General features: G+C 70.8%; 114 protein-coding genes, 3 tRNA genes and 4 pseudogenes (2 of these 121 only partly in view). 47 read left to right on the top strand and 74 right to left on the bottom strand.

Features of this window, described 5'->3' with window-relative positions; genetic code table 11:
• Both ACZ7CH_RS33980 and ACZ7CH_RS33975 read right to left on the bottom strand, forming a co-directional pair.
• Positions 1-208: the 5' portion of an acyl-CoA dehydrogenase family protein gene (locus ACZ7CH_RS33980; protein ID WP_458433799.1), read on the bottom strand. Its footprint begins 872 nt before the window's first position; only the first 208 of its 1,080 coding nucleotides appear in the window; it begins with the start codon at positions 206-208; its stop codon lies beyond the left edge, outside the window.
• A gap of 24 nt (positions 209-232) precedes the next feature.
• The gene (locus tag ACZ7CH_RS33975) at positions 233-670 is read right to left on the bottom strand and encodes a nuclear transport factor 2 family protein (protein ID WP_360397303.1); all 438 of its coding nucleotides are present in this window, start codon (positions 668-670) and stop codon (positions 233-235) included.
• 165 nt (positions 671-835) lie between these two features.
• Here ACZ7CH_RS33975 and ACZ7CH_RS33970 point away from each other — a divergent pair, with 165 nt between their 5' ends.
• Positions 836-1,318: an SRPBCC domain-containing protein gene (locus tag ACZ7CH_RS33970; RefSeq protein WP_470375797.1), complete on the top strand. Its 483-nt coding sequence runs from the start codon at positions 836-838 to the stop codon at positions 1,316-1,318.
• A 64-nt stretch (positions 1,319-1,382) separates the two neighbouring features.
• Here the strand turns inward: ACZ7CH_RS33970 and ilvN are convergent, their stop codons facing one another.
• The 3 genes from ilvN to ACZ7CH_RS33955 are packed head-to-tail and all read right to left on the bottom strand — an operon-like array spanning position 1,383 to position 4,191.
• Positions 1,383-1,649 carry an acetolactate synthase small subunit gene (gene ilvN, locus ACZ7CH_RS33965; protein ID WP_360397299.1) on the bottom strand — a complete coding sequence of 89 codons (267 nt, stop codon included), beginning with the start codon at positions 1,647-1,649 and terminating at the stop codon, positions 1,383-1,385.
• On the bottom strand, positions 1,649-3,355 hold the full coding sequence (locus ACZ7CH_RS33960) for an acetolactate synthase large subunit (RefSeq protein WP_470375796.1): 1,707 nt from the start codon (positions 3,353-3,355) through the stop codon (positions 1,649-1,651). The genes ilvN and ACZ7CH_RS33960 overlap by 1 nt, the downstream gene beginning before the upstream one ends.
• Positions 3,356-3,375: 20 nt before the next feature.
• Positions 3,376-4,191 (bottom strand): AfsR/SARP family transcriptional regulator, encoded by an 816-nt coding sequence (locus tag ACZ7CH_RS33955; protein ID WP_360397297.1) that lies wholly within the window; start codon positions 4,189-4,191, stop codon positions 3,376-3,378.
• A gap of 373 nt (positions 4,192-4,564) precedes the next feature.
• Here ACZ7CH_RS33955 and ACZ7CH_RS33950 point away from each other — a divergent pair, with 373 nt between their 5' ends.
• A complete protein-coding gene (locus ACZ7CH_RS33950; protein ID WP_470375795.1) occupies positions 4,565-5,695 on the top strand; it encodes a sensor histidine kinase in 1,131 nt (376 codons plus the stop codon).
• Positions 5,696-5,947: 252 nt separating this feature from the next.
• Here ACZ7CH_RS33950 and ACZ7CH_RS33945 read toward each other — a convergent pair whose 3' ends face one another.
• The 3 genes from ACZ7CH_RS33945 to ACZ7CH_RS33935 form a co-directional block, all read right to left on the bottom strand.
• Positions 5,948-6,553: a response regulator transcription factor gene (locus ACZ7CH_RS33945; RefSeq protein WP_360397293.1), complete on the bottom strand. Its 606-nt coding sequence runs from the start codon at positions 6,551-6,553 to the stop codon at positions 5,948-5,950.
• Between the two features lie 240 nt (positions 6,554-6,793).
• On the bottom strand, positions 6,794-7,474 hold the full coding sequence (locus tag ACZ7CH_RS33940) for an SDR family NAD(P)-dependent oxidoreductase (RefSeq protein WP_360397291.1): 681 nt from the start codon (positions 7,472-7,474) through the stop codon (positions 6,794-6,796).
• Positions 7,475-7,540: 66 nt separating this feature from the next.
• Positions 7,541-8,131, bottom strand: a complete 591-nt coding sequence (locus ACZ7CH_RS33935; RefSeq protein WP_360397289.1) for a TetR/AcrR family transcriptional regulator — start codon at positions 8,129-8,131, stop codon at positions 7,541-7,543.
• 89 nt (positions 8,132-8,220) lie between these two features.
• Between ACZ7CH_RS33935 and ACZ7CH_RS33930 the strand changes: the two genes are divergently transcribed.
• The 3 genes from ACZ7CH_RS33930 (at position 8,221) to lipA (ending at position 10,654) form a co-directional block, all read left to right on the top strand.
• On the top strand, positions 8,221-8,529 hold the full coding sequence (locus ACZ7CH_RS33930; protein ID WP_360397287.1) for a hypothetical protein: 309 nt from the start codon (positions 8,221-8,223) through the stop codon (positions 8,527-8,529).
• Positions 8,526-9,416 (top strand): oxidoreductase, encoded by an 891-nt coding sequence (locus ACZ7CH_RS33925; protein WP_470371840.1) that lies wholly within the window; start codon positions 8,526-8,528, stop codon positions 9,414-9,416. Before ACZ7CH_RS33930 ends, ACZ7CH_RS33925 begins: the two co-directional genes overlap by 4 nt.
• Before the next feature lie 236 nt (positions 9,417-9,652).
• The gene (lipA, locus tag ACZ7CH_RS33920) at positions 9,653-10,654 is read left to right on the top strand and encodes a lipoyl synthase (RefSeq protein ID WP_360397283.1); all 1,002 of its coding nucleotides are present in this window, start codon (positions 9,653-9,655) and stop codon (positions 10,652-10,654) included.
• A 175-nt stretch (positions 10,655-10,829) separates the two neighbouring features.
• Here the strand turns inward: lipA and ACZ7CH_RS33915 are convergent, their stop codons facing one another.
• The 7 genes from ACZ7CH_RS33915 to ACZ7CH_RS33885 all read right to left on the bottom strand — a co-directional run bounded on the left by ACZ7CH_RS33915 (position 10,830) and on the right by ACZ7CH_RS33885 (position 15,175).
• A complete protein-coding gene (locus tag ACZ7CH_RS33915) occupies positions 10,830-11,855 on the bottom strand; it encodes a saccharopine dehydrogenase family protein (protein ID WP_360397281.1) in 1,026 nt (341 codons plus the stop codon).
• 9 nt (positions 11,856-11,864) lie between these two features.
• Positions 11,865-12,158, bottom strand: coding sequence for a hypothetical protein (locus ACZ7CH_RS33910; RefSeq protein ID WP_470371841.1), 294 nt, complete (start codon positions 12,156-12,158; stop codon positions 11,865-11,867).
• A gap of 107 nt (positions 12,159-12,265) precedes the next feature.
• Positions 12,266-13,522, bottom strand: coding sequence for a cytochrome P450 (locus ACZ7CH_RS33905; protein ID WP_458433803.1), 1,257 nt, complete (start codon positions 13,520-13,522; stop codon positions 12,266-12,268).
• Positions 13,523-13,550: 28 nt separating this feature from the next.
• On the bottom strand, positions 13,551-13,922 hold the full coding sequence (locus ACZ7CH_RS33900) for a hypothetical protein (protein ID WP_360397275.1): 372 nt from the start codon (positions 13,920-13,922) through the stop codon (positions 13,551-13,553).
• A 158-nt stretch (positions 13,923-14,080) separates the two neighbouring features.
• Positions 14,081-14,152: transfer RNA gene (locus tag ACZ7CH_RS33895), tRNA-Val, on the bottom strand.
• A 37-nt stretch (positions 14,153-14,189) separates the two neighbouring features.
• Positions 14,190-14,654, bottom strand: coding sequence for a peroxiredoxin (locus ACZ7CH_RS33890; RefSeq protein WP_458433808.1), 465 nt, complete (start codon positions 14,652-14,654; stop codon positions 14,190-14,192).
• Between the two features lie 89 nt (positions 14,655-14,743).
• Positions 14,744-15,175 (bottom strand): DUF3052 domain-containing protein, encoded by a 432-nt coding sequence (locus tag ACZ7CH_RS33885; protein WP_360397271.1) that lies wholly within the window; start codon positions 15,173-15,175, stop codon positions 14,744-14,746.
• Between the two features lie 324 nt (positions 15,176-15,499).
• Here ACZ7CH_RS33885 and aceE point away from each other — a divergent pair, with 324 nt between their 5' ends.
• Positions 15,500-18,259 (top strand): pyruvate dehydrogenase (acetyl-transferring), homodimeric type, encoded by a 2,760-nt coding sequence (aceE, locus tag ACZ7CH_RS33880; protein ID WP_470375794.1) that lies wholly within the window; start codon positions 15,500-15,502, stop codon positions 18,257-18,259.
• A gap of 135 nt (positions 18,260-18,394) precedes the next feature.
• Here aceE and ACZ7CH_RS33875 read toward each other — a convergent pair whose 3' ends face one another.
• From ACZ7CH_RS33875 to pnuC, 3 genes are all read right to left on the bottom strand, one after another.
• Positions 18,395-19,519, bottom strand: coding sequence for a GNAT family N-acetyltransferase (locus ACZ7CH_RS33875; protein ID WP_470375793.1), 1,125 nt, complete (start codon positions 19,517-19,519; stop codon positions 18,395-18,397).
• 128 nt (positions 19,520-19,647) lie between these two features.
• Positions 19,648-20,826, bottom strand: a complete 1,179-nt coding sequence (locus ACZ7CH_RS33870; RefSeq protein ID WP_470371844.1) for a M14 family zinc carboxypeptidase — start codon at positions 20,824-20,826, stop codon at positions 19,648-19,650.
• Entirely contained in the window at positions 20,823-21,434 is a 612-nt protein-coding gene (pnuC, locus tag ACZ7CH_RS33865) for a nicotinamide riboside transporter PnuC (RefSeq protein WP_360397452.1), read from the bottom strand. Before pnuC ends, ACZ7CH_RS33870 begins: the two co-directional genes overlap by 4 nt.
• Positions 21,435-21,501: 67 nt before the next feature.
• Here pnuC and ACZ7CH_RS33860 point away from each other — a divergent pair, with 67 nt between their 5' ends.
• On the top strand, positions 21,502-22,611 hold the full coding sequence (locus ACZ7CH_RS33860) for a phytase (RefSeq protein ID WP_470371845.1): 1,110 nt from the start codon (positions 21,502-21,504) through the stop codon (positions 22,609-22,611).
• Complete coding sequence (locus tag ACZ7CH_RS33855) at positions 22,599-23,636, top strand: winged helix DNA-binding domain-containing protein (protein ID WP_470371846.1); 1,038 nt, start codon at positions 22,599-22,601, stop codon at positions 23,634-23,636. The genes ACZ7CH_RS33860 and ACZ7CH_RS33855 overlap by 13 nt, the downstream gene beginning before the upstream one ends.
• A 195-nt stretch (positions 23,637-23,831) precedes the next feature.
• On the opposite strand, the gene ACZ7CH_RS33850 is transcribed toward ACZ7CH_RS33855, so the two are convergent.
• The 3 genes from ACZ7CH_RS33850 to ACZ7CH_RS33840 all read right to left on the bottom strand — a co-directional run bounded on the left by ACZ7CH_RS33850 (position 23,832) and on the right by ACZ7CH_RS33840 (position 27,582).
• Positions 23,832-24,890, bottom strand: a complete 1,059-nt coding sequence (locus tag ACZ7CH_RS33850) for a glucose-1-phosphate thymidylyltransferase (RefSeq protein ID WP_360397259.1) — start codon at positions 24,888-24,890, stop codon at positions 23,832-23,834.
• 143 nt (positions 24,891-25,033) lie between these two features.
• Positions 25,034-25,804: a mechanosensitive ion channel family protein gene (locus ACZ7CH_RS33845; protein ID WP_360397257.1), complete on the bottom strand. Its 771-nt coding sequence runs from the start codon at positions 25,802-25,804 to the stop codon at positions 25,034-25,036.
• 215 nt (positions 25,805-26,019) lie between these two features.
• A complete protein-coding gene (locus ACZ7CH_RS33840; RefSeq protein WP_360397255.1) occupies positions 26,020-27,582 on the bottom strand; it encodes an alpha/beta hydrolase in 1,563 nt (520 codons plus the stop codon).
• A 126-nt stretch (positions 27,583-27,708) separates the two neighbouring features.
• Between ACZ7CH_RS33840 and ACZ7CH_RS33835 the strand changes: the two genes are divergently transcribed.
• The 5 genes from ACZ7CH_RS33835 to ACZ7CH_RS33815 all read left to right on the top strand — a co-directional run bounded on the left by ACZ7CH_RS33835 (position 27,709) and on the right by ACZ7CH_RS33815 (position 32,524).
• Positions 27,709-28,923: a PucR family transcriptional regulator gene (locus ACZ7CH_RS33835; protein WP_360397253.1), complete on the top strand. Its 1,215-nt coding sequence runs from the start codon at positions 27,709-27,711 to the stop codon at positions 28,921-28,923.
• A 194-nt stretch (positions 28,924-29,117) separates the two neighbouring features.
• A complete protein-coding gene (locus ACZ7CH_RS33830) occupies positions 29,118-30,047 on the top strand; it encodes an ACP S-malonyltransferase (RefSeq protein ID WP_360397251.1) in 930 nt (309 codons plus the stop codon).
• Complete coding sequence (locus ACZ7CH_RS33825; RefSeq protein WP_360397249.1) at positions 30,044-31,021, top strand: beta-ketoacyl-ACP synthase III; 978 nt, start codon at positions 30,044-30,046, stop codon at positions 31,019-31,021. Before ACZ7CH_RS33830 ends, ACZ7CH_RS33825 begins: the two co-directional genes overlap by 4 nt.
• 34 nt (positions 31,022-31,055) lie before the next feature.
• The gene (locus ACZ7CH_RS33820; protein WP_360397247.1) at positions 31,056-31,292 is read left to right on the top strand and encodes an acyl carrier protein; all 237 of its coding nucleotides are present in this window, start codon (positions 31,056-31,058) and stop codon (positions 31,290-31,292) included.
• Positions 31,289-32,524, top strand: coding sequence for a beta-ketoacyl-[acyl-carrier-protein] synthase family protein (locus ACZ7CH_RS33815; RefSeq protein ID WP_470375792.1), 1,236 nt, complete (start codon positions 31,289-31,291; stop codon positions 32,522-32,524). The genes ACZ7CH_RS33820 and ACZ7CH_RS33815 overlap by 4 nt, the downstream gene beginning before the upstream one ends.
• A gap of 193 nt (positions 32,525-32,717) precedes the next feature.
• Here ACZ7CH_RS33815 and ACZ7CH_RS33810 read toward each other — a convergent pair whose 3' ends face one another.
• Complete coding sequence (locus ACZ7CH_RS33810) at positions 32,718-33,284, bottom strand: hypothetical protein (RefSeq protein ID WP_360397243.1); 567 nt, start codon at positions 33,282-33,284, stop codon at positions 32,718-32,720.
• A gap of 600 nt (positions 33,285-33,884) precedes the next feature.
• Between ACZ7CH_RS33810 and lanKC the strand changes: the two genes are divergently transcribed.
• From lanKC to ACZ7CH_RS33790, 4 genes are all read left to right on the top strand, one after another.
• Positions 33,885-36,452 carry a class III lanthionine synthetase LanKC gene (lanKC, locus tag ACZ7CH_RS33805; protein WP_470375791.1) on the top strand — a complete coding sequence of 856 codons (2,568 nt, stop codon included), beginning with the start codon at positions 33,885-33,887 and terminating at the stop codon, positions 36,450-36,452.
• A 39-nt stretch (positions 36,453-36,491) separates the two neighbouring features.
• Complete coding sequence (locus ACZ7CH_RS33800) at positions 36,492-36,656, top strand: SapB/AmfS family lanthipeptide (RefSeq protein WP_154697009.1); 165 nt, start codon at positions 36,492-36,494, stop codon at positions 36,654-36,656.
• 142 nt (positions 36,657-36,798) lie between these two features.
• A complete protein-coding gene (locus tag ACZ7CH_RS33795) occupies positions 36,799-38,418 on the top strand; it encodes an ABC transporter ATP-binding protein (protein ID WP_458433819.1) in 1,620 nt (539 codons plus the stop codon).
• Positions 38,418-40,136, top strand: coding sequence for an ABC transporter ATP-binding protein (locus ACZ7CH_RS33790; RefSeq protein WP_360397236.1), 1,719 nt, complete (start codon positions 38,418-38,420; stop codon positions 40,134-40,136). The genes ACZ7CH_RS33795 and ACZ7CH_RS33790 overlap by 1 nt, the downstream gene beginning before the upstream one ends.
• A gap of 28 nt (positions 40,137-40,164) precedes the next feature.
• On the opposite strand, the gene ACZ7CH_RS33785 is transcribed toward ACZ7CH_RS33790, so the two are convergent.
• Together ACZ7CH_RS33785 and ACZ7CH_RS33780 are read right to left on the bottom strand one after the other, a co-directional pair.
• Positions 40,165-40,668: a DUF3145 domain-containing protein gene (locus tag ACZ7CH_RS33785; RefSeq protein ID WP_157529558.1), complete on the bottom strand. Its 504-nt coding sequence runs from the start codon at positions 40,666-40,668 to the stop codon at positions 40,165-40,167.
• A 157-nt stretch (positions 40,669-40,825) separates the two neighbouring features.
• The gene (locus ACZ7CH_RS33780) at positions 40,826-40,951 is read right to left on the bottom strand and encodes a hypothetical protein (RefSeq protein ID WP_360397234.1); all 126 of its coding nucleotides are present in this window, start codon (positions 40,949-40,951) and stop codon (positions 40,826-40,828) included.
• A gap of 268 nt (positions 40,952-41,219) precedes the next feature.
• Here ACZ7CH_RS33780 and ACZ7CH_RS33775 point away from each other — a divergent pair, with 268 nt between their 5' ends.
• The 3 genes from ACZ7CH_RS33775 to ACZ7CH_RS33765 are packed head-to-tail and all read left to right on the top strand — an operon-like array spanning position 41,220 to position 44,185.
• Complete coding sequence (locus ACZ7CH_RS33775) at positions 41,220-42,449, top strand: hypothetical protein (RefSeq protein ID WP_470375790.1); 1,230 nt, start codon at positions 41,220-41,222, stop codon at positions 42,447-42,449.
• 12 nt (positions 42,450-42,461) lie between these two features.
• On the top strand, positions 42,462-42,824 hold the full coding sequence (locus ACZ7CH_RS33770) for a VOC family protein (RefSeq protein ID WP_458433822.1): 363 nt from the start codon (positions 42,462-42,464) through the stop codon (positions 42,822-42,824).
• A gap of 20 nt (positions 42,825-42,844) precedes the next feature.
• The gene (locus ACZ7CH_RS33765; protein WP_360397230.1) at positions 42,845-44,185 is read left to right on the top strand and encodes a dihydrolipoyl dehydrogenase family protein; all 1,341 of its coding nucleotides are present in this window, start codon (positions 42,845-42,847) and stop codon (positions 44,183-44,185) included.
• Here ACZ7CH_RS33765 and ACZ7CH_RS33760 read toward each other — a convergent pair.
• The 3 genes from ACZ7CH_RS33760 to ACZ7CH_RS33750 all read right to left on the bottom strand — a co-directional run bounded on the left by ACZ7CH_RS33760 (position 44,173) and on the right by ACZ7CH_RS33750 (position 45,702).
• A complete protein-coding gene (locus ACZ7CH_RS33760) occupies positions 44,173-44,784 on the bottom strand; it encodes a TetR/AcrR family transcriptional regulator (RefSeq protein WP_360397450.1) in 612 nt (203 codons plus the stop codon). The two genes, ACZ7CH_RS33765 and ACZ7CH_RS33760, sit on opposite strands and share 13 nt — an antisense overlap.
• Before the next feature lie 95 nt (positions 44,785-44,879).
• Complete coding sequence (locus tag ACZ7CH_RS33755; RefSeq protein WP_360397229.1) at positions 44,880-45,098, bottom strand: DUF6343 family protein; 219 nt, start codon at positions 45,096-45,098, stop codon at positions 44,880-44,882.
• Between the two features lies 1 nt (position 45,099).
• Positions 45,100-45,702, bottom strand: coding sequence for a hypothetical protein (locus ACZ7CH_RS33750; RefSeq protein ID WP_360397228.1), 603 nt, complete (start codon positions 45,700-45,702; stop codon positions 45,100-45,102).
• Positions 45,703-45,837: 135 nt separating this feature from the next.
• Here ACZ7CH_RS33750 and ACZ7CH_RS33745 point away from each other — a divergent pair, with 135 nt between their 5' ends.
• Both ACZ7CH_RS33745 and ACZ7CH_RS33740 read left to right on the top strand, forming a co-directional pair.
• Positions 45,838-46,266, top strand: coding sequence for a MarR family winged helix-turn-helix transcriptional regulator (locus ACZ7CH_RS33745; protein WP_360397227.1), 429 nt, complete (start codon positions 45,838-45,840; stop codon positions 46,264-46,266).
• Between the two features lie 89 nt (positions 46,267-46,355).
• Positions 46,356-48,614 carry a HelD family protein gene (locus tag ACZ7CH_RS33740; RefSeq protein WP_360397226.1) on the top strand — a complete coding sequence of 753 codons (2,259 nt, stop codon included), beginning with the start codon at positions 46,356-46,358 and terminating at the stop codon, positions 48,612-48,614.
• Between the two features lie 76 nt (positions 48,615-48,690).
• Here ACZ7CH_RS33740 and crcB read toward each other — a convergent pair whose 3' ends face one another.
• From crcB to ACZ7CH_RS33725, 3 genes are read right to left on the bottom strand one after another with little or no spacing between them, the layout of a single operon-like run.
• Positions 48,691-49,029 (bottom strand): fluoride efflux transporter CrcB, encoded by a 339-nt coding sequence (crcB, locus tag ACZ7CH_RS33735; RefSeq protein ID WP_360397225.1) that lies wholly within the window; start codon positions 49,027-49,029, stop codon positions 48,691-48,693.
• Complete coding sequence (locus ACZ7CH_RS33730) at positions 49,026-49,346, bottom strand: CrcB family protein (RefSeq protein ID WP_360397224.1); 321 nt, start codon at positions 49,344-49,346, stop codon at positions 49,026-49,028. Before ACZ7CH_RS33730 ends, crcB begins: the two co-directional genes overlap by 4 nt.
• On the bottom strand, positions 49,330-49,770 hold the full coding sequence (locus tag ACZ7CH_RS33725; protein ID WP_360397223.1) for a MarR family winged helix-turn-helix transcriptional regulator: 441 nt from the start codon (positions 49,768-49,770) through the stop codon (positions 49,330-49,332). Before ACZ7CH_RS33725 ends, ACZ7CH_RS33730 begins: the two co-directional genes overlap by 17 nt.
• A 57-nt stretch (positions 49,771-49,827) precedes the next feature.
• Between ACZ7CH_RS33725 and ACZ7CH_RS33720 the strand changes: the two genes are divergently transcribed.
• The 3 genes from ACZ7CH_RS33720 (at position 49,828) to ACZ7CH_RS33710 (ending at position 53,833) form a co-directional block, all read left to right on the top strand.
• Positions 49,828-50,865 carry an MFS transporter gene (locus tag ACZ7CH_RS33720; RefSeq protein WP_360397222.1) on the top strand — a complete coding sequence of 346 codons (1,038 nt, stop codon included), beginning with the start codon at positions 49,828-49,830 and terminating at the stop codon, positions 50,863-50,865.
• 84 nt (positions 50,866-50,949) lie between these two features.
• Positions 50,950-51,753 carry an SAM-dependent methyltransferase gene (locus tag ACZ7CH_RS33715; protein WP_470371854.1) on the top strand — a complete coding sequence of 268 codons (804 nt, stop codon included), beginning with the start codon at positions 50,950-50,952 and terminating at the stop codon, positions 51,751-51,753.
• A 109-nt stretch (positions 51,754-51,862) separates the two neighbouring features.
• Positions 51,863-53,833: a putative bifunctional diguanylate cyclase/phosphodiesterase gene (locus ACZ7CH_RS33710; RefSeq protein WP_470375789.1), complete on the top strand. Its 1,971-nt coding sequence runs from the start codon at positions 51,863-51,865 to the stop codon at positions 53,831-53,833.
• Here the strand turns inward: ACZ7CH_RS33710 and ACZ7CH_RS33705 are convergent.
• From ACZ7CH_RS33705 to ACZ7CH_RS33680, 6 genes are all read right to left on the bottom strand, one after another.
• Positions 53,799-55,157 carry an NAD(P)(+) transhydrogenase (Re/Si-specific) subunit beta gene (locus tag ACZ7CH_RS33705; RefSeq protein WP_470375788.1) on the bottom strand — a complete coding sequence of 453 codons (1,359 nt, stop codon included), beginning with the start codon at positions 55,155-55,157 and terminating at the stop codon, positions 53,799-53,801. The genes ACZ7CH_RS33710 and ACZ7CH_RS33705 overlap by 35 nt on opposite strands.
• Complete coding sequence (locus tag ACZ7CH_RS33700) at positions 55,154-55,420, bottom strand: NAD(P) transhydrogenase subunit alpha part 2 (RefSeq protein ID WP_053737731.1); 267 nt, start codon at positions 55,418-55,420, stop codon at positions 55,154-55,156. The genes ACZ7CH_RS33705 and ACZ7CH_RS33700 overlap by 4 nt, the downstream gene beginning before the upstream one ends.
• Positions 55,417-56,514: a Re/Si-specific NAD(P)(+) transhydrogenase subunit alpha gene (locus ACZ7CH_RS33695; protein WP_470371857.1), complete on the bottom strand. Its 1,098-nt coding sequence runs from the start codon at positions 56,512-56,514 to the stop codon at positions 55,417-55,419. The genes ACZ7CH_RS33700 and ACZ7CH_RS33695 overlap by 4 nt, the downstream gene beginning before the upstream one ends.
• A 39-nt stretch (positions 56,515-56,553) precedes the next feature.
• Positions 56,554-57,624 (bottom strand): APC family permease, encoded by a 1,071-nt coding sequence (locus ACZ7CH_RS33690; protein ID WP_470375787.1) that lies wholly within the window; start codon positions 57,622-57,624, stop codon positions 56,554-56,556.
• Positions 57,625-57,628: 4 nt separating this feature from the next.
• Positions 57,629-58,804 (bottom strand): nitric oxide synthase oxygenase, encoded by a 1,176-nt coding sequence (locus tag ACZ7CH_RS33685; RefSeq protein WP_470375786.1) that lies wholly within the window; start codon positions 58,802-58,804, stop codon positions 57,629-57,631.
• Between the two features lie 174 nt (positions 58,805-58,978).
• Positions 58,979-60,073, bottom strand: coding sequence for an FAD-dependent monooxygenase (locus ACZ7CH_RS33680; RefSeq protein WP_470375785.1), 1,095 nt, complete (start codon positions 60,071-60,073; stop codon positions 58,979-58,981).
• Between the two features lie 71 nt (positions 60,074-60,144).
• On the opposite strand from ACZ7CH_RS33680, the gene ACZ7CH_RS33675 reads away from it, so the two are divergent.
• From ACZ7CH_RS33675 to ACZ7CH_RS33660, 4 genes are all read left to right on the top strand, one after another.
• A complete protein-coding gene (locus ACZ7CH_RS33675) occupies positions 60,145-60,681 on the top strand; it encodes a TetR/AcrR family transcriptional regulator (protein WP_470371860.1) in 537 nt (178 codons plus the stop codon).
• Between the two features lie 106 nt (positions 60,682-60,787).
• Positions 60,788-62,359, top strand: coding sequence for an ABC-F family ATP-binding cassette domain-containing protein (locus ACZ7CH_RS33670; RefSeq protein WP_470375784.1), 1,572 nt, complete (start codon positions 60,788-60,790; stop codon positions 62,357-62,359).
• Between the two features lie 19 nt (positions 62,360-62,378).
• Positions 62,379-63,581, top strand: coding sequence for a cytochrome P450 (locus ACZ7CH_RS33665; protein WP_360397213.1), 1,203 nt, complete (start codon positions 62,379-62,381; stop codon positions 63,579-63,581).
• A 2-nt stretch (positions 63,582-63,583) separates the two neighbouring features.
• Complete coding sequence (locus ACZ7CH_RS33660; RefSeq protein WP_360397212.1) at positions 63,584-63,775, top strand: ferredoxin; 192 nt, start codon at positions 63,584-63,586, stop codon at positions 63,773-63,775.
• Between the two features lie 93 nt (positions 63,776-63,868).
• Here the strand turns inward: ACZ7CH_RS33660 and ACZ7CH_RS33655 are convergent, their stop codons facing one another.
• From ACZ7CH_RS33655 to ACZ7CH_RS33620, 8 genes are all read right to left on the bottom strand, one after another.
• The gene (locus tag ACZ7CH_RS33655) at positions 63,869-66,790 is read right to left on the bottom strand and encodes an AfsR/SARP family transcriptional regulator (RefSeq protein WP_470375783.1); all 2,922 of its coding nucleotides are present in this window, start codon (positions 66,788-66,790) and stop codon (positions 63,869-63,871) included.
• Positions 66,791-67,022: 232 nt separating this feature from the next.
• The gene (locus ACZ7CH_RS33650) at positions 67,023-67,982 is read right to left on the bottom strand and encodes a transcriptional regulator (RefSeq protein ID WP_470371864.1); all 960 of its coding nucleotides are present in this window, start codon (positions 67,980-67,982) and stop codon (positions 67,023-67,025) included.
• A 277-nt stretch (positions 67,983-68,259) separates the two neighbouring features.
• Positions 68,260-68,460, bottom strand: coding sequence for a ferredoxin (locus ACZ7CH_RS33645; RefSeq protein ID WP_458433832.1), 201 nt, complete (start codon positions 68,458-68,460; stop codon positions 68,260-68,262).
• On the bottom strand, positions 68,457-69,650 hold the full coding sequence (locus ACZ7CH_RS33640; RefSeq protein WP_458433833.1) for a cytochrome P450: 1,194 nt from the start codon (positions 69,648-69,650) through the stop codon (positions 68,457-68,459). Before ACZ7CH_RS33640 ends, ACZ7CH_RS33645 begins: the two co-directional genes overlap by 4 nt.
• 63 nt (positions 69,651-69,713) lie before the next feature.
• Complete coding sequence (locus tag ACZ7CH_RS33635) at positions 69,714-70,295, bottom strand: TetR/AcrR family transcriptional regulator (protein WP_360397208.1); 582 nt, start codon at positions 70,293-70,295, stop codon at positions 69,714-69,716.
• 17 nt (positions 70,296-70,312) lie between these two features.
• Positions 70,313-72,202 carry a bifunctional polysaccharide deacetylase/glycosyltransferase family 2 protein gene (locus ACZ7CH_RS33630; RefSeq protein WP_458433835.1) on the bottom strand — a complete coding sequence of 630 codons (1,890 nt, stop codon included), beginning with the start codon at positions 72,200-72,202 and terminating at the stop codon, positions 70,313-70,315.
• Positions 72,199-72,324 carry a hypothetical protein gene (locus ACZ7CH_RS33625; protein ID WP_470375782.1) on the bottom strand — a complete coding sequence of 42 codons (126 nt, stop codon included), beginning with the start codon at positions 72,322-72,324 and terminating at the stop codon, positions 72,199-72,201. Before ACZ7CH_RS33625 ends, ACZ7CH_RS33630 begins: the two co-directional genes overlap by 4 nt.
• Positions 72,285-72,704: a DUF6542 domain-containing protein gene (locus ACZ7CH_RS33620; protein ID WP_470375781.1), complete on the bottom strand. Its 420-nt coding sequence runs from the start codon at positions 72,702-72,704 to the stop codon at positions 72,285-72,287. The genes ACZ7CH_RS33625 and ACZ7CH_RS33620 overlap by 40 nt, the downstream gene beginning before the upstream one ends.
• Before the next feature lie 35 nt (positions 72,705-72,739).
• Here ACZ7CH_RS33620 and ACZ7CH_RS33615 point away from each other — a divergent pair, with 35 nt between their 5' ends.
• On the top strand, positions 72,740-73,798 hold the full coding sequence (locus tag ACZ7CH_RS33615; RefSeq protein WP_470375780.1) for an LCP family protein: 1,059 nt from the start codon (positions 72,740-72,742) through the stop codon (positions 73,796-73,798).
• A 16-nt stretch (positions 73,799-73,814) separates the two neighbouring features.
• Here ACZ7CH_RS33615 and ACZ7CH_RS33610 read toward each other — a convergent pair whose 3' ends face one another.
• A complete protein-coding gene (locus ACZ7CH_RS33610) occupies positions 73,815-76,019 on the bottom strand; it encodes an ATP-binding protein (protein ID WP_470375779.1) in 2,205 nt (734 codons plus the stop codon).
• Between the two features lie 206 nt (positions 76,020-76,225).
• Here ACZ7CH_RS33610 and ACZ7CH_RS33605 point away from each other — a divergent pair, with 206 nt between their 5' ends.
• From ACZ7CH_RS33605 to ACZ7CH_RS33585, 5 genes are all read left to right on the top strand, one after another.
• Positions 76,226-77,014: an STAS domain-containing protein gene (locus ACZ7CH_RS33605; protein WP_470375778.1), complete on the top strand. Its 789-nt coding sequence runs from the start codon at positions 76,226-76,228 to the stop codon at positions 77,012-77,014.
• Between the two features lie 74 nt (positions 77,015-77,088).
• Positions 77,089-77,451, top strand: a complete 363-nt coding sequence (locus tag ACZ7CH_RS33600) for a hypothetical protein (protein WP_360397201.1) — start codon at positions 77,089-77,091, stop codon at positions 77,449-77,451.
• A gap of 5 nt (positions 77,452-77,456) precedes the next feature.
• Positions 77,457-77,579: a hypothetical protein gene (locus tag ACZ7CH_RS33595; protein WP_360397200.1), complete on the top strand. Its 123-nt coding sequence runs from the start codon at positions 77,457-77,459 to the stop codon at positions 77,577-77,579.
• A gap of 3 nt (positions 77,580-77,582) precedes the next feature.
• Positions 77,583-78,260, top strand: coding sequence for a response regulator (locus ACZ7CH_RS33590; RefSeq protein ID WP_470375777.1), 678 nt, complete (start codon positions 77,583-77,585; stop codon positions 78,258-78,260).
• Positions 78,257-79,567, top strand: a complete 1,311-nt coding sequence (locus tag ACZ7CH_RS33585) for a HAMP domain-containing sensor histidine kinase (RefSeq protein ID WP_470375776.1) — start codon at positions 78,257-78,259, stop codon at positions 79,565-79,567. Before ACZ7CH_RS33590 ends, ACZ7CH_RS33585 begins: the two co-directional genes overlap by 4 nt.
• Here the strand turns inward: ACZ7CH_RS33585 and ACZ7CH_RS33580 are convergent.
• From ACZ7CH_RS33580 to ACZ7CH_RS33570, 3 genes are all read right to left on the bottom strand, one after another.
• A complete protein-coding gene (locus tag ACZ7CH_RS33580; protein ID WP_458433846.1) occupies positions 79,545-80,414 on the bottom strand; it encodes an exodeoxyribonuclease III in 870 nt (289 codons plus the stop codon). The genes ACZ7CH_RS33585 and ACZ7CH_RS33580 overlap by 23 nt on opposite strands.
• Before the next feature lie 100 nt (positions 80,415-80,514).
• A complete protein-coding gene (locus tag ACZ7CH_RS33575) occupies positions 80,515-82,101 on the bottom strand; it encodes a hypothetical protein (RefSeq protein WP_470375775.1) in 1,587 nt (528 codons plus the stop codon).
• 77 nt (positions 82,102-82,178) lie between these two features.
• Positions 82,179-82,253 (bottom strand) — tRNA-Ile (locus tag ACZ7CH_RS33570).
• Between the two features lie 106 nt (positions 82,254-82,359).
• Between ACZ7CH_RS33570 and ACZ7CH_RS33565 the strand changes: the two genes are divergently transcribed.
• Positions 82,360-82,821: a GNAT family N-acetyltransferase gene (locus ACZ7CH_RS33565; RefSeq protein WP_470375774.1), complete on the top strand. Its 462-nt coding sequence runs from the start codon at positions 82,360-82,362 to the stop codon at positions 82,819-82,821.
• Here the strand turns inward: ACZ7CH_RS33565 and ACZ7CH_RS33560 are convergent.
• Together ACZ7CH_RS33560 and ACZ7CH_RS33555 are read right to left on the bottom strand one after the other, a co-directional pair.
• Positions 82,776-83,630 carry an oxygenase MpaB family protein gene (locus ACZ7CH_RS33560; protein WP_470375773.1) on the bottom strand — a complete coding sequence of 285 codons (855 nt, stop codon included), beginning with the start codon at positions 83,628-83,630 and terminating at the stop codon, positions 82,776-82,778. The two genes, ACZ7CH_RS33565 and ACZ7CH_RS33560, sit on opposite strands and share 46 nt — an antisense overlap.
• 67 nt (positions 83,631-83,697) lie before the next feature.
• Positions 83,698-83,770: transfer RNA gene (locus ACZ7CH_RS33555), tRNA-Asn, on the bottom strand.
• A 149-nt stretch (positions 83,771-83,919) separates the two neighbouring features.
• Between ACZ7CH_RS33555 and ACZ7CH_RS33550 the strand changes: the two genes are divergently transcribed.
• Positions 83,920-84,180, top strand: coding sequence for a YtxH domain-containing protein (locus ACZ7CH_RS33550; RefSeq protein ID WP_360397193.1), 261 nt, complete (start codon positions 83,920-83,922; stop codon positions 84,178-84,180).
• 8 nt (positions 84,181-84,188) lie between these two features.
• Here ACZ7CH_RS33550 and ACZ7CH_RS33545 read toward each other — a convergent pair whose 3' ends face one another.
• From ACZ7CH_RS33545 to dnaG, 3 genes are read right to left on the bottom strand one after another with little or no spacing between them, the layout of a single operon-like run.
• A complete protein-coding gene (locus ACZ7CH_RS33545; RefSeq protein WP_470375772.1) occupies positions 84,189-84,929 on the bottom strand; it encodes a trans-aconitate 2-methyltransferase in 741 nt (246 codons plus the stop codon).
• Between the two features lie 53 nt (positions 84,930-84,982).
• Positions 84,983-85,477, bottom strand: a complete 495-nt coding sequence (locus ACZ7CH_RS33540) for a hypothetical protein (RefSeq protein WP_360397191.1) — start codon at positions 85,475-85,477, stop codon at positions 84,983-84,985.
• Complete coding sequence (gene dnaG, locus ACZ7CH_RS33535; protein WP_360397190.1) at positions 85,478-87,364, bottom strand: DNA primase; 1,887 nt, start codon at positions 87,362-87,364, stop codon at positions 85,478-85,480.
• Positions 87,365-87,404: 40 nt separating this feature from the next.
• Between dnaG and ACZ7CH_RS33530 the strand changes: the two genes are divergently transcribed.
• Entirely contained in the window at positions 87,405-88,289 is an 885-nt protein-coding gene (locus ACZ7CH_RS33530; RefSeq protein WP_470375809.1) for a sigma-70 family RNA polymerase sigma factor, read from the top strand.
• Positions 88,290-88,404: 115 nt separating this feature from the next.
• A complete protein-coding gene (locus ACZ7CH_RS33525) occupies positions 88,405-89,040 on the top strand; it encodes a dioxygenase family protein (protein WP_360397188.1) in 636 nt (211 codons plus the stop codon).
• Between the two features lie 20 nt (positions 89,041-89,060).
• On the opposite strand, the gene ACZ7CH_RS33520 is transcribed toward ACZ7CH_RS33525, so the two are convergent.
• Positions 89,061-89,873 carry a class I SAM-dependent methyltransferase gene (locus tag ACZ7CH_RS33520; protein ID WP_360397187.1) on the bottom strand — a complete coding sequence of 271 codons (813 nt, stop codon included), beginning with the start codon at positions 89,871-89,873 and terminating at the stop codon, positions 89,061-89,063.
• A gap of 146 nt (positions 89,874-90,019) precedes the next feature.
• Here ACZ7CH_RS33520 and ACZ7CH_RS33515 point away from each other — a divergent pair, with 146 nt between their 5' ends.
• Entirely contained in the window at positions 90,020-90,199 is a 180-nt protein-coding gene (locus ACZ7CH_RS33515; protein WP_030472123.1) for a hypothetical protein, read from the top strand.
• On the opposite strand, the gene ACZ7CH_RS33510 is transcribed toward ACZ7CH_RS33515, so the two are convergent.
• From ACZ7CH_RS33510 to ACZ7CH_RS33495, 4 genes are all read right to left on the bottom strand, one after another.
• Positions 90,196-90,714, bottom strand: coding sequence for a Scr1 family TA system antitoxin-like transcriptional regulator (locus ACZ7CH_RS33510; protein WP_360397186.1), 519 nt, complete (start codon positions 90,712-90,714; stop codon positions 90,196-90,198). The two genes, ACZ7CH_RS33515 and ACZ7CH_RS33510, sit on opposite strands and share 4 nt — an antisense overlap.
• A gap of 82 nt (positions 90,715-90,796) precedes the next feature.
• The gene (locus ACZ7CH_RS33505; protein WP_470375771.1) at positions 90,797-91,804 is read right to left on the bottom strand and encodes a serpin family protein; all 1,008 of its coding nucleotides are present in this window, start codon (positions 91,802-91,804) and stop codon (positions 90,797-90,799) included.
• 59 nt (positions 91,805-91,863) lie between these two features.
• Complete coding sequence (locus tag ACZ7CH_RS33500; protein WP_360397184.1) at positions 91,864-93,102, bottom strand: deoxyguanosinetriphosphate triphosphohydrolase; 1,239 nt, start codon at positions 93,100-93,102, stop codon at positions 91,864-91,866.
• Entirely contained in the window at positions 93,102-93,776 is a 675-nt protein-coding gene (locus ACZ7CH_RS33495; RefSeq protein ID WP_360397183.1) for a YdcF family protein, read from the bottom strand. Before ACZ7CH_RS33495 ends, ACZ7CH_RS33500 begins: the two co-directional genes overlap by 1 nt.
• A gap of 51 nt (positions 93,777-93,827) precedes the next feature.
• On the opposite strand from ACZ7CH_RS33495, the gene ACZ7CH_RS33490 reads away from it, so the two are divergent.
• Both ACZ7CH_RS33490 and ACZ7CH_RS33485 read left to right on the top strand, forming a co-directional pair.
• On the top strand, positions 93,828-94,559 hold the full coding sequence (locus ACZ7CH_RS33490) for a Type 1 glutamine amidotransferase-like domain-containing protein (protein ID WP_470375770.1): 732 nt from the start codon (positions 93,828-93,830) through the stop codon (positions 94,557-94,559).
• 16 nt (positions 94,560-94,575) lie between these two features.
• Positions 94,576-95,445, top strand: a complete 870-nt coding sequence (locus tag ACZ7CH_RS33485; RefSeq protein ID WP_470375769.1) for a serine hydrolase — start codon at positions 94,576-94,578, stop codon at positions 95,443-95,445.
• 229 nt (positions 95,446-95,674) lie between these two features.
• Here the strand turns inward: ACZ7CH_RS33485 and ACZ7CH_RS33480 are convergent, their stop codons facing one another.
• Entirely contained in the window at positions 95,675-97,060 is a 1,386-nt protein-coding gene (locus ACZ7CH_RS33480) for a glycine--tRNA ligase (protein ID WP_360397180.1), read from the bottom strand.
• A gap of 94 nt (positions 97,061-97,154) precedes the next feature.
• Between ACZ7CH_RS33480 and ACZ7CH_RS33475 the strand changes: the two genes are divergently transcribed.
• Positions 97,155-97,829, top strand: a complete 675-nt coding sequence (locus ACZ7CH_RS33475) for a tetratricopeptide repeat protein (protein ID WP_360397179.1) — start codon at positions 97,155-97,157, stop codon at positions 97,827-97,829.
• Here ACZ7CH_RS33475 and ACZ7CH_RS33470 read toward each other — a convergent pair.
• Positions 97,813-98,190, bottom strand: coding sequence for an antibiotic biosynthesis monooxygenase family protein (locus ACZ7CH_RS33470; protein ID WP_360397178.1), 378 nt, complete (start codon positions 98,188-98,190; stop codon positions 97,813-97,815). The two genes, ACZ7CH_RS33475 and ACZ7CH_RS33470, sit on opposite strands and share 17 nt — an antisense overlap.
• A 17-nt stretch (positions 98,191-98,207) precedes the next feature.
• On the opposite strand from ACZ7CH_RS33470, the gene ACZ7CH_RS33465 reads away from it, so the two are divergent.
• Genes ACZ7CH_RS33465 through ACZ7CH_RS33455 form a run of 3 tightly spaced genes read left to right on the top strand, consistent with a single transcriptional unit; the run spans position 98,208 to position 99,243 of the window.
• Positions 98,208-98,486 (top strand): hypothetical protein, encoded by a 279-nt coding sequence (locus ACZ7CH_RS33465; protein ID WP_360397177.1) that lies wholly within the window; start codon positions 98,208-98,210, stop codon positions 98,484-98,486.
• 11 nt (positions 98,487-98,497) lie between these two features.
• Entirely contained in the window at positions 98,498-98,848 is a 351-nt protein-coding gene (locus ACZ7CH_RS33460; protein ID WP_065913762.1) for an ArsR/SmtB family transcription factor, read from the top strand.
• Positions 98,845-99,243 carry a Fur family transcriptional regulator gene (locus tag ACZ7CH_RS33455; protein WP_360397176.1) on the top strand — a complete coding sequence of 133 codons (399 nt, stop codon included), beginning with the start codon at positions 98,845-98,847 and terminating at the stop codon, positions 99,241-99,243. Before ACZ7CH_RS33460 ends, ACZ7CH_RS33455 begins: the two co-directional genes overlap by 4 nt.
• A 190-nt stretch (positions 99,244-99,433) precedes the next feature.
• On the opposite strand, the gene ACZ7CH_RS33450 is transcribed toward ACZ7CH_RS33455, so the two are convergent.
• The 14 genes and pseudogenes from ACZ7CH_RS33450 to ACZ7CH_RS33385 all read right to left on the bottom strand — a co-directional run.
• Positions 99,434-100,153, bottom strand: coding sequence for a TIGR03943 family putative permease subunit (locus ACZ7CH_RS33450; protein ID WP_470375768.1), 720 nt, complete (start codon positions 100,151-100,153; stop codon positions 99,434-99,436).
• On the bottom strand, positions 100,150-101,160 hold the full coding sequence (locus ACZ7CH_RS33445; RefSeq protein ID WP_458433862.1) for a permease: 1,011 nt from the start codon (positions 101,158-101,160) through the stop codon (positions 100,150-100,152). Before ACZ7CH_RS33445 ends, ACZ7CH_RS33450 begins: the two co-directional genes overlap by 4 nt.
• Positions 101,157-101,600, bottom strand: a pseudogene (locus ACZ7CH_RS33440) (hypothetical protein); the annotation flags it as partial. The pseudogene ACZ7CH_RS33440 and the gene ACZ7CH_RS33445, both read right to left, overlap by 4 nt.
• A gap of 9 nt (positions 101,601-101,609) precedes the next feature.
• A complete protein-coding gene (locus ACZ7CH_RS33435) occupies positions 101,610-102,008 on the bottom strand; it encodes a hypothetical protein (RefSeq protein WP_470375767.1) in 399 nt (132 codons plus the stop codon).
• On the bottom strand, positions 102,005-102,823 hold the full coding sequence (locus ACZ7CH_RS33430) for an isoprenyl transferase (protein ID WP_360397171.1): 819 nt from the start codon (positions 102,821-102,823) through the stop codon (positions 102,005-102,007). The genes ACZ7CH_RS33435 and ACZ7CH_RS33430 overlap by 4 nt, the downstream gene beginning before the upstream one ends.
• 48 nt (positions 102,824-102,871) lie before the next feature.
• A complete protein-coding gene (recO, locus tag ACZ7CH_RS33425; RefSeq protein WP_360397170.1) occupies positions 102,872-103,624 on the bottom strand; it encodes a DNA repair protein RecO in 753 nt (250 codons plus the stop codon).
• Positions 103,624-104,520 carry a GTPase Era gene (gene era, locus ACZ7CH_RS33420; protein ID WP_360397169.1) on the bottom strand — a complete coding sequence of 299 codons (897 nt, stop codon included), beginning with the start codon at positions 104,518-104,520 and terminating at the stop codon, positions 103,624-103,626. Before era ends, recO begins: the two co-directional genes overlap by 1 nt.
• A 76-nt stretch (positions 104,521-104,596) precedes the next feature.
• Positions 104,597-105,493, bottom strand: coding sequence for a PLL family lectin (locus tag ACZ7CH_RS33415; RefSeq protein ID WP_360397168.1), 897 nt, complete (start codon positions 105,491-105,493; stop codon positions 104,597-104,599).
• Positions 105,494-105,537: 44 nt separating this feature from the next.
• Positions 105,538-105,888, bottom strand: a complete 351-nt coding sequence (locus ACZ7CH_RS33410) for a cytidine deaminase (protein WP_458433865.1) — start codon at positions 105,886-105,888, stop codon at positions 105,538-105,540.
• Positions 105,881-107,170: a hemolysin family protein gene (locus ACZ7CH_RS33405; protein WP_360397166.1), complete on the bottom strand. Its 1,290-nt coding sequence runs from the start codon at positions 107,168-107,170 to the stop codon at positions 105,881-105,883. Before ACZ7CH_RS33405 ends, ACZ7CH_RS33410 begins: the two co-directional genes overlap by 8 nt.
• A gap of 21 nt (positions 107,171-107,191) precedes the next feature.
• Positions 107,192-107,752: an rRNA maturation RNase YbeY gene (gene ybeY, locus ACZ7CH_RS33400; RefSeq protein ID WP_360397165.1), complete on the bottom strand. Its 561-nt coding sequence runs from the start codon at positions 107,750-107,752 to the stop codon at positions 107,192-107,194.
• 5 nt (positions 107,753-107,757) lie between these two features.
• A pseudogene (locus tag ACZ7CH_RS33395) lies at positions 107,758-108,114 on the bottom strand (PhoH family protein); the annotation flags it as partial.
• A gap of 240 nt (positions 108,115-108,354) precedes the next feature.
• Positions 108,355-108,585 (bottom strand): annotated as a pseudogene (locus ACZ7CH_RS33390) (LAGLIDADG family homing endonuclease); the annotation flags it as partial.
• A 480-nt stretch (positions 108,586-109,065) separates the two neighbouring features.
• Positions 109,066-109,758 (bottom strand): annotated as a pseudogene (locus ACZ7CH_RS33385) (PhoH family protein); the annotation flags it as partial.
• Between the two features lie 103 nt (positions 109,759-109,861).
• Here ACZ7CH_RS33385 and ACZ7CH_RS33380 point away from each other — a divergent pair.
• Positions 109,862-110,136 carry the 5' end (the start) of a GNAT family N-acetyltransferase gene (locus ACZ7CH_RS33380; protein ID WP_470375766.1) on the top strand. 517 nt of this gene lie beyond the right edge of the window, so only the first 275 of its 792 coding nucleotides appear in the window; it begins with the start codon at positions 109,862-109,864; its stop codon lies off the right edge, out of view.

Below are 110,136 nucleotides of genomic sequence, written 5' to 3'. Positions count from 1 at the left end.
TGATGACGGCCTCGGTCAGCTCCGCGAACGTGCCCTGCGAGCCGCCGCGCCCGGCTGCGACGAAGTGCCGCGCGAACCCGGCGTCGCGCAGTGCCTCCACGACCTCGGGGGCCAGCTCGCGGGTGGTGTCGGCCTGCACCGCGTGCTCCGCGGCGATCAGCTTGACCTTCTCCGCGGCGGCGGCCAGCCCGGTTTGTTGAGCAGTCACCTCGTCACCTCCTGGGTGTGCAGGTCACGCGGCCTGGACGGGCAGGTCGCGGTGGATCGTGCGGGACCTGGTGTAGAGCTGTCCGTCGATGCGCACGAGCACGTCCTCGATGGAGAACGTGGGCTCGAACGACACCTGGCCGTCCAGCGTGGTGCGGGTGACGAGCGAGGCGTAGCTGACGTTCAGCGTGTTCTCGTCGACCTCCTCGACCAGGTAGTGGTCGTTCCAGTGCCGCACGGCGACCCCCTTGTAGCGGGGCAGCGCGGCGCTGGCGCCGGCGATCAGGGCGGCACGGCCCTCGACCTTCTCGCCGCGGTGGGCGTGGTCGGTGACGCCGTCCTCGGTGAACGTCTGGGCGTAGCCCTCCACGTCCAACGCGTCGAGCAGCCGCATCTGCCGGGCGTAGAACGTCTGGACCTCGATGTAGACCGCAACGGAGGCGGCAACACTGGCTGGGGACACGACAACTCCTCGGTCTGCCGGGTTTCGCTACCGCGAATATGGGTGGCGGCACTGGACATCCGGTCGAGCCGTCCTGGTTCGACCTCGGTTCGATCGGCGGTTGAGACAAACCGGTCACGGTGAACAGCGACATCACCCGCAACCCAACCCCGCGAGGAGGGCCACATGGCCTCAACTCCCGATGTCGCCAAGTCGGTGACGGTCGAGGCGACGATCGAGCAGGCGTTCGCGATCTTCGCCGGACGGCCGATCGAGTGGTGGCCGGAGTCGCACGTCTTCGTCAAGGACCGGCAGGCCATCACGATCGAGCCGTTCGTCGGCGGCCGCTACTTCGAGCGCGGCGCTGACGGCGAGGAGATCGCCTGGGGCACCATCACCGAGTGGGACCCGCCGAAGCGCCTCGTCATGACGTGGCGGGTCGGCCCCTACTGGCAGCCGATCTTCGAGGACGACAAGGCGTCGTTCATCAAGGTGGACTTCGAGATCGTCGGCCCGGCCACGACGAAGGTCACGCTGACGCACGCCGACCTGCACCGCCACGGCGAGATCGCCGAGAGCATCCACAAGGCCCTCGACGGTCCGTCCCCCGGCGAGACGCTGGAGAAGTACGCCGGCGTCGTCGACCGCCACGTCCCCAAGGCGGCCTGAGGCACCCCGGCGCAGGAACGGAGAATGGCCGCCCCGCAGGTTCGGGGCGGCCATTCTCCGTTGTTCAGGCGCCCAGTTCGAGCGCCTCGTCGTGGGTGCGGTCGACGACGCTCTTGACGTCGACGATCCGGCCGAGCTGCTTGATGAGCTGGGCCGGCGTGCGGCCGGGTTGCAGGTCGACCACGACGTCGAGGCGCGACAGCTCACCGCGCTCGGCGGGGCCGAGGCTCAGCGACTCGACCTCGACGCCGCGGCTGGAGAACAGCACCACGATCCGGGCGAGCGCACCGGGGTCGTTGCGCAGCAGCAGGGACAGCGAATGTCTGGTCATCACTCTTCCTCGTCGAACAGGGGGCGGATTCCTCGTGCGGCCATGACCTCGTCGTTGCCGGTGCCGGCGGGCACCATCGGCCAGACCTGGGCGTCCTGCCCCACCACGAAGTCGATGACGACCGGCCGGTCCCGCACGGACATGGCCTCCAGGATGACGTCGTCCACTTCGGACTGCGTGGTGCAGCGGAGCCCGACGCAGCCCAGCGCCTCCGCCAGCTTGACGAAGTCGGGGTGCCGGTCGTGCGTGCCGAGCCGGGTGTTGGAGTACCGGCCCTCGTAGAACAGGGTCTGCCACTGCCGGACCATGCCGAGGTTGCCGTTGTTGATGATCGCGACCTTGATCGGGATGCCCTCGGCGGCGCAGGTGGCGAGCTCCTGGTTGGTCATCTGGAAGCAGCCGTCGCCGTCGATCGCCCACACCGTGCGGTCGGGCGCGCCGGTCTGCGCTCCCATGGCGGCGGGCACGGCGAACCCCATCGTGCCCGCGCCACCGGAGTTGATGAACGAGCCGGGGCGTTCGTAGCGCACGTACTGGGCGGCCCACATCTGGTGCTGGCCGACGCCCGAGGTGTAGATCGCCTCGGGGCCGGCGAGCGTGCTGAGCCGTTCGATGACGTACTGCGGTGCGAGCGCGCCGTCCTCGGGGTGGTCGTAGCCGAGCGGGTAGGTGGTGCGCAGGCCGTCGAGGTAGGCCCACCACTCGGTGAGGTCGGGGACGTGGGAGACGACCGCGTTGAGGGCGGCGAGCACGTCGCGGCAGTCACCGACGATGCCGACGTCGGCCTTGCGGTTCTTGGAGATCTCGGCCGGGTCGATGTCGGCGTGCACCACCGCGGCGTGCGGGGCGAAGTGCGGCAGCGACCCGGTGACCCGGTCGTCGAACCGGGTCCCCAGCGCGATCAGCAGGTCGGCCCGCTGGAGGGCGGCGACGGCGGGCACCGTGCCGTGCATGCCCGGCATCCCGAGGTGCTGGCGGTGCGAGTCGGGGAACGCGCCGCGCGCCATCAGCGTGGTGACGACCGGGATGCCGGTGGAGTTCGCGAGCTTGAGCAGCTCCGCCGCGGCACCGGAGCGGACCACTCCCCCGCCCACGTAGAACACCGGGCGCTTCGACGTGCCCATGAGCTGGGCGGCGGTGCGGACCTGCACCGGCGAGAGCACCGGGCGGGACTGCGCGACGGGCTTGGGCGGGGTGTAGGTGGTGGTGGCGGCCAGCACGTCCTTGGGCAGGTCCACCAGCACCGGTCCCGGCCGCCCGGTGGCGGCGAGCCGGAACGCCTCGGCCACCACCCGCGGGATGTCGGCCGGGTCGTGCACCTGGAAGCTGTGCTTGGTGATCGGCAGCGTGATGCTGCGGATGTCCGCCTCCTGGAAGGCGTCCGTGCCGATCACCGACCGGCTGACCTGGCCGGTGATCGCCACGATCGGCACGGAGTCCATGTAGGCGTCCGCGATCGGCGTGACCAGGTTCGTCGCCCCCGGACCCGACGTCGCCATGCACACCCCGACCCGCCCGGTGGCCTGCGCGTACCCCTGCGCGGCGTGCCCGGCGCCCTGCTCGTGCCGCACCAGCACGTGCCGGATCTTCGAGTCGAACAGCGGGTCGTACGCGGGCAGGATCGCCCCACCGGGCATCCCGAAGATCACCTCGCAGCCCACGTCCTCAAGCGCTTTGATCAACGCACCTGCACCGGTGGTCTCCACGATGTGCTCCCGACGGGGGTTCAGCCCGCGAGCTGACGCTCCAGCTGGCGAGGGGACAGGGGCTTGTCGAGCGACGGTTCGGAGCTCAGGATCGCCCGCTGCAACTGACGCAGCCTTTCGGACGGCTCAAGCCCGAGCTCCTCGATGAGCGTGTCCCGCAGCGCCTGGTAGGCCTCCAGCGACTTCCACTGCCGGCCGGCCCGGTAGAGCGCGAGCATGTACTGCGCGCACAGGTTCTCGTGCATGGGGTGCTGCGCGGTGAGCACGGACAGCTCGCTCAGCAGCGACTGGTGCTTGCCCAGCTGCAGGTCGGCCTCGATGCGCGTCTCCAGCACGCCCAGGCGGCTCTCCTGCAGGCGGGTGACCTCCATGCCCAGCCGCACGCCGATCTGCACGTCCACGAGCACCGGGCCGCGCCACACGTCGGCGGCGTTGCGCAGCAGCCGGGAGGCGGACTCCAGGTCACCGATCTCGAACGCGCGCTGACCCGCGGTGGCGAGCCGCTCGTAGCTGCGGACGTCCACGGCCTCCGGCGGCACGTCCAACATGTAGCCGCCGTACCGGGTGACCAGGACGTTCTTCGCGACACCGGGACCCTCGCCCGGCATGGCCGCCTCGATGCGCCGCCGCACCTGCAGCACGTAGGTCTGCAGCGTGGTGAGCGCGCTGCGCGGCGGTGTCATCCCCCAGAGCTCTTCGATCAACGTCGGGACCGTGACGACGTGCCCGGCCTGCAGGCCCAGCAGCGAGAGCACCTGACGGGGCTTCACCGCGCTCGGCGCGATCGAGACGCCGTTCTCCCGTGCCTCCAGCGGTCCCAGAACCTTGATCTCCATTGGATCCTCCCCTGACAGCGGCGGTCGACTTGGTCGTGCCACCAAGTTCACCTGAGCGGGGCTATCGCACGCCACGTATCCCGCCACGACTCTCGGATGGCGAACTACTGCGGCCGGCGTGAAAAATTCATATGCTCAAACGAACCCAAACAGATCCGTCCGGTAAGCACGCGAACACATGCGGTGACTGTTGCCGAAAATACTGGTCCTTTCGCGTGAAATTGAGCTGCGAGTCAATGCGAAACAACGATCTGCACCGATACAGTAAGTCAGACCTGACTGCTCTGGTCTGTCTAGTATTCGGGCCTGAGCGCACGTCGTGATCACGAGAGTGCTGCGTCTGCTCTTGGGCGGTTTGCTCTTGGGGGGCACGTTGATTGCATCGCCTGCGATACCGAGATACCGCGCGGTCATCGTCGCCCTGTTCGCCGGTGTCTGCCTGACGGACCTGACCCGCGCTCTGCTGCTCGCCGGCGACACCCCCGAATTGGTGGTCTCGGCCATTGATTTCTCACTGCTCGTCGTACTGCAACTGACCTATTTCGGGCAGCTGTCGATACTCCACAGGCACCTGGTGCTGGCCGCGCAGGCCCTGCTGCTGGTGCTGCCGTACGTCGCGTTCGGGCATTCCTGGGCGGGCGTGGCAGGCCTGGTGGCGGGCAACGCCCTGGTCGTGCTGCGCCCGTTCTTCGGCTGGTCGCTGTTCGTCCTGACCGTGATCGCCACCGGTCTCGCCCAGGCAGCGCACGGCGAGGCCATGATGGCCACCGCCGCGACCGCGTTGCTGCTGGCAGGCCTGGCCACGGGTTTCGCGACGCACCGCCCGGTCCCCGCCACCCCCGTCGCGGCACCCCCGGACCCGCTGCCCCTGGACGCGGTTGACACCACCGTCGCCGCCGTGGCCGCCGAACGCCTCCGCGTGGCCCGCGACCTGCACGACCTGCTCGGCTACAGCCTCAGCGCGATCAAGCTGAAGAGCGAGCTCGCGCACCGCATCGTCGCCGACAGTCCCGACCACGCCAAGCAGCACATCAGCGAGATCCTCACCATCACCCACCACGCGCTGGCCGACGTCCGCTCCCTGGCCCGCGCCTACCGCCCGCTCTCTCTCGCGGACATCTCGAACTCCGCCAAGGCGATGCTCGCGGCCTCCGACATCGACGTCCGCGTCGAGCTCGACCACGACCCGCTTCCCGAGGCCATCGAGACCGTGCTGTCCGCGGTGCTCTGCGAGGCCGTGACGAACGTCCTGCGCCACAGCGACGCCAGCACCTGCACCATCGGCGTCCACCAGCGCGGCGGCACGGTCCTGCTCGACGTCGTCAACGACGGCGCCGCCGTCCGCTCCACCTCGCTCGACTGCAACGGCGTCCGCAACCAGGCCGAACGCGTCCAGGCCGCCGGCGGCACCTTCACCGCCCGCCACACCGGCGACGGCTCGTTCCACGTGCACGCCGCGATCCCGTGCGTCCCGGCCCGCGCCAACGCACACCCTCAGGTGTAGCTACACCGATATATCAGTTGCGCCCAGCTCTCCAGCCGCGCTCCTCACACCCCTCCGACCTGCCCCTTTGCAACGACTCGTTTGCGGACGTCGTCCAAAGACTCGTTGCAAAGTTGCTCAACCGCCAGGTAGCTCACCGCCGGCAGCCCGCCTCAGATAGCTCGCGTCAGACAGCTACCCCTTTGCAACTGGTCTTTTGCGGACGTCGTCCAAAGAGTCATTGCAAAGGGTGTGCTGTCAGAGCGGGCCCGGTCAGAACCAGCCGGACTTGCGGGCGATGCGGACGGCGTCGACCCGGTTGCGGGCGTCGAGCTTGGCCGTCGCGGCCGTCAGGTAGTTGCGCACGGTGCCGACGGACAGGAACAGCGTCGTGGCTATCTCCATGGCGTCGGCGCCGTCGGAGGCGAGCCGCAGCACCTCGAGCTCTCGCGGCGTGAGCGGGCACTCGTCGGTGTCCCACGCCGAGAGCGCGAGCTGCGAGTCGATCACCCTGCGGCCTACGGAGACGCCGCGGATGGCGTCCGCGAGCTCGCTGACGGGAGCGTCCTTGAGGATGAAACCGTTGACGCGGGCGTTCAACGCGCGGCGCAGCGTTCCCGGCCGGCCGAGGCTCGTGAGAATCAGCGTCCGGGTGTCGGGGGCGGTGTCGTGGATGACGGTGGCGGCGGAAAGGCCGTCCATGCCGGGGAGGTCGATGTCGAGCACCGCGACGTCCGGTTTGTTCTTCTCCACCGCCGCGATGATTTCGTCACCGGTCGCGACGGACGCGACGACCTCAATATCCGGTTCGAGATTCAACAAAGCGACCAAAGCGCCCCGGACCATTTGCACGTCCTCGGCGAGCAGCACTCTGATCATCCGACCCCCTAGTTGCCCCCAGGTCACCATTTCGAGTTTTACACTCGGTGACCATGCAGGACAAGCATCGGGACCCATTGCGGCCAGCGTTACTCCGAATGCGCTATGAGCAATTAATATTGCCGATCGCCAGATGACCGCGGGTCACCGGGCGCTCACTCCTCGCTCGGTTTCCGAAACGCGAACCGGTCCGCTCGAGTCGCACCCGAGCGGACCGGTGGAGCATGCGCCTCGCGAAGATCAGCGCGTTTCGCCCCACCGCTCCAGCAGTTCGAGTCCGCCGTCAACGGTGATGACTTGACCCTGAATCCAGGAGGCCTCGTCGGTGCACAGCAATGCGACCGCGTTCGCGATGTCCTCCGGCAGGGTCACCCGCCCGGACGGGCTCTTGATGGCGAGCCGGTCGACCAGGTCGGGGTCGATGTTCATGGGGCCGTTGTCGACGACGGTGGTGACGACGGCGTTGACGGCCACCCGGTACCAGGCCATCTCCAGGGCGAGTGTGCGGATCACGCCGTGCACCGGTGTCACGGTGTAGCCGGCGACGACCACCCGCCCGCCGTCGACGAAGGCCTTGGCCAGCGGCTCCACGACGTTGAGCAACGGCGTGAGGTCGGGCGAGACGGCGTGGTGCACGAACACGTCGAGCTGACCTCGCTCCTCCTTGACCCGGTCGAGGAGCAGGCGCACCGAGTGCTCGTCGGTGATGTCCAGCTGGGTGACCGTCACCGAGCCGGGCTTGCCCGCGAGCACGAGCTTCGCGCGCTCCAGGTCGACGTCGTCGGCAGAGGTCGTGAGGATGACGTGGGCGCCGTTGTCGCAGAGCTTGCTCGCGATGGCGAGACCGAGCCCGTGGGTCCCCGCCGTCACCAGCGCTAGCTTGCCGTCGAGTCCCAGGCGCGTGTTGACCGGTTCGATCATGATGCTGACCACCTCGTTGTCCGCGTGGTGATCGACGTTGCGCCGGGCCGCTAGGGCGGAACTCGACTACTTCTTGCGCAGTCCCTCCAGTACCCGCAGGATCGCGCTTTCGACCTCGCGGCCCGTGCGCTTCGGGTCGGACGAGCTGGCGATGGTGCTCGCGCCCGCGGACAGCGCCCCGAACAGCAGCCGCGCCATGATCTCCACCGGCGCCTCCTCGATCTCACCGGCGTCCACGAGCAGCTGCACGGCGGTGCGCAGCAGGCCGAAGCTGAAGTGCTCCTCCGCCTCGCGCCAGCGTTCCCAGCCCATCACCACCGGCGCTTCGTGCACGATGATCCGCTGGTATTCGGGGTCGAGGCACTTGCGGACGTAGGCGCGCAACCCGGCGACCGCGATGTCCCACGGTTCGCCCTCGCCGGTCACCAGAGCCGCCAGCGGCTCGATCGACTTCGTCTCGACCTGCGCGAACGCCGCCTCGAACAACGCCTGCTTGCCGCTGAAGTGGTGGTAAAGCGCGCCTTTCGTCACACGTGCGCGTTTGACGACCTCGTCGAGTGACGTGCCGGCGTAGCCGCGTTTGGTGAACAGGTCGACCGCGCTGTCGACCAGCGCCTGCCTGGTCGACTCCGAGTACTCGGCCCGTCGGTTTCGCACGGACGAAACGTAGCTCACATACCGGCGGTACGTACCGGTGGTATGGTCATGTCATACCGAAGGTATGCGAGAAACCGGGGGTACGAACCATGGCCTGGGCCGATCACTACCGACGCCGCGACGCGCTCGACGCCGTGCTGCACGACGCCCGTCGCGACCCGTCCGCGCCGCTCATCGTGGATCCGGACGTGTTCTCCTCGCTCGACGAACTGCTGCTGGCGCTCGACCACCGCTGGCACAACAAGCTGACCGCGCGCATGGAGGCCGCCGCGCTCGACGGCCCCGTCGACGAGGACCGGGTGACCGCGGAGCTCGCGGCCGACGAGCCGGTGTTGCGAGCGGTACTCGACGCCCACCTTCCGCTCGGCAGTTACCGGGCGGTAGGAATGACCCCATGAGTCGTTGGACCGACGCGGACATCCCCGACCAGACCGGCCGCACCGTGCTGGTGACCGGTGCGAACTCAGGTCTCGGCCTGCGCACCGCCCAGGTGCTGGCGGACAAAGGCGCCCACGTGTTGATGGGCTGCCGCTCCACCGAACGCGGTGAGGCGGCCCGGCGCCAGGTCAGGGGGTCCGCCGAGGTCCTCCCGCTCGACCTCGCCGACCTGGCCTCCGTCCGCGCCGCGGCCGACCGGGTCGGCACGCTCGACGTCCTGGTCAACAACGCCGGCATCATGGCCGTCCCGCTCGGCCGGACGGCCGACGGCTTCGAGCGCCAGTTCGGCACCAACCACCTCGGCCACGCGGCCCTGACGTTCCTGCTGCTCCCCGTGCTGCGGCAACGGCCAGGCGCGCGGGTGGTGACCGTGGCGTCGATCATGCACAAGTACGGCCGCATGAACTTCGACGACCCGAACTGGGAACACCGCTCGTACCACGCCGCCGCCGCGTACTCCCAGTCGAAGCTCGCCAACATCCTGTTCGCACGCGAACTGGACCGCCGCTGCCCGGACGTGGCGTCGATCGGCGCGCACCCCGGCATGACGGCCACCGAGCTGACCAACAACATGGCCAGCGCGCACCGGTCGTCGGTGATGCGCCTCGGCGGCCGCCTCAGCCACCTGTTCTCGCAGTCGGTGGAGATGGGCGCGCTGCCGCAGCTCTACGCGGCGACCTCACCGGACGCGCACGGCGGCCTCTACTACGGGCCAGGCGGTTTCAACGGCCTGCGCGGCCACCCCGCGATCGCCGGGATGACCCCGGCGGCTCGCGACGACCTCGCCGCGAGCCGCCTCTGGGACCTCACCGTCAAGCTGACCGGAATCACCCCCGACCTGCCGTAGGCGGGAAGGGCCGGGCCGGTGCCCCCGCTTGGGGGGGAGTCGGAGGACACCGGCTACCCGGTCGTCACCTCCGGGCGAGGAACAGTCTCGGCGCGGCGCGTTGTTCATGGTCGACACGACTCGCATGAACAACAGATCGTGAACAACGAGGCTGCTCCACCCGGCGTCCGGCACGGCGTCCCACCGTCGGACGTGCGTGACGCCGGACACGCGGGGGCGCAGCGTAGGGTGAGGTGGTGACTGTGGTACCAGAGGGTCGGAAGCTGCTGCGGCTCGAGGTCCGCAACAGCCAGACGCCGATCGAGAAGAAGCCGTCTTGGATCAAGACGCGCGCGAAGATGGGCCCCGAATACCGGGAGCTCAAGGGTCTGGTCAAACGCGAAGGCCTCCACACGGTCTGCGAAGAGGCCGGCTGTCCCAACATCTACGAGTGCTGGGAAGACCGCGAGGCCACGTTCCTGATCGGCGGCGAGCAGTGCACGCGGCGCTGCGACTTCTGCCAGATCGACACCGGCAAGCCCGCCGACCTCGACCGCGACGAGCCCCGCCGCGTCGCCGAGTCGGTCCAGGCGATGGGCCTGCGCTACTCCACGGTCACCGGCGTCGCGCGCGACGACCTGGCCGACGGCGGCGCGTGGCTGTACGCCGAGACCGTCCGCCAGATCCACGAGATGAACCCCGGCACGGGCGTCGAGCTGCTGATCCCGGACTTCAACGCGGTCCCGGAGCAGCTGACCGAGGTCTTCGAGTCCCGTCCCGAGGTGCTCGCGCACAACCTGGAGACGGTGCCGCGGATCTTCAAGCGCATCCGTCCCGCGTTCCGCTACGAGCGCTCCCTCGAGGTGATCACGAAGGCCCGCGAGTTCGGCCTGGTCACGAAGTCGAACCTGATCCTCGGCATGGGCGAGACGCCGGAGGAGGTCACCGAGGCGCTCGCCGACCTGCACGACGCGGGCTGCGACATCATCACCATCACCCAGTACCTGCGCCCGTCGCCGCGGCACCACCCGGTGGAGCGCTGGGTGAAGCCCGAGGAGTTCGTCCAGCACAAGGAGACGGCCGAGGAGATCGGCTTCCTCGGTGTGATGGCCGGGCCGCTGGTCCGCTCCTCCTACCGCGCCGGCCGCCTGTACGCGCAGGCCAAGCAGAAGCGCGGCGAAGAGCTGCCGGAGAACCTCCAGCACCTGCTCACCGTGTCGGCCTCGCAGGAGATCACGAGCCTGCTCGCGCCCCGCTGACCCTCAGCTCCACGACGACAGCGCCCAACTGATATATCGGCAGCTCACGCCGATGTACCGGTTGGGCGCTGTCGTTCGCTAACCCCTTTGCAATGAGTCTTTTGCGGACGTCCGCAAACGTATTTTGCGTGCAGCTGATATATCGGTGAGCTTCGAGCTGGCCAGACCGGGGGAGCTAGCTGAAGCGGACCTCACCGACGACGACGCCGTCGAGCTCGCGGATGAAGTCGGCGCCGAACGCGCTCGACGGGGTGTGGGCGCCGGGGGCGACGCCGGCGACCTTGCCGATGGCGCGCAGCACGGAGTCGGCGGTGAGGCTGTAGGCGTTCGGGGTGGTGAGGGCGCAGTCGACCTTGGTGGAGGCGTCCCAGGCCTCGCCGAACACCTCGGCGCGGGTGGTGGCGCGCTTGCGTTCGTCGGGTCCCTTGACCTTGGCGGCGACGGTCTTGGCGGCGTTCTGCACGAACGGCGCCTGCAGGACCGGGGCGAACACCTTCTGCAGCTGTCCCAGCGCGCCGGGCACGAGGGTGAACGTCGTGATGTTCGGGATGCCGGTCGAGCGGTGGGCGGTGCTCACGTCGCCCCACGGGATGCTGCCGACCTCGCGCGGGCCGGAACGGAAGTAGGCGGTGCGCCTGCGGTGTCCGATGCGGACGCTCTTCAACGCACCGTCCTCGCGGATGCGGCCACCGACCGCGGCGGCCTCGACGGAGGTCTTCGTGGTGCCCGCGCTCGCTCCCCCGCCGACGACGAACGCGAGGTCGAGGTGGGTCGCGGTCGGCAGGGCGTTCTTCAGGATCGCGGCCACGCAGTCGGTGGGGACGACGTCGAAACCGGCGCCGGGGAGCAGCACGATGCCGGCCTTGCGCGCGTCGGCGTCGCGTAGGGCGATGGACTCGAAGACGTCGATCTCACCGGTGATGTCGAGGTAGTGCGTGCCGGTCTTGAGGCACGCGTCGACCATGGCGGTCGCGGTGTGGGCGAACGGGCCGGCGCAGTGCACGACGGCGTCGACGTCCTCCAGGTGCGCGCGGGCCTGCGAGAGGTCGAACGCGCGGTGCTCCAGGCCGAGGGCGGCGGCGATCGGCTCGACCTTCTCGGCGGAGCGGCCCGCGAGGACCGGTCGTTCGCCGCGCTTGACGGCGAGCTCGGCGATGAGCCGGCCGGTGTACCCGTTGGCTCCGTAGACCATCCACGTCATGCCGCGACCTTACCGGCGAGTAGCGTCGCGGGAAGCGACCAAAGAGCCGATCAGCAGCAGGGCGCCCACGCCGATGACGGGCAGCGCCCAGTACAGCCGACGCAGGCGCAGGTCACCGCAGATGTCCACATAGGCCGATCCCATCGCGGCGGCGGCCGACTCGTCGAAGCCGATGCCCAGGCCGTTGCCGCACTGCACGAGCGCACCGCTCGGCGACTCGACGGCCAGCGCCACGAACAAGATCGCGCTCCCACCCAGGAGGAACGCAAGACCGACCACGACGGCGAACGTGCGCAGTGACATGAGGGGAAGCTACGTCCCGGTTGGACTCGGGGATAGCCCTGGTCAGCCGCATTGGGGGTTGGTCCCCTAATCCCCCGCTGAACGCTGTCGCGGCTCTCGCACGCCCGTTACGACAGAGAACCCGTTGCGCTGCTCCACTCGGCCGGACCGGTGTCCGTCCCGTGTGGACCGCCGAACACGACGGGAAGCTCACGGACGCTGACCATGATGTCGTTGTGCGTCACGGCCGGCGGCCCGTCGCCGGCGAACCGGGCGCGCGGGAACCGTGCGGTGAGCTGCCGCAGCACGGTCTCGGTCTCCAGCCGCGCCAGCCCCGACCCCAGGCAGAAGTGCGGGCCGTGACCGAACGACGCGTGCCCCGTCGCCGCCCGGTCGACCCGGTACCGCGCGGCGTCCTCGTGCGCGACCGGGCAGCGTCCGGCTGCGCCGAGGTTGATGAGCAGCAGCGTGCCCTCCGGCACCACCACACCGCCGATCTCGACCGGCTCGGTGGTGATCCGGTGCGTGGCGCTGCGGACCGGCGAGTTCTGCCGCAGCGTCTCCTCGACGAGCACCGGCACCAACTCGGGTTCGGCCGCGACCCGCTCCCACAGGCCGTGGTCGACCGCGTCGTGGATGACGTTGGTGATGAGACCCGCCGTCGTCTCGTGGCCCGCTACTACGAGGAGGAACGCCATCGCCATGAGCTCGTCGTGGGTCAACCGGTCGCCGTCGTCGTCGGCTGCCACCAACGCACCGAACAGCGAGCTTTCGTCCAGGCCGCCGCCGCTCAGCAGAGCGTGGAAGTAACCGCCCAGCGCGTCGCTGGCCGGCTGCGACACCTCCGGCTCCATCGACATCATCGTCTCGATCAACGTCCGCACGCGCGCACGGTCACCCTCGGGCACACCGAGCACCTCGCCGATGATGTGCAACGGCACCGGCACGGCGACCGCAGCGACGACGTCGACCTCCTCCCCCACCGGCAGCGCGCCGACGAGCTCCGCGGTGACCTGCTCCACGCGCGGGGCGAGCCGCTGCACCGCCGGCCAGGTGAACGCCTTGGCCGCGAGCCCGCGCAACCGGGCGTGCTTCGGGTTGTCGCTGTTGAGCATGCTCGGCCCGAACAGCCCCGCGAACTCGGTCTGGGTGCTGCCGAGCGCGGCGAGCTGGCGTTTCATCTCCCGCTGCAAGGCGTCGCTGTCCTTCGACAGCCGCCGGTCGGTCAGCAGCCTGCGGGTGAGCTCCAGCCCGACGGTGACGACCTGCAGGCGCACGCCGTTCGGCAGCGTCACCGGGTGCACGGGCCCGGACGCGCGCGCTTCGTCCTCGATGCGGTGGTGCTCACGAGCCCGCAGCTCGCCGCCGGTCAACAGGTTCGTCATGGCCTCTCCGTCTTCCCCGGACCCGCGGTCACCGCAGTGCGTCGAACACGCCGATCGTCTCCACCGCGGGCAGCCGCGGCGGCGAGGCGGCGATCGCCCTGCGCCCCAGCACCCAGTCGGGCAGGTGGTGCCGCAACGCCACCCGCCCCTCCGGCGTGATGTCGACCGGCGCGGCCATGCCGTGGTCGATCGCGCGGTCGGGCTTCACCCAGCTGATCCAGCCGCGCAGCCGCAGGACCTCCAGCGCCTCGGCGTCCCACTGCTTCGCGGGCCGGTGCTCCAGGTACCAGCTGGTAGCGCCGCGGTGCACCCCGCCCTGCTCGACCAGCGCGAGCAGCTTCACCTGCTCCTGCGTGACGGTGCCGAGGTCGGGCCGCGGCGTCTTGCCCCTGCGCTTCACGAGTCGTCGTCCTTCGGAGGTGGTGGGCCCAAACGTCCCCGACAGGCCGTAAAAGTACGGCACCGACCTGGCCGGTTCCAGATGCCATCACGATCGAAGTTGCGCCACCGGCAGAAGAACGGGGCGAGGTGCGCCAACGCACCTCGCCCCGTGTGAAATGGGCGCGACAGGGTTCGAACCTGCGACCGCTCGGGTGTAAACCGAGTGCTCTTCCGCTGAGCTACACGCCCGTGCCGCCCGCCGCCACCACGGCGCCGGACAGGTACATCATGCCTTCAAGGAGGCTACGGCCTTCTTCCAGCCTTCCTGATCGCGGGCCTCACCGGGGCCGTTGACCTCGGCGAAGCGCACCACACCCCCGGTGTCGACCAGGAACGTGCCCCGCACCGCCATGCCGACCGCGTCGTTGAACACGCCGTAGGCCTGCGCGACGGCGCCGTGCGGCCAGAAGTCCGACAGCAGCGGGAAGGAGTAGCCCTCCTGCGTCGCCCAGGCCTTCAGGGCGAACACGCTGTCGACCGACACGCCGAGCACCTGGACGTTCTCGTCCTCGTAGGCCGCGATCTCGTCGCGCACCTGGCACAGCTCGCCGTGGCAGGTGCCGCTGAAGGCGAACGGGTAGAAGACCAGGAGCACGTTCTTCGAGCCGCGGAACGACGACAGCGTCACCGGCTGCTTGTTGTAGTCGTTGAGCGTGAAGTCCGGGGCTTGTGAACCGACCTCGACCGCCATGAAGGAAGACCTCTCCGGTTGACACACGACTGAACCACGGACGGGTGACAACCGCCCGTGGGTCACAGCCTATGCGGGCCGTGCTCGAGTCAGCGCTTGGCCTTGGCGGACTTCGGCCACACCAGCCTCGTGCCGGCCCAGTCGTCGGCCACGCTGATGTTCGAGGTCTGCGAGAGGCCCGCAGTCCCGGAGGCGTCGGCGATGTCACTCGGCTCGACGTGGCCGGTACGGCCCGTCTTCGGGGTCAGCACCCAGATGATGCCGTCCTCTGCCAGGAGGTTGGTGGCTTCGAGCAAGGAGTCCACCAGGTCGCCATCGTCCTCCCGGAACCAGAGCAAGACGACGTTCACCGTCTCGTCGGCCTCCTCGTCGAGGATGTCGGCCCCGATCTGCTCTTCGACCGCTGCGCGGAGGGCGTCGTCGACGTCCTCGTCCCAGCCGATCTCCTGGACGACCATGCCCGATTCGATCCCGAGCTTCTCGGCGACGCCGATCTTGCCGGCGTCTTCCGCGGCGACCACGGTTTTCACTCCTCCAACTACGCAAGGGCGACAGCCCGTGAAGACTGTCGCCGGATGGTCCACTACACGGGACAGCGAACACTGTCGGCTACCCCCGGCGCAACTGTTGACCACGTGACACGCCGTGTGGGGGACCCCTGTGAAGGTGCTTAGACTGGCACCAGGCATGCTCTACATACCTCTTATCGCGCGCGCGTGAGCGACACGATCCAGAACTACCGATCAGTAGCGGTGACGAAGTCGTCGCGCAAGGACAACGATAGGAGCGCGTGGCACGGTTTTCCGGGCCAGCGCGTGTACCGCCAACGAAGCCGAGGAGACACCTTGAGCCCGCAGAACACAGGCCCCGAGCGGGTACGTGTCATTCGCGACGGCCTGGCAGCGCACCTGCCGGACATCGACCCCGAAGAGACGGCCGAGTGGCTCGAGTCGTTCGACGAGGTCCTCAAGGGTGGCGGACAGCAACGCGCTCGGTACCTGATGCTGCGGCTGCTGGAGCGCGCGGGCGAGAACCAGGTCGGCATGCCCTCGCTGATCAGCACCGACTACGTCAACACCATCCCCACCGAGCGGGAGCCGTGGTTCCCCGGTGACGAGGAGGTGGAGCGCCGTTACCGCGCGTGGATCCGCTGGAACGCCGCGATGACCGTGCACCGCGCGCAGCGACCCGGCGTGGGTGTCGGTGGCCACATCTCGACGTACGCGTCCAGCGCGTCGCTCTACGAGGTCGGCTTCAACCACTTCTTCCGCGGCAAGAACCACCCCGGTGGCGGCGACCAGATCTTCATCCAGGGTCACGCCTCCCCCGGCGTCTACGCCCGCGCGTACCTGGAGGGGCGCCTGTCCGAGCACCAGCTCGACGGCTTCCGCCAGGAGTACTCGCACGCCGGTCCCGGTGGCGGCCTGCCGTCGTACCCGCACCCGCGGCTGATGCCGGACTTCTGGGAGTTCCCCACGGTCTCGATGGGCATCGGCCCGATGAACGCGATCTACCAGGCGCGGTTCAACCGCTACCTGCACGACCGCGGCTTCAAGGACACCTCCGACCAGCACGTGTGGGCGTTCCTCGGCGACGGCGAGATGGACGAGCCGGAGTCGCGCGGCCTGCTGCAGCTGGCGGCGAACGAGCAGCTCGACAACCTGACGTTCGTGGTCAACTGCAACCTGCAGCGCCTCGACGGCCCGGTGCGCGGCAACGGCAAGATCATCCAGGAGCTGGAGTCGTTCTTCCGCGGTGCCGGTTGGAACGTCATCAAGGTCGTGTGGGGCCGCGAGTGGGACGCGCTGCTGCACGCGGACCGCGACGGCGCGCTCGTGAACCTGATGAACAACACGCCCGACGGCGACTACCAGACCTACAAGGCGAACGACGGCGCGTACGTCAAGGAGCACTTCTTCGGCCGCGACCCGCGCACGAAGGCCCTCGTCGACGCCATGAGCGACGACGAGGTGTGGAACCTCAAGCGCGGCGGTCACGACTACCGCAAGGTCTACGCGGCGTACAAGGCGGCGACCGAGACCGTCGGCCAGCCGACCGTGATCCTCGCCAAGACCATCAAGGGCTACTCGCTCGGCCCGCACTTCGCGGCCCGCAACGCGACGCACCAGATGAAGAAGATGACCCTGCAGGACCTGAAGGGCTTCCGCGACAGCCTGCGCATCCCGATCACGGACGAGCAGCTCGAGGCCGACCCGTACCTGCCGCCGTACTACCACCCCGGGCAGGACTCGCCGGAGATCCAGTACATGCAGGAACGCCGCCGTCAGCTGGGCGGGTTCGTGCCGGAGCGCCGCACGAAGTCCAAGGCGCTGGTGCTGCCGGGCGACAAGGTCTACGAGGGCGTGCGCCGCGGTTCCGGCAAGCAGGAGGTCGCCACGACGATGGCGTTCGTCCGGCTCGTCCGCGACCTCGCGAAGGACCCGGAGATCGGCCCGCGCATCGTGCCGATCATCCCGGACGAGGCACGAACGTTCGGCATGGACTCCATGTTCCCGACGCAGAAGATCTACAACCCGAACGGCCAGGCGTACACCTCGGTGGACGCCAACCTGATGCTCGCCTACAAGGAGTCCGAGCAGGGCCAGATCCTGCACGAGGGCATCAACGAGGCGGGTTCCACGGCGTCGTTCACGGCGGTCGGCACGTCCTACGCCACGCAGGGCGAGCCGATGATCCCGATCTACATCTTCTACTCGATGTTCGGCTTCCAGCGCACCGGTGACGGCCTGTGGGCGGCGGCGGACCAGATGGCGCGCGGCTTCGTGCTCGGTGCCACCGCGGGCCGCACGACGCTGACCGGTGAGGGCCTGCAGCACGCCGACGGCCACTCGCTGCTGCTGGCGCACACGAACCCGGCCGTGATCGCGTACGACCCGGCGTGGTCGTTCGAGGTGGCGCACATCGTCAAGGACGGTCTGCGCAGGATGTACGGCGAGAACGCCGAGAACATCTTCTACTACATGACGGTCTACAACGAGCCGTACGTGCAGCCGGCCGAGCCGGAGGGCCTGGACGTGGAGGGCCTGCTGCGGGGCCTCTACAAGTACCAGGACGGCCCGGCGACGCCCGGTCCGCGCGCGCAGATCCTCGGCTCCGGTGTGGGCCTGCCGTGGGCGCTCAAGGCCCAGCAGATGCTGTCCGACGACTGGGGCGTCTCCGCGGACGTGTGGTCCGCCACGTCGTACTCGGAGCTGCGCCGCGAGGCCGTGGAGACCGACCGCCACAACCTGCTGCACGTGGACGCCGAGCCGCGCGTGCCGTACGTGACGCAGGTGCTGAAGGACGTGCAGGGCCCCGTGGTCGCCGTGTCCGACTGGGCGTCGGCGATCCCGGACCTGATCCGCCCGTACGTGCCGACCGACATGACGACGCTGGGCACGGACGGCTTCGGCTTCTCCGACACCCGCCCGGCCGCCCGCCGCCACTTCCTGGTGGACGCGGAGTCGGTCGTCGTCGCGACGCTGGCGGCGCTGGCCAAGCGCGGTGAGGTGGAGCGGTCGAAGGTCGTCGAGGCGGCGCGCAAGTACAAGATCGACGATGTGCAGGCGGCGGGGCCGTCCACGTCGGACGCGGGTCTCGCGTAGGTCTTCGTCCTCCGGAGGGCCGTTCCACTTCGCGTGGAACGGCCCTCCGGCCGTTTCAGCGCGACCGTGGCGACCGGAGCCGTCCCCGCCCACACGATCACCGCGAACGGGTGCGGCTGGAGATCCACGGGCCGCTCAGCGGCCGGCGTCCCCGCCTCCGTCGACGGCGTACTCGGTGAACCGGCCCGCGACCGTGAACCCGAGTCGGCGGTAGACCGGCTCGCCTTCCTCCGACGCCTGCAAGACGGCGATGCGGTACCCCTCGGCGCGTGCGGTGTGCAAGGCGGCCAGCGTGATCGCGCCGCCATAGCCGCGGCGGCGGTCCGTGGCGAGGGTGGCGATGTTGTAGATGCCGGCGACGCCCGCGTGCAGGAACACCTCCGCGGTGCAGACCGCCCGGCCGCCGACGTAGCCGACCAGGTAGCGGGCCTGGCTGCGCAACGCGTGCGCGGCGGTGGCGGCGTAGAACTCGCGGACCGTGGCGGCGGGCGGGGTCCAGTTGGCGGCCAGGACGGTGGCGTAGTCGGCGAGCTCGGCCTCGGTGGTGACGCGGCGGAGGTCGAGGCCGTCGGCGTGGGGTTCGGGGAGGTCGTCCGGCAGTTCCGCCCACATCGCCGCCTCGGTCTCGGCCGCGGTCAGACCGGCCTGGGTGAGCAGGGTGGCGAGATCGGGTGGCGTGGTGGCGGGGCCGACCCACCAGGAGAACGGGCGGCCGGTCGCCTTCAGCGCCGCCACCGTCTCCGCGACGCGGGTGGCGGCGGTGACCGGGGTGAAGCGGGCGGTGGCGACGATGTTGAACGTGTCGTCGGCCAGGCCGCTGTCGGCGACGAGGAGGTCGCCGGTTCGCGTCACGGTCGCGCCCGGCAGGTGGCGGTGGAGGTGGCAGGCGTGCTCGGCGAGGTTTTGCTCCGCGCTCGCCGTCAGGTCGGTGGTGAGCTCGCGCAACGGCCCGCCGTCGCCGTCGTGCCGCACCAAGACGAAGCTCGCTGATATATCGGATACCGCGGTGAGCTCGACGAGCTCGTCACGGACCGGGAGCAGGCGGTCGACGAGGCGTTGGACCTGCTCGTCGAGGCGTTCGGGGCCTCGGTGGACGAGCTTCCACACGTGGCGCCGCGGGAGGTCGTGCTCGGGTTGTTCGCTGTCGCGGACGAACACCTCATCCGGTTCCAGGCCCAGCCGCCGGGTGATCTCGGCGGCGGGCACGGTGTCGCTCGTGAGGGCGAAGTAGCTGTACTGCTCGACTCGCACGACGGGCATCCGACCACGACGCAGCAGTAGCTCGCGACCGATATATCAGTTCACCGGCACGTCCCCTGTTGCAAAAGACGTTTGCGGACGTCCGCAAACGTCTTTTGCAACAGGGTGAGTAACCGCTGGTCAGCGAGCTACTGGCACTGGGCGACGGGCTGGGCGGCGAACAGGGGCTGGTCGGCGCGGGCGTCGAGGAGCAACGGGATGAGCGCGCGGGCCTCCTGCTTCAGCGGCACGATGCGGTCGCCGCCGCGCAGGTACTGCGACTTGATGCCGTGCAGCTCGAGCTCGTCGCGGTACTCCGAGTACTGGGCGCCGGTCACGACGTAGCCGCACGGCGGGGTGGCCAGCACGTCCGAGGGGTCCGGGGCCTGGTTGTCGGCGCCGCCGAAGTACACCGGCCCGGACCGCACGGCACGCGAGGCGGCGTTGGCGGACTCGATGGCCGAGCGGTTCTCGCGGACGAACGACCGGGTGCCGTCGAGGGCCTTCAGGTGCGAGTCGACGCGGAACGCCGGGGTGCCGTCGGCGTTCGTCTCGACGAGCAGGCCCATGCCGTGCTTGAGGCCGCCGGTGTTGCGCAGGATGCGTTCCTGGCCGTCGCCCGCGACCTGGCGGATCGGCTCACCGGTCACCGGGTCGACGTAGATGCCGTAGACACCGGAGGTGCGGCCGGCTGCCTCGACCGACGGGCGGACGTACGAGCGGGACAGCGTCTCGGACAGGTCGTGCACGCCGGGGGCGACGTTGAGGTTGCGCGGCCACAGCCAGAGGACGTCCTTCACGTAGTACGGCGCGGTCGGGCCGAACTCGTGCAGGTCGTGGATGACGTCGGGCTGGAAGTCGCGGATCACGGCGGCCATCGCGCGGGCCTCGGCGGTGCGCAGCAGCAGGTGGTCGCGGTTGACGTCGATGCCGGAGGAGTTGCCCCGCGTGTCGAGGGCGCGGCCGTCGGGGTTGGCGTTCGGGACGAACAGGTAGGTCACCGGGCCGGTGCGCGGCAGGGAGCGCATGCGGATGAGGCACGCCTCGCGGCCCGCCGGCTCGTCGCCGTGCTGGGAGCAGATGAACAGCACCACGGTGCGGGCCGAGGCGGGGCCGACCCGCACGAGCTGCACGGGACGGCCCTGCAGGGTGGTGCCGATCCGGGTGAGCGGCAGGCCCAGCGAGCGCAGGTAGGCCTGTTCCTCTGACTCGGTGGTCCACCTGCCGGTGAGCTCGAACCCGGTGCGCGGCTCAGGAGCCGCCGCGGCGGTGACCGGGACGGTGACCAGCAACGACAGTGCGGCGAGTAACGCGATCAGTCCCCTCATAGGGGAGACTTTGCCGCCTGTGTCAACCGGCGGGCGGTGCGGTTCCAGTCGATGAAACCGTGGACCACCAGGCCCGCGAAGATCACGTAGACGAACGCGCTGAAGTACAGGCCCGACTGGATCTGCAGCGGCACGCCGACCGCGTCGACCACCAGCCACACCAGCCAGAACTCCACCAGCCCCAGCCCCTGCAGCGCGAACGCGAGCACGGTGCCGACGAAGATCGCGGCGTCCGGCCACGGCGCCCACGAGGCGTCCAGCGCGTCCAGGAGCAGCGCGAATGCGACCGTGCCCACGACGAAGACGCCGGCGACGACACCGCGTTCGAGCCAGGAGCCCTTGCGCACCACGACGCCGAACACCGGGTCACGCCGGCGCACCCACGCGTACCAGCCGTAGAGCGCGATCAGCCCGACGACGACCTGCCGCGTGGCCAGCCCGCCCAGGTGCGAGGACAGGTAGACCGTGAACAGCAGCGCCACCGAGACGAGCTGAACCGGCCAGGTCAGGAGTGAACGGCGCTGCGCCAGGAAGACGACGGCGAGTGCCAGCACCTGCCCGACCAGCTCGGTGTACGCGATCTTCTGCCCGAAGATCGTCAGTCCCATCTCGTACCACACGGCTTGTTCCCCCGTGGTTCAGTCGCCGTATACCGGTGTTTCCTACCTTGCCACCATGTCATCCTCCTTAGCACTGGCGCTCGTGCCTTTGTTCCTCACTCCGGCCGCGACGCCCGTCATCACACCGACGGTGGTCACCCGGACGTTCGAGGAGCCCGCCGACGCGGACGACCCGGCCATCTGGGTGAACCCGCGCGACCCGGAACGCAGTGTGGTGCTGGGCACGCTCAAGGAAGGCGGCCTGGCGGCGTTCGACCTGAACGGCCGCACGATCGGCGTGAGCCCGGCACCGCTGCCGCCGGCGCCGGGGGCCAAGCCCGGCCGGTACAACAACGTCGACGTGCTCGGGAACCTCGCGTTCGTGAGCGACCGGGGCCGCGACCGCATCCGGGTGTTCCAAGTGGACGAACGCGGTGCGAGGGACGTCACGGACCCGGCGACCAGGCCGGTGTTCGCGAAGACCGAGGCCGAGGTCGAGGAGCAGCACACCGCCTACGGCCTCGCGGCGGGCCGGGTGCACGGCACGGACGTCGTCGTCACCAGCCGCCGCAACGAGACGAGCATCGCGCTGCTGCACGTCGTCAAGGGCGCGCGGTACGACACCCGCAAGGTGTCCACCCTGGAGCTGCCGGACACCTTCACCCTGCCCGACGGCACGCGCTGGACGGTCTGCGGCGAGCCCGGTGAGGGCCCGCAGGTCGAGGGCATGGTCGTCGACGAGGCCACCGGCACCCTCTACGCAGCCCAGGAGGACGTCGGGATCTGGCGCATCCCGTTGCGCGCCAACGGTTTCGGCACGCCGCAGCTCGTCGACAGGGTCCGCGCGTTCGGCGCGCCGCAGAAGTACGACCCGGTGACCGAGGAGTGCGTGGCCGACGGCCCGGACCCCGGCTTCGGCGGCAGGTGGCTCGAAGCCGACGCCGAGGGGCTCGCGATCGCCGGTGACGTGCTGCTCGCCTCCAGCCAGGGCGACTCCCGGTTCGTCGTGTACCGCAAAGCCGACATGAAGCCGCTCAAGGACTTCCGGGTCGAGGACGTCGAGCACTCCGACGGCGCCGACGTCGTGCTCGGCAAGCTGAACCTGCTCGTCGTCCACGACGGGGAACGCGAGAACGGCACCGGATTCGCCTTCGTCCGGCATAACCTGTCCCGATGGGGACTTTGAGCCAGGACGCGCTCAACAGGGCACTGATCGAACGCCAGCTGCTGCGCGAGCGCGCCGAGACGAGCGCGCTCGCCACGATCGAGCACCTCTTCGGCGTCCAGGCGCAGGAACCGAAGTCGCCCTACGTCGGCCTGTGGAGCAGGGTCGAGGATTTCCGGCCCGCCGAGCTCGAAGACCTGCTCACCGGTCGCCAGGCCGTCCGCATGCTGCTCATGCGCGGCACGATCCACCTGGTCAGCGCACGGGACGCGCTCGGACTGCGCCCGCTCACCCAGCTCAAGCTCGACCGCGAGCTGCAGAGCGGCCCGTTCGCGAAACGGCTGCGGGGCCTCGACTTCGACGAGATCGCCGAGGCCGGCCGTAAGATCCTCGACGACACCGCCATGGGCACCGCCGACGCCGGCAAGCTGCTGCAGGCGCGCTGGCCCGACCGCGAGCACACCGTCCTGGGCAACGTCCTGCGCAACAAGCTCGCCCTCGTCCAGGTCCCGCCCCGCGGCCTCTGGCACACCAGCGGGAGGGCGGTCTGCACGACCGTCGAGAACTGGCTCGGGCAGCCGCAGCGGGCCGTGCCGCGCACCGAGCTGGTCCTGCGCTACCTGCGGGCGTTCGGTCCGGCGACCGTCATGGACGCCCAGCAGTGGTCGGGAACCACCCGGCTCGGCGAGGTCTTCGACCAGCTGCGGCCACAGCTCGTGACGTTCCGCACCGAAGCGGGCAAGGAGCTCTTCGACCTGCCCGACGCCCCACGCCCCGGCGCGGACACCGAGCTGCCGGTGCGGTTCCTGCCCGAGTTCGACAACATCCTGCTCGCCCACGCCGACCGCCGCAGGGTCATCGCCGACGACCGGCTCGGCGTCGTCATCGGCGGCAAGCCCACCGTCCTCGTCGACGGCTACGTCGTCGCCACCTGGTCGATCGGCAAGGACCGCGGCGTCACCGTCGACTACCTCGACCGGATGCCGAAGAGCCGGCAGAAGGCGGTCGGCCAGGAGGCCGACCGCCTTCGCGACTGGCTGTGCTGACCCCCTTGACGAGAGCATCTGCAAGTACCACCAACACATGATCAAATCGCCGCCGACTACCACCAACCTGTTCGTCGTCTAACGAACCAGCCCTGTGTCCACGGGTGGCCGGCGGCGCTGTTGGCAGTAGAAAAGTGCTGGTTGATGTTGAGTTGGTGGTACTTGCAGATGCCGGGAGAGGCAGGGGTGGGCTGGTCAGGCGGCGGCCACGTCCACGTGTGCGCCGTCACCGACGACCAGCCGGTGGCGGCCCGCCGAACCGACCCGTGCGCGGCGCCCGATCAGCGACGTCTCGATGCCGGACACGTTGTGCACCGACGCCTCGCTGAGCACGATCGAGTCAGCCACGCCGGACTCGGTGATCCGGCAGTCCGCGCCGATCGACACGTACGGGCCGATGATCGACTCCTCGACCAGCGTGCCGGGACCGATGATCGCGGGCCCGACGATGCACGACCGCACCACGCGCGCGCCCTCCTCCACCACGACGTCACCGATCAGCCGCGACTCGTCGTCGACGATGCCCTGGACGTCGCCGCGCAGCCCCATCAGCAGCTCGCGGTTGCACTCCAGCACGTCCTCGACCTTGCCGGTGTCCTTCCAGAACCCGGAGTAGATCCGCGCCCGCACGTCGCGCTCGTGCGTGACGAGCCACTGCAGGGCGTCGGTGATCTCGAACTGGCCGCGCCACGACGGCTCGATCGAGTCGATCGCGACGTGGATCGCGGGCGTGAAGAAGTAGACGCCGATCATCGCGAGGTCGCTGCGCGGCTCCCGCGGGTGCTCGATCAGCCGCGTCACGCGCGAGTTCTCGTCGACCTCCGCCACGCCGTACAGGCGCGGGTCCTCCACCTTGTCCACGAGCACCTGGGCGGACGGCCGCAGCCGCGCGAACTCGTCGGCGATCTGCCCGATGCCGTCGGTGAGGACGTAGTCCCCCAGGTACAGCACGAAGTCGTCGTCGCCGAGGAACGGCCGGGCGATCTTCACGCAGTGCGCGACGCCCAGCGCGAAGTCCTGGTCGAGGTAGGTGAGCGAGACCCCCAGCACGGCGCCGTCGCCGAACATCTCGATGATCTCGCTGCCGTTCTCGCCGACGACGACACCGATCTCGGTGATGCCGATGTCGCGCAGGTTCTCCAGCACGTACTCCAGCACCGGTTTGTTCGCGATGGGCACCAGTTGCCTCGGCAGCGGGTACCCGGCCGGGCGCATCCGCGTCCCCGCACCTCCGGACAGCACAAGAGCTTTCATGGGTCCTCCACCGCGGCAGCGGGTAGTTCGGGTGGGGACGAGCGTCGGGCCGCGCGCTGGACGACAGCTGGAGAACGGTCAGAACACGAGGAAGGGGCCCCGCGCGTGATGTTTGCGCGAGGCCCCTTTCCAGCAGGTGGGAACTACCGGTCGGACATCGGCGTGCCCGACGGCGGGGTGGGGGCGTCACCCATCCGGCCGCTGACGTTCGCCGGCACCTCCTGCGACGCGCGCGGCATCGGCGACCGGGTCTGCGCCTCCTCCTGCACGCGGTTCAGCCAGCCCTCCCAGCGCGCCTGCATCGGGCGGACCAGACCGCCGCCGACACCGATGATGACCACACCGGCCACGGTGGCGAGCACGGCGACGAGCACCGGCATGGTCACCGAGACGGCGATGCCGAGCTGGTTGAGCGCGGCGATGACGCCCAGCGCGATCACGAAGCCGTAGGTGATGTTGCCCAGCAGCCGGGTGTACGAGCGCTGGCCCAGCGCACCGGTGACGAGGCCGCGCAGGGCGGTGCCGATCGCCGACGCGACGATCACCAGCACCAGCGCGACGACGATGCGCGGCAGGTACGCGATGACCTCGTTCAGCAGCGTGCTGACCGGGTTCGAGGCGCCGAAGACGCCGAACGCCAGCTGCAGCGCGATCAGCAGCACGAAGTAGTACACGATCTTGGCGATCAGGCCGGTCGCGTCCATGGACGACTGCTTCAGCGCACCGGTCAGGCCGGAGCGCTGCACGAGCTTGTCGAAGCCGACGCGCTTCAGCAGGAAGCTCACGCCCTTCGAGAGCGCCTTGGCGATGAACCAGCCGATGACCAGGACGAGCAGGAAGCCGAGCAGCTTCGGCACGAACGTGGCCACCATCGCCCACGCCTGGCCCAGGCCCTCGGTGATTTGCGAGCCCACGGGCCCTCCTAGAACGAAGTTGCGGTGAGTGAAGCTCCGACCAGGTGATCGTTTCGCGGATCAGACCACTCAGCAACAGCGACACTGTGACACGAAAGGGTGGCTGACGTGGATTTTTGTCGTAATACAGTCCAGAGTGGAACTACCGGTGGGGACCGGGGAGAGGGAAGCGCCCGACACGCTCCGTGTCGGGCGCTTCCACATTTCCGGGTCTCCTACGGGAGGGCGCTCAGGCCCCGGCCGTCCAGGTACTGCTGGATGTGCTCGGCCGACAGCACGGGTGCCTCCGCCGTGGTTCCCGAGCCGTCCTTCGGCACGTTCGGGCGCGGGTCACCCAGGCACTCGGAGCTGCTGCCGGGCAGGGCGCCGTCGATCAGGTACCGGTTGACCTTCCGGTCGACACAGGTGTTGCCGCCGTTGTAGAGGCCGTGCTTGCCCTCGTCGAGGACGGTGATCAGGTTGTGCCCGAGCCGCCTCGCCATCGCCGGGCCGCCGGCGTACTGCGTCTGCGTGTCGCCCTCCGCCTGCACGACGATGCCGACCGGGTAACCCGCACGCGCGAGCCGCACCGGCGGCTCCGGCGGGGTGAACGAGCGGAACGTGCAGGTCATCGGTGCCGCGCGGATGATGCCGTAGCCGTACGGGTAGCGCTCGCGGAACGTGCGCATGTCCTCGTAGTAGGTGTCCAGGTCCGTCGGCCAGTCGGACTCGCAGGTCACCGTGTCGAACACACCGGAGCGCAGCTCCTGCAGCCCGGTCCTGGCCAGCAGCTGGGCGGCCTGGGCGCCCTGGGCGTTCGCGGGCTGGTCGCCCGACCTCAGCTTCGCCACGATGTCGGCCAGGTCGGTCCACAGAGGACGGTAGCGGGACCCGACGCCCATGGCGCCGTCGAACGACGACCGCGTGTGGCCCTCGACCGGCGTGGCGTGCAGCTTGGCGGCGACCGACTCCACCGCGGCCAGCACCTCGGCCGGGGACTTGCCGAGCGCGAACTTCTCGTTGCGCTCCGCCACCCACGCCGCCCACGCCTCGGCGTCGCGCCGGTAGGCCACGGCCTGCTGGCGGAACTGCTCGTGCCAGATCCACTCCGGATGCACGGCGCTGTCGAGGACGCTGCGGTCGAGCCGGTCCGGGAACAGCGTCCCGTACACCGCGCCCAGGTACGTGCCGTAGGAGTAGCCCAGGTAGTTGATCTTCGGCTCGCCGAGCACCGCGCGCACGAGGTCCATGTCCCGCGCGGTGTTCGGGGTGCTGACGAACTGCCTGATCCCGCCGGCGGAGCGCTGGCAGGCCTCCTCGGCCTCGCGCGCCTCGGCCGCCCACTTGCCGAACTCGGAGTCCGCGGGCCGGGACTCGGGCTCGGCGATCGCGGGCGCGGTGCGGCAGTTCAGCGCGGTCGAGCCGCCGACGCCGCGCGGGTCGATGCCGATCAGGTCGTAGACCTGCACGAGGTCGGACTTGGCCAGGAACTGCGGCAGGCCGAGCCCGGACCCGCCAGGTCCACCCGGATTGGTGAACAGGACACCGCGGCGGCGCTCCGGTGCCGTGGCCCTCTTGCGGCTGACCGTCAGGTTGATCCGGTCGCCGCCCGGCTTGGTGTAGTCGAGCGGCGCGACGAGCGTCGCGCACTCCAGCTCGGTCAGCTTTCCCGTGCACGGCGCCCACTTCACCGGTTGGGCGACGAGCTCGGCCAGTGGGTCGGGCGGGTCGGCGGACGCGGCCGTGCCCACGGCCATGACCGCGACGACCCCGAGGGCGAGTGCCGGGTACCTGTGCAAGACGAAACCTCCGCGCCGGACGAACTGAAGACCATCTGGTGCCCGAAGGTATGGCCGCTCAGGCGCCGCCACGGGTTTGTGTCACCTGTTCCGGTGATGTCCGCCGCCACGGCATAGGCTGCGGACATGACCAGCAGCCCGACTTCCGAGAACACGAAGGAGGAGGTGCACCCTCCGGTCCTGTCGCCGCGCACGATGCGCAAGATCGAGCGCGCGTCCGGCAACCTCGCCACCGCGAGCGTCGCCGAGATGGAGCGGCGCCTGCCGTGGTTCGCGCGGATGCCGGCGGACCAGCGGGCGAGCGTGCTGCTGCTGATCCAGAACGGCGTGGCCGGGTTCGTCGAGTGGCTGCACGACCGGCAGCAGGCGATCCGGCTGACCGCGGACGCGTTCCGCAGCGCCCCCAAGGACATCTCCCGCTGGGTGAGCCTGCGCCAGACCGTCGAGCTGGTCCGGATAGCGCTGGAGCTGTTCGAGGAGCAGATGCCGGCGATGGCCGCCGACGAGACCGAGCGCGCGCTGCTGATGGAGGGCGTGCTGCGGTACGGCCGGGAGATCGCGTTCTCCGCCGCCACCTCGTACGCGACGGCGGCCGAGGCGCGCGGTGCGTGGGACGCCCGGCTGGAGGCACTGGTCGTGGACGGCATCGTGCGCGGTGATCCGGAGGAGTCGCTGCTGTCGCGGGCCGCCGCGCTGGGCTGGGACCCGGCGGCAGAGGCGACCGTGCTGGTCGGCAACCCCGGCGGGGAGGACCCGCCGACGATCGTCTACTCGGTGCGCAGCAAGGCGGCGCGGGCGAGCCGCCCGGTGCTGCTCAGCGTGCAGGGCTCGCGGCTGGTGGTCGTGCTCGGCGGGCCGACCGACACCGGTGAGGACGTGCTGGGCCGCATCGCCGAGGGCTTCGGCGAGGGCCCGGTGGTGGCGGGACCGACCGTGTCGTCGCTGTCCGAGGCGCACCGCAGCGCCAGCGACGCGCTGAGCGGGTTGCGCGCGGTAGTCGGCTGGCCCGCGGCGCCCCGGCCGGTGCGGTCGCTCGACCTGCTGCCCGAACGCGCGCTGGCTGGCGATCCCGAGGCGGAGTGGCAGCTGGTCGACCGGGTGGCGCGGCCGCTGGAGGACGCCGGCGGTGCGCTGCTGGAGACCGTGGACGCGTTCCTGGAGGTCGGCGGCGTGCTGGAGACGTGCGCGAAACGGTTGTTCGTGCACCCGAACACGGTCAGATATCGCCTTCGGCGCGTTCAGGAAATGACGGGAAGAAATGCACATGACGCTCGAGACGCACTTGTGCTTCGCGTCGCTTTGTCTGTAGGGCGACTTGCCCGCTCCCGGGGGCTGTGGTAGCCCGCCTCCTGTGACGGAGTTCGCACACATCCGGTGGAGTGAGGGCCAAACGACCTGGTACCCCGCTGAGCTGCGGTGACGTCACGCCCGGCGCATCGCGAGGACACTTTTGTAGGGTCTCTACAAATACGATCGCCGTACTTCGTCCTTTCCGGCATGGGGCGCCGGCGGGGCGACCGGCTTTAGTAATCGACGTGATCGCACTCCTCGCGCCCGGCCAAGGGTCCCAGACGCCCGGCATGCTCACCCCCTGGCTCGAACTGGAGGGGGCGGAGAAGCAGGTGCGGACGTGGTCGGACCTCACCGGTCTCGACCTGGTGCGGCTCGGCACCACCGCGGAGGCCGAGGAGATCGTCGACACCGCCATCACCCAGCCGCTGGTCGTGGCGCTCGCGCTGCTCGCGTTCGGTGAGCTGCGCCGCCGCCTCGAACTGCCCGCCGACGTCGTCGTCGCGGGCCACTCGGTCGGCGAGCTGGCCGCCGCGTCGATGGCCGGCGTGATCAGCGCCGACGACGCCGTCGCCTTGGCCGCCGTGCGCGGTCGTGCGATGGCCGAGGCGTGCGCGCTGGAGCCGACCGGCATGGCCGCGGTGCTCGGCGGCGACGAGCCGGAGGTCCTCGCCCGCCTGGAGGAGCTCGGTCTCGTGCCCGCCAACCGCAACGGCGCGGGCCAGATCGTCGCCGCCGGTCCGCGGACCGCGCTGGACGAGCTCGCGGAGAACCCGCCGAGCACGTCGAAGGTCCGCAAGCTGGCCGTCGCGGGCGCGTTCCACACCCGGTACATGGCGCCCGCCGAAGAGGCCGTGCGCGCCCGTGCCGCCGAAGTCGTCACGCAGGACCCGTCGCTGCCGCTGCTGTCCAACAAGGACGGCGCCGTCGTCACCGAGGGCGCCGAGGTGCTGCGCCGCCTGGTGTCCCAGGTCACCAGCCCGGTGCGCTGGGACGTCTGCCAGGCCACCCTCGTCGAGAAGGGCGTCACCGGTTCCGTCGAGCTGCCGCCGGCCGGCGCGCTCACGGGTCTGGCCAAGCGTGCGATGAAGGGCACCGCCACCCTCGCCCTGAAGACGCCCGACCAGCTGGAGAAGGTCGCTGAGCTCTTCGTCACCGCGGGAGAGACTCAGTGACGACCTTCGAGGCCCCGCGGGCTGCCGCGGGCAGCCGCATCCTCGGTCTCGGCAGCTACCAGCCGGAGACCGTGGTGAGCAACCACGACCTCGCCCAGCGCATGGACACCTCCGACGAGTGGATCCGCGAGCGCGTCGGCATCGCCAACCGCCGGGTCGCGGCGAAGGACGAGGGCGTCGTCGACATGTCCGTCATCGCGGGCACCAAGGCGATCGAGGACGCGGGCCTGACGCCGGAGGACATCGGCGGCGTGATCGTGGCGACGTGCACCATGCCGTCGACCATCCCGAACGCCGCCGCCCAGGTCGCCACGAGGATCGGCATCCAGGCAGCGGCCGCGTTCGACCTCAACGCCGCGTGCGCGGGCTTCTGCTACGCCGTCGCGACCGCGGCGGACATCGTCCGCGCCGGCACCGTGCGCAACATCCTCGTCATCGGCGCGGAGAAGCTCACCGACTGGACCCACCAGGACGACCGCTCGACCGCGATCATCTTCGCGGACGGCGCGGGTGCCGTCGTGGTCGGCGCCGGTGACGCGAACGAGATCGGCCCCGTCGCCTGGGGCTCGGACGGTTCCATGTCCGAGGTCATCAGGATCGACGACCGCGACTCGTTCATCCACCAGGAGGGCCAGGCGGTCTTCCGGTGGGCGACGACGCAGGTCGCCCCGGTGGCGATCCGCGCAGCCGAACTGGCGGGTGTCGAACTGTCCGACGTGGACGTGTTCGTCCCGCACCAGGCGAACCTCAGGATCATCGAAGCGATCGCCAAGCGCCTGCGCAAGAATGGTGCGCGCGAGGACCTGAAGGTCGCTCGAGACATCGTCGAATCCGGTAACACCTCCTCGGCCTCGATCCCCATGGCACTGGACCACATGCGGTCGGCGGGCGAGATCTCCAGCGGAGACGTGGTGCTGATGGTCGGGTTCGGCGCAGGACTGTCCTACGCGGGACAGGTGGTCCGGTGCCCGTGATTTTCCAGAGTGTGTCAATCGAAAGGGAACTTCAGTGAGCGACAACGTCCTGACCGGTCTTGCCGAGATCGTCGAAGAGGTCGCCGGTGTGGCCGCCGACGACGTCACCGCTGACAAGTCCTTCGTGGACGACCTCGACATCGACTCGCTGTCGATGGTCGAGATCGCCGTCCAGGCCGAGGACAAGTTCGGTGTGAAGATCCCGGACGACGAGCTGGCGAACCTCAAGACCGTTGGTGATGCGGTGGATTACATCACCAAGAACGCATGAGTTCGAACATCGACGTCGTCATCACCGGGCTGGGTGCCACCACCCCGCTCGGTGGTGACGTGACGTCCACCTGGGACGCGTTGCTGGCAGGCAGGTCCGGGGTCAGCCCCATGACCCACGACTGGGTCGAGAAGTACGACCTGCCGGTGAAGATCGCGTCGCAGCTCGTCGTCGACCCCACCGAGGTCCTGCCCCGCGTCGAGGCGCGGCGCCTGGACCGTTCGGAGCAGGTGGCCATCGTCGCCTCGCGCCAGGCGTGGGCCGACGCGGGCCACGACGACGACACCGTCGACCGCGAGCGCCTCGCCGTCATCATCGGCACGGGCATCGGCGGCGCGATCACCCTCCTGACCCAGGACGACCTCCTGGAGCAGCACGGCCTGCGCAAGGTGTCGCCGCTGACCGTCCCGATGCTGATGCCGAACGGCCCGGCCGCGCACGTGGGCCTGGAGCTCAAGGCGCAGGCGGGCGTGCACGCACCGGTCTCGGCCTGCGCGTCCGGGGCGGAAGCCATCGCCTGGGCCTACCGCATGATCAAGGCCGGCGAAGCCGACGTGGTCGTGGCGGGCGGCGCGGAAGCCTGCATCACCGCCATCCCGGTGGCCGGCTTCTCCCAGGCCCGCACCATGAGCACCCGCAACGACGAGCCGGAGAAGGCCTCGCGCCCGTTCGACACGGCCCGCGACGGCTTCGTCCTCGGCGAGGGCGCGGGCGTCATGGTCCTGGAACGGCGCGAGTTCGCCGAGGCCCGCGGCGCCAAGATCTACGGCCGCCTGGCGGGCATCGGCACCTCCGCCGACGGCTACCACATCACCGCCCCCGACCCCGAGGGCGTCGGCCAGTCGCGTGCCATCGCCGCATCCCTGCGGTCCGGCGGCATCGACCCGTCCGACGTCGGTCACGTGAACTGCCACGCCACCTCCACCCCGGTGGGCGACGTGGCGGAGACCGTGGCCGTCCGCAAGGCCATCGGCGACCACCCGGTCCTCACCGCCCCGAAGGGCGCCCTCGGGCACCTGCTGGGCGCGGCGGGCGCGGTGGAGGCGATCATCACCGTCCTGTCGATCCGCGACGGCATCGTTCCCCAGACGCTGAACCTGGAGAACCTGGACCCCGCGGTCGCGCTGGACGTGGTGGCCGGTGAGCCCCGCAAGATCAAGCTCGACGCCGCCGTGAACGACTCGTTCGGCTTCGGCGGTCACAACGTGGCACTGGCCTTCACCTCGGTCTAGTTCCCGCTGTGCGCAGCGCCCCGGTCCGCTTCGGCGACCGGGGCGCTGCCGTTTCTCGGCTTAGGCCAGTGGCGGCCGGTGGGTGGGCAAGCGCGAGCCGGTGGCACTCGCGGACGTGTTGCCGGGCCGGCGGGAGCCGTCGGGCGGCCGAGTCAGCGGGAACCCTCGAACGGTGGAGGTCGGCGACGAGCCGCTAGCACCGCTCCATCTGCGGCGTCCGGTTCTCCGGGGCCTCGTCCACCCGCCATTCCCCGCCCTCCCGCACCACCACGTACACGACCCGCCACCGGATGCACCCCTCCGGCAACGCGACGGGGGCCTTGGCGACGTCCTGCGTGGACACGAACGAGATGAGCGCCCGCACCCGCCGCCCGACCACGTCGGACTCGATGCGCTGCACGACCACCCCGCCGTCGCGGGTGGTCTCGTAGGCGGCCCGCCACGTCTCCTCGACCGCCTGGGACGCGCGGCGGGAGGACACCGCGGCCGACCAGGCCCGGAAGTCGCGGGCGTTGATGGCGTCGAAGTACCGCTGCAGCACCGACTGCACCTGCTGGCGGTCGGGGTGGGTGAACGAGTCCGCGCTGAGCCGCACCTCCGGCGATCCGGGCAGCTGCCCTGCGGAGGAGGCGACGGCGGGTTCTCCCGAGGCCTCCGCGGGGCGCAGGTACACGGCCCTGCCCACCATTCCGGCCGCGACGGCCGCACCGGTGATCACCACGACGGCCGGCACCAGCCAGCGACTCGCTGCGCTCCCCACCAGGGAAGCCTAGACCCCGCGCACCGGGGGTGGTCCCGTGCCGCACGCACCCGGTGCTCCGTTACACCGGAAAGAAAGATTCACTCGAAAGTTGAGATTGTGTCGTGATCAGCGGTTGCATGTGGCAAGACAATGATTGGCACATAAAAAGCTGATGACCAATCCCATACTCCGAATGAGTTCCTTCGGGGGTAATCCTACCGCCATTCGGCCGCATCAAACGCGCATATGTCGCGATTTTCGGCTTCACCCGGACAGCCCAAGGGACACGGGCCGTGTCCGACCGTTGCCCACCCCTAACTATACGTCGCGAACCGTGTGGAATACCGCAGGTCAGCGCTTCGCAATTAAAAGAACGCGCTGGTGCCGTTTAGCGAGGTGCCCGGCAAGCGAAGCTGACTCATCGATCAGAAACCTCTCAACCGGGTGATCTGGCTCCAAACCTCTTTACTCTGAGCAACATACGCGCCGGTAACCCCGGGTCTTTCGGACACGAACGGGTTACCCATATGCCCCCAATGGCGGATTGGCCATAGCTTCGAAAATGTGCGGGAATATGCGGCGTCAACGGAATTGCGAAACAGTGAGGGAGGTAATTCGGTGGATCTCAGATACGAGGCGTTCTGCTTCGCGGATCGACGGTTCTACGATCTGCAGAGCAGCACCGAAAGCGGCCTCCCGGGCGATGACTTCGCGCACCAGCTGCCCGCTCTTCCGGATGGCTGGGTGCAGGCCGAGCGCAACGTCTGGCGGCACCTGCACCCGCACGGGGTGCAGCTGCCGAAGCAGGGGTGGAAGATCCACGTCTCGGCCGGCCTGGACAACGCGACCGCGGTGCTCAAGGCGACCTTCGACTACTGCGTCGAGCGGCGGATCCCGTTCAAGTACCTGCAGACCGTCTCGATCGTGCTGGCGCGCAACTCGAAGTACGCGCCCCGTGAGGGCAGCGGCAAGCTCATCACGATCTACCCGACGAGCACGGAGCAGCTGGAGCAGGTCCTGACCGAGCTCGCCGCGGTGCTCGACGGGCAGCACGGCGCGTACATCCTCAGCGACCTGCGCTACGGCAAGGGGCCGCTGTACGTGCGCTACGGCGGGTTCTCCGAGCAGTGGCTCGAGGTCGACGGGCAGCAGGTGCTCGCGATCGAGGGGCCGGGCGGCGAGCTCGTGGCCGACCAGCGCAAGCCGGTGTTCAGCCTGCCGGAGTGGGTGGAGCTGCCGGAGTTCCTGGCGCCGCACCTCGCGGAGCGCAACGCCGGTGACCCGGAGAAGTTCCCCTACCGGATCAAGAGCTCGCTGCACTTCTCCAACGGTGGCGGCGTGTACCTCGCGACCCGCAAGAGCGACGGCAGGGAGGTCGTCCTCAAGGAGGCGCGGCCGCACGCCGGGCTCGACCGCGAGGGGCGCGACGCGGTGGCACGGCTGGAGCGCGAGTACGAGGTGCTCACCCGGCTCGCCGGCGTGCGGGGCGTTCCCGCGGTGTACGACCGCTTCACCGAGTGGGAGCACCTGTTCGTCGCCATGGAGTTCATGCCAGGCCGGTCGCTCGGCCAGTGGCTCGGGATGAACTACCCGTTGACGCACAAGGAAGCCGGCGACGAGAAGGTCACCGCCTACCGGGACCGCGCGCTCTCCCTCGTGCGCAAGGTCGAGGACCTGGTGGCGCGGGTGCACGAACGCGGCGTCGTCTTCGGCGACCTGCACACCATGAACGTCCTGGTCGACGAGGACGACGAGGTCTCGCTGATCGACTTCGAGCTGTCGTCGACGATCGAGGACCTGCACCGGCCGACGCTCGGGGCCCCCGGCTTCCAGGCACCGGCCGACCGCGACGGCTTCGACATCGACGCCTACCCGCTGGCCGCGCTCAAGCTGTGGATCTTCCTGCCGCTCAACGCGGTCCTGGAGCTCTCACCCGCGAAGCTCGACCAGCACGTGCGGGTGGTGCGGGACCGCTTCGGGCTCGACGACGAGTACTGCCGGGGCATCGTCGACGTCCTCCGGCCGCGGGTCGACCCGCCGGCGGATCCGGCGTTCACCGCGTTCGACGACGAGGAACCGGACTGGACGCTGGTGCGCAAGGAGATCGCGACCGCGATCCTGCACAGCGCCACCCCGCAGCGGAAGGACCGGCTGTTCCCCGGCGACATCGAGCAGTTCGAGGTCGGCGGAGCCGGGTTCGCCTACGGCGCGGCGGGTGTGCTGCACGCGCTCGACGTGAGCGGCGAGGGCCGGTACCCCGAGCACGAGGACTGGCTGATCGCGTCGGTCCGCAGGGAACCGCCCAAGCAGCCCGGGTTCTACGTCGGCGCGCACGGCATCGCCCACGTGCTGGAGAACTTCGGCCACCACGACCTCGCGGCCGAGCTGGTCGAGAGCTACGCGCCGCTCGTCGCGACCACGCAGGACCACGGGCTGAGCGCCGGCCTGTCCGGCATCGGGCTCAACCTGCTGCACTTCGCCGACTCCCGGCACGACCACGGTTTCGCGGAGCAGGCCGAGGTGCTGGCCGAACGGCTCGCGCGGCAGCTCGCCGACGCACCGGGTCCCGGTGGCAAGGCGCGGGCGGGACTGCTGCACGGCTGGTCCGGTCCGGCGCTGTTCTTCCTGCGGATGTTCGACCGCACCGGCGAACACCGCTGGCTCGACCTCGCCGAGCAGGCGCTCGAACGCGACCTGGCGGAGACGATGGTCGCGCTCGACGGTTCGCTGCAGGTGCGGGACGGCAACTTCCGGTCGCTGCCCTACGTCGGCATCGGCGGTGCGGGCATCGCGCTCGTGCTCACCGAGCTCGCCGCCATCGCACCGGAACGCCCGTGCGTCGAGCAGCTCCCCGGCCTGCTCGACGCCTGTACCAGCGAGTTCGTCATCCAACCGGCGTTGACGCTGGGCAGGGCCGGTCAGCTGGCCACCCTCGCCCACGCGACGCGCCACCGCCCGGACGAGCGGTACGAGCGCTCGATCCGGCAGCACCTGCGGGCACTGGGCTGGCACGCCGTGCGCTTCGGCGGCGGGCTCGCGTTCCCCGGTGTGCAGCTGCGCCGGATGTCGATGGACCTCACCACCGGCGGTGCGGGCGTCCTGCTCGCCATCGCGTCCGCTGTGGACGGCCGCGCTCCCCTCCCCTTCCTGGGGAGGACCCAGACCCCGGTCCTCGCGGACCGGTAGCAGTGATCCAGCAAGATCCCTCTTAGCAAGGAGACCGTCATGGGCTTCATCCTCGACATGCAGGACCTCGAGACCCCCGAGGCGCCGGCCAACGTGCTGGCGGGCGGCGGCTCCGGCGGCGGTGGCGGCGGTTCGACCACCGCGTCCAACGCCTCGCTGCTGCTCCCCTGCTCGCACAGCACCGTCAGCCTGCTGGCCTGCTGAGCTGTTCCACAACTGAGCTACCCCGGCCGATGAGCGGCATAGGCGAAGTATGCCGCTCATCCGCCACCTGCAGGGCCCGGCAGCCGGCCAGCTGTCGGGCCCTCGCTCATGATGCGCCCTGACGCCCTCGGGAGGAACAGCGATGACCAAACCCGGTGACGCTCTGCTGTTCTCCACCGTCAAGCGCGACTACCGGCCGTGGCTGCTGCTCCTCAACGCCGCGGTCACCACCGCCGCCGGTCTGCTGCTGCCGGCCGCGCTGGCCGGTGCCGTCGACATGGCGCTGGGCGGGCGGTTCGTGCTCGCGACGATCCTGTTCCTGCTGGTGCTGGCCGCGGTCGAGATCGTCGGCGACGCGATCGGGATCGTGCTCGCGGCGAGCATCACCGCCCGCGGCACCGCGTGGTTGCGCCACCGGCTGTCCCGGCAGCTGCTCACGATCGGTCACCCCGCGCCGTTCGCCCACGGCGACGCCGTCAGCCGCGTCACGGGTGACTGCGGCAACGCGGGCGGTGTCGCCGTCACGGTCATCGGCCTGCTCGTCAGCGTCGTGTCGTCGGTGGGCTCGGTCGTCGCGCTGGCGCTGCTGGACTGGCGGCTCGCCGCGGTGTTCCTGGTCAGCGCCCCGCTGGCGGGCCTGCTGATCCGCACCCACCTGCGCCTCACCGCCGACGACGTGCTGACCTACCAGGAGGTCTCCGGCGAGGTCTCGGCCCGGCTGCTCGACTCCGTGTCCGGCCTGCGCACGATCTCCGCCGCCGGTCTCGCCGACCGCGAGACGCGCCGCGTGCTGCAGCCGCTCCCCCGGCTCGCCGCGGCGGGCGCCGGGATGTGGCGCACCCAGGCCAGGATGATGTGGCGGGCCGGGCTCCTGCTGCCCGCCGTGGAGGTCGCGGTGCTCGCGGCCGCCGGGTTCGGGGTGCTGCAGGGCAGGCTGAGCGCCGGTGACGTGCTCGCCGCCCTCGGCTACGCCGCGCTGGGCATGGGGATCGTCGGCCAGATCACCCAGCTCACCGTGCTGGAACGCACCCGCGCCTCCGCCGGCCGGATCGCCGAGGTGCTCGACACCCCGCCACCGCACCGCCCCTTCGCCCGCGCCCCCCGCGACGGGGCACTCGAACTGCGCGGTGTCAGCGTCGACGGCGCGCTCCACGACGTCGACCTCGTCGTCCCGGCCGGCGCGTTCTGCGCGGTCGTGGGCAGCTCCGGCGCGGGCAAGTCCGCGCTGGCCGCCGTGCTCGGCGGACTGTCCCCTGTGGACTCCGGTGAGGTCGCGCGGTCCGGCGACGTCGGGTACGCCTTCGAGCGCCCCGCTTTGCTGGGCACCACGATCGGTCGTTCGATCGCCTACGGAACGGACGCGGACGAGGCGCGGGTCCGCGCCGCCGCCGTCGCCGCCCAGGTGCACGACGTGCTGGTGCGGCTGCCTCACGGGTATGAGACGCCGGTCGCCGACACCCCGCTGTCCGGCGGTGAGGCGCAGCGGATAGGCCTGGCGCGTGCGATCGTGCGCGACCCCGAGGTGCTCGTGCTGGACGACGCCACCGCCAGCCTGGACACCGTCACCGAGGCCAGGGTGGACGACGCGCTCACCACCGCGCTGCCCGGCCGCACCCGCGTCGTCGTCACGCACCGGCCGGCGACGGCGGCCCGCGCGGACCTGGTGGTGTGGCTGGAGAACGGCCGGGTGCGCGCGACCGGCACCCACCAGGGGCTGTGGGACGACCAGGAGTACCGCGCCGTGTTCACCGGGGGCGAGTGATGCGCTTCTACCTCTCCACGCTGGCCGGGCACCGCCGCGGCGTGCTCGTCCTGCTCGCCTGGTCCGCGCTGGAGGGCATCCCGGCGTTCTTCGGCGGCAAGCTCGTCGGCACCGCCGTGGACAGCGGGTTCGCCGCGGGCCGCCCGGTGGCCGGGCTGCTGTGGCTGCTCGCGTTCGCCGCGCTCGCCGTCGCCGGCGCGCTCGGTCAGCGCCAGGTGTTCGCCCGGCTCGGCGATGTCGTCGAGCCCATGCGCGACGCCCTGGTCACGCAGGTCGTCAAGGGCGTGCTGAACAACCGGACGCACCGCCGCACCCCGGACGCCAGCGCCGTCGCGATGATCACCCGTCACGTCGAGGTGGTCCGCGACGCCACCGCCGGCGTGCTCGTGCAGGCCCGCGCGCTGCTGGTCACCACGGTCGCCGCGCTCGTCGGGCTCGCCACGACCGCGGCCGCGCTGGTCTGGCTCGTCGTCCTGCCGATCGTCGCGGCGCTGGTGCTGTTCGGGTTCCTGCTGCCGTCACTGGCGAAACGGCAGCGCAACGCGGTCATGGCCGAGGAACGCACCGCGGAGGCGACCGGCGGGGTGCTCACCGGGCTGCGCGACGTCGCCGCGTGCCGGGCCGAGCAGGAGGCGTTCGCGGACGTCCGGGCGCAGGTCGACGAGCAGGCGGCGGCGACGGTCGCGGTGGCCTGGGCGAACGCCCTGCGGGCCACCGTGATCGCTCTCGGCGGCTTCGCACCGGTCGTGCTGCTCGTCGCGTTCGCACCGCCGCTGGTGGCGTCCGGTCAGCTCACCACCGGCGCGGTGCTGGCGGCGGTCGTCTACCTGACCAACAGCGTCAACCCGGCGCTGCACGGCCTGGCCCGCACCACGAGCACCGTCGTGATGCGGCTGATGGTCGCACTCAAACGACTTCAGGAGGCGGCGCCGCGGCAGACCGGCGACGACGGCGTGGAGGTGCCCGTCAGCTGCGAGTTCACCCTCAGGGACGTCACGTTCGGCTGGAGCCCGGACGCCGTGCCGGTGGTGAAGGACCTGAACCTGTGCATCGGACCGGGCGACCACCTGGCCGTCGTCGGGCCGTCGGGCATCGGCAAGTCCACTGTGGCCGGTCTGCTCACCGGTCTGATGCCACCGGACCGGGGCGAGGTGCTGTTCGGCGGGCGGCCGGTGGACCGGGTGGTGCCGTCGGTCCGGCACCAGGCGATCGCGCTGATCCCGCAGGAGACCTACCTGTTCACCGGGACCGTGCGCGAGAACCTCGCCCTGCTGGCGCCGCAGGCCACCGACGCCGAACTCCTCGCGGCGGTGAAAAGCGTTGGGGCCAAACCACTTCTTGACCGGCTGGGCGGTCTGGACGCACGGCTGGGCCACGCGGGCGAAGGGTTGTCCGCCGGAGAGGCGCAGCTGCTCGCGCTGGCACGGGTCCACGCGACGCCGGCGGCGGTGGTGATCCTCGACGAGGCGACCTCGCACCTGGACCCGGCGGCGGAGGCGCGGGTGGAGCGCGCGTTCGCGGCCAGGAAGGGCGTCCTCGTGGTGATCGCACACCGGCTGAGCTCGGCGTTGCGGGCGGACCGGGTGCTGGTCATGGACGGTGGCGCGCCTCTTCTGGGCACGCACGAGCAGCTGCTGGAGACCTCGCCGACCTACGGCAGGCTGATGCTCGCCTGGGACCCCACCCACCACGAGCGAACCCCGCTGCCCAACCGGTAGCGGGGTCCACTCAGGACTGGCCGGGAGCTCACCCGACGCGGTGCAGCCACGTGACCGGCGCGCCGTCGCCGGCACGGCGGAACGGTTCCAGCGCGTCGTCCCACGCCGCGCCGAGGAGCTCGTCGACACCGTGCGCGAAGGACTCACCGCCGCGGGAGCGTGCGGCCAGCGCACGCAGCTGGTCCTCGTTCACGACGATGTCGCCGTTCGCCGAAGTGCGCGCGTGCCACAACCCCAGCACGGGCGCGAAGCAGAAGCGCTCTCCGTCCTGACCTGGGGACGGTTCCTCGGTCACCTCGAAACGGAGCATCGGCCACGCGCGCAGCGCAGCAACGAGTTTCGCGCCGGTACCGGCGTCACCGGCCCACGCACATTCAGCGCGCAACTGTCCTGGTGCCGCGGGTTGCGCTGCCCACCTGAGGTCCACTCGTTCGCCAAGGGTGCCCGAGATCGCCCACTCGACGTGCGGACAGACCGCAGACGGCGACGAGTGGACGTAGACCACGCCACTGGTGCTGCCACGGGTGCTCACTGCTGACCTCCGCTACTCGACGAGGGACGTCTTCCCCTACGCCTTTGCCGAGTGAGGTGATCACCGTGGAACCCGTTCGCTGCATTCTGCCTCGACTTGAGGCATGTCCGCCATAAGAACCAGCTCGATCATCACCCGACCGGGTCAGATACAGGTCTTAAGTCCCGATCTCCCCTGCCGAGCGATGCGTGATCGTGATCTCCAGCGCGTTTACCGCGGCGACGATCGTGGTGGACGTGCCCAGGTCGAGCAGGGCGGGACCGTGCTGCGGCTTGACCGTCACCGGGCCAGGGTCGAACGCCCCGCCACCGGACGGCCCAGGAGTTGTCGACGACCTGTCGTGGCCGCCGCGACAGGGGAGGCGGCGGCCACGGGCACCACGGCGAGCAGTGCAGCACGTCTGCAACTGGACCCTCCGTGAACATAGGCAGACAATCCATCCAACGAGTGATCCACTTTCCGGTGACGGGTGTCACGCAACGTCTCGACTGGCCGCAGGTGAACGACCCCGGAGCGCTACGGTGTGCCCCCGTGCGGAAAGGTGGGGACTCGTGCGGTTGATCCGTCTGGGCGCTGAACCCTCGGCCATCGGGGCGGACGTCCGCGCTGCCCTCACCGCGTGCGGCGCGGGCACGGAGGTGCTCGGCGGGGTCGCGTTGACCGGCGTGCAGCCCCCCGACTGCCCGGTGCCGCTGGACGCGGTCGTGGTGCTGCCCAAGGGCGTGCTGGTGATCGTGGGCGTGGACCTGCCCGACCCCGCCGTGAAGCTGGAGGCCCCGCTCGGCGGGACGTGGACGATCGACGGCTGGCCGCTGGTCAGCCAGGACGGCATGCCGAACCCGGCGACCGAGGCCGTGGCGGCGGCGACGGCGGTGGCCCAGCGGTTGCAGGCCATGCGCGCCGAACCGCTGCCGGTGAGCACGGTCGTCGCGGTCGGCCCGTTCGTGAGCCAGGTCGTGCAACCCTCCGCGGACCTCAACCGCGGTGTGCGGGTGCTGCACCCCAAACCGTCCACATTGCTCACCGCGGCACGCGAGCTGGCCACGTCGGCGGTGCCGTGCTCGGCCGAGCACGCGGCCAAGCTGCTCGCCGTCCTGCAGACCACCGGCACGCCGCCGGACACCGCGTCGCTGCTGGGCGAGGGCTTCTCCGACGCCGTCTCCCCCGACCTGGCCTCCGCCAGCACCATGCTGATCCCGAAGATCGGCGTGCGACCGCCGGCGGGCAGGCGCGGGCCGGTCAAGCTGCGCTGGCCCTACCTCGCGGGCGCCGGTCTGCTCGTGCTGGTCCTGCTCGTGTGGCTGGTCGTGGCGCTGCCCGGCGGTGACCCGCAGGTCGGTGCCACGGAGACGCCGCCGCCCGGCCCGACGACGGTGGTCGTGGACGGCACGACGTTCGTCCCCCGAGACGCCCAGCAGGACGAGGACTGCGCTGCGCAGGCGTTCGGCGACGTCAAGGCCTGGCTGGTGGCGAACGAGTGCGGCCGGGTCCAGCGCGCCACCTACGAGACGACCGTCAACGGCCGCAAGGCGTCCGTGCTGGTCGCGGACCTCGACGTGATGGACGCCCCCAGCGCCAAGGCGTTCCACGCGATCGTGGCGGCCCCCGGCTCCGGTGGCGTGAACGCGCCGGACGGCAACCCGCTGGCGAACGCGACGTTCGCGAGCGGCGTGAAGGGCAGCCACGTCCAGCTGGCGTTCGTGGTGTGGTCCGGCGGGGCCGGCGACGCCGCGCTCGACCCGATCGCCAAGCAGGCGTTGCGGCTGCCCACCTCCCGGTAGAGGGTGGAGGGCATGATCGGACAACTTCGTTCCGTGGTGGTCGACTGCCCCGACCCCTCCGAGCTGGCGTCGTTCTACGAGAAGCTCCTCGGCGGCGAACGCCTCGCCGGCAGCGAGGACCCCGACTGGGTGGTGGTCGTCGCGAGCGGCACGCGGATCGCGTTCCAGCGCGCGCCCGAGTACGTGCCGCCGGTGTTCCCCGACCCGCACGGCTCGCAGCAGTTCCACCTCGACGTGCTGGTCGAGGACGTGGAGCTCGCCGAGTCCCAGGTGCTCGCGCTCGGGGCCAAGCTGCTCGCGCGCGACAACCCCGACGACTACCGCGTCTACACCGACCCGGTCGGGCACACGTTCTGCCTCCTGTGGCTCACCTAGAACCGTTCTAGTGTGGCGCCATGGATTTCGACGTCATCGTCATCGGTGGTGGCCCCGTGGGTGAGAACGTGGCCTGGCGGACGGCCGCCGGTGGCCTGTCCACCGCCATGGTCGAGAAGGAGCTGGTCGGCGGCGAGTGCTCGTACTGGGCGTGCATGCCGTCCAAGGCGTTGCTGCGCTCCGGTCACGCGCTCGCGGCCGCCCAGCGGGTCAAGGGCGTGGTCGGCGGCAGCCTCGACCCGCTGGCGGTGCTGGAGCGGCGCACCTCGTTCACGTCCGACTGGGACGACGCGGGTCAGGTGCAGTGGGCCGAGTCGGTCGGCATCACCGTCCTGCGCGGTGACGGCGAGGTGACCGGCGAACGCGAGGTCACCGTCGGCGGCGAGGTGCACCGGGCGCGGCTGGCCGTGGTGGTGTGCACCGGCAGCGTGCCGAAGATGCCGCCGCTGGACGGCATCGACGACACTCCGGTGTGGACGTCCCGCGAGGCCACGTCGGCGCGCGCGGTGCCGGAGTCGCTCGTGGTGCTCGGCGGCGGCGTGGTCGGTGTCGAGATGGCGCAGGCGTGGGCGCGGCTCGGGTCGAAGGTGACGCTCGTGGTGTCGGGCGACCGCCCGTTGCCGCGCATGGAGGACTTCGTCGGGCCGCTGGTCGCCGAGGGCCTGCGGGCCGACGGGGTCGAGGTGCTGCTGAACGCGCGGGCCGCGGCCGTCGAGCCGGGCGCGCTGACGTTGCGGGACGGCCGGGTCGTGCGGGGCGCGGAGATCCTCGTCGCGACCGGGCGGGTGCCGGCGACGAAGGACGGCAAGCCGATGAGCATCGACGACACCGGTCTCGTGTCCGGCGTGGACGGGCGGTGGCTGTACGCGGCCGGTGACGTCACCGGGCGTGCGCTGCTCACCCACCAGGGCAAGTACCAGGGCCGGGCGGTCGGGTCGGCGATCCTGGAGCGGTCGCGCGGCTCCGAGCCGGAGCCGTGGTCGGCGGGCCAGGCCAGCGCCGACCACGTGGCGGTGCCGCAGGTCGTGTTCACCGACCCCGAGGTGGCCTTCGTCGGGCACACCGCGGAGGAGGCACGTGCGGCCGGACGCGATGTCAAGGTCGTGGACCTCGACATCGCGGTCGCCGGGTCGTCGCTGCACGCCGACGGTTACAGCGGCAAGGCGCGGATGGTCGTCGACGAGCGCACCCGCACCCTGGTCGGTGTCACGTTCGTCGGCCAGGACGTGGCCGAGCTGCTGCACGCCGCCACCATCGCGATCGTCGGCGAGGTGACCGTCGACCGGCTGTGGCACGCGGTGCCCGCCTACCCGACGATCAGCGAGGTGTGGCTGCGGATGCTGGAGGCTTACGGCCTCTGAGGTTCCAGCACGCCGCCGAGCATGCCCGTGAGCAGCTCGTTCGCCGTGCCGACCACGTACGCGCGGTCGTCGGGGTCGACCCGTTCGGCCAGCTTGAACAACGCGTCCGCGGTCTGCACGGCGATGCGGAAGGTCAGCATGACCGGTGCGTCGCCGTGCGCTCCGAAGCGGTTGACGAACATCTCGGCGAGCCGTTCGGCCATCAGCTCGTACTGGTCGACGCTGGAGTCGAGCCGGTGGCTGTCCAGCATGTCGCTGAACCGCACCCGGCCGAAGCCCGGCAGCTCCGCCAGCATCCGCATGTAGACGGCGACGACCTGGGTCATGGCCTCGCGCCAGGTGTCCGCGATGAGGTCGCTGGAGAACAGTTCCTCGACCTCGCTCAGATATGCCTCCATACCGCGCAAGGCGAGCGCGTGCACCACGGACCGCTTGTCCGGGAAGTATTGGTAGAAAGAACCGATGGGCACTCCGGCCACGTCGACGATGCGCGCCGTGGTGATGTCGTCGTAGTCGTATTCGTTCAGCAGGCTCGCACAAGCGTCCAGGATCGCGGAGACGGTGGCCGCACCGCGTTGTTGCACCGGCTGCCGACGCATCACCCTGGCCAACCTGCCCCTGGCCGGATCTTCATGCACAACGACATCTTCATCCATCGGACGGCCGAAGCCCAAGCACGGGTTCCCGGCAGTTCTCAGCCGGGATCTCCGCGCCGTTTGCGGCGGGCCACCCAGGCGAGGTCGACGAGGCACACGACGGCGAGCAGCCACAGCACGACGGCGAGCCAGACGAGGTCGGCGCGCAGGGCCAGCCACCCGGCGACCGAGTTGAAGACCAGCCCGAAGCCGGCGAGCCACAGCCGCAGCGTCAGCGCGCTGCGCGGCGGGGCGGGCGGAGGGAGGTAGTCGCTCACCTCACCCGGTTTCCCGCAGCAGCGGCGCCTCAACCGACCTCAGCGGCCGCGGCGGTTTCGTCACGTAGGGCTGAACGAGGCGGGTCAGCGCCACACCGGGCGCGATGAGCGGCACCACGGCGGTCAGCACGGCGGCGGTGGTCGCGGCCCTCAGCACGTCCCTGGGCATGACGGCGACCCGGTCGACGACGAACGCGCGCCGCCCGGTGAGCGACACGACGGCGAGGACGGCCAGGAACACGAGCATGCTGAGCATCGCCCGTTGCACGGCGTGCTCGTACCCGGCCGCCTCACCGGCGACGAGCACCGCGAACCAGCCGGCCAGGGCGGGCAGCTGCCCCTGTTCGGTGGTCGCCGCCCAGCTCAGACCGCCCAGGGTGGCGAGCCAGGCGAGGACGTCGGCGCGGTCCTGCGCCCAGGCGGTCGCGACGTGCAGGGGCAGGCCGGTCCAGGAGAGCAGGCCGAGCGGTGTCGGCGGGTGGGCGGCGAGCTGGCCCAGGACCCAGGCGAGCAGCCACGCCGACAGCAGCACCGCGAGTGCGAGCTGCCACCGGGGCCGGCGCACCACGCAGCGGGCGAGCCGGACGATCTCCGCGCGCGTCATACCCCCACCTTGCCGTCCCGCGGTGCTCCGTGGAGAAACGTCACCCCGATGCTCACCCGTGCGGCCCTCGTCCGGGGGTGTCGACCACGCTGCGCAATCCACGATCGTGTGACGGATCTTTCCTATGCTGAAGTGATGAGCATCGATCAGCTCCTGCGTCTGCCCAGCTACCTGATGCTGCAGCTGGTGCGCGAGGCGCGGCGGCTGGGCCGGGGCGAGCTGCGCGGGCCCCAGGTGACGGTGCTGGCCTGTCTGGCCGAGCAGGAGGCGGTCGCGCAGAAGCGGATCAGCGAGCAGGTGCGGATGGACCCGAGTGACCTGGTGTCGGTGCTCGACGACCTGGAGGGCCGCGGGTTCGCCCAGCGCAGGCGTGACGTGCGGGACCGGCGGCGGTTCACCGTGTCGATCACCGCGGCCGGGCGCGAGGCGTTGCGGCAACGGCTGGAGGCGGCGCGGGCGCACGAGGAGGAGCTGCTGGCGTCGTTGACCGAGCCCGAGCGGGTCGCACTGACCACACTGCTGCGGAAGGCCTACCTGCACCACGCGGACATGCGTGTAGATTAGCCAGTCTGCGCTCAGACGACGGAGTGCGGGCAGGAGAATGCGATTCAGGATAAAACCTGACGTCGCAGGGTATCGAGAAATGAGGCACGTTGTCAAGCCCCTCCGATGACCTCCGGTCGGCCGAAATGGAGCCGGAGCAGGAATACGTGGCCATGTTGTACGGCCGGCTCGACGACCTCCGCGAACAGACGTCGAAACGACTCGCACAATCGTTGCGACAAACCGGCGGCACGCACCAGATGCGGTCCGAGCGCGACACCTCCGTCGCGATGTACACAGATCAGCTGGCGCAGTACAGCGCGGTCGAGAACGGCCTCGCGTTCGGCCGGCTCGATTTCCACAACGGTGACCGGTTCTACATCGGCCGAATCGGTCTCTTCGACGAGGACAAGGAATACGAGCCGCTGCTGATGGACTGGCGCGCCCCCGCGGCCCGCCCGTTCTACCTCGCGACCGCCGCCTCCCCCGACGGCGTGCGCCGCCGCCGGCACCTGCGCACGCGCTCCCGCAAGGTCATCGGCCTCGACGACGAGGTCCTCGACATCAACTCGGTCGAGCCGTCCCGCAACGAGGGCCTGACCGGCGAGGCGACCCTGCTGGCCGCGTTGAACGCCTCCCGCACCGGCCAGATGAGCGACATCGTCGCGACCATCCAGGCCGAGCAGGACGTCATCATCCGGTCCGAGCTGAACGGCGTCGTCGTCGTGCAGGGCGGTCCCGGCACCGGCAAGACCGCGGTGGCGCTGCACCGCGCCGCCTACCTGCTCTACACGCACCGCCGCCAGCTGGCCAAGCGCGGCGTGCTCGTGGTCGGCCCGAACACCACGTTCCTGCGCTACATCAGCCAGGTCCTGCCCTCGCTGGGCGAGACCGGCGTGCTGCTCTCGACCGTCGGCGAGCTGTTCCCCGGCCTCACGGCGGTGGGCAGGGAGTCGCCGGAGGTCGCGACGCTGAAGGGCCGCGTCCAGATGGCCGACGTGATCGCCGCCGCGATCCGCGACCGCCAGGAGGCCCCGCCGTTCTTCGACATCCGCTTCGACAACGACGTGCTGCGCCTGGACCGCCGCGCCATCTCCGACGCCCGCGGCCGCGCCCGCCGCACCCGCCGCCCGCACAACGAGGCCCGCCGCACGTTCGCACGCGAGATCATCTCGACGCTCGGCGGCATGGTGGCGGCCAAGCTCGGCGGGCACCTGCTGGACAAGGCGGACGTGGACGACATCCGCCGCGAGCTGCGCGAGTCCGAGGAGGTCCAGGCCGCGATCTCGGCGCTGTGGCCGGTGCTGACGCCGTTCTCGCTGCTGTCCGAGCTGTACGCGAACCCGAAGCGCCGCAACCGCGCGATGTCGAAGTTCACCCGCGAGGAACGCGACCTGCTCCAGCGGACCTCGGACGACTGGACCCCGGCCGACGTCCCGTTGCTCGACGAGGCCGCCGAACTGCTCGGCGAGGACGACACGGAGGCCAAGGCCCGCGCCGAACGCCAGCGCCGCCAGGCCATCGAGTACGCCCAGGGCGTCCTCGACATCCTCGACCTGGAGGACGACGCCGACCCGGACATCCTGATGGCCACGGACCTGATGGACGCTTACCGGCTGGCCGAACGCCACGGCGTGGACCGCTACGAGACCGCGGCCGAACGCGCCGCGGCCGACCGCACCTGGACCTTCGGCCACATCATCGTGGACGAGGCCCAGGAGCTGTCCGCGATGGCGTGGCGCACGCTGATGCGCCGCTGCCCCAGCAAGTCCATGACGGTGGTCGGCGACATCGCCCAGACCGGCGACGTCGGCGGCGCGCTGTCGTGGGACTCCGTGCTGTCCCCGTACGTGCAGAACCGCTGGCGCCTCACCGAGCTCACCGTGAACTACCGCACCCCGGCCGAGATCATGGAGGTGGCCGCGGACGTGCTCGCGTCGGTGGACCCTTCTCTCGTGCCGCCCGCTTCGGTGCGCGACACCGGTGTGCCGCCGTGGGTCGCGTCGGTGTCGTCGTACGCCTCCGAGGTCCCCGCGCTGATCTCGTCCGAGGTCGCGGCCGTGGGCGACGGCAAGGTGGCGGTGATCGTTCCCGCGGCACTGCTGCCCTCGGTCGGTGCGGCCGTGGTGTCGGAGGTCGCGAACTCGTCGACGGGCGAGCTGGAGGACGCGCAGGTCGTGGTGCTGGGGGTGACCGACGCCAAGGGGCTGGAGTTCGACTCGGTGGTCGTGGTCGACCCCTCGGGCATCCTGGAGGAGTCGCCGCGCGGGGCCTCCGACCTGTACGTGGCGTTGACGCGTGCGACGCAGCGGTTGGGCGTCGTGCACTCCGGGTCGTTGCCGGACGTGTTGTCCCGCTTGAAGGACTGAGCTCCGCCCGGCCTCCTGCGCGAAACGGTCGCGGTGCCGCCGACGGCATCGTGGGCGCGGAGGAGGCCGGGAACGTTCAGCGTGCCAGCGCCAGCCCCAGAGTCGCGGCCCCCACCCCCAGCACGACGCTGACCGCGACGTTCACCAGCGCCGCCCGGTACTTCTCCTGCTCCAGCAACGACACCGTCTCGTAGCTGAACGTCGAGTACGTCGTCAGCCCACCGCAGAACCCCACCCCGAGGAGCGGCATCCACGCCGTCCCCGCGAAGAACCCGATCAGGAAGCACCCCAGCACGTTCACGACCAACGTGCCGTACGGGAACGCCGACCCGGCCCGCTCCTTCACCGCCCAGTCGACCAGGTACCGGGCCGGCGCACCCAAAGCCGCCCCCACGAACACGGCGAGCACCGTCACCGCGTCACCCGCACCCCGACGAAAGCCGCAGCCACAGCACAAATCGGCGTCAGCAGAAGGAACAAAGGCCGTCCCGCCAGCGCGTACGACGAGAACGTCGTGAACCCGCCCAGGAACCCGACGCCGAAGAACGCGCGGACCAACGGCCGCGGCGCGGTGCCCATCAGCACGCCGATCAGGAACGACCCCAGCACGTTGATCACGAACAGCCCCAGTGCGCCGGGCACGAACGCCGACATCCCGTAGCGCGCCACGCCGCCGAGTCCGCCGCCGAGCGACACCAGGGCCACGAACCGGGGGTCAGGACGGTTCGGCAAGGTGCTCCACCAGGTGGTCCAGGGCCTTCAGCGCGCGCACGACGTCCTCCCGTTCCGAGGACTCCAGCTTGCCCAGTGCGGCGCCGATGCGCTTCTCGTGCTCACGCTGCCAGACGAGCAGCTGTTCGTGTCCACGGGGTGAGACGGATAGCCGTGCTACCCGCCTGTCCCTGGGGTCGGCGCCGCGGACGACCAGGCCCGAGTCGATCAGCTGGGACACCAGGCCGGAGACCGTGTTGGGGGCCAGCCGCAGCGACGCGGCGAGGTCGCCGACCTTCATCGGGGGGCGTTCCGCGAGGGTTTGCAGCAGCTCTACCTGCGCCATCGGCAGGGACTCCCACGGCCAGTCCGCACGGATGCTCGTCCGCAGCGCCCGGCGCAGGCGGGTGACGACGTCGGTGAGCGTGCGGGCTTCGTCTGACATGCGGAAATCTTACTGAACGCGGGGATATAGCTCTGTGTCAGATATAATCTGACCACGATGAACTGGTTCGTCACGGAGTCCCCCAGGCCGGCGTGGATCGCACAGTGGCCGAAAGCGCGTTGGCTGGTCATCGCGACCGTGTGCTTCGGGGCGTTCATGGGGCAGTTGGACGCCTCGATCGTCACGCTCGCGTTCCCCGCGATGGCAGAGCACTTCGGGCACGACCCGGAGATCGTCTCGATCAGCTACCTGGTCACGCTGGTGGCGTTGCTCGTCCCAATGGGCAGGATCGCCGACCGGGCCGGGCGCAAGATCGTCTACATCTACGGGTTCGCGCTCTTCACGGCCGCGTCGGTGGCGTGCGCGTACGCGCCGAACTTCGAGCTGCTCGTCGGTGCCAGGATCGCGCAGGCGGCGGGCGCGGCGATGTTGCAGGCCAACAGCGTCGCGCTGGTCACGACGAACGTGCCGCCGGAGCTGCGGCGCAAGGCGCTCGGCATCCAGGCCGCGGCGCAGGCGGCCGGGCTCGCGGCGGGGCCGTTGCTGGGCGGGTACCTCGTCGAGCACCACGGGTGGCAGGCGGTGTTCGCGATCAACGTGCCCATCGGCGTCGTCGCCATGATCGCGGGCCACTACCTGTTGCCCCGCACCAGGAGCACGCGGGAAGAGCGCGGCAGGCCCGGTCTCGCGGTGCTGCCGGGGCTGCTCGGCGTCGGGCTGACCTACGCGGCGTTGTTCGCGCCGATGACGTTGCTGCCGTTCACGATGAAACAACCGTTGGCGCACATAGGGCTCACGATCGCCGCGCTGCCGCTGGGGTTCGCGGTCGCCGCGACGCTCATCCACCGGCCGGGTGCCAGGACCGGGGCGTTGATCGCCGCCGTGGCGGTGCTCATGCCGGTGCCGCCGGTGGTGCAGCTGCTCGCGGCGGGCATCGGGCTGGGCATCATCGCGCCGTCGTGCACGCGACGGGTGATGGGCGCGTTGCCGGACCACCAGGCCGGTGTGGGCAGCGGGATGGTCAACGTCGCGCGCGGACTCGGCACCGCGCTGGGTGTCGCCGTCGCGTCGCTGCTCATCAACGCGTTCCAGTAGTGGCACCGGTTTCCGCTAGGCCGAAAGGGCGCCTCGGGGCGCTACCCCTCCCGCTCGCCGGTGGTGCCTCAGTAGCCTGGGCGCATGTCTGAACGGGTGAGCTGGGTCCCGCAGAACGTCGACACCGGGAAGCCGAGTGCCGCGCGCCTGTACGACTACCTGCTCGGCGGGGGGCACAACTTCGCCGCCGACCGGGCGCTCGCGGAGAAGTTCCTGAAGGCGCAGCCGAACGCGCGCACGATCGCGCGGCTGAACAGGGCGTTCCTGCGCAGGGCCGTGTTGTTCATGATGGACAACGGCATCCGGCAGTTCCTCGACCTGGGCAGCGGCATCCCGACGGTCGGCAACGTGCACGAGATCGCGCAGAAGGCCGACCAGGACTCGCGCGTCCTGTACGTGGACTTCGAGGAGGTCGCGGTCGCGCACAGCCAGCTCATCCTGGAGGGCGACCCGCGCGCCGCGATCGTGCAGGAGGACCTGACCAGCCCCGTCGCGGTGCTCAAGGCCGCGCGGGAGAGCGGCGTGATCGACTTCACGCGGCCCGTCGGCGTGCTGGCCGTCGGCGTCTTCCACTTCGTGCCACCGGAAGCGGACCCGAGGGCGGTCGTGGCCACCTACCGCGACGCCGTGCCCGAGGGCAGCTACCTGGCGTTCTCCCAGTTCACGCAAGACCTCCAGCCCGCGGAGATGGCCGGGATCGTCGAGGTCATGAAGAAGAGCCAGAACCCGATGCACCCGCGCACCCGCAGTGAGGTCGAGGCGTTCTTCGACGGCTTCGAGCTGGTCGAGCCGGGCATCGTGCCGTTGCCGCTGTGGCGCCCGGAGGGCACGAACACCGAGGACCCGGACAAGGCGGGCATCTACGCGGCGGTCGGGCGCAAGGTCTGAACCAGCGGTTCCGGACCGGCGGGCCTGGCCGGGAGGGGCCGGCCGGGCCGGCTCCCCTGCTCGTCGATGTTGGCCCGGCGGCGGCGAATCCGTACGCTCTGTGCACAGGATGGAACTTCCGCAGCTCGCCCGCCGCTGGATGCACGCGCTGACGTCGACCGCGTACATCCCGCTGTCCCACGCCGAGATCGAGCAGACCCTGCTCGACGCGCTGCACACGCTGGCCGACTCCCCCGAAGCGGTTGCGAAACGGCTGGTGTCACTGCACGCAACCGGCCCGGAGTCGTTGCGCGTCACGATCGAGCTGCTCTCCCCCACCTTCGGCCTGCCAGTGCTCGCCCAGCTCAGCTCGGCGTACGCGCAGGCCATGCGGATGGACGCGTTCGACCAGCAGGAGCAGATCAAGGTCGCGATCGTGCGGGCCAAACAGCGGGTCGAGCGCACGCTCAAGGTCAGCCAGGCGCGGTTCCAGGAGGTGTTCGACTCCGCCGCGCTGGGCATCGTGATCACGGACTTCAACGGCCGCTGCGTCGAGGCGAACGACGCGCTGGCCGAGATCATCGGACTGGAGTCGGGCGCGGACCTGCACGGGCGCGCCCTGACCGACTTCTACCACCCGGACGACCTGGCCGCGTTGAGCGCGTCGTACCGGCAGGTGCGCGACGGGCACGTCGACCGCTTCCGCGACCAGCGCAAGCTGATCCGCGTGGACAGCGAACCGGTGTGGGTGCACCTCGCGGTGTCGGTGCTGCGCGACGCGGACGGCGAGCCGACGCACCACGTCACGATGGTCGAGGACATCAGCGAGCTGCACCTGTTGCAGCGCAGCCTCGACCACCAGCTGCTGCACGACTCGCTCACCGGCCTGTCGAACCGACAGCACTTCGTGACGCAGGTCGAACGCCGCCTCGACACCGACCAGGTCACGCTCTACCACCTCGGCCTGGACGCGTTCTCGGTCGTCAACAACGGTCTCGGCCACGACACCGGCGACAAGCTGCTCAAGATCGTCGCGAACCGGCTCGGCAAGCTCGCCGGTGAGAAGCACGCCGTGCTGGCCCGGATCGGCGGCGACGAGTTCGCGTTGCTGACGGTCTCCGACACCGTCACCACGACCGTCGAGGAGATCCAGGACGCACTCGCGGAACCGACCTTCGTGGACGACCACGGCATCGCGCTGTCGGCCAGCATCGGCGTGGTGGACCGGCCGCCCGCGTTCGCGACCGCGGGTGAGCTGATGCGGTGCGCGAACGCCGCGCTGCGCCAGGCGAAAGCGCGCGGCAAACGGCAGTGGGCGTTGCACGACCCGCACGACGACGCGCGCAGGCGGGGCCGGTACGCGCTGGCGGCGTCGATGCCCGGCGCCTGGGAGCACGGTGAGCTGAAGATCGTCTACGCGCCGGTGCACGACCTGGAGACCCGGGAGCTGCTCGGCGCCGTCGCCCGTCTGCACTGGGACGACCTGAGCCACAACGACACCATGGCGCTCGCCGACTCGACCGGCCTGTCCCTGCCGCTGGGCCGGTGGCTGCTGCGCGAGGCGTGCGGGCAGGCCGCGGCCTGGGTGGCGAAGCTCGGTGAGCGCGCTCCCACGCTGCACGTCGCACTGGGTGCCCTGCAGTCCCGTGACGAGGACCTGGTCGCCGACGTCAAACGCGCCCTCGACGAGACCGGCCTGCCCCCGGAACGGCTGCGGATCGCGCTCGACATCTCCTCCGTGCTGGCCGGCGACGACAACGCGCTGGTGCTGCACGACAGCGGCATCGTCGTCGCGCTCGACGGCTTCCGCGGCGGCCACGACGAACTGGCCGTGCTCGCCGAGGTGCCGGTCCGCTCGGTGATCACCCGCGCACCGGCACCGGGCCCCGGCTCGCCGCTGCTCCAGCCGATGCGCGACCTCGTGACCACCGTGCACGGCCTCGGCGTGCGGTTCGGCGTCGACGAGGTGCACACGGCGGAGGAGGCCGACCTCTGGCGTTCACTGGGCGCCGACGGGGTGATCGGCCTGCTGCCCGCACTGACCGCCGACGAGGTGACCGAGCTGCTCACAACTGCTTCACCGCCGCCAGCAACTTCGTGAGCGAGTCCTTCGCGTCACCGAACAGCAGCGTCGTCTTCGGGTTGTACAGCAGCTCGTTGTCCACACCCGCGAACCCCGGCCGCATCGACCGCTTCATGAACACCACGGACTTCGCGCGGTCCACGTCGAAGATCGGCATGCCGTAGATCGGGCTGGACGGCTCGTCGCGCGCTCCCGGGTTCACCACGTCGTTCGCGCCGACCACCACGGCCACGTCCACCGACGTGATGCCGGGGTTGACGTCGTCGAGCTCCTTGAGCTGCTCGTACGGCACGTCGGCCTCGGCCAGCAGCACGTTCATGTGCCCCGGCATGCGCCCGGCGACGGGGTGGATGCCGTACGCCACCGACACCCCGCGCTGTTCGAGCTGTGCCACGAGCTCACGCACGGCGTGCTGCGCCTGGGCGACCGCGAGCCCGTAACCGGGCACCACCACGACGTTGTTCGCGTACCCCAACAGGATCGCGACGTCCTCGACCGTGCCCGACTTGACCGGCCGCTGCTCTTCTCCCTGCGCCGCAACGGTTGCCGTCTTGAACGCCCCGAACAGGATGTTCGTGAGCGACCGCCCCATCGCCTGCGCCATCAGCCGGGTGAGGATCGTGCCGGACGCGCCGACGAGCGTGCCCGCGACGATCAGCAGCGTGTTCGCCAGCACGTAGCCCGACGCCGCGACCGCGAGGCCGGTGAACGCGTTGAGCAGCGAGATCGCGATCGGCACGTCCGCGCCACCGACCGGCAGCACGAACAACGCTCCCAGCGCGAGCCCCACGACCGCCAGCAGCCACAGCAGCAGCCCCGACTCGGAGCTGACCACCAAGGCGCACAGGGCGATCGACGACACCGCGGCCGCGATCGCGAGCTGCTGACCGGCCGGCAGCAGCACCGGGCGGGTCGTCATCAGCTCCTGCAGCTTCAGGAACGTCACCACCGAGCCGGAGAAGCTGACCGAGCCGATCAGCACCGTGAGCACGGTCGCGAGGCTGAACAGGAACCCCGGGTCGGGCACCGCGAAGAACTCGGCCAGCGCCACGAGTGCCGCGGCGGCGCCACCGACACCGTTGAACAGCGCCACCATCTGCGGGATGGCGGTCATCTTCACCGACCGCGCGGCCGGGATGCCCACCACCACACCGAGTGCGACGGCGAGCAGAATCCACAGTCCGTTGTGGACGACGCCGTGGACGTAGGCGGTGACGACGGCGACCAGCATGCCGAACGCGCCGATGAAGTTGCCGTAGCGCGCGTACCTCGGCGAGCTCAGGCCCTTCAGCGCCAGGATGAAGCAGAGCGCGGCGACGAGGTACATCAGCTGGACGGTCATCGTTTGAACATCTCCAGCATCCGGTCGGTCACCACGAACCCGCCCACCACGTTCACCGTCGCCAGGAACACCGCCAGCAGCCCCAGGACGAGCTCCAGCGTGCTCTCCGCGGACCCGGTGATGAGGATCGCGCCCACCAGGATCACGCCGTGGATGGCGTTGGCGCCGGACATCAGCGGCGTGTGCAGGATCGTGGAGACCTTCGAGACCACCTCGAAGCCCACGAACACGGCCAGCACGAAGATCGTCAGCAGGTCGATCACGGCAACTCCTTGCGGATCCGGCCGTCGTGGGTCACGCAGCAGCCGGCGAGCACCTCGTCGTCGAGGTCCGGCAGGACGACGCCGTCCACGACCATCAGCTTGAGCAGGTTGAGGACGTTGCGCGAGTACAGGCGGCTCGCGTGCACGGGCATGGAGGACGGCAGGTTCCGCACGCCGTGCACCAGCACCTCGCCGACCCAGTTCTCCTCCCCGGCAACGGTGTCGGTGCAGTTGCCACCGGACTCCGCTGCCAGGTCGACGAGCACGGAACCGGGCGGCATCGCCTTGAGCATGTCGGTGGTCACGAGCACCGGCGCCTTGCGGCCGGGGATCGCGGCCGTGGTGATGACGACGTCCGAGGCGGCGACGTGCGCGCCGATCAGTTCCCGTTGGCGTTCCAGGAACTCCTCGGACTGCACGGAGGCGTAGACGCCGGACTGGGTCTCCAGGTCGAGCTCCAGGAACTTCGCGCCGAGGCTGCGGACCTCCTCGCCCGCGGCCTTGCGCACGTCGTAGGCCTCGACGACGGCGCCGAGGCGGCGTGCGGTCGCGATGGCCTGCAGGCCCGCCACCCCGGCGCCCAGCACGAGGACCTTGGCCGGGGGGACGGTGCCCGCCGCGGTGGTGAACATCGGCAGGAAGCGCGGTAGTCGTTCGGCGGCGACCAGGACCGCGCGGTAGCCGGAGACCAGGGCCTGCGAGGACAACGCGTCCGCGCTCTGGGCTCGGGTGACGCGGGGCAGGAGGTCGAAGCTGAAGGACGTGACCCGTCGCTCGGCGTACACGCGGATCAGGTCCTGGTCGGTGGCGGGTTGCAGGAAGCTGATGGTGACGGCGCCCGGTTTCAGCCGGGACGCCTGCTCCGGGGTCAGCGGTTGGACGGACACGACGACGTCGGACTCGGCGGTCGGGTCCTCGGACGTCACGGTCGCCCCGGCCGCCCGGTAGGCGGCGTCGGGAGCGTGCGCGTGGCGCCCCGCACCTTCTTGGACGTGCACGGTCAGACCGGCATCGACCAGCGACGACACCGTTTCCGGTACGCAGGCGACGCGACGCTCGGCGGGCCGCGACTCTGCGGGTGTTCCCACTTTCACCGTACGCACGTTACGCGATCAAAGGTGACCTGGGCCACATCACAGTTGCCAGAGCACCGCACCGGCGAGGGTGAGGCACCCGACGAGCCCAACGGCGGGCACGAACCGCTTACCGAGCGTCCACGCGCTGGCGTTGGCGATCGCGTAGTAGAGCAGCACGCAGAACGAGCTGAACACGATCGCCCGAGTGACGTCGACGGTGAGCACCAACACGATCGCGACCAGGCCGGTGGCGACCTCGGCGGCGCGCAGGTCCGCGAGCAGACGCGGCAGCCTGCGGTCGCGCGCCATCGCCAGAGCGGTCCGGCTGACGCCCAGCTGCAACGACAGCAGCGAGCCGAGCGCGGCCAGGCAGGCGGCGACCCGGATCACCGGTGCCAGCGCGGGTGACACGTCGGCGAGCGTCCTCGTGGCGAGGTCGCTGCCCAGCGCACTCAATGCGGTGACCGCGACGGCCGCGTACACGACGAGCGTGATCGCCAACGAGATGACCACGGCACGGGGAATGGTTCGCTCCGGTTCCTTGACCTCCTCTCCGAGGGTCGCGATGCGCGCGTAGCCGGCGAACGCGAAGAACAGCAGCGCGGCGGCGGGAAGGATTCCCGCGGACAGGAACTCCGCCGGCTGCACGGCTTCACGCGCGGTCACGGTCGTCGCGACGAGCACCAGCAGCACCGCGACCACGATGGCCCTGGTGACCAGCGCGGACTTCTGCACACCGGTCAGGTTGAGCGCCGTCAGCGCCACGATCGCCGCTACGGCAACGGTTTTCGGTGCGCCGGCGTAGGTGCCGACGGTCAGCGCCATGGCCGCGCACGACGCCGTCTTGCCGAGCACGAACGCCCACCCGGCCAGGTCGCCCCACACCCGCCCGAGGCGTTCCCGGCCGTAGACGTACGTGCCGCCGGAGCGCGGGTACCGCGCCGCGAGCCAGGCGCTCGACAACGCGTTGCAGCAGGCGATCACGCCCGCGATCACCAGGCTGACGAGCAGTGCGGACCCGGCGGCCGCCGCGGCCGGGGCGAACACCGCGAAGACACCGGCGCCGATCATCGAGCCGAGCCCGACGAAGACGGCGTCGGTGAGGGTCAGGCTTCTGGCGAGCTGCACGTGGTCAGTGTGCGACAGGGCAATTCCCGGGGGCGGCCGAGGGGAAGAAGTTCGGCAGCAGTTCACCGGTGTCGTAGTAGCGGTGGTAGACCGGCGTCAGCCCGCCCGACACGGGGGGCACGATCCAGGACCAGTCCGCGGGGCAGGAACGTCCGGCGGCCTCCTCCTTCTCCAGGTGCGTCAGGAACCTCTTCGACTCGGTGTGGTGGTCGGTGATCGTGACACCGGCCTGGGCGAACGAGTGCAGGACGGCGCGGTTGAGCTCCACGAGGGCCCGGTCGCGCCACAACGTCGCCTCCGACGACATGTCCAGGCCCATCCGCTTGGCGAGGTACGGCAGCAGGTCGTACCGGTCGTGGTCGGCCAGGTTGCGGGCGCCGATCTCGGTGCCCATGTACCAGCCGTTGAAGGGGGCGCACGGGTAGTCGATGCCACCGATGCGCAGGCGCATGTTGCTGATCGCCGGGACCGCGTGCCACTTCACGCCGAGCTTGGCGAGCCACGGCAGGTCGGGGTGCGTCAGCGGCACCTCGAGCACCGCGTCGGCGGGGATCTCGACCAGCGCGGGCTCGTGGCCCTCGCAGGAGACCAGCAGCGGCAGCACGTCGAACGGCCCGCGCGTGGCGGGCGGCTGCCACCCGTGCTCGACGGCGAGCTCGGTGAGCGCGAGGTTGCGGGCGTCGCCGAGCACCCCGCCGTCGGGCCCGCGGTAGGCGGCGTAGCGGATGATCTGCTCGTTGAGGACCTGCGGGGCGGGCATGCCGGGCTCGGCCGGGGAGAAGATCGAGATGACCGGCCGGATCTTCCCCTCGTTCGTGGCGACGCGGAGGTGTTCGACGCACTCCGCGGCCACGTCGGCGGGGGCGGACAGCTCCCGCAGGTCGCGCACCTTCAAGCTCCGCCAGTAGAGGCGGCCGATGCAGCGGGAGCTGTTGCGCCAGGCCACCCGTGCGCCGAAGGTCAGTTCGGCGGCGGTGTGGCGGTAGGTGCCGGTCGCCGCGATCTCGGCGTGCACCTCAGCGAGCCGGGCTTCGACCGGGCCCAGGTCGGGGTGTTCGGCGTGGTGCAGGCGGACGAAGTCCTCCACCTCGGCGATGTCGAGCTCGCCGGCGGTCTCGCCCGGCGCCGGGGGGAACGCCGTGAGGGAACGGGGCATCACATCAGTCGGGACGGGGGTCATGGCGAGGCACCGTATCGCCGCTTTCGTGTGGCGAAAACCGCCTCTCGCGCTACACCGGTTGGATCATGGGACCGCATCCGACACGCTCAGCGAGTACTTGATACCGCAACCGGGTGACGATGCCTGCGACAAAGAATGGTCTTCGACCGTTATCTCGCCGCAATCGAACGTTTATCAGTGATCCACGTCACCGCCCGGTTCGACCCGGTCGAGTGAACCCACGGGCGTGGGCATCGCGGGCACCTCCCATGACGAAAAGCGGGCCATGCCGCGCACCGCCACCGCTGCCGGAACCGCGCGGAACACGAGATCGCGCAACGCCACCGCGACCGGTGACCGCAGCTCGATCCCGAACCGCCCGGCCGTCCGCGACCCCCGCCACACCGCCTGCGTGCGCGGCCGTCGCACGGCGTCGTACCGGGCCAGGTCACCGCCGCAGGCCGCCAGCGTCACGGCGTCCTCCAGCGCCATGCACGCGCCCTGCCCCAGGTACGGGACCATCGCGTGGGCCGCGTCCCCGAGCAGCGCCACCCGGCCCGACACGAACGTCCGCAGCGGCGGCAGGTGGTGGACGTCGTGCCGGACCACGGCCGGGGTCGACGCCACCAGGTCCGGGATCGGGTCGTGCCAGCCGCCGAACAGCTCCACCGGGTCGAGGTCGGCCGCGGCCGGCGCCACCCGTGCGAGGTACCAGCAGACCCGGCCGTCGCCCAGCGGCAGCACGCCCGCCTCGCCGCCGGGACCGAGCGTCTGCGTGATCGGCAGCTCGAAGGGACCCGGTGCCACTCCCCGCCACGCCGTGGCGCCCGCGTACACCGGTCCCGGCACGTCGGGGAACAGCTGCGCGCGCAGGCGGCTGTTGATGCCGTCCGCCGCCACCACGAGGTCCGCGTCGAGGTCACCGACGCCGGTGACCTCGGAGTCGGTGAAGAGGACCTCCGGCGGCAACGCGCGCAGCAGCACGCCGTGCAGGTCGGCGCGGTGCATCGCGATGATCTTCTCCTGGCCGACGTCGGGCAGGTGCACCAGCCAACGACCGTCCGACGCGCGCACGCCGCCCGACACCCGCGGCGTCCCCAGCCGCCGGACCTCGTCCTCCAACCCCATCCACGACAGCGCCCGCAGCGCGTTCGGCATCACCCCCACCCCGGCGCCGATCTCGCCGAACGCGGCGGCGCGCTCGCGGACCTCGACCTCCCAGCCCACGCGCCGCAACGACACCGCTGCCGCCAGTCCCCCGATACCGCCACCGACCACGATCGCCTTCACGGCCACTCTCCTCTACAGGTGTAGAGGACACTACACCTGTAGACTACAGCTGTAGAGATGACGGGGAGCACATGCGCAGGGACCTGATCACCGACGCCGCGATCGACCTGGTGGCGACCTCCGGCATGCGGGGCCTCACGCACCGCGCGGTCGACCGGCAGGCCGGGCTGCCGGAGGGGTCGACGAGCGCCTACTTCCGCACCCGCAAGGCGTTGGTGGAGGGGTTCGTCGAACGGCTCGCACTGAAGGAGCAGGAGGAGGTCGTCCTCGACCGGGACGACCTGGCCGGCGGTCTCGCCAGGACGGTCGACACCTGGCTGGTGGAGCGGAACCGGACGCTCGCGCGGTACGCGGCGATGCTGGAGGCCACGCACCACCCGGAGCTGCGCTCGATCCTCGCGCACTCCCCGCGGGAACGGGCGACGGAGCTCGCGCGGGCACTGGGCCACGAGGACCCGGAGGCGTCCGGCGGGCACATCATGGCGTTCCTCGAAGGCCTGCTCTTCTACCGGCTCGTCGGCGGCGGCAGCACCTCGGGACCGGAGCCGGGCACCGAGGAGAGCCGCCAGGACCTGCGCCGGGCCGTCGAAAAGGCGTTGCGACCGTAGGTACCGTGGGTCTCATGGGATTCGGGTACGGGGTCTTCTACCTCTGAGCCAGGACGTGTCGCCCAGCCACACGTCCTGATTTCACGTACCCAGAAGAGGATCCGGCATGCGTTCGCATGTTCATCTGACGACCCAAGACCTCACCAAGGGCTATGAGAGCGGTCCCGTCGTCGACGGTGTCTCGCTGAAGGTCTCCGCCGGGCAGCGCCTTGGCATCATCGGCGAGAACGGCCGTGGCAAGACCACGTTGCTCCGCCTGCTCGCCGGCGACCTCGCACCCGACCAGGGAACCGTCACCCGGCACGGTTCGTTGAGCCTGGTGCGACAGGAGATGCCGTTCCAGGAACGGGAGACGGTGGGGGACCTGCTGGACGAGGCGCTGCGCGTGAGCCGGCTCGCACTGTCCGAACTGGACAGTGCGGCGGAGCCGTTCGACGAGCCGCGCTACGAGCGGGCGCTGGCGCACGCGGAGGACGTCGAGGCGTGGGACGCCGAGCGCCGGGCCGGCATCGCGCTCAAGGCGCTCGACGCGGACCACGACAGGGCCACGCCGCTCGCGACCCTGTCGGTGGGGCAGCGCTACCGGGTGCGGCTCGCGTGCCTGCTGGCCGAGCGCGCCGACGTCCTGCTGCTCGACGAGCCGACGAACCACCTGGACGCGGCGGCACTGGGGTTCCTCACCGAGCGCCTGCGGCAGCACCCCGGCGTGACCGTGCTGGTCAGCCACGACCGCGCGCTGCTCGACGACGTCTGCACCCAGCTGCTCGACCTGGACCCGACGCCGGACGGCGAGGTGCGCCTGCACGGCGGCGGCTACCGGGCGTTCAAGGAGGCCAAGCGCGCCGAACGGCAGCGCTGGGAGCAGCGGTTCGCCCAGGAGGCCGCCGAGCACGACGAGCTGGCCGACAGGGTCGAACGCGCGCAGAGCCGGTTGCAGGACGCCTGGCGGCCGCCGAAGGGCGCGTTCAAGCACAAGCGCGGCACCCGTGCGGCGAACAAGATGCGCACCGTCGCCCGCAGGCTGGAGGAGCTCGACGACCAGCGCGTGGCCGCTCCCCCGCCCCCGCTGCGCTTCACGCCACCGGAGCTGACGGCGAGCGGCGACCTGCTGCACGCGACGCCGCTCGAGGTGCCGGGACGGCTGGTGCTGGACGAGCCGATCTCGCTCAGCGCGGGCGAGAAGCTGCTCGTCGCCGGCCCGAACGGGGCCGGCAAGACCACGTTGCTCAGCGTCCTCGCCGGTCGGCTCGCGCCTGCTCGCGGGACGGTGCACCACGCCGGCAGGGTCGCGCTGCTCGCGCAGGAGTCGTCGTTCGAGGACGAGGACGCCACCGCGGCGCAGGTCTGCCCGCGGGTGGCGGAGCTCGGGCTGCTGACGGCGGGGGACGTCGCGCGGCCGGTCCGGCTCCTGTCCACCGGTCAGCGCAGGAGGCTGGCGCTGGCGGTGGCGCTGAGCGCCGGTCCGCACGTGCTGCTGCTGGACGAGCCGACGAACCACCTGTCGATCGCACTGGTCGACGAGCTGACCGAGGCGCTGCTGCGGACGAGGGCCGCCGTGGCCGTCGCGACCCACGACCGGCAGATGCGGACAGATTTCGACCGGTGGCGCACCGTGATCCTCAATTCACCTTCACGGAGTCGTGAAAGTTCTGTAGCTTCGGAACAGGTCCTCTACTGAGCACTGGGAGGTGTGCGAGATGACCGAACTGATCTCCGAACAACTGCCGACCACCCGCCAGAACCCGTTCGACCCGCCCGCCGAGATCACCGCCATCCGCGAGAAGGCCCGCATCAGCAGGCTGAAGTTCGCCGACGGCCACCTCGGCTGGCTGGTCACCGGCCACCACCAGGTGCGGGAGGTGCTGGGCAGCCCCAAGTTCACCAACCGCCCCGAAGAGCACCACCTGCTGGACCTGCGGTTCCAGGGGGAGGCTCCACCGGAGAACCGCAAGGTCCAGCCGGGCTTGTTCCTCAGCCAGGACCCGCCCGACCACACCCGGCTGCGCAAGATGCTCCAGGGCCAGTTCACCGTGCGGCGGATGAACCAGCTGTCCGAGTGGATCGGCCAGATCGTCGACGACCAGATCGCGCACATGCGCTCGCTGGGCGGGAAGGCCGACCTGGTCAAGGAGTTCGCGCTGCCGGTGCCCTCGCTGGTGATCTGCGCGCTGCTGGGCGTCGCCTACGACGAACGGCACCGCTTCCAGGAGGACACCGCGAAGATGCTGTCGCTGGAGACCCCCGTCAAGGAGTCCATGGCGGCGTTCGCGCGCATCCAGGAGTTCATGCGCGAGCTGATCGAGCGCAAGAAGGCGAACCCCGGCGACGACATGATCAGCGACCTGATCGCCACGGGTGAGCCGACCGACGAGGAGGCGTCGAACATGGCGCTGCTCCTGCTGCTCGCCGGCCACGAGACCACGGCGAACATGCTGGGCATCGGCACGTTCACGCTCCTGCAGCACCCGGACCAGCTCAAGATCCTGCGCGACGAGCCGGACGTGGTCGACAACGCCGTCGAGGAGCTGATGCGGTACCTGTCGATCATCCACTTCGGACCATCGCGCACGGCGCTGGAGGACGTGGAGATCGACGGCCACCTCATCAAGGCCGGTGACACCGTGGTGATGCACGTGCCGGCCGCGAACCGGGACCCGGAGAAGTTCGGCGGCAACCCCGACGAGCTCGACCTGCGCCGCCCGGCCTCCGGCCACGTCGCGTTCGGCCACGGCATCCACCAGTGCCTGGGCCAGCAGCTCGCCCGCATCGAGATGCGGATCGGCTTCAGCCGGCTGTTCGCGGCGTTCCCGGACCTGCGGCTCGACGTCGCGCCCGAGGAGGTGCCGCTGCGGACCGACATGGGCATCTACGGGGTCCACTCGTTGCCAGTAGCGTGGTGAGCATGAAGATTTCCGTCGACCAGTCGAAGTGCTGCGGTTCGGGGATGTGCGTCCTGACCGACCCGGACCTCTTCGACCAGAACGAAGAGGACGGCACGGTGGTGCTCCTGCAGGAGCACCCCGACGCCGCGCACGAGGCCACCGCGCAGGAAGCGGCCGGCCTCTGCCCGGCGGGCGCGATCACGGTCAGCTGATCCGCGCGCGGTAGCCGTTGGGAGCTGCCAGGCGACATCCGTGCCCCGTCGCCTGGCACCACCGCGCCGCACCACGACGACGTCGAGCCAGGATCAGGACGTCGTGAGCCGCAGTTCGTCCACCTCTGCCTGGAACCCGGCCGCGGTCAGCGTCTCCTCCGCCTGCCGCCAGTGCTCGCGGGCCTCGTCGCCGCGCCCGCACCGCTCCAGCGCGTCGCCCATCACCCGCAGGGACCGCCCCAGCTCCGGCGGCGAGTCCATCTCGCGCGCCGCCTCCAGCGCCAGCCCGGCCAGTCGCAGCGCCTCGTCGGCGGAGGCCGCGAGGCCGGACCGCAGGCGCCACACCCAGATGCGCCCCTGCCGGTCGTCGTGCTCCTCGAAGAACTCCCACGCCGCCGTCAGCTGCTCCTGCGCGGGTGCGACGGCACCGGAGCGCACCAGGGTGTCGGCCAGGAACAACCGGATGTTCGCCGCCATGTCCGGGTCGCCGAGCTTCTGCGCCGCGGCCAGCGACGACCGCAGGAACGCCGCCGACAGGTCGAGCTCGCCGGTGAACTGGTGCAGCCGCCCCAGTTCCAGCGTCGCCATCAGCTCGCTCTGCTCGTCCCCCAGCTGCCCTGCCACGCGCCGCGCCCGTTCCAGGTAGTCCTGCGCCGCGGTCAGACCACCGGCCCGGCGTTCGATGGCGCCCAGCGAGCACAGCACCTCGACCTCGCCGTGCGGGTTGCCGGCGGCCACGAACCGGGTCATCGCCTCCCGGTGCGCGGCGCGGGCCTCCCGCGAGCGGCCGCTCCACTCGTGCATCCACCCCATGCCGTACCAGCCGTACGCCTCGCCCCACACGTCCCCGGCCGCCGCGAAGCCCTCCTGCGCCGACCGGAACTCCGCCGACGCGCCGGCGTAGTCGTGCAGCCGGGCGCGCAGGATTCCGCGCTGCTGGTGCAGCACCGGCTTCAGCGCGGCCGAACCGCACGCGAGGCCGATGTCGTTGATCTGCTCCCAGTCGTCGAAGCGGGCCCGCAGGTCGCAGAACGCCGACGAGCGGATCGCGAGCTGTGCCGCCAGGTCGCCGAGGCCCAGCGCGGCGGCCTGGGTCAGGACCGCCCCGATGTTCAGCCACTCCGCGTCGAACCACTCGGCGGCGTCGCCCAGGTCGAACGGCTCCAGCGCCCGCGGGGCCAGGCGGACGCCCTGGTGCGGCAGGTCGGCGTCGGCGCGCGTGACGAGGTCGAGCCAGCGTTCGACCAACGGCTTCAGCGCGGTGGCCGGGTCCTCGTCGGCGGCTTCCCGGCCGAACGCGCGCAGCAGGTCGTGCAGGCGGTAGCGGACCTGGCCGAGGGCGTCACGGCCCGCGTAGTCGACGAGGCGGGCGTCGACGAGGGCCTCGACGTGGTCCTCCGCGTCGTCGAGGTCCAGGCCCAGCAACGGCGCCGCCACCCAGGCCGGGAAGTCCGGTGTGTCGACCAGCGACAGCAGCCGGAACGCGCGGCGGTGCGTCTCGTCGAGGCCGTCGTAGGACAGGGCCAGCGACGCGCGCACGTCGAGGTCGCCCAGCGAGAGCTCGTCGAAGCGGCGGCGTTCGTCGGACAGGCGGCCCGCGAGCTTCGCGAGCTGCCAGTGCGGGCGGGCGACCAGCCGGGCCGCGGCGACCCGCAACGCCAGCGGCAGCCGCCCGCAGTAGGTCACGATCGCTTGCGCGGCACCGGGTTCCGCGGCGACCCTGACGTCCCCCAGCGCGGACCGCAGCAGGCCCAGCGCGTCCGCGGGCGGCAGCACGTCCAGCGGGACGACGTGCGCGGCCTCCAAGCCCGCGAGCGCGGCCCGTGACGTCACCAGCGCCGCACCGGACGTCGTGCCCGGCAACAACGGCCGCACCTGGGCCTCGTTGACCGCGTTGTCCAGCACGACCAGGACCCGCCGGTCCGACAGCAGGTCGCGGTACAGGTCGACCCGGTCGTCCACAGTGGACGGGATCGCGCCGCCGGACACGCCGAGGCCGCGCAGCAACCGGTCCAGCGCCGCCGCGGGCTCCACCGGCTTCTGCTCACCGCCGCGCAGGTTCAGGTACAGCTGGCCGTCCGGGAACGCGTCGCGCACCAGGTGTGCGCAGTGCACCGCCAGCGAGGTCTTGCCGACGCCGCCGGACCCGGTGACCGTCCACGTGCCACCGCCGCGCAACCCGGTCGTCAGCCGCGCCACCTCGTCCGCGCGGCCGGAGAAGTCGCCGACCGCGGGCGGCAGCCACGACGGTCCCGCCTGGACGGCCACCGGTGCGGAAGACCCCGCCAGCACCTCCATGTGCAGCGCGCGCAGCTCGGCGTTCGGGTCGATGCCCAGCTCCTCCGCCAGCACCTCGCCGGCCCTGCGGTACACGTCGAGCGCCTGCGCCTGCTGGCCGGTGCGGTGCAGGGCGAGCATGAGCTGGTACCAGAAGCGTTCCCGCAGCGGGTGGTGCGCGACCAGCGACCGCAGCTCGTCGACGAGCTGGTCGTGCCGTCCCAGCTGGAGCTCGGCGTCGTTGCGCCGCTCCAGCACCTCCCAGCGCTGCTCGTTGAGCCGCTGCACGTCGGTCTGCTCCACGCGCAGCGACGACAGCTGGTCGAGCGCCGGTCCCCGCCACAGCGCCGCCGCCTCACCGAGCAGCCGCGCCTCGGTCTCCAGGTCCGGTGCCCGGCGTGCCTCAGCGCGCAACCGCTGGAACGTCAGCAGGTCGAGCTGGTCGTCCCCGACGTGGATCGAGTAGCCGGTCGGCCACGTGCGCACGAGCTTGCGGTCCGTGAAGTCGTCCAACGACTGCCTCAAGCGCATGACGTACGTCTGCAACGTCGCGCGCGCCGAACCGGAAGGCTCCTCGCCCCACAGGTGTTCCATCAGCTCGTAGAACGACACGGGCGCGTTGGGCTTCATCAGCAACGCGGCGAGCAGAACGCGCTGTTTGGCCGAGCGCAGTTCCACCGGTCGGCCCGAGTCGAGGACCTGCAACGATCCGAGAACCTTGAACTCCCACCGCGGCATGGCGCAGATCCTAACCAGCCGGTAACCCGGGGTGTCAGCGAAATGTCAGCGGGTGACGTGATGCTTCTCGCCCAGGAAGCGGTCAACCTCCGGTGCCTCCGGCGCGTTGTCGTCGGCCGCTGATCCCGTGACCGGGAGCGGTTCCTGTGGCCCCCAGCCGGGTGCCGCTCCTGCCTTGCCGTCGCCGGGCCCGAAGCCCGAACCTCTCCTCGGGCCCGGCGACGCCTTCCGCTCAGGCGGCGCCGCGCGACGCCGACATGAACGTCCCCAGCCGCGCGGACAGCTCGTCGGCGGCCTCGTTGCCCCGCAGCCGTTCGACCTCCTGCCGCAACGGCCGCATCCGGTCCCGCGTGCGCACCGACCGGATCGGCCAGGACACCTCGATCGCCCGGACGCCGGCGGCGCGCGCCGGCTCGGGTTCGTTCTGCAGCAGGTAGTTCATCGACAGCGCGGCCAGGCGGAACGACTGGCTGCGCGCCGCGTCCTCACCGCCGGAGGCGATCGCGCGCGTCAGCAACGGGATCGCGGTCCGCCCGTACTTCACGTCGCACGTGCGCGCCAGTTCCGTGTGCACCATCCCGCCGATGGACACCAGGTCGGCCTGGTCGAAGAAACGAGCCCACGGCGGTGCGTCTTCGTTGGACGCACGGTCGAACTCTTCTTCTGCGCGCGCGAACTGGCGCAAGGCGTGCTTTTCGGCGCCCATCTTCGCGAACGCCCACGCCTCGTTGGCGTGCAGAATGGACACGGCCAAGGTGGAACCGCTGGCCTGTGCGATGGGCAGTCCGCGCTGGAACGACGCCAAGGCGTCCTCGGCGAGGTCGTAGTGCAGGTGCACGCGTCCCATGCGGTAGAGGATGTTGGCCTCCAACGCGCTGTTGCCGGACGCGCGCGCGAGGTCCATCGCACGGCCGAAGTGCACGTGCGCGGACTCCAGCAGGCCCATGTCGAACGACGCCCAGCCGGCCAGGTTGTGCAGGTCGGCGATGGCCACCTGCAACCGGTGCAGCACCCGGCTGGACGGCCCGGTGTCGAGCAGCGGGTTCGCCCAGTTCAGCAACGCCACGCAGGCGTCGCGGCAGGCACCGCCGCCGTGCTCGTGGTCGAGTGCCCGCAGCGCACCGGTCAGTGCCTCCACGTGCCGTGCGTCGGTCTTGTCCACGCGCACGGGAACTGCGTCGCCGTTGAACATCGCTGGCCCTCCTGACGTGCGCCGGCCACCTGTCGCCAGGTACCCGTCGCACACCGCCGGTACTCACCGCGCCGCCGCCACCATCTCGCTGTCCGGCCTGGTCGGGAAGGGTCTTTCGGCTCCCTGGACCGGCGTGAGCGCGACCGCCACGACGTTGTGGCGGCCGCGCTCACGATTCTGGACGGACGGCATGACCGGGAAGGGGCCAACGAGGTGTCAGCGGTCGGCGGCTGAATCCATTCCCGGTGACGACGGCTCACCGGAACGGCCGATCAGGTCACTCTTGCAGGGTCACCACCTGGGCGGGGCACCTCTCCACCGCGTCACGCACCCCCGGCAGCAGACCGGCCGCCGGCTCGGGCACCAGCACGACGCCGATGCCGTCGTCGTCGCGCTGGTCGAACACGTCCGGTGCGGCGAGCACGCACTGGCCCGCCCCGATGCACCTGGTCTGGTCGATCCGGACGACCGCGCTCACCACACCACCGGGATCTCTGCCGCGCCGTAGGTGATCATGTCGTTGCGGTAGGTCAGCTCCGTGACCGGCACGGCCGGGCGCAGGTTCGGGAACCGCTCGAACAACGACCGCAGGCCGATCTGCAGCTCCGCGCGGGCGAGGTTCGCGCCCAGGCACTGGTGCGGGCCGAAGCCGAACCCGAGGTGCGACACGGCGTCGCGTTCGAGGTCGAGCTCGTCGGCGCGCGGGCAGAGCTCCTCGTCGAGGTTCGCCATCAGCGACACGCTCACCCACTCACCGGCCTTGATCAGCACGCCGTCGACCTCGACGTCCTCGGTCGCCCGCCGGGTGAGGCCGGGACCGCCGAGGGAGCCGACGGTGTAGCGCATGAGCTCCTCGACGACCACGTCGGCGCGGCTCGGGTCGCGCTGCAGGACCGCCAGCTGGTCGGGGCGCTCGAACAGGTGCAGCGTGAACAGGCCGAGGAAGTTCGACGTGGTCTCGTGCCCGGCCGCGAGCAGCCCGATGCAGAGGAAGATCAGCTCTTCCATGCTGAAGTCGGTGTCGTTGGCCATCAGGCCGATCAGGTCGTCGTTCGTGCCCGCAGCCTTCTTCGCGGCGACGATCGGCGCGAGCACCTGGGAGAGCTTGGTCGCGTGCGCGATGTACTCGTCCTTGGAGCCGTTCTTGCCGAACAGGTCGCCGGCGGTGGCCTGGAACAGCTCCTGGTGCTCCGGCGGCACGCCCAGCAGCTCGGCGATCACCAGCGACGGCAGCGGCAGGCACAGCGAGGTGACCAGGTCGGCCGGTGCGCCCTTGGCCTCCATCGCGTCCAGGTGCTCGTCGACGATCTCCTGGATGCGCGGACGCAGCTGGTTCATCCGCTTGACCATGAACCCGCGTGAGAGGGGACGGCGCAGGCGCAGGTGCGCGTCGCCGTCGATGCCGTTGATGTTGCCCGGCTGGTCGGCGTCGAGGACGGGTTCGCCCTCGTCGGTGCGCATCTCCGGCTGACCGCCCTTGCGGGTGCTGAAGCGCGGGTCGGAGAGCACCTTGCGGACACCGGAGTAGCTGGAGACGACCCACGCCTCGACGCCGTTGGGCCACAGCATCCTGACCGGGCCGCCGGAGACGGCGTCGGCGAAGCCGGTCGGCGACTGGAGGGGGTGGTCGCGTTCGTGGTGGACGGGGCAGACGGCAGCTTCGGTCACGGGTGTTCCCTTCAACAGAACAAATCTGTTCTTTTGGATCCACGACCGAACGTAGCGCAGCGGCTACTCCTTGACGAGTGGTTCGGTGGCGAAGGACCTGCCGATCAGCGGTCGCAGCAGGCCGTCGACGATCCCGCCGACCACGTCGGCCTCCTCCGACCGCAGCACGAACGTCGAGACCAGCGCCGTCATGAGCACGTCGGCGTCGAGGTCGCGCGGCAGCTCACCGCGGTCCTTCGCCCGCACGACGGCCACCTGCAGCTGCTCGGTGTAGACGCGGTCGACGTGCTCTTCGCGCAGGCGCACCAGGTCGGCGTCCTGCCGGCTGCCCTCCAGCAGCCCGAGGAAGATCCCCGTCAGGTCGAACGGCCTCGGCTCGCCCCACGACCGCATGATCGCCCGCACGTCCTCCACGAACGAGCCCTCGTCCGGCTGGGCGAGCACCGGCATGTTCGCCCTCAGCGCGTCGACGATCAGCCGCGCCTTCGACGGCCAGCGCTGGTACAGGCTCGCCTTGCTCGCCCTGGCGCGGCTCGCGACGAGGTCCATGTTGAACCGGGCGTAGCCGACGTCGGCGAACACGTGGAGCACGGCGGCGAACACCTCCTGCTGCCGTGCGGGCGTGTCGAGAGGCGTGCGGCCCACCCTGGTCCCCTCCGGTCTCAAGTGCGGGCCACGCTACCGCCGGGTGCGTCCGCGAGCCGACCCGTGCGCCGGACCGACATCCACCTGAGCTGAGTTCCGTGCAGGGCCGTGACCAACGACTGGATCACCACCGCGTACATCAACTGCCGGTACACCACCTGCTGCAACGGGTACGCCCACAACGGTTTCACCGACTCACCGTCCAGCCGCAGCGCGTATCCCGCACTCGCGGTCTGCAGCAGGAGGAACACGGTCCACACGATGAACGCCAGCGGCGCGTCCGCGACGATGAACCCGTACAGCACGTAGAGGTCCATCACCGGTGCGAGCAGCGGCAGCAGCAGGTGGAACGCCAGCAGGTAGAGCAACCCGAACCGGCCCATCGGCCCGTTCTCCAGCAACGCGCCGCGGTGCTTCCACATCGCCTGGAACGTGCCGTAGGACCACCGGTACCGCTGCCGGAACAGCCCGTGCACGGTCACCGGCGCCTCGGTCCACGCCTTGGCCTGCGGCCGGTACGCCACCCGCCAGCCCGCCCGCGTGACCGCCATCGTCAGGTCGGTGTCCTCGGCCAGCGTGTGCTCCGGCACGCCGCCGACGTCGGTGAGCGCCGACCGCCGGAACGCCCCCACCGCACCGGGCACGGTCGGGATGCACCGCAGCGCGTGCAGGATCTGCCGGTCCAGGTTGGACCCCGCGCAGTACTCCAGGTGCTGCCAGCGACCGAGCAGGCCCTGCCGGTTGCCGACCTTCGCGTTGCCCGCCACCGCGCCGACCCCGCTGTCGGCGAACGGCTGCACGAGCTGGCCGATCGTGTCCGGTTCGAAGACCGTGTCGCCGTCGAGCAGCACCAGCACGTCGTGGCGGGCGGCCCGGACACCCGCGTTCAGCGCGGCCGGCTTGCCCTGGTTGTCCTGGCGCAGGACGGTGACGCCGGGCAGGCCCAGCTCCTCGGCGCGGTCGGCGGTGCCGTCGGTCGAGCCGTCGTCGACGACGACCACCTCCACGTCGGCGAGGTGGTCGTTCGCGGCGATCGACCGGACGGTGGCCGCGATGTTCACGGCCTCGTTGTACGCCGGGATGATCACCGACACCGGTGGCGCGGTCCACGGCGGCGGCGCGTGCTCGCTCTCCCGGCGCAGGCGGCGGTCGGTGTGCGCGAGGCCGAGCTGCATCAGCGTGCGCAGGATGCCGAGCAGCGCCGCCACGGCGATCGCCGTGCCCATCACCGCGACGACCGCACCCCCGTTGCGCTGCGCCCACCCGGTGACGGCGCCGGTGAAGCGTTCGGCCGGGCCCGCCGCGGTCACGCCGTCCCCGAGCTGCGCGAACCGCAGGCCGGGGGTGCGCGCCAGCTGCCGGGCGATGTCCGCGCCGATGCTGCCGTCGTCGTGCAGCCGGACCACGCCGCGGCCCTGCGCCAGCGACATCCGCACCAGCGTGCCGATGTCCTGGTGCTCGCGGTCACCGCTGTCGACCTCGACCGGCGCGCCGACCAGTCGCGTGTGGACACCCAGCACGTCGGCGAGCGCGGCCTGCGCGAACGCGAGGTCGAGCGGGTTCACCCAGTCGCCCTCGGTGCGGAAGCCGTCGATGCCGATCCGGTGCCCCTCTGCCGCGATCCTGGCCGTCACCTCCGGATTGCGGGTGACCTGCGTGCCCAGCACGAAGAAGGTCGCTTTCACGTCGGCCTCCCGCAACGCGTCGAGCAGGTGCGGTGTCCACTTCGGATCAGGGCCGCCGTGGAACGCCAGCGCGACCGTGCGATCGGGCAGCTCGTGCACCGCGTGCGGTGCGGGCACCGGCTCGGGCCTCAGCGCGGCGTGGGCGTGGAACGACACCACGCACAGCAGCACCAGGAGCCCGAGCAGGATCGACAGCCAGTGCAACCGGGGCGTGCGCCTCACCACACCGCCAGCAGCGTGCCGCCGACCACCGCGGCGAACACCACCAGCCCGCCCGCGAGCGTCACGCTGGCCAGCTTCGCCACTACCCGTCTGCCGCCGTTGCCGTCGACGAAGACCTGCATGTCCGATTCCCCCCAGAAACCGTGCGGACGACCGCGACCACCACGGCCGCGCCGACCGATGCCGCGAGCCACGGGAACCCGTTGACGAACCACGGGACCGCTGCCGCGGCGACCTCCTCGCTGCTTCCCCAGAACGACTGCCCCGTCGCCAGCCGCTGCCACACCGCGTTGCCCGCGGCGAGGACGACGAAGACGACCGGTGGCGCCGGTGCCACCGTCCACAACCCCACCCGGCGCACGAGCACCGAGGCGACCACGGCGCCCCCCACCAGCCAGACGCCGAAGGGCCACCCGAGGTTGTCCCCGTCCACCCAGAGACCCACCTGGGCGAACACCGTGAGCATCGCGAGCGCCGCCAAACCCGGCAGCTGCACCCCCATGAGCACGTAGAATAGTCGAGGGGATGGGGGATCTCATGAGTTCTGCCGGCCGCTTCCGGCGTGCCTGCCACGTGATCCTGCGCACGGCGTGGGTGCTGGTGTGCGCCGCGGTGCTCGTCGTGGCGGGCGTCGCGTGGTCGACGGTGGCCACGATCTCGACCGGGGTGGAGCGCTCCCACGCCATCGCCGCCGACGCGCCGCGGTCGGTGTCCGGGCGCAATGTCTTGATCATGGGCCTGACCACCCGGCTCGACCTGCACGGCGAACCGCTGCCCGACGACGTGCTGCGGCGGCTGCAGGCCGGCGAGAGCGACCGGGGCGGGTACAACGCGAACACGCTGATCCTGCTGCACCTGCCGGCGTCCGGTCCGGCCGTGGCGATGTCCGTGCCGCGCGACAACCTCGTCCCGCTGGCCTCCGGCGGTGAGGGCAAGGTCAAGGAGGCCTACGGACGCGCGAAGATCGCCGAGGAGGACCGGCTGCGCGCCGCGGGCATGGCGGACAAGCGCCGGCTGGAACGCGCGGGCCGCGAAGCCGGTCGGCGGGCCCAGGTGCAGACCGTGTCGGCGTTCCTCGACCAACCGATCGACCACCTCGTGGAGATCTCGCTGATCGGTTTCTTCCACATCGCGGAGGGCCTCGGCGGCGTGGACGTGTGCCTGCGGAACGCGACGGCGGACCCGTTGTCGGGTGCGGACTTCCCGGCGGGCCCGCAGCACCTCGACGCGGGCCAGGCGCTGTCGTTCGTGCGGCAGCGCCACGGGCTGCCCGGCGGCGACCTCGCCCGCACCCGGCGCCAGCAGGCGTTCCTGTCGGCCGTGGCACGGCGGCTGAAGGACCCGGCGGCGGTCCCGGCGATGATCGACACGGCCAAGCAGGACGTGGTGCTCGACGCGGGCCTCGACCTGGCCGAGCTGGCCGGGAACCTGCCGTCCGAGGTCCGGTTCGACACGCTGCCGGTCGAGGGCGGCGCGCACGTCGGCGGGCAGGACGTGAACCGCGTCGACCAGGAGAAGGTGCGGGCGAAGGTCACCGAGCTGGCGACCGCTCCCCCACCACCCCCACCGAACGACGGCGTCCCCTGCGTCGACTAACGCGCCCCCGTGCTGCTCAGGTGCGGCGTTCGGTTACCCACGTCGCGATCTGCGCCCGTGACGTGAACCCGAGCTTCTGCAGGATGCGTTCGACGTGGCCCTCCGCGGTCCGCCGCGCGATCACCAGCCGGGCCGCGATCTCCTTGTTCGACATGCCGCCGGCGATCAGGTCGGCCACCTGCTGCTCGCGGCGGGTCAACGGGGTGGGCGGCTCGACCGGCTCCGGTTCCGCCGGCTCCTCACCGATGGCGAACGCGAGCGCGTCCTCCAGCTCCAGGTCCATGCCGTGCCGGAACGCCACCCGGAACTCCGCCTCGCCCAGCGCCGTGACGACCGCCGACTCGCACTCCCCGTGCGGCGTGCCGAAGTAGCGGGAGCCGAACATCGGGTAGCCGACCGACCGCCAGATCTCGCTGGTCGCACCGAGCAGCGTCGCCGCGCGCCGGGCGTTGCCCTGCGAGGCGGCGATCCAGGCCAGCACCTCCATGCCGAGCACGATGCCGAGCAGGTCGTGGAACGTGCGCTTGATCCGCAGGCAGTCGCGGCCCAGCGCGTCCGCCCGCGCGAGGTCGCCGCTGGCCCACGCGCACAACGCGAGCACGTAGATGGCGTACGCCTGCGCCCACAGCTCGCCGTGCTCCTCGCCCACGGCCTTCGCCTCGACGCAGAGCCGTTCCGCGGTGGCGAAGTCGCGGCGGAAGGTAGCGGAGATCGCGAGCTCGATGCCCGCGAGCATGGTGTGGCTGTTGACCGCGCCGAGGCTGCGGTAGCGCCTCCTGGCCTCCTCGAACAGCTCGTCGGCCAGGTCCAGGTCATCGCCGACGAGGTGGGTGCAGGCCAGCCGGTGGGTGGCGTAGGCGAGCGCCGACTCGTCACCGGCCGTGCGCGCGTAGTCGCGGCACTCGTCGAGCATGCGCACCGAGGTGGCGATGTCGCCCTGCAACGTGGCCACGTAGCCGTTGACCCACAGGGCCTTGGCCCGCACCGGGCCGGTCGCGGACGTCTGGAGGGCGCGGTCGAGCCAGTGCCGGCCCTCGCCGAGCATCCCGCAGCCCGCCCAGTAGAACCACAGCGTGCCGGCGAGGTGGACGCAGTGGTCGCCGGCGGCGGAGAAGCAGAAGTCCAGCGCGGACCGGAGGTTCGCGTTCTCCAGGTGGGTCAGCGCGAAGATCCGCGGCTGGGCCGGGCCGAACCACTCCTCCTCGCGCCGCCGGGCCCACTCGATGTAGTGGTCGCGGTGCCGTTCGCGCAGCACCTGCTCGCACCCGGCGGAGCGCAGCTTGTCCAAGCCGTACTGGCGCAACGGCTCCAGCAGCCGGAACCGGGTGCCGGACGGGTGCTGCTCGGCCACCACCACGGACTTGTCGACCAGACCGGCCAGCGACCGCATGACCTCGTGGGTGTTCACGCTCTCACCGGAGCACACCCGTTCCGCGGCCTCCAGGTCGAACGTGCCGGAGAACACCGACGCGCGCGCCCACAGCACCTGTTCGGCGCGGGTGCACAGGTGGAAGCTCCAGTCCACCGCCGCCTGCAGCGTCTGGTGCCGCGGGTCGCCCCCGCGCCGTCCGTCGCCGAGCACCCGGAACGTGTCGTCCAACCTGGACAGCAGGTGGTCGAGCGTCAGCACCCGCAACCGCACCGCGGCCAGTTCGATGGCCAGTGGGATTCCACCCAGCAGCGCGCAGATCTGGCTCACCGCGGCGTGGTTGGCCGCCGTGATCGCGAACCCCGGCTCGACGGCGGCCGCGCGTTCGGCGAACAGGTCCAGCGCCGGGTCCCGCGGCAGCGGCGCGACCTGCCACAGGTGCTCACCGTCCACGCCGAGGCGTTCCCGGCTGGTCGCGAGCACGCGCAGGCCGGGCACACCGCGCAGCAGCCCGTCCACCAGGTCGGCGATCGCGCCGACGACGTGCTCGCAGTTGTCCAGCACCACCAGCACCTGCCGGTCGCGCAGGTGTTCCACCAGGACGGTCCGGTGCCGGCGGACCGTGTCGTCGTGCACCCCCAACGACTCCAGCACGGTGTGCACGACCAGGTCCGGGTCGTTCAGCCCGCCCAGCTCCACGAACCACACGCCGTCGGGGAACGCCCGGCGCAGCTCGGCCGCTGCCCGCAGCGCGAGCCGGGTCTTGCCCACCCCGCCGACCCCCGTCAGGGTGACCAGGCGCGACTCCGCCAGGAGTCTCCTGACCTCGGCGACATCCTGTTTCCTGCCCACAAAAGCAGTGGTGTCGGCAGGCAGGTTGCCTTTGCGACTCGGGGAAAGTGCGCTGCCCACACCGCACCCTAGGTCGGTGCGATCGGCCGCTGCAACGCGGTCCCCCGGAGGTACCAACGCCGGAACACGGGTAGTTACCCCCTAGGGCGACCGGGTCGTGACAGCCAGTGTGGGAGGGGAGCCCGCGTTCCGGGGAGGGAAGGACCATGACCGCTGACACCGCCGCGCACGGTCTCGACGTCGGCCTCCGGGAGCAGAGCGGCGTGCTGGTGGTGCGTTTCACCGGCCGCCTGGACTGGTCCACGTACCTGCGCGTGCAGGACGTGCTGCTCGACTGCGCCACCAGGGAGCTGGTCGGCGTCGTCGTCGAGCTCGACGGCCTCGTGGCCGAGTCGCCCGCGCTGCTCGTGGTGTTCGACGTGGTGTGGCTGTCGGCGGCGCGCTGGCCGGGCATCTCGCTGAGCCTCGTCGTGGGCGACCACCGGTTGCGGTCGACGCTGGGGGCGCGCGGTCTGCCGCGGCACATCCCGCTGCACGCCACCACGGAGGCCGCACTCGCGAACGTGACCCGTTTGCAGCACGAGGACCGAGTGGACGCCGTGCTGCCCACGTGCCGGTGTGCGCCGCATGTGGCAGAGCGCATCACCGAGCGCGCGTGCGAACGGTGGGGCGTGCAGGCGTTGCTGGACGTGGCGCCGCAGCTGGCCGTGGAGCTCGTGTCGCACGTCGAGGACGAGCAGCCGGTCTCGTTGTTGCTGCGCATGCGTGGTGACAAGTTGTCCGTGGCGGTGCGCACGACCGCACGGCTTGACCTCAGGCAGTGGAACACCATGCGGCGCAACGTCGCGTCCATCGCCGTCTGCAACTTCACCATGGGTGAGACGCCGGCCGGGGGCGGACGGCACGTCATCTGGGCGTTGCTCGACGTGCCGCAGGACAGCCGGCGCCGTCCCGCCGCGTTCGGCGAGACCGTCGCCTTCACCCACCCGGCCTAACCCCTCCTGGTCTTTGCAGAACCCGAACATCCGCCGGACCTGCCTCTGACGGCGGGCCGCCATCGTTCTGCGTCATGGACATTTCACGAATCGGCGTGGTCGTCGCCGGACTGCTGCTGCTCGGCGCGGGCACCGCGTCGGCCCAGGAACCGGTCACGATCAGCCCGGAGAAGGTGCGCAAGATCTGCGAGCAGCGCGTGCCGCGGGTCGAGGCCAAGGTCAAGGCGCTGACCGACAGGATCAACGGCACGCCCGAGACGCTCGGCTCGACCAAGTGGCTGGAGCAGAAGGCGGCCGACGCGCGCAAGGCCGGCAACACGGCGCGTGCGGACGTGCTGGACGCGCGGGTGAAGCTGCGCGCGGCCCAGCTCGTGCGGCTCGGCCAGGCCGGTGAGCGGGTGGCGAGGTTCAAGTCCGAGCACTGCGGTGCCAAGTGAGGTGGGTGGCCGCGCTCGCGTTGCTGGTCTCGCTGACGGCGTGCCGGGGTGAGGAGCCGGCCCCCGACCTCGATGCTGTGGAATCGACGCTGAACAGCATCGAGTCCGAGATCGACCAACCGGGGTGAGCAGTGGAACGTGGCCTGGTTCTCGTCGTGGAGGACGAACCGGCGATCGCCGAGCTCGTGGCCCTCTACCTGCGGCGCGACGGGTTCGGCGTGCACCTGGAGGCAGCGGGGAACGCGGCACTGGCCGCGGTCCGCTCGCTCGCGCCGGTCGCGGTCGTGCTGGACGTGGGCCTGCCGGGGATGAGCGGCATCGAGGTCTGCCGCGCGCTGCGGGCGGCGGGCGACTGGACGCCGGTGCTGTTCGTGACCGCGCGCGACGACGAGGTCGACCGGCTGCTCGGGCTGGAGCTCGGCGCGGACGACTACGTCACCAAGCCGTTCAGCCCGCGCGAGCTCGCGCTGCGGGTCCGCACGGTGCTGCGCAGGGCCACGCCCGCCGCGACCGCCACCGAGGCGCTGCGGGTGGGTGACGTGCGGCTGGACGTCGGGGAACGCCGCGCGTGGGCCGGCTCCGCCGAGGTCTCCCTGACCTCGACGGAGTTCGGCCTGCTCGCCCACCTGATGCGGCACCCGCGCCGGGTGTTCTCCCGCGAGCAGCTGCTGAGCGCGGTGTGGGGGTACTCGTCCGCGGCCGGGACGCGCACGGTCGACGTGCACATCGCCCAGCTGCGCGCGAAGTTCGGCGCCTCCAGTCCTATCCGGACAGTGCGCGGCGTCGGCTACTCGGCGGACGCGTCGTGAACCTCGCCACCCGGATCGCGTTGCTGTGCCTGGGGGTCGCGTTCGTCGCGGTCCTCGTCGCCGGGTTCGTGTCCACGCGCCTGGTGCTGAGCACCTCCCGCGAGGTGAGCCGCGAGATCCTGGCGAACCAGGCCGACGTCGTCGCGGGCCAGGTGTCGAACAGGCGGGTCGAGCAGGTGCTGGAGGGGCAGGGCATCGCGATCGTCACGGTGTCCGCGGCCGGTGAGGTGTCCGGCCAGGACAAGGCTGCCGTGCGGGCCGCACGCGCCGTGCACGCCGAGGAGGTCCTCACCGGGAAACCGGTGTCGAAGACGAGCGGGCGGCTGCTGGTCGAGGCGCGGCCGTCCGGTGGCGGCGGGTTCGCGCTGGTGCAGGAGACCGAGACGGGCGGCAACGCGCGTGCGCTGGTCCGCAACGTCCTGTTCGCGCTCGCCATCGGGTTGGTCGTGGCCTGCGTGGCCGGGTTGGCGCTGGGCACGGTGCTGGCGCGGCCGTTGCGCCGGGTCGCCGGGGTCGCGCACGCGATGAGCGGTGGCCGGCGGGACCTGCGCGTGCCGGTGTCCGGCCCGTACGAGCTGGCCGAGGTGTCGAGGTCGGTGAACGACCTCGCGGACGCGTTGCAGCGCAGCGAGTCCCGGCAGCGCGACTTCCTGCTGTCGGTGTCGCACGAGCTGCGCACGCCGCTGACCGCCGTCACCGGGTTCGCCGAGTCGCTGGCCGACGGCGTGGTCACCGGCGAGCAGGTGGCCCCGGTCGGCGCGGTGGTCCTGTCCGAGGCCCGCCGGCTGGACCGGCTCGTGTCCGACCTGCTCGACCTGGCCCGCCTGGGCGCCGACGACTTCCGCCTCGACCTCGCCGCCGTCGAGCTGGTCCCCGTGGTCCGCTCGGCCGCCGAGGTGTGGCACGCCCGCTGCCACGCGGCCGGCGTGCGGTTCTCGGTCGACGTCACGGCCTCCCCGGTGGTGCGCGCGGACCCCCGGCGGCTGCGCCAGGTGATCGACGGCCTGCTGGAGAACGCCCTGCGCGTGACGCCCGCGGGCCGCCCGGTCGTGCTCGCGGTGTCGTCGGTGCTGGAGGTGCGCGACGGCGGCCCCGGCCTGGCACCGGAGGACTACCCCGTGGCGTTCGACCGCGGCGTGCTGCACGCCCGCTACCAGCAGACCCGCCCGGTCGGCACCGGTGTGGGCCTGGCGCTGGTGCACGGCCTGGTCACCCGGATGGGCGGCACGATCACGGCGGGCCCCGCACCGGAGGGCGGGGCCGCGTTCACCGTGGCCCTGCCGCTCACTTCGCCTGGGGCAGCTTGACCTTCTTCTTCGCGCCCGGAGCCGACGGCGGCGGCACGACGGGCCCGATGTCGCCGTCCGGCGCCTCGTCGAGGTCGACGACGACCGGCGCGTGGTCGCTCGGTCCGGTGCCCTTGCGCGCGTGCCGGTCGATCCACGCGGCCTTCGCCCGCGGCGCCACCCCGTCGCTCGCCAGGACCAGGTCGATCCGCATGCCCAGGTCGCGGTGGAACATGCCGGCCCGGTAGTCCCAGTAGCTGAAGATCCGCTCGTCCGGCCACCGCTCGCGCACGACGTCGTGGAACCCGAGCGCCTCGATCGCCCGCAGCGCCGCCCGTTCCGGCTCCGTCACGTGCGTGTGCCCGGCGAAGGCGTCGGGGTCGAACACGTCGGCGTCCGCGGGGGCGATGTTGATGTCACCGCAGACCAGCGCGTCCGCCGGCCCGGCTGCGAGCACGTCCCTGAGTGCGGCGAGCCACTCCAGCTTGTACTTGTAGTGGTCCGACTCCGGCTCACGCCCGTTCGGCACGTACAGCGAATGCACCCGCACACCACCACACGTGGCGGCCACGGCCCGTGCCTCCTGGTGCGGGAACCCCGGCGCACCGGCGACACCGACCTCCACGTCCTCCAGCCCGACGCGCGACAGGATCGCAACCCCGTTCCACTGCGTCTCGCCGAACACCGCGACCTGGTACCCGCGCTGCTCCAGCTCCGCGCCGAGCAGGGCGGTGAAGGCGTCGTCGGCCAGCTTGGTCTCCTGCAGGCACACCACGTCCGGCTGCCGCTGGTCCAGCCACGGCAAGAGCCTCGGCACGCGTTGCTTGACGGAGTTCACGTTCCAGGTCGCCACTCGCACCCCGACCACGGTAGTCACAAGCCCTGGAGCCCGCATGGAGCCGGGTGACGGGCCTGGTCAGGCGGACGGTCCGTCCTCAGTGGACTCCCATCGCGCTGCGGCCGGGAGGTCAGCTCGCCACGGCCAGCCACTCGGTCGGCACCACTCCTGCGGAGCGCAGCCGGCGGGCCTGCTCCGCACCCGGTGCACCGGCGTGTTCCAGCGCGGCCCACGCCAGCAGCCGCACCTCGGCGGACGGCCCGTCCACGCAGAACGCCGCGAGCTCGGCCGCCGCCTCCCCGGCGTCCCTGGCCGCGACCCAGGCAGCCAGGACCGGTTCGGCGACCTCCGGTGCGCAGGGCTCCACCGCCTCGCACACCTCCTCCAGCGGGAACTGCGCGAACTCCTCCACGGACGGCGCGTCGAACCCCTCCGCGCGCAACGCCCGCTGCACAGCCCACCGGCCGAGGGGTGTCAGCCGGGCGAGGGTGAGGTCGGGATCATCGTTGCCGGACAGCTCGATGATCTCGGCGTGCTCCTCCGCGTCCGCGGACACCGCCAGCTCGACCACCCCCAGCACCGCCAGGGCCCCGAGCACAGCGGCGAAATCCCGCCGCCACATCACCTCCCGGGCACCGGCCGGCAACCCGCCGACCTCGAACCACGCGGACACCGCGTGGTGAGCGCTCTCCGCCAGCAGCTCCACCGGTACCGGTGCCCCGCCTGCCGGGTAGAGGCCCAGCCACAGGTCCAGCAGCACCTCCCGCAGCGCCAGCCCGAGCGGAGAGGGTGCCTCGGGCCCCAGCCCGCCGTACGCCTCGAACGCCCGCCACCACAGCTCCACCGGCCGGTCCAGGAGGCCGGCCGCACTCTTGACCGCCACGAGCCTGCCCTTGACCACCCGGACCAGGCGAACGGCCCTGGCCCAGGCCACCAGCAGCGACACCTCCGGCAGGTCCTCGCTGCCGCGCGCCCGTTCCGCACCCGGCTCGTCCAGTCCCAGCAGCACTGCCAGCTCACGGGCGTCCGCAACGAGCAGGTGCTTCGTGGTCGTCACCGCACGACCGGCACCCACCCACGTCACCAGCGTCCGCAACCGGGTCACCACCCCGGTGGCCTCCGCCAGTGCCGCGAGCTCGCCATCGGGCGGAACGGGCACCGGCGGCAACGGCCCCGGCGCACCCCCGCCGAACTCGGGGAGGAGGAGCAGGTCGGCTCCACCGCCGTCCGCGTGCCTGCGCATGATCTCGGCCAGCACGTCCTCGTCGTACTCGACCGCACCGGCCTGAACCGCCAGCAGGAAGTCGCGGACGTCGTCCTCGTCCTCGGGGTCGACGCCGTTCTCGATCATCCGGGTCGCCCAGAACTTCGCCGGCCCGTAGTTGCGCTCGTCCGCCATCCTGGCCAGGAACTCCGGAGCGCTCCGGTCGATCGCCGCGTGCAGCTCGCCCCCGTTCCACTCCTCGTCACCGCGGGTCGCGGTCAGGAAGTCGGCCCAGTGGTGCAGCGTGGTCAGCACACCCGGCCAGTGCGGCCGCTCCAGCGTGGCCTTCCGCGGGAACCATTCGAGCAGGAGCACCTCGACGTGCGGAACCCGTGCGTCCAGCGCCGCCTCTACGACGAAGAGGTCGACCTCGAGCCCCCGCCCTGCAGCCCAGTCACCGAACTCGGCCACCAGCTCGTCGACCTGCTCTTCCCGCGGTTCCAGGACATCCACGGAGTCATCCACCTTCCACGCCATCCGGCGCTGACCAGCACCCGACCGCGCCAGAAGATCCGCGCCAGACGAACCGGTGGGGCAGGTCGGATTCGAACCGACAACCTGACAGATTATGAGTCTGCTGCTCTGACCGGTTGAGCTACTGCCCCCTGCGCAGCGGCCGTCCGCACGGCTGCGCACTGCGTGAAGGAGGATACCGATCACGCCGATCAGGCCTTGCGCGCCCCCGTGGCGAGCGCCACATAGGCTGCACGCGTGCGTTTGACCCTCCGCGACTTCACGCCGGCGGACGAGGCCGAGGTGCTGCGGCTGTTCGCCGCCTGCGACGACTGGTTCCAGGCCGCCACGGGGCACCCGTCCGGGCCCGGCGACGTGCAGGGGTTGTTCTACGCGTTGCCGGAGGGGGCCGCGTTCGAGCAGAAGCACCTGCTGGTCGCCGAGGCCGAGGGCATGATCGGGTTCGTGGACCTGGTGGTCGACCATCCGGAGCCGGGGCACGCGAGCATCGGGTTCTTCCTGGTGCCGGGCGACCTGCGGCGGTGGGGCATCGGCAGCGAGATGGTCAGGGCGCTGCGCGAGCGGTTCCCGGCGGTCACGCGGGTGCAGGCCGGGCTCAGCGACTTCGAGCCCGGCGTCGAGTTCCTGAGGGCGATGGGGTTCGTGCTGAACGGTCAGCGGGCGGTGCTGGAGCTCGCGCCGAGGTCCGAGAGCCGGTAGCCCTTCGGGTAGCCGGGGTAGGTGCGGTTGCGGGCGTTCGTGAGCTTCAACGTGCGGCGCACGGGCATGTGGCGCACCACGGCGGCACGGGTGCGCAAGGCGAAACGGCCGAGGGCGCTGAGCCACGCCGGGGCCGCGGTGAAGCCGAACGCGCGGATCATCGGCTGGTCGAGCAGCGCGACCACGGCCCGTGCGACCGCCGGGCGGACCGCTGCCGGGTACCACGAGCAGAACAGGTCCAGGGTGTACTGGCCGATGCGGCGGTTCGAGGGCGCGTAGACGAAGTGCCGGTCCTCGTAGGCCTTCTTGAACGCGCGGTACTCGGCGAAGTCCGCGGGGATGTCGCGGATGCCCATGCGCGCGCCGACCGCGCGGTAGAAGTGGAACGCGGCCAGTTGCTCGTTGCGTGAGAGAGGACGCCAGCCGTATTGGGTGAGCCAGTCGATCGGGTCGTAGATGAACGTGGCGAGCACGTACCGCATGTCGTCGTTGGAGATGTCGTAACGGCCGTGCTGCCGGTTGACGACCCGCAGGGCCTCGCGGCCGCGCGGGGAGTCGTAGCCGTGTTCGATGAGCTCGGCCATCAGCACGGCGGTGTCGTCGTAGCGCTTCTGCGGGCGGCGTTCGAACTCGCCGGTGCGTTCCAGCAGACCGGAGATCGTGGGGACGCAGTAGGTGCGGAACAGCGCGAACTCCAGCGCCTTCTGGTAGTCCCACGGGAACTCCAGGCCGGCGGAGATGCGCAGGACCTCCTGGTGGTCGGCCACCGGGTCCAGCGAGGTGATGCGGCGGAGGTTCGCGAAGCGCATGGCCCCAAGGTCACGCATGGGCCTCGAAACCAAAAGACCCCAGTCGGATGACCAGGGCCTTGAGAAGCTCCCCCAACTGGACTCGAACCAGTAACCCTGCGATTAACAGTCGCATGCTCTGCCAATTGAGCTATGGGGGAATGTTCTGTTGTCTCCGTCAGGCTTGGTTCCTCCTGACAGTGGGTAACTCTACATGAGGCTGGAAACGGGTTCTGCAGGCACCCCCCGTTTAGCCCAGGAACACCACTTGACCAGGCCTGTTACGGGAGGGAACCGGATGATGAAGGCCATGCTGATCGGAGCGGCCGTCGGCTACGTGCTCGGAGCGAAGGCCGGGCGGGAGCGCTACGACCAGATCGTGCGCGCCTGGCACCGGCTCACCGAAAGCCCGACCGTGCGCAAAGCCGCTGGTACGGCCAAGGACAAGGCGTTCGAGGCAGCTCACATCGCCAAGGAGAAGTCGGTCGAGGCCGCGCACGTCGCCAAGGAGAAGGCGCCCTGGACCAAGGAGAAGACCACCACCTGGTCCAACGGGCAGCCGGTGACCTGAGACGGTCGTCACACCTGAGCGACCACGAAGATCCGCCTGAACGGGAACCACGTCGTGCCGTCGGCTCGCCGCGGGTAGGCCTCGCGCAGCCGCGGTGCCAGCTCCGCGACGTACGCGTCGTAGTCCGAAGAGGACAGCGCGGCCCGCACCGGCCGCAACGCCGTGCCGGAGACCCACTCCAGCACGGGGTCCGCGCCGGAGAGCCGCTGCACGTACGTGGTTTCCCAGGCGTCCACGGAGGAGCAGCCGGCCAGCAGCTCGGCGTACTCGACCGGCTGCAGCACCGGCTGCTCGGCCCGGAAGACGTGCGCCAGCCGCTCACCCGCGACCTCCCGGATCAACCGGTGCGAGGCGTCGGCGTAGTTGCCGGGCACCTGGAACGCGAGCCACGCCCCCTCGGGCAGCACGGCCGCCCACCTCTGCGCGATCACGGGGTGTGACGCAATCCACTGGAGCACCGCGTTGGACACCACGACATCGGTGTCGGACGGCGGCTCCCAGGTCGTGACGTCATCCACCCACGCGTCCACACCGGCCCGCCGCGCGGCCTCGACCATCTCCGGCGACGAGTCGAACGCCTCGACCACGGCGCCCGGCCACCGCTCGCGCAGCGACACCGTCAGGTTGCCGGGGCCGCAGCCCACGTCGACCACGCGCCGCGGCGACTCCGCCCGCACGCGCGCCAGGAGCTCGTAGAACGGCCGCGCCCGGTGATCGGCGAAGGCCAGGTACTGCGCCGGATCCCACATGCCGCTTACAGTACACGCGTACTGCTAGCGCGCCAGCTCTTGCGTGAACAGCGCTAACGCGGCTGCTTCTCGACGAACGCCGTCACCGCCGCCCGCACCGCCGCCTCGTCCACCCCGGCGTCACCGCGGGCCTGCCACACCGACCCGTCCCGTCCCGGGATCTTCCGCTGCAGGACCCACACCCCGGGCGGGTCCACGCGTTCCCGGTGCCGGATCGACCCCTCGACCCGCTGCGAGATCGCGCGCATCACCCGGCCGGGTTCCTCCAGCGCGAACCGTTGCGGCGCAAGGTCTTCCAGCAGCACCACGGACTCGACGACGTCGGCTTCGCGGGCCTCCACGACCCGCAGCGAGCTCTCCCACTTCACCTTGCTGACCAGGTGCCAGCCGATCCGCCGCGGTCCCGGCACCCACAGCCCCAGCGACGTCACGACGAGGTGCCCGCCACCGGTGACGGCGGCCCACGCCACCACGGTCTCCTCGGGCTCCAACGTCCCGTCGAACCCGTCCGGCGCTCCGGAGCCGAACAACCGCTTCCACAAGCCCATCTACAGCACCCCGGCGCTCTGCTGCAGCAGTGCCTTGCGGTACTCCTCCAGCGCCACCAGGTCGCCCCACAGCGCCCGGTACTCGTCGGCGTCCTTGATCGGGGACAGGCGTCGCAGCCGCGACTTCACGTCCTCGATCTGCTTGCTCACCTGCACCTCCTGCAGGCGCGCGATGACCATCGACACGTAGCGGAACTCGTCGTCCTGCTTGACCGCCAGCGGTTCCACGGCCAGCTCCGTCAGCACCGACCGCACCGACGCGTGCGAGCAGTTCTGCGAGATCGCGTCCAGGTACGCCGTGCCCGCCAGACCGGACGAGGCGCCGCCGGCCGCGCGGATCGCGCGGTGCAGAGCCACGTAGGCCGGGTCGGTGAACGCCTCGTCGGGCAGCGAGTCGTACAGCGGGCCCGCGTACTCGGGCAGCCGCAGCGCCACCTTCAGCACCTCGCGTTCGGGCACCAGGCGGGGATCGCGCGGGTTCGGGCGTGCGGGGCCGTCGACGTCGACGGACAGCGCCATCTGGTTCGGGTCCGCGCGCGGCGCCACGGCCGGGGCCTTGCCGCCCGCGACCTGGCGCACCCGGCGCACGACCATGGCCTCGTCGTCCCAGCCCACCCACCAGGCCAGGCGCGTGGCGTAGCCGTCGCGCTTGGCGCGGTCCTTGATCTGCGCGACGAACGGCACCATCTTCTTCAGCGCCTCCACGCGGCCGTCGACCGAGTCGAGGTCGTAGGAGCGCAGCTGGGCCTTGATGGCGAACTCGATCAACGGCGTGCGGCGGGCCACCAGGTCGCGCACGGCCACGTCGCCCTTGGCCTGCCGCAGCTCGCACGGGTCCATGCCGTCGGGCGCCACCGCGATGTAGGTCTGCGCGGAGAACTGCTGCTCGCCCTCGAACGCCTTCAGCGCCGCCTTCTGGCCGGCCTCGTCGCCGTCGAAGGTGAAGATGACCTCGCCGTTCACGTCGTCGTCGATCAGCAGCCTGCGCAGCACGTTCATGTGGTCGGTGCCGAACGCCGTGCCGCACGAGGCGACCGCGGTCGGGACGCCGGCCAGGTGCATGGCCATCACGTCGGTGTAGCCCTCGACGATCACAGCCTGCTTGCGCTTGGCGATCTCCCGCTTGGCCTGGTCGAGGCCGAACAGCACCTGCGACTTCTTGTAGATCATCGACTCGCTGGTGTTGAGGTACTTCGCCTGGATCGGGTCGTCGTCGAAGATCCGCCGCGCGCCGAAGCCGACGACCTCGCCGCCGATGTCCCTGATCGGCCACAGCAGCCGCCGGTGGAACCGGTCGATCGGGCCCTGGCGACCCTCCTTGACCAGCTGCGACTTGATCAGCTCCGCCAGCTCGAAGCCGCGGCCCAGCAGGTGTTTGGTGAGCTTGTCCCAGCCGCCGGGGGCGTAGCCGCAGCCGAACTGGCGCGCCGCTGCCTCGTCGAACCCGCGCTCGGCGAGGAACTCGCGGGCCGGCTGGGCCTCGGGCGTCGCGAGCTGCTCCGCGTACCACTCGGCGGCCGCCTTGTGCGCCTCGATGAGCCGGCTGCGCGTGCCCCGGTCGCGCTGGATCGTGTTGCCGCCGCCCTCGTAGGTGAGCTGGATGCCCGCCCGGTCGGCGAGCCGCTCGACGGCCTCCACGAACGACAGGTGCTCGACCTTCATCACGAAGGCGATCACGTCGCCGCCCTCGCCGCAGCCGAAGCAGTGGAACGTGCCGTGCGACGGGCGCACGTTGAACGACGGCGTCTTCTCGTCGTGGAAGGGGCACAGGCCCTTCAACGCTCCCCCGCCTGCCCGCTTGAGCGACACCTGGTCGCCCACGACCTCGTCGATGCGGCTGCGTTCACGCACCAACGCGATGTCGCTTTCCCTGATGCGTCCTGCCACACCCCGAGTCTACGGCCTGCCGAAATCCGGCAGTGGCAGACTGCACCCCGTGACCGCGGCCGACGTCTTCGCACTGCACCGCACGCACCTGATCGGCGTGGCCTACCGGCTGACCGGCAGCGTCGCCGACGCCGAGGACGCGGTGCAGGAGGCGTGGCCGAAGTTCGCCAAGGCCGTGGGTCTGGACGACGCCCGCGCGTGGCTCACCACCGTCGTGAGCCGCATCTGCCTGGACCGGCTGCGGTCGGCGGCCGTGCGCCGGAAGACGTACGTGGGCTCGTGGCTGCCCGAGCCGCTGCTCACGACCGGTGAGGCGGACGACCCGCTGGCGTCGGTCGTGCAGGCGGACGGCGTGCGCATGGCCGCGCTCGTGGTGCTCGACCGGCTCACGCCCGACCAGCGCGTGGCGTTCGTGCTGCACGACGCGTTCTCCCTGCCGTTCAGCGAGATCGCCGACGTGCTCGGCGTCTCGGAGGCCTCCGCTCGCCAGCACGCCTCCCGTGCGCGCAAGGCCGTGGCCGGTGCCGAACCGCCGCCCCGCTCGGCGCTCGCCGAGCAGCAGGAGGTGCTGGAGAAGTTCCTGCACGCCATGTCGAGCGGTGACATCGACGCCGTCTTGGGCCTGCTGCACCCGCAGGCGGTCATGGTCGGCGACGGCGGCGGCAAGGCGCGCACCGCGGTCCACACGGTCACCGGCGCGGAGAAGATCGCCCGCTTCTTCTTCGGCCTCATGCGCAAGTACGGCTTCGACCGGGACGGCATGCCGGAGCTGCGGCCCACGCTCGTCAACGGCGAGCTGGGGGTGGTCATGGCCGCGACGGGCGAGGCGTCCCGGCGCGTGATCACCATGGCCGTGCACGACGGCAAGGTGCACGCGGTCTACGACATGGCGAACCCGGACAAGCTCGCCCACGTGGTGTTCTGACCGCGTTTTTTGGTCTGGACCACAACTGGTCCCTGGATCGTTTCGCCGCTTACGTTCGGACGAGTTGGCCAGCCCAAGCCCCCCTGCCGCGGGTTGCAACCACCGGAGTCCGAACATGCCCGAACACGACGAGATCCCCACCCGCCGGGCGTTCCTGGCGACCGCCACCAGCGCGGCCGCCGTGGTCGCACTGACCGCCGCCGGCACCACGACGGCGCGCAGCGCCCCTCTTCCCCTGACCCCGACCTGCGTCGATGACGACGACACCCCGTCGAACATCGAAGGCCCCTACTTCAAGCGCAACTCCCCGCAGCGCACGAACCTGCGCACGCCCGGTGTCACCGGGATCGTGCTGAGCCTCACCGGGTTCGTGTACACGATGAAGTGCGCGCCGATCCAGAACGCCCTGCTGGACTTCTGGCAGGCCGACGACCGCGGCGTGTACGACAACACGACCTTCAAGATGCGCGGCCACCAGTTCACGAACGCCTCCGGCGCCTACGTGCTGGAGACGATCATCCCGAAGGACTACCCCGGCCGGACCCCGCACATCCACGTGAAGGTGCAGGCCCGCGGCGGCCCGATCCTCACCACGCAGCTGTTCTTCCCGGACAACCTGCGGGCGTACGGGATGAACGTGGCCTGGCTGAACCGGCGCGACGCCTACCTCGACCGCGAGTGCGAGGTCGCGCTCGGGCCGCTGGTGGGCAACCGGTACACCGCCAAGTTCGACTTCGTCGTCGAAGGCTGACGATGTGGCCGCACGGGTGATCACCACCGCATCCGCAGCACCTTCCCGACGTCGCGGAGCTTCGGGATCGCGCTGACGAGCTTCAGCTGGACCCTGCCGGACCTGGGCAACGCGCCCAGGTGCGGCAGGTCCACGCTGCGCAGCGCGTCCACCGTGGTCAGTCCGGGGTGCAGCGCCTCGACCTCGCGCGGGTCGTCGACGCCCCAGTGCAACGTCGCCCCGGCGTTGCGCACGGCCGGGACGAGCCGCTGGAGCTTGATCCCCCACGTGCCGTAGACGTCGAACAGCAGCTCGCCGGTCTCGAACCGCTCGGTGACGCGCCGGACCAGCGCGTGCCCCTCGGCACGGGTGAGGTACATCGACAGGCCCTCGAACACGACGACGACCGGGCGGGCAGGCGACACGGCGTCGAGCCACCCGTCGTCGGTGACCGACCCGGCGACGAGCCGGTACTCGCCGGTCGGCACCGGCAGCAGCTTGTGCCGCAACGCCACCACGTCCGGCAGGTCGACGTCCACCCACCGCACGGTGTCGGGCCGGTCCAGCCGGTGCACGCGCGTGTCGAGGCCGCACGCGAGGTGCAGGACGGTGCACGACGGGGTGCGCCGGAGGAAGTCGGCGGTCCAGTCGTCGAGCACCTTCGCCCTGATGGCGACGCCGACGGCGCTGGTGGTGGTCATGCCGGTCCTGGTGAAGTCGTAGTCGATCCGGTCGACCGCGCGGCGGGCCTCCACGTCGTGCAGCACGGAGGCCGCCCGCTCGCTGTCCAGGGCCCTGCCGTACAGCGTGGCGAGCATGGTCTCCTGCGCACCGGTGAGCGTGATCTTCTCCACGTCTCCCAGTGTGCCGGGGTCCGGCAGGCGTCCCCACCGGCGAACCCCCTTGGTCCTCGTCCTGGCCGGTGCACGGGGCAGCTCCGCGGAATGTGACACCTTTGGGTGACTGGGTCGTGGACCTGGCAGCTCATAGGGTCCAGTTCATGAGCAACGACTTCGTGCTGGACATCGACCACGAGTCGGCCGGCCTGCTGGCGGGAACGCTGCTGGCGGGCGACTCGTGCGCGGTCCCGGTGCGGCACCAGAACGTCCGCCTGCTGCTGTGCGCGCTGCCCGGCGAGGACGGGATGCGGCTCTTCCTGCGGCGCAACACCCCGAACTAGCGGTCGTAGACGGCCACGTACTCCATGAGGAGGTCGCGGGAGCGTTCGTTGTCGAGCGCCACGTCGTGCAACCGGCGGAAGGCGCACACGCACCGTTCGACGGTCGCGGTGTCGCTGGCCGTGACCCAGTTCGCCAGGTAGACGAGCGGAGGTTCGTGGGCGTACTGGATGAGCGCCACGTCGGTCCCGATGGCCGCTGCCCCGCCCGCACTGGCCGGCACGACCCTGATCGACGGGGCGTGGAACAGCAGGTGCAGGACCTGGTCCTCCATCAGCCGGTTGCCGCCGACGACGGTGCGCAGCGCGTACTCGTGGATGAAGAAGACGCAGTGCGGCAGCACGCCGTCGCGCAGCAGCTCCGGCGTGGGTGCGAGCCCGAGCGCGGCCGTCAGCGCCTTCGAGTAGCACTCGGTGCGCAGCAGGACCGGGATGGTGACGCCGCTGAAGCAGGTGATCCGCGTGGCGCCCGCGGCCGCGAGCACGACGTACTGCTCACCGGCACCGTGCTGGGTCATGCCAGAACGGTAAGGGCAAGATCATGATCTCGCCGCGCGAAACGCTCGCTCTACAGGGCGAATGGTGCCCACGGGTGGCTGGTCAGGGACGGGCGACCTGCGCGAGGAAGTAGACGGCGCCGGACCGCGCGTTGCGGACGGCGAGCAGGAACGGCCGGTCGACGGTCACCACGACAGGGTCGGACGGGATCTCGAAGGACACCGTGCGAAACGTGACCGCGGTCGCCGCGGCGCCTTCGAGGCCTTCCTCGTCCAGGCGCAGCACCGCCTCGTGCACCACGTCGTCGACGAACATCCGCTCGTCCGGGGAGAGCCCGGAGAAGTCGGCCTCGCGCGTGAACATGCGCTCGACGCCGAGCCGCCGCAGCGTTCCCTTGAGGTTGAACCGCGCCCGGACGTCCACTTTGGGCAGTGAGAGCTCGAGGCGCACGTGGCTGCCCGCGGTGAGCACGGACGGGTCGAGCGGCTGGTCGAGCGAGGTGTCCGGTAGCAGGACCACGGTCTCGATCCCGGAGTCGGCGGGCAGCGCGATCGACTGCCAGCCGCCCTGGTGGGCGTAGCGGAACTTCTCGGTGACCCGCATGGTCGGCACGTCGACGTCGCCGCCGGGTGCGTGGAACGGGCGCTGCTCGGTGTCGGCCTCGGGGAACGCGTTCAGCCAGCCGGTCTTGAGGTACAGGGCGTTGACGATGATCGCGGCGGCGTCCGCGGGCGGTGGTGCGGCGAGCAGCTCGGGGATCAGGCCGCGGGTGGTCTCGGCGACGTCGGTGTTGACGAGCTTGCGCACGGTCTGCGGGTCGGAGAACGCGGTGCGGCGCACCGCGTCCGCCAGCGGGAAGCCCGGGTCGACCGTCAGGTCGTCGTCGGCCCACAGGGTGTTCGCGACGGACAGCTCCGGCACGTCGAGCGAGTCGGCGTCGGAGAAGTCCCCGAGCAGCGCGTCGAGCTCGGTGCGGGTCGGCCCTGCGGCGGCCGCGCGGGCCAGTGCGAGCGCGCTGGCCACGGAGAACGGTGACCAGCAGGCGGTCTCGGCGGGATCAGGGACGGCGACGCGGTGCAGGTTGAGTGCGAAGTCGGCCTGATCGGTCACGAAGACCCTCCTCCAAGGTGCGCGGACCCGGTGGGTACCCGTCTCCTGTTCCCCCGAAGCTACGCCGATGCGCGGTGCCAGGCCACGGCCTGCGCGTCGGTCAGCAGGGCGACCTGGTCGACCACGACGCGCAGCCGGGCCGCGTCGGTGGTGGCGGCGGCGAACACCGGGCGGAACGCGGGGTCGAGCAGTTCCGGGCGCCGCAGCAGGCGGGTGACGAGCTCGGTGATCAGCTCGCGTTGCGCGGCCTGCATGGCCAGGCGGGCCGGGTCGCTCATGACGTAGCGGACGGCCATCGCCTTGAGCAGCGCCACCTCGGCCGCGACCTGGCCGGGGACCTCCAGCGCGGCCCCGTACCTGGTCAGCGGGCCGTCGCCGTGCACGGCGCGGGTCGCGGTGACGGCGGCGCTCGCGAACCGGCCGACCAGCTCGCTGGTGAGGTTCTTCAACGCGACCTGCGCGCCGAGCGAGCCGTCGTACTCGTGTTCGGTGAAGTACGCGATCACGGGCAGCTCGACGAGCTGCTGCGCGGTGGCCTCCAGCGTGGCGACCGACTCGTCGGAGAACGTCTTCGCGGCCAGCGAGGCGATCGCGGCCCGTTCGTCGGGGCGGGCGAGCGCGGCGAGGCTGATGCGGTGGGCCAGCACGCCGTCCTCGACGTCGTGCACCGAGTACGCGACGTCGTCGGACCAGTCCATCACCTGCGCCTCGATGCACCTCGCCCGGTCCGGTGCGCCCGCGCGCATCCACTCGAACACGTCGAGGTCGTCGTCGTACGCGCCGAACTTCACCACGCCCGGCGTGCGCGGCCACGGGTACTTCGTCGCCGCGTCGAGCACCGCGCGCGTGAGGTTGAGGCCGTGCCGCGACTTGGGTTCGAGGCGGGCGAGGATGCGGAACGTCTGCGCGTTCCCCTCAAAACCACCGCACGGGCCCGCGAGCTCGTTCAGCGCCCTCTCGCCGTTGTGCCCGAACGGCGGGTGGCCGATGTCGTGCGCGAGACCGGCCGTGTCGACGATGTCCGGGTCGCAGCCGAGCTCCTCGCCGATGCCGCGGCCGATCTGTGCGACCTCCAGCGAGTGCGTCAGGCGGGTCCGCGGCACACCGGTGACCTCGGAGCCCTCACCGGGGCCGACGACCTGGGTCTTGCCGGCGAGCCTGCGCAGCGCCGCGGAGTGCAGGACGCGGGCGCGGTCGCGGGAGAACGGGGTGCGCTTTTCTGTGCGGGCCCCCGGCAGCGCGGCGCTCTTGGGTCCTTCCGCGAGCAGGCGCTCCGCGTCGTGGCCGGTGTATCCCATCACCCGATCTTAGGGAGCTTGAGCTCGTCGAACACGCCTGCGTGCGCCTTCATCAGCCGGTAGTACAGCAACGCCCCGGTCTCGCGCTTGATGTAGAACAGCTGCGCTTGGCGGGTCTGCACGTTCGGGCCGACCCTGGTCGGCGACGTCCACGCGCGCAGGCCGGCGTCCTCGGCCATCGTGCGGGCGCGCAGCGAGTGCCACGGGTCGCTGACGATCACGGCGGTCTTGAGGTCGCGCTCCTTGGCGACCGACGCGACGGCGCGCAGCGAGCCGAGCGTGTCCGCGCCCTCGCCGACCTGCAGCACCCGGTCCTCGGGAACCCCGCGCTCGACCAGCCACAGCTTGCCGACCTGGCCCTCGGTGAAGTTGTCGCCGGGCTGGCGGCCGCCGGTGGTGGCGATGTACCGGACGACGCCCTCCTGGTAGAGCCCGAGTGCGTGTCCCAGGCGGGCTTCGAGCACGTCGGAGGGCACGCCGTTGTACTGCGCGGCGCCCAGGACGATCGCCATGTCGGCCTTCGTCCAGTCGTCCACCCGCGCGACCTGCCACACGCGGACCGCCGTGCCGCCCACGACCAGCAGCCCGACGACCAGCGCACCGAAGACGAGGCGCAACACGATCCGGCGAATCCTGGCGAGTGGTCTCAGGGTGGTCGTCCGCACACCCAGCATGCTCCCAGACGGCGGGGGTCCCGCGTTGACGCCCCTGCGAGGATCTTCGTCATGCCTGCTGAGCAGCCGACCATCCTCGCGACGTCCGGGGGCTACCGCTCCGGCCGCCGGACCAACCTCGAGTTCAACAAGCTGATCCACTTCGCCCTGGAGCTGTCCGGGGTGCAGGGGCGCAAGCCGCGGTTCTGCCACGTCGGGACAGCGGGCGGCGACCAGCGGGCGATGAACGCCAACGTGGTCGAGGCCGGTGCCGTCGCCGGCGTCGAGGTGTCGGTGCTCAACCTGTTCACGATGCCGCCGACCGACGACCTGGAGTCGTTCGTGCTGGCGCAGGACGTCGTGTGGGTGGGCGGCGGTTCGGTGGCGAACCTGCTCGCGGTGTGGGAGGTGCACGGCCTCGGACCGGTGTTCCGCAAGGCGTGGGAGGCCGGTGTCGTGCTCAGCGGTGTCTCCGCGGGCTCGATCTGCTGGCACACCGGCGGCGCGACCGACTCGTTCGGACCGGACCTGCGCATCGTCACCAACGGCCTCGGCCTGCTGCCCTACGGCAACGGCGTGCACTACGACTCCGAGGAGCAGCGCCGGCCCAAGGTCCACGAGGCGGTGGCCGCGGGCGTGCTGCCGACGACCTACTGCACCGACGACGGCGCCGGGCTGCTCTACCGCGGCACCGAGCTCATCGAGGCCGTGGCGGAACGTCCCGGCAGCGGCGCGTACGTCGTGACCAGGGACGTTTCTTCAGCAACCGCACAGGAGGAAAAGCTCGACACCCGCCTGCTGTGAGGCACACCTTGGAGGTGTGCGCCGGCTGCTGATCGTCCTCATCGCGGCGGCCGTCTACGTGGTCCCGGACGCCGCGCCCTGCTTCGCCCACGGCCAGCCGATATCCGATATATCAGTTTTCCGTGGACCTGATGTACTGGACATCAGCCCGGACTCCGGAGCTACCGGCGATATATCGGATACGGGTTCGTCGGCGATATCCGATATATCAGCAGCTGACATATCGGCGGCGGTAGCTGCGGGCGGTGCGTCCGACGTCGGCGTCGCGGTGCTCGACCTGAGGACGGGTCAGCTCGTCGAGCAGCAGGGCGAGCAGCAGTTCTACTCGGCGTCGTTGTCGAAGCTGCTGCTGGCGATGGACGCGCTCCAGCAGCCCGTGACCGACGCGGACCGCGAACTGATACATCGCGCGTTGAGCGCGAGCGACGACAGCGCGATGGACGTGCTCTGGACCAGGTTCGACGGCGTGGGCGCCATCGGTCGCGTCGCCGCGGCCGCCGGACTCACCGGCACGCACGCGCCGGACGACCCGTCGCAGTGGGGCGAGGTCGTCATCACGGCCGACGACATGGTGCGGCTCTACCGGTACGTCCTCAGCTCGCCGGTGCGCGACGCGGTCGTCACGGCTCTGTCAGCGGCGCCCGCCACCGCGGCCGACGGCTTCGACCAGGCGTTCGGCCTGCTCGGCGGCACCGGCGCGTACGCCAAGCAGGGCTGGATGTACTACCTGCCCAGCGACGTCTACCTGCACAGCGCCGGTGTGCTCGACGACCGCTACGCCGTCGCCGTCCTCACCACGAGCCCGACCGGGTCTTGGACCACCGCGCGCCAGGCCATCGACGCCGTCACCACCGCGCTGCTCGCGAAGCTCGGCGTCAACGGCTGAGCCGTTCCGGTTCCGGCCAGGACCGCTCCCCGGTGCACTCGCGCACCACCAGGTGGGCGAGCACGATCCCACCGTGCACGGCGTGCACGTCAACCACCCGCGTCAGCGGCGCCCACCGCCGCCCCGACCCACCGTTCCCGGTCGCCCGCCCGAGCGCACAACACCCCCGGACAACGCGAAAGCGGGCCGGGCTCGACGCCCGACCCGCTCTGCGGAACCCGTGTGCGGCTCAGCAGCCGACCAGGCGCGCGGCCAGGTACGACTCCAGCTGGTCCATCGCCACCCGCTCCTGCGACATCGTGTCCCGCTCCCTCACCGTCACGGCGAGGTCGGTGAGCGTGTCGAAGTCGACCGTCACGCAGAACGGCGTGCCGATCTCGTCCTGGCGGCGGTAGCGGCGACCGATGGCACCCGCGTCGTCGAAGTCGACGTTCCAGTTGCGGCGCAGGTCCGTCGCGAGGTCACGGGCCTTCGGCGAGAGGTCGGCGTTGCGCGACAACGGCAGCACGGCGACCTTCACCGGTGCGAGCCTGCGGTCGAGCTTCAGCACGACGCGCTTGTCGACACCGCCCTTGGCGTTCGGGGCCTCGTCCTCGGTGTAGGCCTCCAGCAGGAACGCCATCATCGGCCGGCCGACACCCGCCGCGGGCTCGATGACGAACGGCTTGTAGCGCGAGTTCGTGGCCTGGTCGAAGTACGACAGGTCGACACCCGAGGCGTTGGAGTGCGTGGTGAGGTCGAAGTCGGTGCGGTTGGCGATGCCCTCGAGCTCGCCCCACTCCTGGCCGCCGAACTGGAAGCGGTACTCGATGTCGACGGTCCGCTTCGAGTAGTGCGACAGCTTCTCCTTCGGGTGCTCGTAGTGGCGCAGGTTCTCCTTCGACACACCCAGTTCCGTGTACCAGCGGGTGCGCTCGTCGATCCAGTACTGGTGCCACTCCTCGTCCGTGCCGGGCTCGACGAAGAACTCCATCTCCATCTGCTCGAACTCGCGGGTGCGGAAGATGAAGTTGCCCGGCGTGATCTCGTTGCGGAACGACTTGCCGATCTGGCCGATGCCGAACGGCGGCTTCTTGCGCGAGGTCGTCTGCACGTTCAGGAAGTTCGTGAAGATGCCCTGCGCGGTCTCCGGGCGCAGGTAGTGCAGGCCCTCCTCGGTCTCGACCGGACCGAGGTGCGTCTTGAGCAGGCCGTTGAACATCTTCGGCTCGGTGTACTTGCCGCGCACGCCGCAGTTGGGGCACGGCACGTCGGAGACGTCGCCCTCGGCGACCTCCTTGCCGGTGCGCTCGGCGTACTCCTCGGACAGGGTGTCCGCGCGGAACCGCTTGTGGCACGACTCGCACTCGATCAGCGGGTCGACGAACGCCTCGACGTGACCGGAGGCGACCCACACGTCACGCGGCAGGATGACCGATGAGTCCAGGCCGACGACGTCCTCGCGGCCGCGGACCATGAAGTTCCACCACTGGCGCTTGATGTTGTCCTTGAGCTCCACGCCCAGGGGGCCGTAGTCCCACGCCGAGCGGGTACCGCCGTAGATCTCCCCGCACGGGTAGACGAACCCCCTGCGCTTGCAGAGGCTGACAACGGTCTCGATGCGATCGGCGGCCAACTTCGAACTCCAACGGGGGAATGAGAATCGGGGGCCACAGCCTAGCCCGTCACGTCGCGCCCCGAACGGGCGACCGGAGCCTTACCCTGCACGAATGGAAGACCGGCTGCGGGAGCTGTGGGACTTCGCCGACCTCGACGGCACCGAGGCGCGGTTCCGCGCGTTCCTGGAGAACGTGCGCACCGACGACGAGCGGGCGGAGGTGCTGACCCAGCTCGCCCGCGCCGAGGGTTTGCGGGAGAACTTCGCCGCAGGTCACGCGCTCGTCGACGAGGCGGAGGCGCTGATCGCGCCCGACTCCACCGGCCGTGTGCGGGTGCTGCTCGAACGCGGCCGGCTGCACCGCTCCGCCGGTGACCCGCAGGCGGCGCAACCGCTGTTCGTGGCGGCGTTCATCCTCGCCAAGACCCGCGGTGACCTGTCGCTGGCCGTGGACGCCGCGCACATGGCGTCGCTGGTCGACGACCCGGAGAAGTGGACGAAGCAGGGCCTGGAGCTGGTCGGGGGCAACCCGGAGCTGGGCCGCTGGCTGGGTCCGCTGCACAACAACCTGGGCTGGTACTACTTCGAGAACGGCCGCTTCGACGAGGCGCTGGAGGCGTTCGAGAAGACGCCGGAGGCGTACGCGGAGAGCGGCAAGGCCAAGACGCTGCACGCGCTGGGCCGCACCGAGGAGGCCGCGGCGGCGGCGCGCAGGGCGCTGGAGCTGCTCCCCCACGACTCGCACGACGAGTGGGTCGAGGAGATGCGGGCTATCGCCGAGGCGTAGCCGGGCCCGCCGCCTCGCCCAGCCGCACCGTGAATGCGTCCTCGGCGAGCAGGCTCGTGTGCTCCTCGACCGCGCCGCCGGTGCTGGTCAGCGTCGGCTCGTACATCGCGGGCTCGTCGGTCAGCGCCTCGGAGAGCAACGGCACCACGTGCTCGCGCACCGGGAACGGCGACATCGCCCGCCGGTAGGCGACCACGGACTCGAACTCCACCGTGAGCACCCAGCGGTCGTCCTCGTCGGTGGACCGCGCCAGCGTGCCCCTGAGACATCCCGGCTGGGCGGTCAGGAGCTCGAGGGCGCGTCTCACCCGCGCGGTGAACGCCTCTGGGTCGGACACGCGGAACCGGCACACGAGCAGCACGGTGCAAGGATGGCACGGTGAACTCCAAGCGCCCTCTCCTGCCCGGCGACGGCCCGCTCGCCCGCGTGCGCCCGGCGGTGGCGTTCCTCGCCGTGCTCGCCCTGTTCGTCACGGGCGTCCTGGTCGGCGGCACGGTCGGCGCGGTGCTGCTGGGCGTCCTGATCGTCGGTGCCGTCGCCCTCCTGGCCGCCACCTGGAAGGTTCTTTCCCCAGCTCACCGCACGTTGCGCGTGGTGGTCCTGCTGGTACTCGTCCTCATCGCACTAGAATTGGTTCTGAAAATCCCTACCAGGTGAGGTGTGCCGCCATGACCGTCCAGCTGCACGGCGAGCACTCCCCCGAACGCGCGGCCCCCGCACCGCTGCCACCGCGCTCCGCGCAGACCCTGGCCGCGGCCGGCGACCTGCTCCGCGCACTCGCCGCTCCCGTGCGCATCGCCATCGTGCTCCAACTGCAGGAACACGACCGTTGCGTGCACGAGCTGGTCGAGGCGCTGGGCGTCGCGCAGCCGCTCATCAGCCAGCACCTGCGCGTGCTCAAGTCAGCGGGCGTAGTGCACGGCGAACGGCATGGCCGCGAGGTCGTCTATCGGCTCGTGGACGAACACCTGGCGCACATAGTGGTAGACGCTGTGACGCACGTCGAGGAGAAGTTGTGACCGGACTCAGGTCCACCAAGCAGCGCACGGCCGTCTCGAACCTGCTCGACCAGCTCGACGACTTCCGCAGCGCCCAGGAACTGCACGAGGAGCTCCGCCGCCGCGGCGAGGGCATCGGCCTGACCACGGTCTACCGCACCCTGCAGTCGCTGGCCGACGCGGGCCAGGTCGACGTGCTGCGCACGGACACCGGCGAGGCCATCTACCGCCGCTGCTCCGCCCACCACCACCATCACCTGGTGTGCCGCCACTGCGGCCGCACCGTCGAGGTCGAGGGCCCCGCGGTCGAGAAGTGGGCGGACCGGGTGGCGGCGGAGAACGGCTTCTCGGAGGTCTCGCACACCGTCGAGATCTTCGGGACGTGCGCGGAGTGCACCGCCAAGGGCCTCAAGTAGCCCACCGGCCCAGTGCACGCGGGGACCTTTCGTACCGTTGTGGGGTACGAAAGCTCCCCGCGTGCACTCGGGAACGGCCGCTCAGCTCTCGTAGGGCTCGGCCGACTCGGCCACCGGCCCAGTGCACGCGGGGAGCTTTCGTACCGTTGTGGGGTACGAAGGGTCCCCGCGTGCGCACCGGAACGGACGGTCAGGACTCGTAGGGTTCGGCAGGTTCGGCGACCGGGTCGGACGACTCCACGGTGAAGCTCGGCACCCACGACGTCTGCTCCGACGCCGACTTCGGCACCACCTGGCCGGTCACCTCGACCCACTGCTCGTCGGGCAGCGCCGGCACGTCGCCGAGCAGCTTCACCTTGAGCGGGCGGGCGTCGGCGGCGCAGCACGAGATCGCGATGCGGGCCACGTACGTCGAGCCCTCCGCGCGGGTCAGGAAGCCGGTGAGCTTGACCTTGCGGCCGTCGAGCGTGCCGGACTCGTCCCACGCCGTGCGGGTGATGAACTCGGTCATCGACAGCGGGATGACGTCACCGGAGGGCAGCTCGCCGAGCAGGTTGCGGGCGCGCTGCGTCTGGTTGGTGTCGGCGGCAGAGACCACGACGTCACCGCCCAGCGCGGGGGGCGAGATCAGGAACACGGCGAGCACCGGCAGCAGCAACAGCCACGTCGAACGCGACGAGTGCTCGTGACCGTGTTCGGCGTGGTCGTGGTCCGCGGCCTCGACCGGCCTGGCCGCGCGGATGTCGCGGACGATCGCGAACAGCGCCAGGCCGATCATGATCACGCCGCCCGCGATCAGCAGGGGCAGCAGGCCCGGCTTCACGTAGCGCAGGTACAGGCCCGAGAAGCTGATCTTCAGCAGCGCGCCGCCGAGCAGGACCAGCAGGATGTTCTGGGTTTCCCGCCTCACAGCAGCACCACCCCGGTCAGGACCGCGCACAAGATCGCCACCACGAAGGTAGCGGGTGCGAAGCGGAAGGCGAAGGACCTGCCGAACGCACCCGCCTGCAGGGCGATCAGCTTCACGTCGACGGCGGGGCCGACGACCAGGAACACCAGGCGCGGCAGCAGCGGCAGCGCGGAGAACGCGACGGCCACGAACGCGTCGGCCTCCGAGCACAGCGCCAGCACGACCGCCAGGACCGCCATGACCAGCACGCCCAGCACGATCTGGCCGCCGATGGTCTCCATCCAGGCCACCGGCACGAACGTCTTGAACGCCGCCGCGAACAGGCCGCCGAGCACGAGGAACCCGCCGGCGTCGACCAGGTCGTGCCGCGCGCTCTCGGCGAACACGGTCCACCTGTTGGCGCCGGTGTTGTCCTTCATGCGGGCCAGCGCCCGTTCCGCGATCCACTCGGCCTTGCCGAAGCGGACCCACAGCCAGCCCATGACCATCGCCGTGAGCAGCGAGCCGGCGAACCGCGCGACGACCATCATCGGGGTGTCGTTGAACGCCACCGCCGTCGAGACCAGCACGATCGGGTTCACGGCGGGGGCCGCGAGCAGGAACGTCAGCGCCACCGCGGGTGCCACGCCCTGCTGCATGAGCCGCCGCGCCACCGGCACCGACGCGCACTCGCAGCCCGGTAGCGCCACGCCCGCGACACCCGCGACGGGGACCGCCAGCGCCGTCTTCGACGGCAGCGCCCTGCGCAGCACCGAGGCCGGGACGAACGCCGCGATCGCGCCCGAGATCAGCACGCCCAGCACCAGGAACGGCATGGCCTGCACGCAGATGGCGACGAACACCGTCGAGGCGGTGCGCAGCTTCGGCACGTCGAGCAGGTCGACGAGCCGGGACTGGAAGAGCAGTGCGAGGACGAGCACCCCGCACAGCACCTCCAACGACGTGATCTTCAGCCGAGGCGGCCCGGAGCGGCGCTTCGGCGAGCGGATCTCGCCGGTGATCGTCATTCCGCGTCCAGCAGCCTGCGGTAGGTGCGCTCCATGCCCGCGCGGACCTCCTCGGGCGAGGGCGGCTCCGCGAACTCGGCCTCCTCCTCGACGAGCTCCTCGTCGTCGAAGTCGACCGCGGTGCCGTTGACGGTGTCGTCCTCGGCCTCGTCCTCCTCGGCCGCGGCTTCACGCAGGTCCTCGATCGTCGCGATGACGTCGGCCGCGCTCAGCGCCGGCAGCATCGGCGCGACGACGGCCAGCACGCCGCCCTCGGTGTCGTCGAGCGCCACGGCCTCGGCCAGCGCCACCGCGTGGTCGCGCTCGTAGGGCCCGCAGATGAAGGAGTCCCACTCCTCCCCGCCGGACGGCTCGAACGTCACCGTCCACGGGAACTCGTTGACCTCGGAGTCCTCTTCCGGCTCGTAAATGATCACGCCACCCATGGAAGGGGTTCCTTTCTGAAAAACTTAGGAGAAGCGGGACAGCAGCTCGCCGCGCACCTGCGACGCGGTCGAGACGACGAGCATGAGCAGCGTGCTCAGCGGCTCGGGCTTGAGCCCGTCCGCCGGGAACGCGTACCGCAGCATCACGTCGACACCGCGCTGGGACGCGATCACGCCGAGCGTGCCGAAGAGGCCCTGACCAGCGCGTTCCGCCACCCAGACGGCGGCGTCGACCGGCAGGTCCCACGCGACGACGCACGTCAGCGAGAGAACGGTCAGGCCGTCGGCCAGCTCCATGCCCTGCACCGCGCACGGCACGTCGCCGTGGCGGAAGCTGAGCGCGCCGTCGTCATCGACCGCGACGTCGTGGAACAGCTCCAGCGCCTTGCGGGCGGACTCCAGGGCGTCACCTGTCGCGTTCACGAGACCTCCGAGTCGGGCTTGTCGACCGCACCACCGAAGCGCCGGTCGCGCTCGGCGAACTTCTCGCAGGCGCGCCACAGGTCGCGGCGGTCGAAGTCGGGCCAGAGGATGTCCTGGAACACCAGCTCGGCGTACGCGGACTGCCAGAGCATGAAGTTCGAGGTGCGCTGCTCGCCGGACGGCCGGATGAACAGGTCGACGTCCGGCATCTCGGGCTGGTACAGGTAGCGGGCGAGGGTCTTCTCGTCGACCTTCTCCGGGTTGAGCTGCCCGGCGGCGACCAGCCGCGCGATCTCGCGGGCGGCGTCACCGATCTCGGCGCGGCCACCGTAGTTGATGCACATCGCGAGGTTCAGCCGGTCGTTGTCGCGGGTGCGCTCCTCCGCGACCTCCAGCTCCTTGATGACGCTGCGCCACAACCGCGGCCGGCGTCCCGCCCAGCGCACCCGCACGCCCAGCTCGTCGAGCTCGTCGGTGCGGTGGTGGATCACGTCGCGGGAGAAGCCCATCAGGAAGCGGACCTCTTCCGGGCTGCGGCGCCAGTTCTCCGTGGAGAAGGCGTACAACGACAGCCACTTCACACCCATCTCGATCGCGCCCTTGGCGACCTCGACGACGACCTGCTCACCGCGCTTGTGGCCCTCGACCCTGGACAGGCCGCGCTGGTTGGCCCAGCGGCCGTTGCCGTCCATGACGATCGCGATGTGCTTGGGCACGAACTCGGCCGGGATCGCCGGGGGCACAGCGCCGGACGGGTGCGGCTCCGGCGGGCGCGGCACGCGCTTCTCAGCCTCGGCACGACGTCGACGCAGCATTGGACCAGGCATCCTCTCGGGCGAAAACCGTTGTCGGTAGGCGCCACATTAGCCTTCGTCGGCACGGGCCTTGCGCTCGACCAACGGCAACGACCGCAGCTGCCGCTCCAGGTGCCACTGCAGGTGCGCCGCGACCAGCCCACTCGCGTCACGGCGGGCCAGGTGCGGAATCCCGTCGACCACGTCCCACTGCCCGTGCAGCAACGCGGACAGCAACGACAGCGTGTCGCTCGACGGCGACGCGGACCCCGGCGGACGGCAGTTCGGGCACACCGACCCACCGGCCTGGACGCTGAACGCGCGGTGCGGACCGGGGTCACCGCACTTCGCGCACTCGTTGACCGCGGGCGCCCACCCGGCGAACGACATCGCCCGCATCAGGAACGCGTCCAGGACCAGCGACGGATCGCGCTCAGCCGCCGCCAACGCCCGCAGCGCGCCCGCGACCAGCAGGTACAGCCGCACGGCCGGTTCGCCCTCTTCGGCGGTGAGCCGGTCGGCGGTCTCCAGCACCGCGCACGCGGCCGTGTAGCGCTGGTAGTCGTCCACGATGCCCACGCCGAACGCGTCGAGCGTCTGCACCTGCGTGACGATGTCGAGCGAACGGCCGGGGTGGAACTGCGCGTCGACGTGGCAGAACGGCTCCAGCCGCGCGCCGAACTTCGACGTCGTGCGGCGCACGCCCTTGGCCACGGCGCGCAGCTTGCCGTGCCGCTGGGTCAGGAAGGTGATGATCCGGTCCGCTTCACCGAGCTTCTGCACGCGCAGCACGATCCCGGTGTCGCGGTACAGGTTCGCCATCAGAAGCCCAGGCGGCGCAACTGCTTCGGGTCGCGCTGCCAGTCCTTGGCGATCTTGATGTGCAGGTCCAGGTACACGCGGGTGCCCAGCAGCGCCTCGATCTGCTTGCGCGCGGCCGTGCCGACCTGCTTGAGCCGCTCACCCCGGTGCCCCAGGATGATCGCCTTCTGCGACGGCCGTTCCACGAACACGAACGCGTGGATGTCGATCAGGTCGTCGCGGCCCTCGCGCGGCAGCATCTCCTCGACCACCACGGCGATGGAGTGCGGCAGCTCGTCGCGCACGCCCTCCAGCGCGGCCTCGCGGATCAGCTCGCCGACCAGCGTCTGCTCCGGCTCGTCGGTCAGGTCGCCGTCCGGGTACAGCGGCGGGCCCTCCGGCAGCTTGCCCAGCAGCAGGTCACCGAGCTTGTCGACCTGGAAGCCGTCGACCGCCGACACCGGGATGATCTCGGCGAACTCCATGACCTTCTGCAACGCGAGCAGCTGCTCCACCACCTGCTGCTGCGACACCAGGTCGGTCTTGGTGACGATGCCGACCACCGGCGTGCGCTTCGCGACCTTCTCCAGCTCGGCGGCGATGAACTTGTCGCCCGGCCCGACCTTCTGGTCGGCCGGCACGCAGAAGCCGACCACGTCGACCTCCGACCACGTCTCGCGCACCAGGTCGTTCAGGCGCTGACCCAGCAACGTGCGCGGCCGGTGCAACCCCGGCGTGTCCACCAGCACCAGCTGGCCGTCCTCGCGGTGCACGATGCCGCGGATCGTGTGCCGGGTCGTCTGCGGCTTGCTCGACGTGATGGCGACCTTCGTGCCCACCAGCGCGTTCGTCAGCGTCGACTTCCCTGCGTTCGGGCGGCCGACGAAGCACGCGAACCCGGAGCGGTAACCATCCATCCCGCCATTGTCCCTGGGACCGGCAACGGGGTTGTCGCCGGTCCCGGGATCTGCTATTCCACGCCGCACACGACCGTCAGGACCAGGCCTTCTGGTGCACCGCGCTGTCGTTGCCGGTCACGAAGGCGTCGATGCGGTTCGGGCCCCACGACACCGCGGCGGCACCGGACGACAGCACCCCGCCGTGCCACTCCCACGCGTGCCAGACCGTGTCGAACGCCTTGTGGTAGAGCGAGTTGTCCGTGCCGCGGGCGAACACGTCGAGCCGGCCGGGCGCCCACGACGCGACACCCGGTGCCTGGTCGATGCCCCCGCCCAGCGACTCCCACGACCCCCACACGCCGTTGTCGGCCCACGTGTGGTGCAGCGAGCTGTCGGCGCCCTTGGCGAACACGTCGACCCGGTTCGCGTCCCACGACACCGCCGCGGGCGTCGAGGCCAGGTCGCCGCCCAGCGCGGTCCAGCCCGACCAGGTGCCGTCGGCGAAGCTCTTCACGTGCAGACCGGTGTCCCCGGCGCCGCCGCGGCCAACGGTGAACAGGTCGAGCCGGCCGGGACCGCGCGACGAGATCGCCGCGCCGTAGCGGTACGTGCCGGTGTCGAGCGTCTCCCACGGGCGCCACACGCCGTCGTAGACCAGCCGCTGCACCCCGCCCGCGGCGTCACCGGCCACCACGTCGATGCGGCCGGGACCCCACGCCACCGCGGACGGCGAGGTCGTGAGGTAGCCGCCGAGCGACTCCCAGTCGTGCCAGCGGCCATTCTCGTACACCCGGTGCCGCAACGCGTAGTCGGTGCCCACGGCGAACACGTCGAGCCGGCCGGGACCCCACGTCGTGACGGCGGGCGTGCCGTACACCTGCCCGCCGTGCCCGGTCCAGTCGCTCCAGGCCGCGTGCGCCACCGGCCCGGACAGGAACAGCGTGCCCGCGGCGATCGCGAGCACGCTGAACAAAGCGGTCAAACGTCTCATCCGCACTTCCCCCTCGTACCAGGCGGGCTCCCCCGCCCACGGGGTCAGCGCACCACGTCCGCGACCTCTCCGGCCGAAGTTGCACGAAAAACCGGCGCAGTTGCCGCGAGATCCCGCACCGCCGCCACGGACGCCTCGTCCAGACCGCCCGCGTCGGTCACCACGACCGCCGCCTCCAAGCCCTCCGCACCGCTCGACACCGCAGCCGCGACGGCCGCCTGCAGCGCGGTGAGCCGCAACGACGGCAACGACACCGTGGACGCGTTGTAGGTGCGCCCGTCCAGGTCGCGGACCGCGGCACCCTCCGCCGCACCGTTGCGCGCACGCACCGACCGCGCGAGCGTGACGAGCTTCGCGTCCTCGGCACCCAGGCCGTCGACACCGACGTCAGTCATCCTTCTCCTCCTGGTTGGGCAGCGGGCGCACCAGCACCGTGGTGACCCGGATGCGGCCGCGTTCGTCCTTGCCGCCCTCCGCCCGCATGCGCAGACCGGCGATCTCCGCCTCCGTGCCGGGCAGCGGCACCCGGCCCAGGCGCTGCGCGAGCAGGCCGCCGACGGTCTCCACCTCGTGGTCGTCGAGCTCGGTGCCGAACAACGCGTCCAGGTCGTCGACCGGCAGCCGCGCGCTCACCCGCACCGTCCCGTCGGGCAGGTGCTCCACCGGCGGGCGGTCGTCGGTGTCGGACTCGTCGGTGATCTCGCCGACGATCTCCTCGAGGATGTCCTCGATCGTCAGCAGCCCCGCCGTGCCGCCGTACTCGTCGACCACGATCGCCATGTGCCGCCGCGACAGCTGCATCTCCCGCAGCAGGTCCGCGATCGGCTTCGTGTCCGGGATGAAGCTCACCGGCCGCATCAGCTCGGCGACGTGCTCGGGGTTCTCGTCCTCCGCGAGCGTCGCCCGCATCAGGTCCTTGAGGTTCACCACGCCCAGGATGTCGTCGACGCTCTCCCCGATCACCGGCACGCGGGTGTAGCCGGTGCGCAACGACAGCGCGAGCGCCTGCCGCAGCGACTTGGCCTGCTCGATCCACACGATCTCGGTGCGCGGCACCATGATCTCGCGGGCGATCGTGTCACCCAGCTCGAACACCGAGTGGATCATCTCCCGCTCGCCCTCGTCGACCACACCGCGCTCCTGCGCCATGTCGACGAGCTCGCGCAGCTCCACCTCGGAGGAGAACGGGCCCTCGCGGAACCCCTTGCCCGGCGTGATCGCGTTGCCGATCAGGATCAGCAGCTTCGACAACGGCCCCAGCACCCGGCCGAGCTGGCGGACCGTGCCCGCCGCGGCCAAGCTCACGCCGTACGGGTGCTGACGGCCGATCGTGCGCGGCCCGACACCCACCAGCACGTACGACACGACCAGCATGCTCAGGCACGAGTACAGCGCCGCGAGCCAGTCCTCCTCGACGTACTGCAGGAACACGCCCGTGACCAGCACCGTCGCGGACAGCTCGCAGAACAGCCGCAGCAGCAGCAACAGGTTGACGTGCCGCGGCCGGTCGTTGAGCACCTGCAACAGCTGGCCGGTCCCCCACCGGCCCTGCCGTTGCAGTGCTTCCACCCGCGCACTCGACACGGTGCCCAGCGCGGCGTCAGCACACGCGAACAGGCCCGCGGCGAGCACGAGGACGACGGCCAGCAGCAGGAGACCGGCAGGGCTCTCGCTCATTCTCAGTCTCTCTTGGCGCGATCAGTCTTCTTCGGGGTGCTGCAGCGGCTTCTGCTCGTCGAGACCGACGGCGCCGAGCACCTTGTCATCCGCACTGCGCTGGTGCGCGGCCCGCTCGGCCTCGTCCCGCGCCGCGCGGAAGTCCGCGAGGATGCGGTTCTGCAACGTGAACATCTCACGTTCCTCGGCCGGCTCGGCGTGGTCGTAGCCGAGCAGGTGCAGCACGCCGTGCACGGTCAGCAGGTGCAGCTCGTCCAGCAGGCCGTGGCCCGCCTTCTTGGCCTGGTCCTTGGCGAACGCCGGGCACAGCACGATGTCCCCGAGCAGCGCGGGACCGAGCCCCGCCGCGTCGGGCCTGCGGGCCGAGTCCAGCTCGTCCATGGGGAAGGCCATGACGTCCGTGGGACCGGGCAGGTCCATCCAGCGCTCGTGCAGGTCGGCCATGACGTCCAGCTCGACGAGCAGGACGGACAGCTCGGCCAGCGGGCTCACGCCCATGCGGTCCAGCGCGAAGCGGGCGGCGGAGACGATGGAACCCTCGTCGACCCCGACGCCCGACTCGTTGGCGATCTCGATGCTCACGGCGCCTATCGTCCCCGCCGCTGGTTCCCCCGCCGTGCACCGGGTCCCTGGTGCCGCCCGTTCTGGTCCAGCGCGTCCTGGTCGACCTGCCACTTCTCGTACGCGTCGACGATGTCGCCGACCAGGCGGTGGCGCACCACGTCCTGGCTGGTCAGCACCGAGAAGTGCACGTCGTCGACGCCGTCGAGGATCTCCTGGACGACCCTCAGACCGCTGCGCTGGCCGCCGGGGAGGTCGACCTGGGTGATGTCACCGGTCACGACGACCTTGGAGCCGAAGCCCAGGCGGGTGAGGAACATCTTCATCTGCTCGGGCGTCGTGTTCTGCGCCTCGTCGAGGATGATGAACGCGTCGTTGAGCGTGTTGTGGGTGAGCAGGTGGTCCTCGGTCACGTACAGGGAGTCCTGCGCCGCGACCTGGATGCAGACCGTCTCGGTGCGACCGGCGGGCTCGATGCTGTCGATGAAGCGCATCGGACGCCCACCGCCACCGGCGGCGTGGTACTTCTCCCGCTTGCGCTCGAGCCGGAACGGCTCGACGCCCGCGGGCAGCCGGATGTCCAGGACGTAGGCGTCGTGGCGGTGTGCGAGACCGCCGAGCGAGCGGACCAGCTCGACGACGTCGTCCCGCAGTCGTTCCGAGGTCGCCGTGTACCGGATGCGGCACGTGCGACCGATCCGGGTGACCGGTCCGCCGTCGGCGTCGAGCAGGCCCTGCAGCAACGCCAGGCGCACGTCGGCGCTGTTGTGGAGGTAGACCTCGGGGACGAACGCGGTCGTGCCGTCAAGGCCCAGCTCGCGCAGCACCGCGGTCTTGGGATCGGCGATCGTCATCACGTCGCCGGACGCGATGACGCGGGCCGGCGCGGACGCGAGAGCCGGGTCGGCCGTCGAGAACGCCGGCGTCGTCGCGCCCGTGAGGCACCCGTCGCCGATGAGCAGGCCGAGCGCGTACGCGTCCATCGGCACTTCGCGTTCCGGCAGGCACACCGGCGCGCTGAGCATCGGCAGCTCATACCGGCGTGCGTGCGCGGCACGGAGGTTGCCGATCATCTCCTTCGTCTGGAGCACCCGCCACGGCTTGTCGCGGCGGCGGTCGGACGCCGTGCGGACCGTCCACAGGTGCTCACCGCACGCGAGGGTGGACGAACCGTCCTGGGCCGTGACCCGGTAGACGTCCTTCTCCCCCTGCGGGTAGACGCCCAGCACCGGCGTCGGCTCACCGTTCGAGCCGATGACCAGGTCACCGACCTGGAGCGACCCGATCGGCCGGAAGCCCTCCGGGGTCAGCACCGGGGTGAAGATCGGCTGGGCGCGGCCGCGCATGTAGGCGAGGGGTGCGACCTCGATCGTGCCCGCCTGCGTGAGGCGCGGGATCGACTCCGGGTCGACCATGTCGTGCAGCGCGTCGTAGAGCGGGCGCAGGTACGGGTCGATCTTCTCGTACAGGGTGCCGGGCAGGTAGCCGAGGCGTTCGCCGGCCTCGACGGCCGGGCGGGTCAGGATGATGCGGTTGACCTGCTTGGCCTGCAGGGCCTGGACGGCCTTGGCCATGGCGAGGTAGGTCTTGCCGGTGCCCGCGGGGCCGATGCCGAACACGATCGTGTTCTTGTCGATGGCGTCGACGTAGTGCTTCTGGTTCAGCGTCTTCGGCCGGATGGTGCGGCCGCGGCGGCTGATGATGTCGAGGCTCAGGACCTCGGCGGGCGACTCGTCCGTGTTCGCGCTCAGCATGGCGACGGTGCGGCGGACGGTGTTGGTGTCGACGGCCTGACCGCGGCTCGCGAGGGTGACGAGCTCGGTGAACACGCGTTCCGCGAAGGCGACGTCGGCGGGGGCGCCGGAGAGGGTGATCTCGTTCCCGCGCACGTGGACGTCGGCGTCGAGCAGTTCCTCGGCGAGCCGGAGGTTCTCGTCGCGCGACCCCAGCAGGCTGAGCACCGCACCGTCGGGCACGGCGAACCGGGACTGACCTTCCTTGTTGCTCTGCTGTGTTTCTTCGGCCACGAGGCCCCGGCCTGCTTCCTGTCGCTCGGATCTGATGGCCACGATGCTAGTCCGGCCGAAAATGAGTGGCTACCGGATTGCTCACCGTGTGTGCTCACCGGTTGTGGAGATCCGCAGGCTGACCGTCGCCGACGTACCCGACTGCATGAAGCTCATCACGGACCGGGGTTGGGCCTGGACGCCCGAGCAGTGGGAGCTGATGCTCGCGCTGGGGCCGGCGTGGGGCGCGTTCGACGAGACCGGGTTGCTCGGCACCGCGGTGACGACGCCGTACCCGCAGATGCAGGCCATCAGCGGTGTGCTGGTGGGTTCGTGGGCGGGACGCAGGGGCATCGGCACTCAGCTCATGACCAATGTGTTGGACATCAGTCCTTCGGT

It is taken from the genome of Lentzea sp. NPDC037011, from assembly GCF_055607425.1.
The sequence above is the reverse complement of the archived record's forward strand: the minus strand, read 5'-3'. Positions and strand labels throughout refer to the sequence as shown.

Coding starts and splice junctions, on each gene's coding strand:
- ACZ7CH_RS33670 (WP_470375784.1), top strand. CDS start 60,788: ATGCGTTCGCATGTTCATCTGACGACCCAAGACCTCACCAAGGGCTAT.
- ACZ7CH_RS33560 (WP_470375773.1), bottom strand. CDS start 83,630: ATGCGCTTCGCGAACCTCCGCCGCATCACCTCGCTGGACCCGGTGGCC.
- ACZ7CH_RS33745 (WP_360397227.1), top strand. CDS start 45,838: ATGAGCATCGATCAGCTCCTGCGTCTGCCCAGCTACCTGATGCTGCAG.
- ACZ7CH_RS33715 (WP_470371854.1), top strand. CDS start 50,950: ATGTCTGAACGGGTGAGCTGGGTCCCGCAGAACGTCGACACCGGGAAG.
- ACZ7CH_RS33620 (WP_470375781.1), bottom strand. CDS start 72,704: ATGGGGGTGCAGCTGCCGGGTTTGGCGGCGCTCGCGATGCTCACGGTG.
- ACZ7CH_RS33525 (WP_360397188.1), top strand. CDS start 88,405: ATGCCCGAACACGACGAGATCCCCACCCGCCGGGCGTTCCTGGCGACC.
- ACZ7CH_RS33795 (WP_458433819.1), top strand. CDS start 36,799: ATGACCAAACCCGGTGACGCTCTGCTGTTCTCCACCGTCAAGCGCGAC.
- ACZ7CH_RS33710 (WP_470375789.1), top strand. CDS start 51,863: ATGGAACTTCCGCAGCTCGCCCGCCGCTGGATGCACGCGCTGACGTCG.
- ACZ7CH_RS33890 (WP_458433808.1), bottom strand. CDS start 14,654: ATGGCGGTCGAGGTCGGTTCACAAGCCCCGGACTTCACGCTCAACGAC.
- ACZ7CH_RS33685 (WP_470375786.1), bottom strand. CDS start 58,804: ATGACCCCCGTCCCGACTGATGTGATGCCCCGTTCCCTCACGGCGTTC.
- ACZ7CH_RS33665 (WP_360397213.1), top strand. CDS start 62,379: ATGACCGAACTGATCTCCGAACAACTGCCGACCACCCGCCAGAACCCG.
- ACZ7CH_RS33855 (WP_470371846.1), top strand. CDS start 22,599: ATGGGGACTTTGAGCCAGGACGCGCTCAACAGGGCACTGATCGAACGC.
- ACZ7CH_RS33660 (WP_360397212.1), top strand. CDS start 63,584: ATGAAGATTTCCGTCGACCAGTCGAAGTGCTGCGGTTCGGGGATGTGC.
- ACZ7CH_RS33725 (WP_360397223.1), bottom strand. CDS start 49,770: ATGTCAGACGAAGCCCGCACGCTCACCGACGTCGTCACCCGCCTGCGC.
- ACZ7CH_RS33945 (WP_360397293.1), bottom strand. CDS start 6,553: ATGATCAGAGTGCTGCTCGCCGAGGACGTGCAAATGGTCCGGGGCGCT.
- ACZ7CH_RS33815 (WP_470375792.1), top strand. CDS start 31,289: ATGAGTTCGAACATCGACGTCGTCATCACCGGGCTGGGTGCCACCACC.
- ACZ7CH_RS33545 (WP_470375772.1), bottom strand. CDS start 84,929: ATGTGGGATCCGGCGCAGTACCTGGCCTTCGCCGATCACCGGGCGCGG.
- ACZ7CH_RS33850 (WP_360397259.1), bottom strand. CDS start 24,890: ATGAAAGCTCTTGTGCTGTCCGGAGGTGCGGGGACGCGGATGCGCCCG.
- ACZ7CH_RS33925 (WP_470371840.1), top strand. CDS start 8,526: ATGAGTCGTTGGACCGACGCGGACATCCCCGACCAGACCGGCCGCACC.
- ACZ7CH_RS33625 (WP_470375782.1), bottom strand. CDS start 72,324: ATGCAGGTCTTCGTCGACGGCAACGGCGGCAGACGGGTAGTGGCGAAG.
- ACZ7CH_RS33615 (WP_470375780.1), top strand. CDS start 72,740: ATGAGTTCTGCCGGCCGCTTCCGGCGTGCCTGCCACGTGATCCTGCGC.
- era (WP_360397169.1), bottom strand. CDS start 104,520: ATGGATGGTTACCGCTCCGGGTTCGCGTGCTTCGTCGGCCGCCCGAAC.
- ACZ7CH_RS33930 (WP_360397287.1), top strand. CDS start 8,221: ATGGCCTGGGCCGATCACTACCGACGCCGCGACGCGCTCGACGCCGTG.
- pnuC (WP_360397452.1), bottom strand. CDS start 21,434: ATGGGACTGACGATCTTCGGGCAGAAGATCGCGTACACCGAGCTGGTC.
- ACZ7CH_RS33490 (WP_470375770.1), top strand. CDS start 93,828: ATGCCTGCTGAGCAGCCGACCATCCTCGCGACGTCCGGGGGCTACCGC.
- ACZ7CH_RS33415 (WP_360397168.1), bottom strand. CDS start 105,493: ATGAGACGTTTGACCGCTTTGTTCAGCGTGCTCGCGATCGCCGCGGGC.
- recO (WP_360397170.1), bottom strand. CDS start 103,624: ATGGCGAACCTGTACCGCGACACCGGGATCGTGCTGCGCGTGCAGAAG.
- ACZ7CH_RS33905 (WP_458433803.1), bottom strand. CDS start 13,522: ATGACGAACCTGTTGACCGGCGGCGAGCTGCGGGCTCGTGAGCACCAC.
- ACZ7CH_RS33835 (WP_360397253.1), top strand. CDS start 27,709: ATGACCAGCAGCCCGACTTCCGAGAACACGAAGGAGGAGGTGCACCCT.
- ACZ7CH_RS33430 (WP_360397171.1), bottom strand. CDS start 102,823: ATGCTGCGTCGACGTCGTGCCGAGGCTGAGAAGCGCGTGCCGCGCCCG.
- ACZ7CH_RS33860 (WP_470371845.1), top strand. CDS start 21,502: ATGTCATCCTCCTTAGCACTGGCGCTCGTGCCTTTGTTCCTCACTCCG.
- ACZ7CH_RS33550 (WP_360397193.1), top strand. CDS start 83,920: ATGCTGATCGGAGCGGCCGTCGGCTACGTGCTCGGAGCGAAGGCCGGG.
- ACZ7CH_RS33600 (WP_360397201.1), top strand. CDS start 77,089: ATGGACATTTCACGAATCGGCGTGGTCGTCGCCGGACTGCTGCTGCTC.
- ACZ7CH_RS33675 (WP_470371860.1), top strand. CDS start 60,145: ATGCGCAGGGACCTGATCACCGACGCCGCGATCGACCTGGTGGCGACC.
- ACZ7CH_RS33760 (WP_360397450.1), bottom strand. CDS start 44,784: ATGCGTCGGCAGCCGGTGCAACAACGCGGTGCGGCCACCGTCTCCGCG.
- ACZ7CH_RS33750 (WP_360397228.1), bottom strand. CDS start 45,702: ATGACGCGCGCGGAGATCGTCCGGCTCGCCCGCTGCGTGGTGCGCCGG.
- ACZ7CH_RS33540 (WP_360397191.1), bottom strand. CDS start 85,477: ATGGGCTTGTGGAAGCGGTTGTTCGGCTCCGGAGCGCCGGACGGGTTC.
- ACZ7CH_RS33940 (WP_360397291.1), bottom strand. CDS start 7,474: ATGATCGAACCGGTCAACACGCGCCTGGGACTCGACGGCAAGCTAGCG.
- ACZ7CH_RS33705 (WP_470375788.1), bottom strand. CDS start 55,157: ATGACCGTCCAGCTGATGTACCTCGTCGCCGCGCTCTGCTTCATCCTG.
- ACZ7CH_RS33460 (WP_065913762.1), top strand. CDS start 98,498: ATGACCGTCCAGCTGCACGGCGAGCACTCCCCCGAACGCGCGGCCCCC.
- ACZ7CH_RS33800 (WP_154697009.1), top strand. CDS start 36,492: ATGGGCTTCATCCTCGACATGCAGGACCTCGAGACCCCCGAGGCGCCG.
- ACZ7CH_RS33515 (WP_030472123.1), top strand. CDS start 90,020: ATGAGCAACGACTTCGTGCTGGACATCGACCACGAGTCGGCCGGCCTG.
- ACZ7CH_RS33870 (WP_470371844.1), bottom strand. CDS start 20,826: ATGAGGGGACTGATCGCGTTACTCGCCGCACTGTCGTTGCTGGTCACC.
- ACZ7CH_RS33605 (WP_470375778.1), top strand. CDS start 76,226: ATGACCGCTGACACCGCCGCGCACGGTCTCGACGTCGGCCTCCGGGAG.
- ACZ7CH_RS33955 (WP_360397297.1), bottom strand. CDS start 4,191: ATGGAGATCAAGGTTCTGGGACCGCTGGAGGCACGGGAGAACGGCGTC.
- ilvN (WP_360397299.1), bottom strand. CDS start 1,649: ATGACCAGACATTCGCTGTCCCTGCTGCTGCGCAACGACCCCGGTGCG.
- ACZ7CH_RS33655 (WP_470375783.1), bottom strand. CDS start 66,790: ATGCCGCGGTGGGAGTTCAAGGTTCTCGGATCGTTGCAGGTCCTCGAC.
- ACZ7CH_RS33410 (WP_458433865.1), bottom strand. CDS start 105,888: ATGACTGACGTCGGTGTCGACGGCCTGGGTGCCGAGGACGCGAAGCTC.
- ACZ7CH_RS33500 (WP_360397184.1), bottom strand. CDS start 93,102: ATGGGATACACCGGCCACGACGCGGAGCGCCTGCTCGCGGAAGGACCC.
- ACZ7CH_RS33720 (WP_360397222.1), top strand. CDS start 49,828: ATGAACTGGTTCGTCACGGAGTCCCCCAGGCCGGCGTGGATCGCACAG.
- ACZ7CH_RS33770 (WP_458433822.1), top strand. CDS start 42,462: ATGATCGGACAACTTCGTTCCGTGGTGGTCGACTGCCCCGACCCCTCC.
- ACZ7CH_RS33445 (WP_458433862.1), bottom strand. CDS start 101,160: ATGACGATCACCGGCGAGATCCGCTCGCCGAAGCGCCGCTCCGGGCCG.
- ACZ7CH_RS33970 (WP_470375797.1), top strand. CDS start 836: ATGGCCTCAACTCCCGATGTCGCCAAGTCGGTGACGGTCGAGGCGACG.
- ACZ7CH_RS33765 (WP_360397230.1), top strand. CDS start 42,845: ATGGATTTCGACGTCATCGTCATCGGTGGTGGCCCCGTGGGTGAGAAC.
- ACZ7CH_RS33790 (WP_360397236.1), top strand. CDS start 38,418: ATGCGCTTCTACCTCTCCACGCTGGCCGGGCACCGCCGCGGCGTGCTC.
- ACZ7CH_RS33405 (WP_360397166.1), bottom strand. CDS start 107,170: ATGAGCGAGAGCCCTGCCGGTCTCCTGCTGCTGGCCGTCGTCCTCGTG.
- ACZ7CH_RS33650 (WP_470371864.1), bottom strand. CDS start 67,982: ATGTTCAACGGCGACGCAGTTCCCGTGCGCGTGGACAAGACCGACGCA.
- ACZ7CH_RS33875 (WP_470375793.1), bottom strand. CDS start 19,519: ATGCCCGTCGTGCGAGTCGAGCAGTACAGCTACTTCGCCCTCACGAGC.
- ACZ7CH_RS33510 (WP_360397186.1), bottom strand. CDS start 90,714: ATGACCCAGCACGGTGCCGGTGAGCAGTACGTCGTGCTCGCGGCCGCG.
- ACZ7CH_RS33495 (WP_360397183.1), bottom strand. CDS start 93,776: ATGCTGGGTGTGCGGACGACCACCCTGAGACCACTCGCCAGGATTCGC.
- ACZ7CH_RS33475 (WP_360397179.1), top strand. CDS start 97,155: ATGGAAGACCGGCTGCGGGAGCTGTGGGACTTCGCCGACCTCGACGGC.
- ACZ7CH_RS33910 (WP_470371841.1), bottom strand. CDS start 12,158: ATGTCACTGCGCACGTTCGCCGTCGTGGTCGGTCTTGCGTTCCTCCTG.
- ACZ7CH_RS33915 (WP_360397281.1), bottom strand. CDS start 11,855: ATGACGTGGATGGTCTACGGAGCCAACGGGTACACCGGCCGGCTCATC.